This is a genomic window from Parablautia sp. Marseille-Q6255 (assembly GCF_951230155.1).
Classification (GTDB): Bacteria; Bacillota; Clostridia; order Lachnospirales; family Lachnospiraceae; genus Choladousia.
The window spans coordinates 1-100,295 of record NZ_CATNVD010000020.1 but is presented as its reverse complement, the minus strand read 5'-3'; the positions used below and the strand labels follow the sequence as shown (position 1 = coordinate 100,295).

Genomic DNA, 100,295 nt, shown 5'->3' with positions numbered 1-100,295 from the left:
ATCATACAGACTCCTTATGTTTTTTCTGGACAATTAAACAATAAGACAAATCTGTATGATTGGGAAGAGGTTTCGGCCTCTTCCTTTATTTTTTTACTTTTTGCCAATGATAATTATACTCTAAGTCCTTAGATTTCCTTAAATTTCCTTTTTAATTTCCTTTTAGAGAAATTCAACGCTGTAAATTCATCATGCCAATGGAACTCTTCCTGATTATTTTTATTTTTTCTGATTCGTTGCTGCTCTTTAATAATCTTATTAACTACAGAAATAAAACACTTTTCTGTTTCTGCTTTAAATCTTTATAATTTCTGTTTGCGCTTCTCACCTGTATAGTTTTCTGTCTGACTTTAGTACTCTTTTGCAATCTCTTCCGTGATCCCATATATACTTTTAAAATTTTCTAAATCTTCCGGAGATTTAATAAGCATAATTTCTTCCATTTTTCCAGTCCGTATATCTTTAAATCCTGCTATTTGTTCACCAGTACAAATGCCTGCACGGATTATTGGTCTCATATTTTCTCTTTCATATGTTTTTTTCACAGTTTTCTTTTTAAATAATCCCATGCTCCCTGCCTTCTTTCAGCTGTGCCATCAAAAGCATTTTTTCAAAAGACTGAGTGAATCTTTCATCATCTTCCTCCGTTCGCTTCTTCGGGCCTTTGATATGATTTTTGTGTGAACTCCTTCTGGCTTTTTTATTCAAATGACGCTCCATGAGCATCTGATCAATATTGTCATTGGTGTACCATTTCCCTGATTGATGAATGGCATAAGCACCTTTCCCAAGAGCCATTGCTGCTACACCATAATCCTGTGATACAACAATATCTCCTTTATGACAGATACTGATCAGCTTATAATCTACTGCATCTGCTCCTGCTCCGACAACAATAACTTCACTGTAATCTGATGACAGAACATGATTCGTATCACACAGCAGTGTTTCTGGAACACTATGCTCTTTTGCAATCTTTTCAACGACAGCAATCACCGGGCAGGCATCTGCATCCACAAATATCTGCATCTTTCTATCTCTCCTCCGAACCGTTACACAAATTTTACTGTGACACAAAAATTTAAGGACATATTGCACTTACACAATATGCCCTCAATCATTCACAGCGTTCCCTTTCTATTTTTAAACAACAAGCGAATTCCTCGTTAAGAGGTTGGGTAATTTTCTTTACCCAATACTCTACCCAATCTGTACCCAAAATAGCACGATATTTTGTGAGATTTTACAGTAGTTTATAACACTTGTCAAAATAGCCAGAAACCGCTTAAATACACTATTTAATTCGCTTTTTACCAGTCTTACGATTGATAAATTAGTTTCCCATCTGTGCAGCAACCTCTGCCGCAAAATCTTCCTGCTTCTTCTCGATTCCTTCGCCTGTCTCGTAACGAACAAAGCCTTTGATCGTGATGTTTGCGCTGTTTGCTTTAGCAACCTGTGCTACGTACTGAGCTACGGACTGCTTTCCGTCCTCTGCCTTTACGTATACCTGATCAAGCAGGCAGATCTCTTTGAGCTCTTTCTTGATACGTCCTGTGATCATTCCCTCGATAACCTTCTCCGGCTTCTGGGACTCCTTCGGATCGTTCATAATCTGAGCTTTCAGGATCTCTTTCTCGTGCTCAATATACTCTGCGCTTACTTCGCTGTCGCTTGTATAGAGCGGCTTCAGAGCTGCTACCTGCATAGCTACGTTCTTTGCCATCTCTTTGATGTCATCATTTACTACATCTGTCACAACGTCAACCAGAACGCCGATCTTTCCACCCATGTGTGTGTAAGAAGCTACAAAACCAGCATCCTCTTTCACCTGAGCGAATCTTCTGATATTCATATTCTCGCCGATCACTGCGATCTGACCTGCCAGTTCTTCTGCAACTGTCTTTGTTGTGTCAAATTTCCACGGCTCTGCAAGGAAAGCGTCAATATCTGCTGCGGATGTCTCCAGTGCCTGCTCAGCTACCTGTGCAACATAGCCCTGGAATTTTTCGTTCTTTGCAACGAAATCTGTCTCAGCGTTTACCTCTACTGCAACGGCATTCTTTCCGTCTTCTGATACCATAACCATTGCAAGGCCTTCTGCTGCGATTCTGCTGGCTTTCTTCTGTGCAGTTGCGAGTCCCTTTTCTCTCAGGAATTCTACTGCCTTGTCCATATCACCATCTGTTGCTGTGAGGGCTTTCTTGCAGTCCATCATACCAGCGCCAGTCATTTCTCTTAACTCTTTTACCATTCCTGCTGTGATAGCCATTTTCTATTCCTCCTGAAATCTGTATATCAATTGTCTTGTATAATTACTCAGCAATTGCGTCTACCGGAGCCTCCTCAAAAGCTTCCTCTACGACTTCCTCACCCTGCTTTGCCTCGATAACAGCGTCTGCCATCTTGGAAACGATCAGCTTAACGGCACGGATTGCATCATCGTTGCCCGGGATCACGTAGTCCAGTTCCTCCGGATCACAGTTTGTATCACAGATACCGATAAGCGGAATACCGAGTGTATGAGCCTCCTGTACACAGATTCTCTCCTTCTTCGGGTCTACTACAAAGATTGCATCCGGGATTCTCTTCATCTCCTTGATACCGCCAAGGTTCTTCTGAAGCTTCTCCTGCTCTTTCTTCAGTGCGATAACTTCTTTCTTCGGAAGAACATCAAATGTTCCATCCTCTTCCATTGTCTCAATATCTTTGAGACGTTTGATTCTGCCCTGGATTGTCTTGAAGTTTGTCAGCATACCGCCGAGCCATCTCTCATTTACATAGTACATGCCGCATCTCTCAGCCTCTGCCTGAACTGCATCCTGAGCCTGCTTCTTTGTACCTACGAAGAGGATGTTTCCGCCGTTTGCTGCGATGTCTGCTACTGCCTTGCATGCCTCGTCTACCTTACCTACAGATTTCTGAAGGTCAATGATGTAGATGCCGTTGCGCTCTGTGTAGATGTACTCAGCCATCTTCGGGTTCCATCTTCTTGTCTGATGTCCGAAATGAACACCTGCCTCAAGTAACTGCTTCATTGAAATTACGCTCATGTCTTTTCTCCTTTTTGGTTGATTTCTTCCGCAGGTCTCACGCTTCCGAAAAGACCGCTTTGGCACCATTTCCAGAATCCACCTGCGTGTTTAATCTGTAACTTTTGTATTATAACATAAGGGCTTGCCTTAAGGCAAGCCCCCAAATAAGCTTTTTTGACAAACATACGTATTAGACGTATTATTTATTCTTTTTATTCTCTGCGCAGGGCCTCGATCGGGTCAAGATTTGCCGCCTGTATGGACGGCAGCAGTCCAAATACGATACCGATCAGCATAGAAAATACGACCGCGATCACAGCCGCCGGTATGCTGATAGACACCGCGACGCCGGAAACCTTGTTGATCGCCTGCGCCATACCAATTCCCGCCGCGACACCGATCAGTCCGCCAATGCTTGTCAGCACAGCAGCCTCTGTCAAAAACTGCCCGAGAATGATACTCTTTCGCGCGCCGATCGCTTTTTTCAGGCCGATCTCGCTCGTTCGTTCTGTGACAGATACCAGCATGATATTCATAACGCCGATGCCGCCCACGAGAAGGGAGATACTGGCGATCCAGATCAGCTGATTATTTGTCGCAGCGCTCAGATCCTGCAGCTTCTGCGCCTGCTCCAGCAGATTATCTGCTTTATACTTATAATCCGTCTGTTGTTCGGAGATCGTCTTGTTCAGGATATCTGCCGTCTTTTGACCGGCATCCTCCATATCATCTGTGCTGACTGCCTTTACGATCACATTTTCCGGCTCGTCATACGCGTAAACGATCGGCCAGGAAGCACGCGGCATATAGAGATAGCCTGCGGACTGATTCTGATGATACGTATAATAATCCGTAATCGAATTGATCGTCGGCTCAAAATTCATCGCCTTGTCAACAACGCCTACTACGGTAAACGGCATCTCCTTGATTTCGATCGTTTTGCCGATCGGATTTTCGTTTTGAAACAGCGTATCTGCCGCTGTCTGGTCAAGGATCAGCACCTTTCGGAAATTCTCATAATCACTGTCAATAAAATTTCTTCCGGTCTTGATGACATAGCCGGCGGTTTCGAAATAGCTCGTATCAATTCCCCTGACCGCCACCTCGGACAGACTGGTATTCTGGTAGAACACGCCGTCCGAAGTACGCCGCTCATTGTAGCATGTCACATTTTCCACAGAATCCAGATCCAGGATCTCCTGCCTTGTCTCTTCACTGACTTCTGGAATTCCCGGCGGAATATCTGCTGCGGAATAAATATCAAGCTCCCATTGCCCGGACAGAACGACATCCACGGTATTATTTCCAGAACCGATCAGGTTATTCTTGATCTGCTCATTCGTCCCCTTGATCGTTGACACAATAGAGATGATCGAGGCAATACCTATGATGATTCCGAGCATTGTGAGGAAGGACCTCATCTTATGCGACCAGATCCCCTGAAAGGATAGTCTTATGTTTTCAAGCAATTCTCACACCTCCTGCTATACGCCTGCTTCCAGCGAATCTACTTCCTTCGTCTTAGCGCCCTCTTCGACGTACTTGCCATATGGAAATGCAATCTTATCTGTCGTTTCAAGCCCTTTCTGAATCTCAACCGCCGATCCGCCGTAGACGAGCTTGCCCGTCTTGACATACTGCTTGGTCAGCGTTCCATCCGATCCCTGCTTCCACACATAGCTTCTGCCATCCTTTTCCTCGCGCACAAAGTACGGCTCCAGATAGATTCCCATATCTCCGCTTGACATGGTCGCGGAAAGCTGGATTTCTGCCTCTCCCTCTTCGATGTCCTCCGTACTGTCCAGCAGCGCATAGAACGGATAGTAAGACGCATTTGTATTTTCAGAACCGTATCCAAAGCTCATGCTTCCTCCGCTTGTGTCCGGATACTGCGAGATTTCCTTTATTACGGCCGTAAAGCCGACTCCTGTTTCTGTCATCATACCGGAGATCGTATCGCCGACATGGATTCTCTCCAGAGCCAGCTCACTCATCGCTCCCTTTGCATACAGACCGCTCTCATTTGCGACCTTTGCAAAATAATCGTAATCAGAGGTTCCATCCTCCGCGCCGATGCTGATGACCGTACCATCCATAGTACTCTTGACAACCTTTCCATCTACGATCCGCTGCTTCTGATCCACAGTCAGCTGTTTTTCCCGCATATCAAGCTCACATTCCTTGATCTCGCGCTCCTTGTCTTTGATCATCTCCTGCAGCCCTTCCAGGGAATCCCCCGGATCGTCTCCCCAGCCCGGATCATCTCCCCAGCCCGGTTCGGTCTCTGTCTGCGGTTCGGTCTGCGGCTTATTCGGATCCCACAGTCCGTACTGCTTCATCGTATCGACAAATCCCGGAGCTGCGGCCACGATCTGCTGCTGCGCTTCGGTAAGCAGCAGATATGCCTGCATGATCTCCTGCAAAATGGCGATCTTTTCTTCCTCCGGCGTATTCGGATCAAGCTTCTGGAACTCCTGGAAAGGAAGCAGCACCGTATATGCCTGCAGGCTGTCCCCGATCGCTGCTACCGGAGCATCCGGGGCTGCTCCGTGCGAAAGCTGCCACTGTTCCTCCAGCAAAAGCTGCCAGGACGGTCCGAGTACATTGTAGGCATTCATTGCTTTTTCAAGATCTTCTCCGTTGATCGCCGCCGCATCGATCCGCTCAAACAATGCCCGTACATAGGTCGTGCACAGTGCCTCATACTGTTTTTCGAGTGTCTCTGCTGCGACAATATCGTCCCCTTCCTGCTGCTGCAGGTAGGCATTTACTGTTCCCCGGAGCTGATAGTATTCCATCACATTGCCAAGCAGCGTATCCAGAACTGCCTCCGGCATCGTCTCGGGCACTGCATCAGGCATCGTCTCAGACAGCAAAGCATCGGAAGAACTCTCCGGTGATTCCGCCAGCCAGAACTGATAAAACGCGATCGCAGTCTCAAGCCGTGTCAGATAGTCCTCCTGAGCTGCCGCGCCCTCGCTCAACACCTCTGACGCAATATCAAGAAAACTGCGTACATACCGTTCTATCTTCTCTTCATAAGAATGATAGACTGCCGCAACTGTTACCGTTTCTCCCGGCATGGTAAATACCAGTTCCGGATTTTTCAGCGCCTCTTCGCTCAGAGTGTCTTTTAATGACTGCGGTGCTCTTACCTCCCAGCGCAGGAAATCTGCCAGAAGATCCTCGCCCTGCGGCGCCGTCAGTCTGACTTCTTCTCCCTGCGTCTTTTCTTCCACCGGTGGTCCCGTCAGGACATCGTTGCCCTTTTCATCCTGATAGTGGATCGTCAGCTCATACGTCGTCTGCTCTGTCTCTCCTCCCGGCTCAGTCGGAGGCTGCGGTTGTGTTTCCTGTTCTGTCTGGTTCTCTGTTCCTGTCTCGGTATTGGACTCTGTCTCAGACTCAGACTCTGCTGCTGTCTCAGATTCCGTCTGGTTCCCGGATTCGCTTTGCAGCTCGGATTCTGTCTGATTTTCAGATTCGCTTTGTGTCTCAGACGGTGCATTTTCCTTTTCTTCTGCAAGCTGCTCCAGTATACCGATCTCATCGTAATTGCCAACCGACTGTTGCTGCTTTGTGGCGAGCATCGCATAATTATCCTGAATCTCTGCCAAAGCGCTGACTGTCTCTTTGGCTGACATAGCCGTACTTTCTGCCATCGCCTCGCTGATCAGCATTTCCACATACCGCACATGGTACTGGTTCAATACTTCTGTGGCATCCTGCAGCTCCTTCGCCCCCTGCTCGCCAAGCGCGCTGCGAACGGATTCTTTCAGCTCAAAGGCGCGAACGGTTCCGCTGCCATCGTCTGCCTGAGAAGTCACTTCATCGGCAAACTTCTCACGGTAATAAGACACTGCAGCCAGAATCGGCTCTGCCACATCTTCTGCCTTTAAGGTATCTCCATGTGCCTGAAACAGCTCATCCAGCGTAGTGACCAGCATTTTATAATGCTCTGCACTCGCCTGTGCCTCTGCAGTGCCCTCTGCATCATCCGGCGTTTTTTCCACAGCCTCGATCCCTTCAATGGTCAGGCCTCCGTCACCAGCCTGCTCCCCCGGTGCAGATGCCGCTCCATCTTCGCTTTGCTCTCCCAGCTCTTCCTGACCTGGCGCAGTTTCCCAAATGCTCTCATCGAGCACCTCTGCATCCTCCGCACCTGCATCCGGTGCATCATTCTGAGGCTGGATATCTCCGGCTACACCTGCTTCCCCGGAAGCATCCTCTCCCTCGGCAGTCAGTACATCCGTGCGCACATCAAGCGATGCCGTCACCTTTCCGCTCTTTAGCTTCTCAAGATCCTTTTGAAGCTTCGTCATGGTCAGCTCAAGCGTCTGCATATCAAGCTGCTCCATCTCAAGCTCAAGCTCCTCGAGCGTCATATCATAGGAAAACAGGGGCGTGCCTTCCTTCACTGCATCCCCAGCCTTCACAAACACTTCGTCTATCTTATACTCCTCGTTTAATACGATCGTCTGAGCGATCTGAGAGGTGACCGTTCCGTAAAGAGACTGCGTCTCACCGCCCCAGTAGCCCATATTCACATACTCGACCGGCACTACCTCTACCGGCTTTTTCTGCCCCTGCACAGCATAATACGCACCGTATCCGCCTGCTCCGATCAGAGCGACCGATACGACAATACTGATCGCCGCTGTCTTCAGCTTCATTCGCTCACCGTCCCTTCCTGTTCTGAAAGCTCGCCGTCAAAAATCGTGACGATACGCTTCGCATGGTGGGCAATACCGCTGTCATGTGTGATCATGATAACAGTCACGCCCTCATCATTCAGCTTCTGAAACAGCTCCATCACCTGCTTGCTCGACTTTGAATCGAGCGCTCCGGTCGGCTCGTCCGCAAGTAGAATATCCGGCCTGTTTACCATCGCACGCGCGATCGCCACTCTCTGCTTCTGTCCGCCGGAGAGCTGTGTCGGCTTAAACATCACACGATCCTCCAGGCCTACTCTTGTAAGCGCCGCCTTTGCCTGTTCCCGGCGCGTTTTTTTTCGGACACCGGAATATACGAGCGGAAGCGCTACATTATCCAGAGCCGTCATACGCGGCAGCAGCTGAAAATTCTGAAAGACAAAACCGATGCTGTGCAGCCGCACCTCCGCAAGCTGCTTTTCATTCAAAGACTGTATGTCCCTTCCGGAAAGCTCGTAGGAACCTGAGGTCGGACGGTCCAGACAGCCGACGATATTCATCAGTGTTGACTTGCCGGAGCCGGACGGCCCCATGATCGCCACGTACTCTCCTTTTTCTACATTCAGGCAGACGTCCTTTAGTACCGGAACCGTCATTTTCCCCTGGATATAGTCTTTATATATATGTTCCAGTTTCAGTATCACGGAAAATCCTCCCCTGTTTTTTTGCGTGCCTGCCCTTATTCTTCATAAACTCCGGCGTCCGCGTCATATACAGCGCCATCCTCGTAGACCTCGCCGTCTCCCGCAGCCATATCCGGCTCCATTGACAGATCCACCCCGTCCTCTGCCGGCATCTCTTCATAAGAGCCCTCGTCGATCATGCCATCCATCGACATACCTGCATCCATATCGCTCATATCATTGTAAATGACAGGATCACCCTCACTGATCGTATCGAGCGGATAGGCAATATAATCATCCTCCTGCAATCCGTCAACGATCTCATATTTGAACAGCTCGTCATCGTATTCACCGAGCGTTACCGCATGCTTTTCGATCAGGTTTTCTTTATTTGCCATCCATACATAGGCCTGATCATCTTCCTGTATGATATAATAATCATCAATCCAGAGACCTTCTTTTACGTCATTCTGCCCGGCATCCAGCTCCATATATACGTGCTGTCCGAGCATCAGTCCCTCCGAGCTGTCAAGCTCCACATAGAAAGAATAATTCGAGGAACCGGCCTCATCTCCCATCATATAGCTGGAATAACCGTCCTCAGACTGCTCATCCGCGCTGTCCTTCACCTCTGATATCATGCCGCTCCACGTCTTTGAGCTGTCCACACGGGAATACACGATCATCGGCATCCCGACAGATGCCTGTATCTGCTGATAATTCTGTTCATTTACTGTTCCCTTAATGCGGAACTCTCCGTCTGCCAGAATGGTCATATAGACATTGCCGGAATCTCCGCCATAGCCATAGCTGTCAGAGCTGTTCGGATCGGAGATCTTTTGTACCAGTCCTCCCATCTCTGCCGTCACTGTGGCATTTTTGATATCCTCCTCGAGCTGCGAGATCGTCAGCTCGTTTGATTTGATCTCATACTCGCTGCGCTTGATGCTGTTTTGCGCCTCCAGGATCTGCGTGGAGATCACCAGCTTGTCGTCTGCACTCGCTTCGTTTTTGTCCTTCTCCAGCTGTGAGATCGTCTGCTTTGACAGCTCAATATCTCCCTGTGCCCGTTCAATATCAATCTGTGCCTGCGCAAGCTTATCCTCCGCCTCCTGTGTATCATACACAAAAAGCTTCTGCCCTTCCTTGACACGGTCTCCTTCTTTTACGAAACATTTTTTCACAGTACGCTCATTCTCCAGCTTGACCTCTAACGTAGCCTGCGGCTCAACCTCGCCGCCGAATCTCTCGATCAGACCGTTTCCACTCCCAAGCCCTGCGATCTGAGACACCAGATCTACATAAACTGCGTCCTCGCTCGTCGAAGAAACCCGCTCCTGCTCCTCTTCCTTATCTGCAAAAAAGTGCTGATACGCCCCGTATCCTCCTGCGCCAAGAAGGCCCACAACCAGTACGGCAACCAATGCTTTTTTCATCTGCCTGCTCCCCTCATTATAAAATCAAATAACTAATTACTCTAACACTATACCACAACTGCCCCTAAAAAAAAGAGTTTTTTTTCTTAAAAATTCTTCCAGCACGGCAAAAAACGCCCATGACACACACATTTTCCGTACGCTGTACCGTGCAAAGCGCCCCGATATCCTGCACATAAAATACCCCTGCCAGACGGAGGAAGCCTATAAATCCTCTCCAATCCGGCAGGGATCCTGCACGTTTCTTATTCTTCTGATAGCGTGATAGTACGATTCAAATCCTGGTAATCGACAGCTCGCAGCACTATAATAATGGATATTTTTCTGTCAGCGCCCGAACGATCTCCCTTGCTGTATGCGTGCAGTCCGGCTCCGCCTTCATCATTACTGCAATCGCCTCCGCGATCTGATCCATATCCGCCTCATTCATACCGCGTGAGGTAACAGCCGGAGTTCCCAGCCGGATACCGCTCGTCACAAATGCAGACTGCGGATCATTCGGTATGGTGTTTTTGTTGCAGGTGATGTTTACACTGTCAAGAAGATGCTCCGCGTCTTTTCCTGTCCGTCCGACATTTGTCAGATCAACCAGCATCAGATGATTATCCGTGCCGCCCGATACGATTTTCAGCCCCCGCGCCATCAGACCTGCGCACAAAGCTTTTGCATTCTTTGCCACCTGCTCCTGATACGTTTTGTATTCCGGCTGCAATGCCTCCTTCAGGCAGACTGCCTTTGCCGCAATAACATGCATCAGCGGTCCTCCCTGCGTCCCCGGAAAGATCGCCTTGTTAAAGTTTGCCTCTTTTGCAAATTCGGCGCTTGACAGGATCATCCCGCCTCTTGGACCGCGCAGGGTCTTGTGCGTCGTCGTCGTTGTCACATGCGCATACGGGATCGGGCTTGGATGCACTCCTGCCGCCACAAGTCCGGCAATATGCGCCATGTCTACCATCAGATACGCGCCCACCTCATCTGCGATCTCACGGAACCGCTTAAAATCGATCACACGCGCATATGCGCTGGCGCCCGCCACGATCAGCTTCGGACGGCTCTCAAGAGCAAGCCGGCGCACCTCGTCATAATCAATAAAGCCTTCGTCATTTACTCCGTACGGAACGATATGGAAATACGCTCCTGAAAAATTCGCAGGGCTCCCGTGTGACAGATGTCCGCCATGTGCGAGATCCATCCCCATGACCGTATCCCCTGGCTTTAGCAGTGCAAAAAACACTGCCATATTGGCCTGTGCGCCGGAATGCGGCTGAACATTCGCATAGGTACAGCCAAACAGCTCCATTGCCCTGCGGCATGCAAGATCCTCTACGACATCTACGCAGTCGCAGCCGCCATAATACCGTTTTCCAGGATACCCTTCTGCATATTTGTTAGTCAGCGGGCTGCCCATTGCCGCCATGACTGCCTTTGACACCCAGTTTTCTGATGCGATCAGCTCAATATGGCTGTTCTGCCGCTCCTGCTCCGCTACGATCGCATCTGCGATCTCGCTGTCTGCACGGCGCACTTCATCCAGTGAATACATGTTCCATCCTCCTGCTGCACTTTATTTTCTGAAATTATCATACTTCCCGTTTCATCAAAAGTCAAGCATTTTGTTCGCATATATCATACATCTGTCCGTTTCTCGGATACTCATTTTCACCGCCACGGCCCGGGCTCTTTGCCGGAAGCCACAGCCTGCTCCTCGCATTTCACAGTCCGCACAGATCTTTTAAGACTTCCCCTGCAAGGATCAGCCCTGCCACAGACGGTACAAATGCATTGCTCCCGGGCGTCTGCCGGCGGTTTTCCTCAAAAGGCTGCTCAAGCGGTGTCCTTGCCTCTTCTTTTGAGTACACGACCTTCAGATGCGCGACCCCTCTCTTTTTCAGTTCCCGGCGCATTACCCGGGCAAGCGGGCAGACCGATGTTTTATAAATGTCTGCCACCTCAAATGCCGTGGGATCGAGCTTATTTCCCGCCCCCATCGAGCTGATCACCGGCGTGCCTGCCGCCTGCGCCCGCACAATAAGCTCAAGCTTCCCTGTCACCGTATCGATCGCATCCACAACATAATCATACTGCTCAAACAGAAACTGCTCCGCCGTATCCGGCATAAAAAATGTCCGGTGACAGTGCACCTGCGCCAGAGGATTAATATCAAGGATACGCTCCCGCGCAGCATCCACCTTATATCTGCCGACCGTGCTGTGCAGCGCGATGATCTGCCGATTGATATTCGATTCACATACGATGTCATTATCAATCAGATCAAGCGTACCGACTCCGCTTCTGGCAAGCGCCTCCACAACATAGCCTCCGACTCCGCCCACGCCAAATACTGCGACCCGGGCGCGCGAAAGCTTCTCCATATTTTCTTTTCCAAACAACATCTGTGTCCTGATAAACTGCTCTGACATTTACTCCTCCAGCATATGCAGGTATTCTTTGTAGCCGCTCTCCAAAGAATGTTTCTTTTCTGATTTCTTCATCGTAACTGTCACCTGGCCTCTGGCCTTTGTCGGCCCCTGCATGGTCCCGGCTCCTCCGACGCATCCGCCCGGACACGCCATTCCTTCCAGAAGATATCCGTCGTACTTCCCCTTTGCGGCATCGGAAAGCAAGGTCCGGCAGTCTCTTAATCCTTCTGCATTTGCCACCTTCACTTCCCGCTCCGGCTCCATCTCTTTGATGCAGTTGACTACTGCCTGCGCCACGCCGCCGCTCACTGCGAAACCGCGCCCGTCCGCACTTGCCGCTGTAAAATCATCCGTTTTTTCGAGGGAGGAAAAATCGATCTCCTTCGCCGTAAACATTCCCATCACCTCTTCAAAGGTCAGAACAAAATCTACGTCACTGCGGATCTCCGTCCTGCTCGCCTCCAGCTTCTTGGCGGCACACGGTCCGATAAATACCACCTTGCAGCCCGGATGCTCCTTTTTGAGCAGCCGCCCTGTAAGGACCATCGGCGTAAGCGCCATGGAAATATAAGGCGCCAGATCAGGGAACAGCTTTCGCGCCATAGACGCCCATGCCGGGCAGCAGGAAGTCGCCATAAAAGGCTGCTTTTGGGGCACTTCCTCCAGAAAGTCTCTTGCCTCCTCTATCGTACACAGATCTGCGCCCACTGCGACCTCTACGACATCCGCAAAGCCAAGGCTCTTCATCGCCGCGCGCAGCCGCTCCGGCGTCAGATCCTTTCCGAACTGTCCTACAAACGCAGGTGCAACTGCCGCATATACCGGAGTCCCGGACTTAATGGCGTGGATCACCTGAAAGATCTGCCCCTTATCCGCAATTGCTCCAAACGGACAGTTCACCAGACACATACCGCAGGAGACACACTTGTCATAATCAATTTCCGCGCGCCCCAGCTTATCGCTGCCGATCGCATCTACTCCACACGCCTTTGCACACGGCCGCTCTATCTTCATGATCGCGCCGTACGGGCAGGCATTTGCACATTTTCCACAATTAATACACTTTTCTTTATCAATCACAGACCGTCCATTTACGATCGTGATCGCGTCCTTCGGGCATACCTCCTTGCATGGATGCGCCAGACAGCCCTGGCAGACGTCTGTCACACGCATTTCATTATCCGGACAGGAGTGGCAGGCAAATTTAATAATATTGACAAGTGGCGGATCATAATATTTTTCCGCGATCGCACTTTCTTCGATCCCTTTTGATACCGGCGCATGCTCTGTCATATCCCGCAGCGGCAGACCGATCGCCAGACGGAGCCTTTCCTCTACAATGGCGCGCTCCAAAAAGACACTTTCCCGATAAGTGGCAACCTCTCCCGGGATGATCTTATACGGCAGATCAATGATCCTGGAATAATCCCCGCCCTCATAAGCCATCCGGGCAACCTCCGTAAAAATCTTCTGACGGATTTCTACTACATTTGTATAAACACCACGCATACTCATGTTCATTTCTCCTCGCTGTCATTATTTTCTGAGCTCATATCCTCACTGATACACTCAGTATAACACAGGCAGCAGCTTCGAGTGAAGCCCCCACCGCTTATGTATGCAGAAGAATACAACACACTCCTCCCGGACAGCAAAACGCTGCGGAAGCCTGCATTCTGCTCCGCAGCGTTTTCTGTGTTTTGTATTTTATGCCCTGCCGTTTCTTATAAAGCTTTCCCTGTCAGCATTTCATACGCCTGCAGGTATTTATCGATCGTCTTATCTACGATCTCCTGCGGCAGTGTCCAGTCATGTCCCTGATTTTCCTTCAGCCAGTCACGTGCAAACTGTTTGTCAAAGGACGGCTGTCCATGTCCCGGCTCATACCCCTGTGCCGGCCAGAAACGGGAGCTGTCCGGTGTCAGCATCTCATCGCCGATCACGATATTGCCCTCCTCATCCAGACCGAACTCAAACTTCGTATCCGCAATGATGATGCCGCGCTCCAGCGCATACGCTGCACACTTTTTATACAGCGCGATCGTATAGTCGCGGATCTTCTCTGCATATTCCTGACCCTTGCCCGGAAAATGCTTTTCCAGATGCGTGATACTCTGCTCAAAAGAAATATTTTCATCATGGTCTCCGATCTCCGCCTTTGTAGAAGGGGTATAGATCGGCTCCGGCAGCTTGTCAGACTCTTTAAGCCCCTCCGGCAGCTCAATGCCGCATACCTTGCCGGTCTCCTTATAGCTTGCCCAGCCGCTTCCCGTAATGTATCCGCGTACGATACATTCTACCGGGATCATCTCCAGCTTGCGGCACATCATACTGTTGCCGTCAAATCTCTCCTGGCGGAAAAACTCCGGCATATCATTTACATCTACAGAAATCATGTGGTTTGGCAAAATATCCTGCGTCATATCAAACCAGAACTTTGACATCTGCGTCAGCACAGCTCCTTTTTTTGTGACCTGATTTTTCAGAATCACGTCAAAGCAGCTGATCCTGTCCGTTGCAACCATGATCAGGCTGTCGCCGTTGTCATAAATCTCGCGTACCTTACCCTCTTTGATCGGTTTTAATTCCTGCATGCTATCGCTCCTCGCATTCTTATAAGTATGTTTTCTACGCTATAAACGTACCACTAGTACAGGTGGATTGTCAAGACAGAGTCCGTCATTTTCCGCGCCTGCTTGCACGCCTGCTTCTCCTTGCCGCCAGAAGCATACCAGCTGCAATCCCTGAAATCCCAAGCAGCGCAAGCCACAGCAGCGGTCTGCTCTCATCCCCTGTCTTGGCTGACTTATTGGTATTCCCCGGCTTGGTCGGAGCCGCCGATTCTGACTCTTTTTCTGTCTCTGACTCTTTTTCTGTCTCGGTCTCTGTTTCTGTCTCAGTCTCTGTTTCTGTCTCTGTTTCCGTCTCAGTCCCCGGCTCCGTTCCCGGTTCAGTTTCTGTTCCCGGCTCCGTTTCTGTTTCTGACTCATTCCTTGTATTTACGAATATCGCCATGCTGCCTTCTTCCGTGATCGTTCCGCTTGCCCCGGTTGCAGATGTCGTATAACCATTCTGGTCTGCTTCCTCTTCCATGACCTCATATGTCACTCCTGCCGGAAATCCGGCAGCTGTTTTTGTCTCGCCGTGTTTTAAGGTAAACGTAGCTGTACCGCCTGTAAACATCATTTCGCCATACTCGCCAGAAATGGTCGTATCACCAAGCGTTACCGTAAAGTGGAAGAGCGCATTTTTATCGCCCCCGCTTCCTTCCACGGTCTTTGTCACCGTCAGGCTTCCCTTTGGAAGGGGCTGAAACGTATTTTTGATAACAAAACCATTTTCTGAATTTCCGGTTATCTCCGTTGTATAGCCGGGTACCTCCGCCTCTTCGATCGTATACGTGCCGACGGGCAGGCCTGCAAAGACTCCTTTCCAGTTATTCTCTGCAGTCAGCGTCATCGTCTCCAGCAGAACACCGCCTTCATTGTACAGGGAAACAGCAATCGCGTCCGGTCGGGATTCCTCCGGATTCTCGCCATGCTCCCAGTGCTTCTCTACCGGAATATCCATTGAAGCAGAATTCTCCCCGATGATCACACCGCCGTTCGCAGCCACACCGCCGCCATACTTCGCCGAATTCCCGGAGATCGTAAGACTGGTCCGGGACACAGCCAGTTCAAGTGCCGCTCCTTCGATGATTGCCTTGAGCGCGGCCCCTTTCGTCAGACCGTGCACTTCATTGGTCTGTGAATTTTCGTTGTAACGTGGTTCGCTTCCGACTGACGGATACGGGCTTCCGCCACTTCCCATATACACGCTGCCATCCGTATACCACAGCACTCTTCCGCCGCCTGGCACGCGATCTGCCAGTGTCAGCGAATAATTCTCACCACTGCTCGGTGCGGATACCACATCATCTCCGACACTGCCTGCCGTATTTCCGTGAATGATACCACCGTTTTTCACATGCACCTTCGCATCTCCTGTCGGACAGAGCCACAAACCGCCGCCCTGCTCAGCCGAGTTTCCGGTAATGCAGGCATTCTCCATATAAAGTGTACTGTACGCAGTAGTATTTCCCTCGCTGTAGATACCGCCGCCCATTTTTCCGGCGCTATTTCCCGTAATGCTTCCCCCCATCAGTGAAACACCGTCTGAGTAGGAATAAATACCGCCTCCTGCGCTCACCGCACTGTTGCCCGAAATCTCACCGCCGGTCATGACAAACTCTGTATTGTACGGACTGCTGTAGATACCCGAATCAGCCACGGCTACGCCTCCTCCGACTTCGCCGCTGTTTCCCGTGATACTGCCTCCATTCATCTGAAAACTTGCATCACCTTCTATATACACGGCTCCTGCGCCGCTTAACCCTATTTCCTCCTTTGCCCAGTGGTTTCCAGAAACCGTACCGCCAGACAAAGTAAACGCTGCATGCCCTTCATTAGAACTGCCGCAGAGCATGATCGCGCTGCCCCGATAAGAACTGTTCCCGGAAATCGTCCCTCCGGACATACTGCCCTTGCTGCTTCCCAGAAGCAGGATACCCGCTGAGGAATTAAAATTATTTTCTCTGGCTATTTTGTTATTCTGGATCGCACCGCCCTGTATCTGCACGGATGCTCCCTCACTTACCCGGATCGTTCCGCATGCCTGACCGTTCACAGAGTTCTTTTCCACTGTGCCGCCGTTCATTGTAAATCCTGCGTTTGCACCGCTAATATCAATAATACCGGTATAGCCATTCGCAATTCTTCCGTTGCTTACGGCTGCATTTCCAGTCAGTGTCACCTGTCCCTTTGCAGCAATGATACTGTTGCTGTTATATCTGCCGGATAAAACAAGGCTTCCGGCAAACGTTACGGATGCCCCTGCCTCCACCTCGATCAGATTCCTGATCTTCTCTTTCGAATCACCTAAAACTGTGAACGTGTCTTTACAGGTTATCGTCACATTCTTTCCACTCAGAATATGCAGTGTTTCGGCAAGCTTTACATCCTTTTCTATTGTGATTGTCTCGCCTTCGCCGGCGTCATTGACCGCCTCCTGCAAAGTCGGCGCACCCTCCCTGTCCGAGATCGTATCGCCTACCTCGCCAATAGAAGCAAATAAATATTCAATCTCCACTCCCTGAGGGAAGTTTTCCGGAGTAGTCAGCGCGTCCTTACTGTTATTTACCGTAATCTTTTGAATGCCCTCTGCCACAAAGGCCCCCTCGTTGATCACTGTCACACCGCTGCCGATCCAGAATTCCCTGATGCCTGATACGTCGCTAAACGCATTTGCTGCAACCTGCGTTATGGTATCCGGCAGAACTACCATTTCCGGCAGATTACCGGCATAAAAGGCATACGTATCAATAAAGGTCAAAGTCTCCGGGAAGGTGAACGTCATCCCGTCATCCGAATTACCTGCAATACTGCAATAGATCAGCGCCCATTTACCGATTGACTGCAGGTTCTCACTGAATGCAGTAATATTTGCACTTGTATAGGTAAATGCATAAGCGGGGATCTCTGTCAGAGAAGAAAGGTTCACAGAAACATCTCTCAGTCCCTTACAGCTACGAAAAGCTGATGTGCCCATACTGGTCACCTGACTCAGATCAGGAATCTCTGTCAGCAATTCGCATCCGGCATCGTTGTCTGAATCATAAAACGCGTAGTTTCCGACTTCCGTGATCGTTCCGTTTGCCCGCACACTCTGTAAATTAGTACAGCCGCTAAACATGCTGGAAGGAATCTTCGTGACCGATGCAGGAAGCGTAATGCTTTGCAGACTTGTACAGTCTTTGAACATATTGACCGCATTCTGGCCAAACTGAAGCCCCTCCGGAAAAGTGATCTGAGTCAGCGCAGGTGCACCTGCAAATACAGACGGTTTATCGATCAATCGTAAGGTGTCTGGAAGCTGGATGGTCGTCAGGCTGGTACAGCTATCGACCATATAGACGGATGAAATTTCCTCCACACCTTCCCCGAAGATAATCTTCTTCAGTTTATTCATATACATAAACGCATTGTCCGCTTTGAAAGCCTTTACGCTCCCCGGTATCGTAATAGACTCTAACTGCCTGAACTGCCTGAAATTTCCGGTGATTTCTGTTATCGTATCAGGCAGGATCAGCTCTGTCACATTGTCGCGGTAACCCTTGCTGCTTCTCCACGACAGCTTGCTCTTCGTGACTGTATACTCTTCTCCCTGATAGGTCACCTTTTCCGGCACTTTGACTGCCGTCTGTTTCTCCGGCTCAAGGATATCATCTAAAGCCGCAGTCCTGGTATCGGTATCAAAATCAAACTTATAGGTAATCCCGTCAATCGTTACCTGTTCACCGTACTCTGTTTTATAAGCCACTATGTCAAGCAGCTCCTGTACCTTCTCAAATGCCTCCACTACCTCCGGGAAAGCTTTCTCCTCCCTCGTCAGTTTCTGATAAGCAGCATCGCAAATTGCCAGAAGTCTTTCCACTTCTTCTGCATTTTCCTGCGTAATCGTCTCCGGCAGGGCTTTCACTGAGTCCAAAAACTCACGCACTGCTGCCGAAAGCTCTGTTTCTTCCTCCGGTAGCTCAGATCCGCTCTCCGGTTCAGATTCGTTCTCCGGTGATGTTCCTTCTGACACAGACTCCGACTGCTCTGTCTGCGCTGCTGTCTCTGTTTCTGACGGCAGTGTTTCTGTTTTAGGTTCTGTCTCAGTCTCCGGCGGCAGTGCTTCTGTCTTGGGTTCTGTCTCAGTCTCCGACGGCAATGTTTCTGTTTTGGGTTCTGTCTCAGACTGCTCCGTCTGTGCTGCCGTCTCTGTCTCCGACGGCAACATTTCTGTTTTGGGTTCTGTCTGAGGCTGCTCCGTCTGCGCTGCTGTCTCTGTCTCCGACGGCAATGTTTCTGTCTTGGGTTCTGTCTGAGGCTGCTCCGTCTGCGCTGCTGTCTCTGTTTCCGACGACAGCGTTTCCGCCGCATATACGTGTGCTGTCCCCGCAGACATTTCCGACAGCCCTGTGGCAAGCAGTACCGTAGCCGAGAGCAGCACGGAAAGGGCTTTTCTTTTGACCTTCTCCTTTTGCGGACTGGATTTACAAATTTTCAGATAATCCAATAACTTCATGATTTTCCTCCCTGTACATTACAAAATCGCCGAGTTTTTCCAAACGGGCGAACCCTCTCTACTCTTTCTATTTTAACATGCGCTTATCAGCATGTCTATCATTTGACCCTTGAATTCTGCGGCATACACATAAAAATATATTGCGCCTTTCTTTGCATCACTACGGTCTGCAGTTTCCGCACGGACTGTACCCCATAGCGATCAGCGCCTCCCGTGATTCATATATTTCTTCATAATTATGCTCTGCTATCTTTGCTACACTGCTGCAGGATGGATCATGAAATTTTTCTGAATTCAGATTCAGCACGTACGTCCGCTTCTCTCCTCCGCCTTCTGCCGCAGCTTCGCCCTGCTGTGCGCCGCTTTCTCCGTCTGAATAATCGGTGCACGGATCAGTGGAGTAAAAGATCTGTGCTCCATCCGTAGACACTACCATATCTCCCTGCCTGTCTGTGCGAAGGACAGGAATTCCCGCTTCTTTAAGCCGCTCCATAACTGCTCTGGACGGGTGATGATATCTGCTGTTCGCCGCACAGCTGATCACGGCGACACAAGGCGATACGCTCTGCAAAAACGCTTCACTGCTGGAGCTCTCACTGCCGTGATGCCCTGCTACCAGAATATCGCTGTCGAGATTCTCTCCACTGCTTATCATTTCCTCCTCTGCAAGTGTCGTCGCGTCTCCCGTCACCAGAATCGATATATCCCCATACGTGATCCGCAGGCTTACAGAATAATCATTGACGTCCGCATAATCTCCACCGGCAGGAGAGAGCACCGTGACTGCGGCACTGCCAAGTGCGTACGTTTCTCCGACAGTCGGCCGCGTAACAGGGATCTCCTTTTCCTGAAGAATATTAACGAATGACTGATATACTCTCGTATCCGTCTCATAATCCGGAGCCATCACCTGCTGCACCTCAAATACATTCAGCGCACCTACTACTCCGTTTAAATGGTCTGCATCATAGTGGGAAGCGACCACCATATCCAGTGTCCGAACGCCCTGCTCCTTCAGGTAACTGACCACCTTGGAGGAATAATCTCTGTCGCCCCCATCGTAGAGCAGATACCTGCCGTCCGATTCAAACAGCAGGGAAAGCCCCTGTCCGACATCCAGAATATGCATCTTCAGACAGGAGTCCTTTTCCACTCCCTGTGCTGCTTCCTCCTGCCATGTTGTCTCCTGCACATCCGAAGCTGCCTCTGCAAACGCTCCCGGCCACAGCGTCCCCACACAAAGAAGGAATGCCAGCCAAAAAGCAGTATGCACGGACTGCCAGCCGCTCTTTTTTCTTTTCTTACATCGCAAAAAATACATCTCCTGTTCCCCTTATCTGTATGAATATTTTTTACATTCGTACACAGCATACCACAAATCATCTCTTATGGGAAACAGCAAAAAATCAGTGACAAGACAACCTGTCCGTCACTGATTTTCTATATCTCCCTTTGGATCACTCAGATGCGTTTTTATTTACGCTTCATCCTCTTTCTCCATATGAACCATCCGCCTGCTATAAGGATCACCGCGATGGCTGCCACAACAGGCAGCCATATTATATCCGTCCGGGCTGTCTGCGTCTGTGAATCTGTCTGTACCTGCGCCTCTGTCTCTGTCTCTGACAGAGGCTCTGTGTCCGTCTGCAGGTAAGAGCCCCAAAATACAAGCTCCTCCAAATCCTGCGTAATCCCAAGTGTCCCGTCGCTGCTGTCGCTGTCCTCTACATTTACCCTGATCGTATACGTCTTCGGATCAACGGTCATATCCTTCTGCCCTGTGTCCGCCAGCGATACCGTATAGACATATTCTGCGCCGATATCTGCCTGCGTGTATACAAGCGGAGCAAACCGTACGTCGCCTTCTGCATTGTTTGTCACTGTCTGGAGCACAGCGCCCTCCTCATCACGAAGCTCAAAGGTAAAAAGCCCCTCCTCCAGCTCTCCATTTTCCAGAACAACACGGATCCCCGTAATCTCCAGACTGCCTAACGCCTCGTAGGTCTGTTCAAATATCGGTCTGCCCTCCGGGTATGTCACATAACCAGTCAGTCTGCCTCTGTCATCCGGGTCTGCTTTTACTTCTGCCTGTACCACAAAAAACTTTTCCTGCTCCTCCTGTCCGCCATCTGCGGTATTATCGTTTTCCTCCTGCGCCAGAGCGACCTTAAAATAATACATCCCCGGCTTCGGACACGTAATCCCGTCAAATACGACCGTTCCATCTGCCTCATTGACTGCCGTATCTGTCATCCCCTGCGGCACAGCGCTCTCGCCGGTCTGGTCTGTCACCTGTGTCAATACAAAGGAAAACTCTCCTGCCTTTAGCTTCCTTCCGGTCAGATTTACGTTCGCCTCGATCGTAATCTCCGCCGGCTCTGCCGCATGCACTGTGATCTGTCCATTTTCCTTCTCAGCCACATACCCATCCGGCACCAGAGCATTTACTGTATACTCATACGGAGCAGCCTCTTCTTCGTCGTATTCTGGCAGGTCATCCCATGCATAGCTCCATCCCTTTTCCGCCGTGAGAGTTTTAGAATCGATCACTTCGCCGTTTTGCTCTAATTCTGCGTTTATCTCCTCCGGGGCGGCGATCTCCTCCGGCAGTACGATCTCTACCGTTCCTCTGACAGATGTCGTCTTTCGCGCGCTGGTAATCTTCACATCCTCGTCTGCCCTCACCTCATACACCGTATCATCAGAGACATTCCCCGCAGGCGCTGATACTTCTTTTATATACAGTTTTCCGTCATTCTCAGCAATCTCCTGATTAATCACAAATTCCAGATATGCATTTCCTCCGTTATCTGTCATCAGGGTGACCGGTTCCCCATTCTGACAGACCGCAGCGCTGCACTGCTCATCATAATACACGCCGAGCACTGCTCCTTTCACAGGCTCCCCCGTGTCATCCTTTATCTGCACCGTCACAGCTCCCGTCCTGGTCCCGACAGCAAACGAAAGCTCCCGCCTGCCGGCATCTGTCATAGATACTGCTGCAATATCCTGCTGCCGTTTGCTGATCGTCTTTTCCGTACCCTTGCTCATCTGCAGCAGCACGAGATTCCACGCCTCCGCTTCTGTTCCGGAGAGGACTCCGGTCACAGCAGGCTCAACTGCCACAACACCGCCCCGATCCCTGGAAACGGTCTCTCCCGTATAAGCAAAAGAAAACCGTTCTGTCGGATAAACGCTCAGTTCTTCTCCGGCCAGGATAAGTTCCGTACTCCCATCCGTCCTCTCAAGCTCACACACAAAGTTCTCTGGAACAGAAAACGTCAAAGACAATTGTTCATTCTCTGCATTTCCCTGAAACGTATAGACATCTCCATCGCACGTAACGCCAAGCTGCGGGCTGTCCCTGCCGATCAGCCGTTCATACCATGCTTTTGACAGAGCGATCCCCACGGGATTCATCCCGTATGTGGCGCCCAGCAGATTGATATCGCCGTCTTTTATCCCTGCCAGCTCAAGCTCCTGCTCCTTGAATCGTTCCAGCTCTTCCTCCCAGCTGTCCCCATACCTGATCTCAAACTGCAGCTTCAGATAGTCCTGCAGCGGCGTACCGTCTGTAAAGTAGGCATAGCTGGCTGCACCGTGCGTCAGAATATAGCTCAGCTCCTCCCTGGCAGCTTCACCAAGACTGCAGTACACTTTTTCATAATACTCATTATCCGTCTGTGCGAGAAACTCCTCAAATTCCTCTCCATCATAGCCTGCTCCGCCATAGCCATAATAAAAAATCTTCTGAAGATTCTCTTTTTCTCCTATAGATGAGACATTGTCCGTCATCTCTGCGCTGTGATCGCCCGGAAGCGGCGTCAGAAAATAAGACTGCACACAGTAGGCGAGCTGGCTGTCATTAATCCTGTTGCCCGCATCATCCTCTGTCGTAATATAGAAAAAATAGTCCGTTCCGGGAATATCTGCACGCTCGATCCCATAGTCCCCATAATCCAGCCAGTCGCCGATTTTCAGGTGGGCATACACTGCATCGCTCTCCTCTGCCTGAAGCTCCTGTCTGGTCAGGTCCAGCAAATCCTGCTCTTCCTCCTGTGCAAAAGCATACTGCAGCGCCCCGGGCGGGCTGCTGTGCAAAAGTAAAACGGCTGCCAGAACCGTTATCCCTGCCCCTTTCCATCGTAATCTGCCTTTTCCCATTTCGCCTCTCCTTTCGTATCACAACTTTCACGATCTGTTTTGAATACTTAAAGAAATTATATCGAATCAATGGGAAATTGGCAACTTTATTTTAGCAAATATTCGCTTATGTTTTATTTTTTCAAATAAATTTGATATATTTTTGAAAATATATATATAATTCAAACTACATTCTAACTCTCATTTTCCAGCTACTGCATACTGCTCCTGTCAAACTCCATGCCATACTATATTCTATTTCCAGATCCAGCTGTTTCCACACAACAGAAAAACCCGCAGAACCGAAGTTCTACGGGCAATCTTACACTTGGACTCAAAGTTATCTTGCGATAACGCTATATTTTATTCTAATTATCAATGCTTACTCGATGATGGAAGCAACACGGCCTGAACCTACTGTTCTACCACCTTCACGGTATCAGAATGGTGTGTTGCAGAGGCTAAATGGTTATTTTCCGTTCATTTTGTGCAGGAAAATGCGGATTTTCCACTGTGTCCGTGTGGTTTGGGGAGATTTTGTTATCATGGTGTTATCACTAATCGTCAGACTCTACTGTTTCAATAGTTTCCGATGAACTACTCTTATTTTCTTGTCTTATAGACTCATTTATTAAATTTTGAATGAGTGTTAACATAGTTTTACAACTTAAGATTCGATTCATCATGTCCTCGAGTTCTCTCATTGATTCAACACTAAAATTTGTTATTCTTTTTCCAGTATATTCAACAGCTAGATCCTCATTCATGACTATTGTCACTGGATATGAAACTGTTCCATAATCTACAAACATCATTCTATACTTATAATGTTCTAACCCTTTGGCACTCAAAAATACTTCATAACGATGATTTTCATAATCTTGTTCACCCAAATCTTCTTGAATGTCAACATGAACTGTTTCAGTACCTTTCTGAAATGCACTTAATGCTGCGCCAAATCCTCCAACTTGTTTTGTATACGATGTAATGGCACCATCATATTCTTGAATTTTTCCACAAACATGCCCTCTCGTAGCACTTTCAATCTGTTCCAATAAATTACCTATCACTATTTCTGGTGGATATTTATCAACTAAATCAAATACAAATTCCTGTTCTTTCATATAGTATTTACCTCCTCATCTATTTCACACATTATTGGAAAATGGTCACTTATTTCCTTATTTGGATGCATGCTTTTATCCATTAAATCCGCCGAGCCACATGTTGTAATAATCTTCAAACTTTCTTTTCTAAAATACGGAATAATTTCTTGACTTATAATTACTTGATCTAACATGTACCACATAGGACTATTCAGTTTAGCTTGATTTAAATAATATGTTCCGGGTGGATAAGAAAAATCTCCCAATAAATTCCACATGGGGTTATAAAATTTTCTGTACTCTATATTATTAACAGATCTTGTTGCACTGTCCTCCATTTTTAACGCAGGTAATCCATGAAATCCATTTGCATTTAAGCAACCTCTCCCATATGGCATCTCATTAAGATCACCTATTATTATTGTTTTTTTTGAATTTATTTCTACCTCAAGTTTTTTTATTTCCTGCATAATCTGTTGGATAATTGCCAGTCGCTCCTCACTCCTATCTCCATGTAGATCTGTAAATAGATGTGTACAACACACTATACATTTTCTTCTTATAATTTGTATAGAATAATATGTATCCTGTATTCCTGGCTCAACATCAGCATAATTACTCCAAAATGATATTCGATTGCATCCTAATGTATTGTATTCTACTAACGGCTTATTATATGATTGCAATAAACTTTCTAATTCATCTCTCTCATCCTCATATTCTGCCATGATCAATACATCAATATTATAATCCCGGACTAAGTCAGCAATATATTGATTTATTTTATTTCTATTTGTATTCCAGAATAGGATTCTCACGTTTCTTCTCCAATTCTACATAATAATTTATCCTTTGTAAATTATACTCTCTTTGTCTTTTCTGATATCATAAACAAATTTATTTTATAAACTCTGCAAGAACCTCTCTCCATCTTGTCAGAACTTCTTTCCCTACAATCAGCTCGTTTATAAGTCCCATATTAAGCGTATCAATAAATCTACACAAATAGGATTTTCCTTGTCCCCAGAAAGTATAATGGCTGTCAATAAACATCACATGGTATACTTGCTGTCCGGTTCTATCGTATATTTCGTTAAATTCATATCCATCAAGTTCTGCTTCATACACTGCATCTGCAACTCTACTTCCAAACGACTTTGAATAATAATACTCTTTTATTTCCCACACTATCTTAGGATTATAAATTGAAGGATATGCTCCATCAAACCTTCTTGAAGATGCTCCAATGATCTTTCTATTATTTAACAGATACACAAGTCCTCTCGGATCTGGATTAAATTCCTCATCTCCACCAAGCATTTCTTCTGCTATCATGGTGATAATTGCGGTAAAATAATTTACTTTTTTGATCTCTTTACGTTGTTTGTTCATAATCAGCTTACATTTATATTTTCCACTATTTCTCATTTCTTCAAATATCTGTTTAGCCTCATCAACATCCATCAAATTTTTCTCAATCGTATTATTTAACAAATCCGCTCTCATATTACAATATAAGACAGCTTTATTGATTCTATCCGGTGAAACTTCAATATTCTCATTTTCACACAGTCTTTCTATTTGCTCTACTGTATAAGTTAAAACGATTCCTTTTCTAGAATACCCCAATTTTTCGCTAATAAATCGTATAAAAAACCAAAACGATTTATCTTCTCTTCTAAATTCCTTAAATGCTTTCATATTGCTCCACCTCAATAAATAATTCTGATTTTTTCACTTGCAATGCATGCGCAATTTTATCTATATTTTCCAAAGAAACATTACGTTTACCAAGTTCTATGTCACTTATATATGTCCTGTGTAATCCACATAAATCGCCTAACTCTTCTTGTGATATTTTCTTATCTTGTCGTATTGCTCTTACTGCTTTTCCATAAGCGACACGTATTTCTTCCTGCATTGCTTGACACCTCCAATTAGTTAAATTATAATAGCACTGTAGACTTTGAGTCTACAGACTATAAGTTACACGTGAGGTTTGCGCAATGTCTAAAATACCAGCATTATTAAAGTGGATCGGAAATAAGCAACGCTTTGCCGAAACCATTATTTCATATATGCCCGAACAATTTAATAACTACTATGAACCCTTTTTGGGAAGCGGTGCTGTAATGGCACAATTACTATACCGAAGCAGCACAACCAACACCCCTATATTTGCTCATTCATATGCCAGTGATATCTTACCTTTTTTAATTGATATTTTTAATATCGTCAAATATGATCCACAGCAAATAAAGAATTACTATTCAAAGGAAATTGAAGATTATTACAAAGATCCTGATGGCAAATACAATGAAATTAAAGATAGATTTAATAGCAATCATAATGCTCTTGATTTCTGTCTTTTATCACGCACATGCTATTCCGGAATAATCCGTTTCCGGAAAGCTGATGGATATATGTCTACTCCAAAAGGTCCACATAATCCTATCAAGCCAGAAACATTTTCAAAAAGAGTAGATTTATGGCATGATCTTATAAAAGATTCGACTTTTTTAACTATGTCATTTGAAGAATGCATGGATAACGCACAACCTGGTGATGTAGTTTATTGTGATCCGCCATATACTCATAGTCAAAGCATCATTTATGGTGCTCAAACTTTCAATATAGAAACATTATTTAACAAAATAGCTGAATGCAAAGCTAGAGGTGTTTATGTAATGTTATCAATCAATGGCACACGGGAGTCCAATAGAAAAGATATTTCTGTCACTCCACCTGTAGGGTTATTCGAAAGAGAAATTTTTGTCAACTGTGGTACCTCTATGATTGATCGATTGCAAAACGCTGGTCAAACTATGCAAAATGAAGTCGTTCATGATAAATTGCTTCTTACTTGGTAAATATTTTTCACAAAGGAGATCCCCGACACTCGTCCCGTATCTTCTTTGTGAATATTTCTATTTTTCCAACACGAATATATATTCATGTGCCAACATTAAAAATGTTTTCTCTATATTATCCCAATATTCTGTGGCCTTGCAATTATGTTGCTCTTTTATAATAATTTCTTTAAGTTTAAATCCTACATCAACGAATTTCTGCATAGAATTCATGCCCAGTGGTAGCACATAGCCTTTCTTCCGTATATCTCCAATCATAAATGCACATATTCCTTGCTTTTTTAGTATCCTATATGATTCTTTTGTAACCTGTTCCAGTTCCTTCAAAAAATCCTCGTATTTTAGATGGGAAATATCTCCTGGTATTTCTTTACTATACCGTATAATGTCAGCATATGGTGGGTGGGTACAGATAAGATCTATACTTTCGTCTTTTATAAATGATAAATTGTTTGCATTTCCTTGTTTGGTGAATATTTTTGAATTTTCTTGACAAGTAAAATTTAGATTTGTGTTAGATAATTTGACAGCCTCAGAATTTATATCAACGCCAATTGCATTTCGTCCTAATAACTTTGCTTCAATTAACGTTGTGCCACTGCCTAAGAATTGATCAAGTATCCAATCTTTTTTCTTTGAATACCTTAAAATAATATTTCTAGGAATATACGGAGACCAGTTTCCTCTGTATTTTCCTGAATGTGTAGCCCAATTTCCCCTTTCAGGAAAAGACCATATTGTTGTATCTTCTAATTTGAATCTGTCTGGTGTTTCTCTTATAATAATCGCTCCCTTCTTTTTCTGCTCATTATACTTCTATAGTATTTATTTGTCTATAAAAAATCTCCATTCAAATATTAAATATCAATAAACATTTGAACTGCCTTATCCCCCATTTGATAGACACATAGAACGAGTGGTATAATCTATCCAGAAAGTCAGGAGGATGAATTATGGCACAGACGTACAGTATCGAATTCAAGGAAGAGGCATGTAAACGTGTACAGTCGGGGATGCCGGTAGCACAGGTAGCAAGAGAACTCGGAATCAATGTAAATACCCTATATACATGGATGTCCCGTTTTAAAGAACATCCGGCACAGCCTTTTGTCAGCAGCGGCAATCTCCATCAGGAAGATGCTGAACTGCGGGCACTAAAAAAGCGGATCAAAGATTTGGAAGAAGAAAATGAATTCTTAAAAAAAGCAAGCGCCTTCTTTGCAAAGAACCTGAAGTGATCCGTTACCTTTATATGGAGCAGCACCGCTCCCAATATCGGATCGCGAAGATGGCGCAGTGGCTTCAGGTTTCAAAAAGCGGTTATTATGCGTGGCGGAAGCGTTCCAAAAACCGACGATATGCAGAGAATGAATCATTACTGAAAGAGATCATCCGAATCCATGAGGAGTCACGAGGTACTTATGGCATCAGAAAGATAACCCATGAAATAAACCGGAAATCAGAAAAACCGATCAACCACAAGCGTATAGAGCGCATCATGCGTGAAAATGGTATACGGTCAAAAAGTCACAGAAAATATAAAGCGACAACAAATTCCGGTCATAACCTTCCGGTGGTGGAAAATATCCTGAACCGGAATTTTACGGCAGACAAACCCGGGCAGAAAATGGTCAGCGATATTACGTACATCCCAACTGTAGCCGCCCAAAACTTTTGTCAAAGATTTTCAAAATAATTGTCAAAAACTTTCGGGAAATATTTCCCGTTTTCCCAACAGAAAAGGGGGCGTGATTTTTGTCACTGCCCCCGTCCTGTCTTCCGGTTTCCATGTTCTTCAACTATCAGGTGTTTCCCCGTCTTCGGGTTTCTGTTCGGTATCACTTCTATCAGCTCATCCACAGAACATCCTAGCACTTCGCATATCCGGTCAATATGTTCCACCCTTAAACTAACCACAATCTCATGATACCATTCATTGATTGTATTGGGTCGTATTCCGGTCAGCTCTGACAGCTCTCTTTGAGACATGCGTCTTTCACCTAGAAGCTTTGATAAATAAATCCTAACCATAATAATGCCCCTGATAGATACTATCATAATCCGTTGCATTATTATTTATTTTGATATTTTATATCGTATTTCGTTACACAAAATTTTTAATAATAAGCTCCCTGTATCGGGGCTTTACTTCTTTCTGCACAAGATTGTGCAACCTATCCACTTCAATGATTGTATAGTCTTCGTAAAGTTCCCTAATATAGCCACAATCATTATATGACAAAACAAACTTACCCTTGATGCCATCTAATGCTGCTTTTAATCTCTCATGATCTTCTGGCATGAACCTGTCCGGATAATATTTCTCCGTTTCATAATATGGTGGGTCAAGATAAAATAACGCATCTGTTCTGTCATAATTTTTGAGAATTTTTTCAAAATCAAGGTTTTCAATGACTACTTTATTCAGTCTCTTGGACACTTCACTTAGATACTCTTTTGCCTTTTCCATATCCCGCGAACGCAGTCCGAATGAGCGGAGGTCTGTACCAAAGCTCTCTTTAATCAGAATAAAGAACCTTGCTGCCCTTTGAATATCAGTCATTCCCCTAGTTTCAATCTGTTCTCTTGCATCAAAAAACTGTTCCCTTGATATGAGAATGTACCGCAATTCTTCCTGAACAGCATCCGGGTGGTACTTAATACAGCGGAACAGATTAACAAGGTTCCCATTGACATCATTGTAGACTTCCATCTTGGCATGACTGTCAGAAGAAAAGAGAACCCACCCGGCTCCACCAAAAACCTCTATATATCGGTTATATGTCCCCGGTTCAGGGAATTGCTCCACAATCGGCTTCCTAAGTGCTTTTTTTCCACCAATCCAACTCATAAAACTATTCATAATCATTCCTTCTTTCATAATAATATAATGTAGGGCATTATTTATAGAAAGAATTATCTTTACAAAACACGAAGATAAACGTAGAAATTAGCTACAACAAAGTCACTCCGCTTGGAATTGGAAGTACCTATTGCTACAAACAGAATGAAAAACTCTTTTTAAACTTATCCTTATACGCTACAAGCGCCGATGTCACAAACAATAAAGGAGTATACATAGCTATTGCGCAATTACATGATGTAACCCCTAAAAAAACAGTATGGCTTCCAATGGTGATAACATCTCAGCCAGACAGCGAGAATGACGGGCCAGTGGAGTTTGGCGTTATAAAAATCAATGGAGATATATTTTACAATTTTATCCTGTAAATATTAATCAAAGTCCTAATATACTTCCAACGTCTGTCCAAATAATGGCAAATAGGATTTTACATGGACTTGAAAAACAACCATTCCCGTTTTATGATTTGCAACTAGACGATGTTGCTTTTTCCGAAATGGAAATTACTCTAAGCCCAAAAATAAGTGCTGGATATCGTTTAATCGTAAATTCCCTTATAGAAAAATATAATCCTAGCGCCTTAATTCATAATAGTTCTTTATTAGGTTTAATATAATTTGGAAATTTTGTTATCATTCTGTTATCACAAGCGGTTGTCAGGATACTTTCCCGGCAACCGTTTTTCTATACCGTTCGTTATTATTTCCCACTCTTTTACATGTTTCCACACAACAGAAAAACCCGCAGAACCGAAGTTCTACGGGCAATCTTACGCTTGGACTCAATGTTATCTTACGATAACTATTTTATATAATTTTATCTGCTAATCAGATCTTACTCGATGATGGAAGCAACACGGCCTGAACCTACTGTTCTACCACCCTCACGGATAGCGAATGTAAGACCCTGCTCCATAGCGATCGGATGGATCAGCTCGATTGTCATCTCTACGTTATCGCCAGGCATGCACATCTCTGTACCAGCCGGAAGGTTGATAACACCTGTTACGTCTGTTGTTCTGAAGTAGAACTGCGGACGGTAGTTGTTGAAGAACGGTGTATGACGGCCACCCTCGTCTTTTGTCAGAACGTAAACCTGAGCTGTGAATTTTGTATGGCACTTAATGGAACCCGGCTTACAGATAACCTGTCCTCTTTCGATATCTGTTCTCTTGATACCACGAAGAAGAGCACCGATGTTGTCACCAGCCTGAGCCTCATCAAGAAGCTTACGGAACATCTCGATACCTGTTACTGTTGTCTTCTGAGTTTCCTCTTTGATACCAACGATCTCAACTTCCTCATTTACATGAAGAACACCACGCTCTACACGGCCTGTAGCAACTGTACCACGACCTGTGATTGTGAATACGTCCTCAACCGGCATAAGGAACGGCTGATCTGTTGCACGCTGCGGATCCGGAATCCAGCTGTCAACTGCGTCCATCAGCTCCATGATCTTGTCGCCCCACTGGCCGTTCGGATCTTCCAGAGCCATAAGAGCAGAACCCTGGATGATCGGTGTGTCATCTCCCGGGAACTCGTACTCGTTGAGCAGCTCACGGATCTCCATGTCAACCAGCTCAAGAAGCTCTTCGTCATCTACCATATCGCACTTGTTCATGAATACTACGATGTACGGTACACCTACCTGACGGGACAGAAGGATGTGCTCCTTTGTCTGAGCCATAACACCATCTGTAGCAGCTACTACGAGGATAGCGCCGTCCATCTGAGCTGCACCTGTGATCATGTTCTTAACGTAGTCAGCATGACCTGGGCAGTCAACGTGTGCGTAATGTCTCTTCTCTGTCTCGTACTCAACGTGAGATGTAGAAATCGTGATACCACGCTCTCTCTCTTCCGGAGCTTTATCGATATTCTCGAAATCTGTAGCTACGTTACCAGCAACTCTTGCTGCAAGAGTCTTTGTGATAGCTGCTGTCAGAGTTGTTTTACCATGGTCAACGTGTCCGATAGTACCAATGTTACAATGCGGTTTTGATCTTTCAAATTTAGCCTTTGCCATTTTGAATGTCCTCCTTAATAAATTGCTTTTCGCATTATGGATGAAATACCAGCTAGATTTGATTATATTTCAAAACAGCCGGATTTTCAAGCTATTTTTTAGCTCTTTTTCACTTGCGTATATATATTTTCCAGCGCTGCGGCCCGCCACAGACGTTTGTCCGCAGCATGGCAACAGGGCCTTCCAAACAAGATTTATTTTGCTTTTGCACTCAGGATCTTCTCCTGTACAGACTTCGGAACTGGCTCATAGCGTTCAAAGAACATAGAGTAGTTACCGCGTCCCTGTGTCTTGGAACGAAGGTCTGTGGAGTAACCGAACATCTCTGCAAGCGGAACAAAACCTCTTACGATCTTTCCGCCGCCGAGGTCGTCCATACCCTCGATACGTCCACGACGGGAGTTAATGTCACCGATAACATCGCCCATGTATTCTTCCGGCATAGTTACCTCTACCTTCATGATCGGCTCAAGAAGGATTGCGTCACCCTTCTTCATCGCATCCTTGAATGCAAGAGAACCTGCAATGTGGAATGCCATCTCACTGGAGTCGACCTCATGGTAAGAACCATCGTATACATTTGCGTGAACACCGAGTACCGGGAAACCTCCAAGGATACCAGCCTTAGCTGCCTCTTCGATACCTGCGCCTACTGCCGGGATATACTCCTTCGGAATAGCTCCTCCGACAACCGTAGACTCGAACTTGAATGTCTCTTCGCCGTTCGGATCCATCGGTGTGAAGATAACCTTACAGTGACCGTACTGACCACGTCCACCGGACTGCTTTGCGTACTTGCTGTCAACAGTAACTTCTTTTGTAAATGTCTCCTTGTAAGCTACCTGCGGAGCACCTACATTTGCCTCTACCTTGAACTCACGCAGAAGACGGTCAACGATGATCTCCAGATGCAGCTCACCCATACCTGCGATGATCGTCTGTCCTGTCTCATGGTCTGTATGAGCACGGAAAGTCGGGTCCTCCTCTGCAAGCTTCGCAAGAGCCTCACCCATCTTGCCCTGTCCGGCCTTTGTCTTCGGCTCGATAGCAAGCTCGATAACCGGCTCCGGGAACTCCATGGACTCAAGGATTACCGGATGCTGCTCATCACAGATCGTATCACCTGTACCTGTAAGCTTGAAGCCTACAGCTGCAGCGATATCACCTGAGTATACTTTATCAAGCTCTGCTCTCTTATTTGCATGCATCTGAAGGATACGGCCTACACGCTCCTTCTTGCCCTTTGTAGAGTTCAGAACGTAAGAACCGGAGTTCATTGTTCCTGAATATACACGGAAGAAAGCAAGCTTTCCTACAAACGGGTCAGCCATGATCTTGAATGCAAGAGCTGCGAACGGCTCTTCATCAGAAGAATGTCTCTCTACTTCGTTTCCGTCAAGGTCTGTACCCTTGATAGCCGGAACGTCAAGCGGTGACGGCATGAACTCGATGATCGCATCCAGGAGCTTCTGAACGCCCTTGTTTCTGTAAGCTGTACCACAGCATACCGGAACAGCCTGGCACTCACATGTTGCCTTGCGCAGAACCTTCTTCAGGTCCTCTACGGACGGCTCCTCGCCCTCCAGATACTGCATCATCAGATCGTCATCCAGCTCGCAGATCTTCTCTACCAGCTCTGTACGATACAGTTCTGCATCATCCTGCATATCTTCCGGGATGTCTACGATAGAAATATCGTCACCCTTATCATCATTATAAATATATGCTTTCATCTCGAACAGGTCGATGATTCCCTTGAACTCATCTTCCTTTCCGATCGGCAGCTGAATGCAGATTGCATTCTTGCCCAGTCTGTCACGGATCTGATCTACAGCTCCGTAGAAGTTTGCACCGAGGATGTCCATCTTGTTGATGAATGCCATACGCGGTACATTGTAGGTATCAGCCTGACGCCATACGTTCTCGGACTGCGGCTCTACACCACCCTTAGCACAGAATACACCTACCGCACCATCCAGCACGCGCAGGGAACGCTCTACCTCAACTGTGAAGTCAACGTGACCCGGTGTGTCAATGATATTGATACGGTGCTCCAGTGCGCCTGGCTTCGGCTTGCAGTTTTCCTGCAGTGTCCAGTGACATGTCGTAGCGGCTGATGTGATCGTGATACCACGCTCCTGCTCCTGCTCCATCCAGTCCATGGTAGCAGTACCTTCATGCGTATCACCAATCTTATAGTTGACACCAGTATAGTAAAGAATACGCTCTGTTGTCGTAGTCTTTCCGGCATCGATATGAGCCATGATACCAATGTTTCTGGTTCTCTCTAATGGATATTCTCTTCCAGCCAAAATTTTTTCCTCCTAAATAATAGCGATAACACAGCCTCGCACTAAGCTCAAACTTCGTCTCCGACTTGTTTTCGCTAAGTTGCTTTCGGCCAGTTGCTTTCGGCCTAGAAACGATAATGAGCAAATGCCTTGTTAGCCTCTGCCATCTTATGCATATCTTCTTTTCTCTTTACAGATGCGCCTGTGTTGTTTGCTGCATCCATAAGCTCATTTGCCAGACGCTCTTCCATTGTCTTCTCGCCTCTCTTGCGGGAGAACATTGTGATCCAGCGAAGAGCCAGTGCCTGACGTCTGTCCGGTCTTACCTCGATCGGAACCTGATACGTAGCACCACCGATACGTCTTGCTTTTACTTCCAGTACCGGCATAACATTGTTCATTGCCTCTTCAAATACTTCAACTGCCGGCTTGCCGGTCTTCTCTTCCATTCTCGCAAATGCTCCGTATACGATCTTCTGGGCTACACCCTTCTTACCATCAAGCATAATGTTGTTGATAAGCTTTGTAACCACTTTGTTATTGTATAACGGATCTGCTAAAACATCTCTTTTCTGAGTATGTCCTTTACGTGGCATGGTTACTTCCCTCCTTAATGATAATCAATTAATTCACAGGTACTCACAAACTGGCTTGCTGATTGTGTTTCATGCAAGGACTTCTATATTAACGCGCAACCACCTGCTAATAAGAACTCCGCATAAGGTGAAACAAAATTCAGATCTTCTTGTGATACTTCTGGAAAACGCCGAATTATTTCTTCGCGTCTTTCGGTCTCTTGGCACCGTATTTGGAACGTGCCTGACGTCTCTTGGCAACACCTGCTGTATCAAGTGTACCTCTGACGATGTGGTATCTTGTACCCGGAAGGTCCTTTACTCTACCGCCACGGATAAGCACAACGCTATGCTCCTGAAGGTTGTGTCCCTCACCCGGGATGTAGCTTGTAACCTCGATACCATTGGACAGACGTACTCTGGCGATCTTACGAAGAGCTGAGTTCGGCTTCTTCGGAGTAGCTGTCTTAACTGCTGTACAAACGCCTCTCTTCTGCGGAGAAGATGTGTTTGTTGCCTTCTTCTGAAGGGAGTTAAATCCTTTCTGGAGAGCCGGCGCAGTAGATTTCTTTACTGATGTCTGTCTGCCTTTTCTTACTAACTGATTAAATGTTGGCATTTCTTCACCTCCTGATTTTTTATCACAGCCTGACTTTTCGATGCTGTGATTTCCTGCATGAGCTTTTCGCCCGTGGTTGCTGAACCATGCGTCATGTAGTGATATGCTGCGCGCGCAAAAAATGACATGCGCAGCCACGCACTCAATCATTATACGTTTGGCAAATCTGCTTGTCAAGGGATTTTTTCTTTTCTCAGCGGATTTCTCAACATTTTTCACCCATTTTTCAACCGGTATTTACAGCCGCTTTCTGCCTTTGCCGCTCCGGTAAAACAAAGACTGCTGCAGCATGCCTGTTCCAGAGGAGCCATCCCCTCCCGATCGCATGCCGCAGCAGCCTCATCTTTCCTGCCCTGCTTCTTTTCTTTTGCTTCTTTTCTTTATTTTCTGTAAGTCCTGCAGGCCTCCACATATGCCAGGATATTCTCAAGCGGCACCTCCGGCTCGAGCATATGAGTCGGCGCCACAAAAAGCCCGCCTTTTTCTCCTGCAATATCGAGATTTCTCCATACTGCCTGCTTTACTTCCTCCGGCGTACCATGCGGCATCACCGTCTGCGTGCCGATCGTACCGTGAAAAGAAATCCGGTCTCCATATTTACGGAAGATTTCCTCAAAATCCATACACTCACTCTGAATCGGGTTGAGTACATCTACCCCTGCCTCGATCAAATGCGGAATCATCGGCTCAATAAATCCGCAGGAATGATAAAATACGATCAGATCCGGGTTGATCTTTTTCACCTCATCAATGATATATTTCAGACGCGGCTTGATCCAGGTGCAGTACAGCTCCTCGCTCATCATGATCGTATGCTGCATTCCGATATCATCCCCCAAAAACAGGACATCCACGCCCGCATTCACATACGCCTTTGCCCGGATCAGAGAAAGCTCCGTTACCTTATCAAACAGGAACTCTGCGATCTCATTTTCCTCCATCATATCGCAGAACAGCTCTTCCATGCTGCGCATATACCATGCGCACTCCCAGATCGTCATCTGCATATCGCCAATAGCGATCAGATCCCTTTCTTTGATCCGGCGCACCTGCTCAGCCTGATGAGATCCGTCCGCATGCGCAAAATCAGGATAGGGATAGTTCTGTATCTCCTCCAGCGTCTCCATATCCTCCAGCGGATGCCGCATGTAAGTCATATGCATACTGTTCGGGGACTTTTCGTGCCCTACTCCCCAAAGATCAATGTCTGCTCCCTGCGCAAGGGGTCTTTGATAAAATTTCCGATACTGTTCCACATCATGCCCGACCAGCCGCAGGTCATCCACTCTGCGCCATGGAAAGCCGAAATATTCCTCATAATCCTCTGCCCCCAGTTCCTTCTTACATACCTCCTGCAAATGCGGACACAGTATAAATTCCACCGGCACACGCTCATACCCCTGTCTGCGAAGCAGTGACAAAAAATTTTCTCTGTCTGTCATAATACCTTCCTCCTTTTACCTGTCAGCGAAAATCTACTACACATAATTCCTGCGCCTTCTGACCGCGCCAGAGATTGCGGTACTCCATCGGCGACATATCTGTATACTGCTGAAATACCCGACAGAAATACTGAGAACTCCCAAACCCCGTCTCAAGTGCGATCTCCGTCACTGATTTTGCAGTAAACCATAAAAGCTCCTTTGCCTTACTGATCCGCAGCGTGCAAATATATTTCTGGCAGCTCACCCCTGTTTCCTGCCGGAAGCATTTCCTTATGTAACGCGAGCTGACCTCAAACTGCCGGGCAAGCGCTTCGATATTGATCTCCTTATCCCAGTTTTCATTGATGTAGCGGATGATCCCATCAATACGCCCTGCTTTTCCTTTTTTGATATCCCTTCGGGCAGAACGCTGCATCTTCTCAGAAAGCTCCAGAAAAAGCTGAAAAAATCCCAGCTGCATCATAAGCTCCTTGTATTCCGGATCCTTATCCGCACGATAAAGTCTGCACAGGTTCTCCATATAAACGCAAACATCCTCACACCCGCACAGCCTGTAATAAGGCGCCGCTCCACTGAAAAACCTGAGCGTTTCCTGCAATCCCTCCGAATGCTCTACCCGAAACTCAAGCTGCGTAATCCTGCAGTTCTCCTTGTCCTCCACAATAAACTGATGAGGCACGCCGGCATAAATAACAATACAGTCACCGTGCTTGAGAGGAACAAGCACCCCTTCTATTCCCATGATGCACGATCCACTGTTGATATAATTGATCTCGATCTCCCGGTGATTATGTGTCTCAAACCGATATGCGGCCGGAAACCGAAATACTCCGGCATTTCTCATACGAATCTCAAAAGAATCGCTCTTAATAGTCTTTATCATACTTTCCTTCAGCCTTTTCATTTCATCCTCCGGATATGCTCTGTGTGTTTATGAAAGCTATTTTATCACAATTCGGTATTTATTTCTATCTCTTCCAGACTGCCGTCCGTTTCCGTCCTGTATGCCATTCTTCCTTTGATTCTTAAGCTGATTTTATCATTCACAGATGTCTTCGTCTTACACATTTTGGTATTAATGGCAGTATAAATTATATTTTTCGGAATTAAAAGTGGTGCCGGTAAAATCATCTCCGACACCACCCATCCTGTTTCCTCTTATCAAGAACTTTACTTTACAATTATCAAAAGCAAGAAAAGAAATGACAATGCTTATAACAGCATGGTATAATTTGATATAAAGAGAACAATAAATTTAGAAGTTAAAGAGGCGAGGAAATCCTGGAAATTAGATATGTTCAATTAGAAGATAAAGAGTTTTGGTATAGTCTTGATAAGCATTTGCCAGAACAGGAATTTGACAGTAAAGTTAGAGAAAAAAGAGGATATGTTTTATTAGATGATAATAAGCCGACAGGCTTGCTGAGATATAATCTTTTTTGGGATAATACGCCATTTTGTACAATGTTGTTTGTTGATTGGAATTATCAAGGAAAAGGTTATGGAAAAAAACTTATGGAGCATTGGGAAGCTGACATGAAATCACAAGGATATGGTATGCTTCTGACTTCTACACAGGTTGATGAAGAAGCACAGCATTTTTATAGAAAATTAGGATATAAAGATTGTGGTGGTTTTGTTATAGATATTCCAGGATATGAGCAGCCAATGGAACTGTTTCTTATTAAGAGAATTTAGCAAATTTGAAAGTTGCGGAGGCAGATATGAAAGAATTTACCTATGTTACTTTAAGACAAAAACCAGAATTAAAAGAAGCTGCTGCAGCATGGTTTCATGATAAATGGGAAGTGCCACAAGAAGCGTATCTTGAATGCATGGAAGCATATCTCAATCATGAAACAGAGTATGGTTGGTATCTTTGCTTAGATAAAGAACGGATTGTGGGTGGTCTTGGAGTAATCGAAAATGATTTTCATAACAGGAAAGACCTTGCGCCGAATGTATGTGCAGTATATACAGACAAGGAATATCGCTGTCAGGGAATTGCGGGAAAATTACTCGATATTGTCGTGAAGGATATGAAGTTAAAGGGTATTACTCCTATCTATTTGATTACGGACCATACAAGTTTTTATGAAAGATACGGCTGGGAATTTTTGTGTATGGTTCAAGGGAATAATGACCCTGATATGACAAGAATGTACATCCATAGATAGAATCCAATTTATGAATCAAGCATTGACGCATATTCTGAATTTGTGAAAGACATTGATACTGTGATAATGGGGTGGAATACATATCATCAGATTGTCACTGAACTTTCACCAGGCGAATGGGTTTATGATGATTTTACATCTTATGTTGTAACACACAAGCAAAAAACATCTTCCGATAAAATCCATTTTGTCAATGAAAATCCTGTTGAACTGATAAAAAGACTGCGGGAAGAAAATGGAAAAGGGATTTTAGGGACAGATGTGACTCGCGCGAGTCACATCTGTCCCTATTTAGAACTATCTATTTCTCGACAGCCCCTTTTTCTATGCAGGATCTGTACCTGTCAAGGTTCTCGCTATCCAATCTGTGCTCCCGCTATCCGATCTGCGCACAGACCTCCTGGGAAAGATCGTAAAACTCTGAATACACATCCTTATTCTCGGTAATCTTGACTGATGCTTCCGGGGTCAGAGAGAGCACCTGGTGCCATACGCCCTTTTTCAGGCAGACTGGCTTATCCAGCACAAATGCCCGGTACTCCTCCGGCGTCTCATGCTCCGCCACGAGCAGCACTGTCACCCCGGCAAGCGGTTCAAACGTCTCCATAGAAGTCGGATGATTCTCAAGTCTTCGGATCGTTTTGTTCTTATACCGGAACACCGCCAGGATCCACGGCTTTTCCTCCTCCGTCTCAACAATCTCATACACATCCTCAAAATCCGGTGAAAATTCAATCACACTCCCAAACGCGGCAAACGCTTCCCGCGTAATGCTCTCGATCCTTCTCATACGCTCCTCCTCGTCTTTTTACGCATGCTCTGTTCCACGCGCCATCCGCGCATAGAAGATCCCGTTCTGATGGCTCTTATCCCGTTTTAATACCTGTGCAAACTGCTTTGCCGCCTCTTCCTTTTCACCGAGTCCCAGTCTGCCAAGTCCCATCAGATAATAGCAGTGCGCCTCATTTTTCAGGTTCAGGTCCTCCTCGAAGATCAGGAAATCCGGGAGAGATACCGCAAAATAGTCGATGCGCATATGGTCGCGGATATGCTTCTCACCGTAATCAATCAGCTTGTAGAAGCATGCGTTTGCGGCTCTTTGATCACCCAGCTTCTGAGCGGCAAGCCCCTTATAAAGGATCATATCTGCCGGCTGATCGTAATAATACATCATGCCTGCCGGCTCGTCCTGGCCAAGGGAAGCGAGATGGAAGCATTCCTTTGCCCCCGCGTCATCTCCCAGTGCTTCTTTGACACAGCCCAGATAATAATAAATGTTATTGTCCTTCGTCCCTTCCAGACGGCCTTCGCCGAGATTTACCGGATAGACAAGCGCGCGCTCCAGCAGCTCCCTGGCTCCCTCATAGTCCTGTGCGCCAAGCTTTTCTTTTGCCATTTCGACAAGCGCCGCTTTATACTGTGTTATCACCTTCCCCTCTGCGCCTTCCCACGGACGGAAGGTGTGGGACATGATCGTGTCATACGCCTCCTGATGCCTGCCAAGAGAATTCAGCACTGTGATATACTCTATCATCACATCATCCCGCTCTCTCGTCAGCTCCAGGTGCGCTTCATACTTCACAATCCGTTCTTCAAACGGACAGTTCAGCTTTTTATAAAGCTGGTCGAGCTCGAGAAATACGCGTGCGTCGGTCGGATCAAGCGCAAATGCTTTTTCCAGCTTTTCGCGCGCCTTCTCCGGCTCACCGCATTTATTATAGTAGGCAAGCGCAAGGTTTCGAAGTAAGGTCGGATACTCACCATCCGAAGCCTCAGACGCCTCCCACAGATCGAGCGCATGTGTAAACTGCAGCTTATCATAAAACAGACAGCCCAGATAATAGTTCGCCTTTGCACAAGTCTCTCCTGCCCGGATCGCGTCTTCCAGTACGCAGATATCCTCCAGCTTATTCGGGAAGCAGTACAGCGGAGAAGCTGCCTCTGCCTTTGCATAATCTGCCAGGCCATCCTCGCCGATGCAGCGCTTGTAAAAGCCGCGGTAATAATAGAGCATCGGCTTTTCCTGTGTACACTGCTCCAGAAGCTCTACCGCTTCTTTGTAGAATCCTGCCTCTGCATAGTCGCGCGCGCACATCAGATAATTCTCATGGAAATCCCTCATCAGGCCGTTCATCCTTGCCAGAACCGTTTCATCGCCAGAAAGCTGATACGACTCAAACATGGAGACATAGTCAAACGGGTCTATGCCAAGGTTTTCTTTGATCCACTCCTGTGCGCGCTCCTCCTGACCAAGCCTGCGCAGGATCACTGCCCTGAGGCCGCGTGCCTTGATATTATGCGCATTCTTGACAAGTCCCTTGTCAACAAAGGCAAGCGCTTCTTCAAAGTCCCCTCTGCGCGCTGCGATACATGCCAGATAGTAAAACGACATTTCCTGCTGTTCATTGCTCCACGTTGCCTTGTAGAAAGCATCGAACGCATCGTCATAGCTGCCCTGGTAAAACAGTACAAGGCCCAGATTATAGTATGGCTCGCTGTCATACGGGTTCGGGTTCTTCCAGGTCAGACGCTCCAGCGCTTTGCGGAAATACTTCTCAGCCTCGGCAAAGCAGCCTCTTCTCATCAGAAGAGAACCGTACGCATTATTGATACGGATATCGCCCGGATCGCGCTTTAAGCCTTCCAGATAATAGGGATCCGGAAGATAGGTCGCATGACGGTACTGTTCAATATGAAGCCCCGTCAAAAACAGCTCCTCATTTGTCATGATTTCCTGCGGATCTTTTGCCGGTTCTGCCGGCTTCGCAAGCTCCGGTATCCCCTCGTCCTTTGGCTGATACTCCACAAGCAATTTTTCTCCCGAAAATACCTGCACCTTTACATCACTGTCTTTTTTGACAGACGCCGGGATCGTTTCCTCGAAAATATCATTCGGAGAGAGCACGGTCTGCCTGCGGAAGATCTCCTCGCCGCAGTTCTTCACTACGATCACCGCATCCTCGTATCTTTCCGTGCCGTACACACAGACATAGATCCCGCCATCGCGGACCTCCATATTCATCACTGCGTGAATGCTTGCATTCTTTACTGCGCCGACTTCCTTATACGGCATAAAATACTGTTTAAATGTCTTCTCCTCAAACGGCTTCAGCCACGTGAAATCCGGCTGGTTATCCGTATAAACGCCCGTCATCAGCTCAATATACGGACCATCCTCATCCGTCAGGTTGCGGTCCCACGCCTGTCCGAACTCGCCGCAGCCCCACGTCCACTGCTTTTTCCCCGGAGAAATATGATGATCTGCTACGTGCAGGATACCTGCCTTTTTGCCATAGTCGTAGCCGCCCACAAAATCATACTCCGACTTCTCTGCCATATAGGAGGTCGGTACCGGGATGTTTTTGTATCTCGAAATATCCACGCCCTCGCTGTAATCGTGCTTGTAATATACGCCTGTCGCGATCGGAAAACGGGAGACGTCTCTCTTGCCGTGATCCATCACAGAGTGAACATCCGGCGGGAAGATCGACTGTGTATTGTCGTTTACGGCAACTGCCGGGTTTGCCCACCAGAGGAAGGTCTGCGGTGTTGCCGTGCGGTTGTAAAGCTGTCCGCGGATTTCGATGTATGCCTTATCCGGGTAGAGCGTGAAGCCTGCGATCCCCTTGGTGCCGTACATCTGGTCCACATCATTGACAAACAGCGTCTTGCTTCCGTCTGCATTTTCCTGTATCACATGGTCAACCGGCATATATGTAGTCGGTCTGTGATGCTGCGGCCAGTTAAACTCAATCCCGCCTGAGATCCACGGCCCTGCCAGTCCCACAAGAGCCGGCTTGATCACATGATTATAGTATACAAAATCATAATCATTCGTCTTATCATACGCTCTCTGGATACGTCCTCCGAGCTCCGGAAGCACCATCACCCTTATGTACTGATTTTCCAGATAAACTGCCTGATACGTTTTGTCCGTCTTTACCGGACTGATCTTTTCGGTCGTCGGATATGGATAAACCTTGCCGCAGCTCCCCTGATACACGCGTTTTTCAAGGAACATCGGATTCTTATCCGCATCACCGATCTCATATGTAGGAATGACAACCTGCTCTTCCCAGATTCTTACCTCTTCCATGATTACCTCCTGTACCTCTTTATAGTTTTTGCTTTTCATCTTTTTTCTGATATTCTTATTATAGCTGAATGATTTCCTTTTTTCATTGCTCAAATTTGCTTATAATTTCAAATAAATTGCTCTCTTTTCTCTTGCTTTTTCCCTCTGGAACAGCTACAATATCCCACACAGCAAAAGCCTCCAGAGCAGACAGATTTACCGGCTTATATGAAAATGACACCACGATCAAAAAGGAGGATTTCTCTCTATGTATTCCAAAGAAAAAGGGATTACCAGGGCTTCTGATTATTATTTATATTTTCCCAGCGCCATCGCTGCCAGACTGTATCTCTATCCGGTAGCGACCGGGCACTTTTTCTACGAGCCAGGCTATCTTCGCCGCAGGAACCATTACGATAATTTTCTGCTGATGCACATCTTAGACGGCACCTGCACCGGCGCCTGTCAGGGAAGACCTTTTACAGCTTCCAAAGATCAGATCGTCCTGATGGACTGCTATGAGCCGCATGAGTACGGCAATATGGAGTCCGATACGACCCTTGAGGTCGCATGGCTGCACTTTGACGGTCCGCTCGCGCGCAGCTACTATGAGATTATCACCGCAAGCCGCGGAAATGTACTCACCCTGCCCAACTCCTATCCGGTCGCTCACAATATGCGCAAGATCCTCCGGCTTTTCCGGGAGTCCGCGCCGATCCGCGAAGCGTCCGTATCTGCCTATATCACCCAGATACTGACAGAGCTGCTGAATGGGCGTTCCGATGCAGATGCCAGCACCTCCCGCTCATCGGTGATCGAAAGCTCTCTTGCGTATATCAATGAGCATTTCAGCGAACCCGTCTCTCTGGAAACACTTGCGCAGAACTCTAATCTGAGTCCCTACTATTTCACACGCGTATTCACTGCTGAGACTGGTTTTACTCCGCATCAGTATCTGATCGCCACACGGTTAAACTCAGCCAAATATCTGTTAAAGACGCCGGGCATGTCGATCAAGGAGATCGCCTTTGCCTGCGGATTTAACAGCGAAAGCAGCTTCTGCTCCACCTTTAAAAAGTGGGAAAACACGACTCCCAGCGAATACCGCGCCCACGCTGCCATAGAATAACGTGTTCTTATCTGCAAACAGACAGGGCTGCCTCAGATGGTTCCGGTGATCCTTGTGCGTATCACTTACCGGAATCTGCATCTGAGGCAGCCCTGCTCATCTTATATCAGGATATCTGACTGAAATATCCATCCTGTACTGTTTCTTATTCTGCGTAGCTTCCCATTACTTCCTTATAGTCTTCCGGAGTAACAACTACTGCGTCTACAGCCGTCTCCATTGCCGGCTCCTCACCGTTGATCATGTCAAGAAGAACCTCTACAGAACCTGCGCCGACCTGATCAGCGGAGAAGTATGCAGATGCCTTTACACATGTGCCATCCGCACCCTTGTTGTTCCACTCATCCTTTGCCATGTATGCGCCAAGACCTACTACACACGCATCTGCGTCAAGTCCTGCACTCTCAAGCGCACGTGCCGCACCGATACAGCCCTCTTCGTTTGCTCCTGTTACCAGCCATGTCTTGATCTGCGGATTTGCTGTAATGACTGCTGCTGCCGCTGTATTTCCCTTGTCTGTCGTTCCATCGTAGTCAGCCTTGAAGATATTGCTCTCCGGGAAGTCCGGGCAAAGCTCTGTGAATTTTGCCAGCTCGCCCTCTGCACGCGGTACACAGCTGGATACGGTATCCATCGTCATCAGAAGAAGTCCTACGTCCTCTTTTCCTACCAGCTCATTGTCGATCGCATAATTTGCAAGCCACTCGCCGTTTGCTTCACCGATCACGTAAGCGTTAATGCCTACCCACGGAGCCAGCTTGTTGCCCTCTGCATCCTGCAGTGCATCATCTGCTGCAACGATCGGGATACCTGCCTCTGTAGCCTTATCTACAGCTGCCTGGGACATTGTCTGATCCGGGATACAGGTAACAATACCGGACGCCTTATTTGCGATCGCATTGTCAATTGCTTTTAAGTACTCCTCCGGGTTCATCTTTGCATCTACAAAAATGAACTCTCCGCCTGCTTCCTCTACTGCCTTCTGGGCTGCTGCTCCCTCATCAATAAACCATGTCTGATCACCGGCTTTGTAGATACCGTAAACTACGAGCTTATCCTCTTCTGCGTTTGCCACAACGCTTCCTGCCATCAGGCTTCCTACGGTTGCCGCGCAAAGTACCATACTCATCATTTTCTTTTTCATGTTACGTTCCTCCTTGAATTTGTTTTTATATCCTCACACGTCCGTGTGAAAGGGTTCTGTGAATGATCTGTAGATTTATCTGTAGATTTCATTCTACATGCTGATTGCCGTTTAGGGCCGTTATTTGATATTTCTCATGCTTGCTTCCAGAAGCTCTTTCTCTCTTCTCTGCTTACGGATGTAATCCGAGGTCAGAGCGAACAAAAGCAGAGCGCCGCGCGCTACATACTGCCAGAAGGTCGGCACATTTACCATGATCAGACCTGTGTTGAAAGCCTGGATCAGGATCACGCCCAGCACCGTGCCGAACATACTGCCGACGCCGCCTGCAAAGGATACGCCGCCGAGGATAACCGCCGTGATCGCATCGAACTCAAGGTTGACATTGGCTGCCGGCTGGCCGGAATTCATACGTGCCGCAAAAATGATTCCTCCAAGGGAGGTCAGTACAGCGATCAGTACGAAGCAGGTACGGATGATCTTTCTCGGATTTAAGCCTGCAAGTCTTGCTGCCTCTGTGCTTCCTCCGATCGCATACACGCTCCGTCCGAATTTGGTCTTTGCAAGGATGAAGCCAAATACGATAAAGGAAATGATCATCAGCCATACCGAAATATGGACTCCCGCGATCCGAAGCTTGCCAAGCGCGATAAAGGTCTGGTTGCTGACTGCGACCGGCTTTCCATCACAGATAATATAGGCAAATCCGCGGATAACGGACTGTGTGACAAGTGTTGCGATAAATGCTTCCAGCTTAATACAGTTGACCATCCATGCATTGAACAGTCCTACAAGTACACCGGCTGCCAGTGTGATCACCACTGCCAGCACAAACGGCACGCCCATACTCAGAAGAAGCGCAACCAGCGTCCCTGCAAAAGCTGCCAGCGAACCAGGAGACAGGTCGTTTTGTCCTGCAATGATCAGATATGTATGCCCCACTGCCACCATGCCGACAAGCGATGCCGCCACGAGCAGGTTCATCATATTCTGGAGCGTCATAAAGTTTCTGTTCAGACAGGTGAATAAGACGAATACAACAATATTTGCAATGATCAGAATCAACTTATCCCCGCCGATCCAACTGAGTATATTTTTCTTTTCTTTGTTTTCCATTACGCTTCATCCCCCATCATTCCAAGACTTAACAGTTTATCCTCCGTTGCCTCTTCCCTGCTCACCTCGCCGGATACGCGCAGCGACCTCATGACGATGATCCGGTCCGAAAGACCGATCACCTCTGGAAGCTCCGAAGAGATCAGTATCACGCCAAGCCCCTGTTTTGCAAATTCGCAGATCATATTGTAAAACTCCGACTTTGCCCCGACGTCAATTCCCTTTGTCGGCTCATCGAGGATGAGTACCTTGGGATTTGTCGCGATCCATCTCGCTACAATACACTTCTGCTGGTTTCCTCCGGAGAGCTCTACGATCTTTTTGTCCGGAGACGGTGTTTTGATCTTGAAATCCGCGATGCCCTTCGCTGCTGCCTGTGCTTCCTTCGCGGAACTGATCACTCCCAGATTATTGGAATTCTTATCCAGCAGCGAGATATTGATATTCCCGGCAACACTTAAATTGCCGAGGATCCCCTGCAGCTTTCTGTCCTCCGGCACCAGAACGATGCCATTTTCCACCGCTTCCTTCGGAGACCGGTTCACAATCTTTTTTCCCTCAAGCCATACCTCTCCGGTGCGCATCTTATCTGCGCCTATGATCGCACGCATCAGCTCTGTCCTGCCTGCGCCGACCAGTCCGGAAAATCCCAGGACCTCTCCCTTATGCAGTGTAAAGGATACCGGCTTAACGTAATCAGAAGATACCTCCTTCACCTCAAGGAGCACATCTCCTATCTCCTTATTGCGGTCGAGGCTCTCAAATATATCGCCCAGATCACGTCCGACCATCATCTTGATCAGCTGCTGCTCCGGCACCTCTTTTGTCACTACGGTATCCACATACCGCCCATCCTTAAAGATCGCCACCTTGTCCGCGATCTGCTGGATCTCTTTCATACGGTGTGAAACATAAATGATGATCTTTTCCTGCTTTTTCAGTTTTTCGATGATTTCAAATAAGCTGTCGATCTCTGCATCACTTAAGCTTGCGGTCGGCTCATCGAAGCAGATGACCTTTAGATTCTCACGGCTGTATGCCTTCATGATCTCTACCATCTGCTGATATGCGATGCTGAGATCCTTTACCTTTGTTGTCGGAGAGATCGGAAGTCCGAAATCATCAATGATCGCCTTCGCCATCTGATTGGCCTTTGCCGTGTCAATGATCCCGAAGCGGTTGACCGGCATACGTCCGAGATAAATGTTTTCTGCCACACTCAGCTCGAGCAGGATCTGGCGCTCCTGATAAATAACACTGATCCCTTCCTGGATCGCCTCATGAGGAGAATGAAAATGCTTCTGAACACCATCTAACAGATATTCACCCTTTGTCGGCTGATAGTCGCCGTTTAGCACCTTCAGGAGGGTAGATTTTCCTGCCCCGTTCTCACCCAGAAACGCAAGTACTTCTCCGCCATACGCTTTAAAACAAATATCATCAAGCGCTTTTACACCGGGAAAATACTTTGAGATATTCTTAAACTCAAGCACGCTCCTCATACACGTTTCCTCCTTGTCTTATCTGGTTTCCATTATAAACACCCCTGCACTGTATTTCATTATGGGAAATTGCCCAAGGGTTTAAAAAAATTGCTCTTTTTGTACAGTTTGAATACTTTTTCTCCTTCTTTTTATCTGTTTTCGTTATTATAACGGTTTCTTCTCCCCTTTTCTTTTGTCATTCGGAATTTTAGTCCTGTTCTTTTGCATAATCCGGAACAAAGCTGTCGATTTTATCTTAGTTTTTCTACCGCTTCTTTTTCCTGTTTTTCCGCCTCTCTTCTTATAAATTCCTTAAATCACTGGACAGACAAATGGGGCAATGATACAATATCGGAAACCTGGCATCCGCGCACAGGAGGTCCGCAAGGTCCGCGTCCCGATGCCGGAGCAACTGCATATTAACAGGCAGATCTACAGCAGATCTATGTAAGGGAGTATGATTATGATCAAATTATTAAAACCACTTTCATTCCTGCCTGCTCTGTGTCTGATGTATATGATCTTTACCTTTTCCGCACAGGACGGAACTACATCATCCCAGCTAAGCTACAAGGTGAGCTACAAGCTGGTCGAGGTAGGCGGGGAAATACTCGGAGCAGACTTTGAGCCATGGGAGATCGACAGTCTAGCCGTACGTTTTCATGGAGTGATTCGAAAAATTGCTCACATGACAGAATACTTTGCGCTGGCTGTGGCAGTCTCCTTTCCGCTGTATGTATATGGACTGCGCGGCATCTGGCTGATGCTTGTCGCCGGTTTTCTCTGCGTCGCCTTTGCCTGCGGAGACGAATACCACCAGTCCTACGTCGCAGGACGCGGGCCGTCCAAACGTGATGTGCTGATCGATTCCTTCGGCGTATTCTGGGGGATCATCCTGGTACGGATCATCGGATGGACCGGGCGCAAGACCATTTTCCGTCCGTTCGGAAAGAAAAAGAAGGCATACGCAGAAGTTCCGCCGTACCAGGCTCCGCCTTATCCGTATCCGCCCTATCCAAATGCACCATACGGCGGGAACGCTGACGCACAGCCAGTATCCTATTATCCGCCATACGGCACATCCGGCGACAGCACAGACAAGAAAAAACGTTTTTCCAGAAAAAACAGACAGACCCGCAGCGGTGCTCCAGATGGCTATGGCATTCCGAATGGCTACGGCGCTCCTGGCGGCTATAGCAGTCCAAATGGCTACGGCGCTCCTGGCGGATATGGCAGTCCAAACGGCTACGGCGCTCCTGACGGCTATGGCAGTCCAAACGGCTGCGGCGCTCCTGACGGCTATGGCAATCCTGGCGGCTACGACGCTCCTGACGGCTATGGCAATCCTGGCGGTTATTACGCTCCGACACAGCCGCCTTACCGCAGACCAGAGCGTGAATCCTCTGACCGGCTTTCTGAAGATTTATCTCTGAAAAAGCTGATGCACGATTTGAAGGAACAAAAAGCAGAACGCAAATCACATAACGATTCTTCGCATTCCTGACCATATGATAAATATGCTGAAAAGTAATCAGGGGGCTTCCGCTTTACCGTATATCGTAAAGCGGAAGCCCCCTGAACTATATCTTTTTTATTGTCATCCGACGCTGGCTGTTTATTCCTCTGTCGTTTCGCCGATCAGGATCTCCTCTGCATCCTCCTCCAGAATATCATCCTGGACATCTGCTTCCAGATTCTCCTCCGGCAGCTCCGGATCATCGATCAGCTCGTCGAGCAGCTCCTGCTCTTTTTCTTCCTCCAGCTTCTTTCTGGCATTGGCAAGATCATACTTGTAATCATCCGTACCGGAAATATCGATCTGAACATCGCGATAACGTCTCATACCAGTACCAGCCGGAATCAGCTTACCGATAATAACATTCTCCTTCAGACCGATCAGCGGATCCACCTTACCCTTGATCGCTGCTTCTGTCAGTACCTTTGTCGTCTCCTGGAAGGACGCTGCAGACAGGAAGGAGTTTGTCGCAAGCGCAGCCTTTGTGATACCGAGCATGACACGTTTGCCCTCTGCCGGCTGCTTGCCCTCTGCGATCATCCGCTCATTCTCATCCTCAAAGTCCAGAATATCCACGAGCGTACCCGGAAGGAACTGCGTATCGCCATTGTCCTCTACGCGGATCTTTTTGAGTGTCTGGCGCACGATCACCTCGATATGCTTGTCGTTGATCTCAACACCCTGCAGACGGTATACACGCTGTACTTCGCGCAGCATATAGTCCTGAACCGCCTCTACACCCTTGATCTTGAGGATGTCATGCGGATTCACGCTACCTTCTGTCAGCTCATCTCCGGCTTCCAGATAAGCGCCATCGACAGCCTTGATCCTGGAACCATATGGGATCAGGTATGTCTTTGACTCTCCTGTCTCATTATTTGTTACGATGATCTCACGCTTCTTCTTCGTATCGCGGATCGTAGCCACACCTGCGATCTCTGTGATGATCGCAAGACCCTTCGGCTTTCTCGCCTCAAAAAGCTCCTCGACACGGGGAAGACCCTGTGTGATATCTCCACCGGCAACACCGCCTGTATGGAACGTACGCATCGTAAGCTGCGTACCCGGCTCACCGATCGACTGTGCTGCAATGATACCTACAGATTCACCTACCTGTACCGGCTCGCCGGTAGCCAGGTTTGCGCCGTAGCATTTTGCGCAGACGCCGACATGAGAGCGGCAGGTCAGGATCGTACGGATCTTGATCTTCTGATACGGCTTTCCTTCCGCATCCACGCCATCCTTCATGATACGCGCCGCACGCTTCGGTGTGATCATATGGTTTGCCTTTACGATCACTTCGCCATTTTTATCTTTGATCGTCTCACAGGAGAATCTTCCCGTGATACGCTCCTGAACATTTTCGATCTCCTCACGGCCGTCAGTAAATGACTGTACATACATGCCCGGGATCTCGTCTCTGCCCTCACAGCAGTCGATCTCGCGCACGATCAGCTCCTGAGATACGTCTACGAGACGTCTTGTCAGGTAACCGGAGTCCGCTGTACGAAGAGCCGTATCGGACAGACCTTTACGCGCACCATGCGCAGACATGAAGTATTCCAGTACGTCAAGACCTTCACGGAAGTTTGACTTGATAGGAAGCTCGATCGTGTGACCGGTCGTATCTGCCATCAGACCACGCATACCGGCAAGCTGCTTGATCTGCTTGTCAGAACCACGCGCACCGGAGTCCGCCATCATGTAAATATTGTTGTATTTGTCAAGTCCGTCAAGCAGGGCTTTCGTCAGGATATCATCTGTCTCTTTCCATGTCTCAACGACTTCTTTGTAACGCTCTTCTTCTGTGATAAGACCACGCTTGTAGTTGCGTGTGATACGGTCAACCGTATCCTGTGCCTTCTGGATCAGCTGCGGCTTCTCCGGCGGCACGGTCATATCCGAAATAGATACCGTCATCGCTGCTCTTGTAGAATACTTGTATCCGGTTGATTTGATCAGGTCAAGCACCTCGGCCGTCTTTGTCGTGCCGTGTGTATTGATGACCTTCTCAAGGATCTGCTTCAGGCCCTTCTTTCCTACCAGGAAATCAACCTCAAGCTTGAGCTCATTGCCCGGGATCGTACGATCCACAAAGCCAAGATCCTGCGGAAGGATCTCATTGAAGAGGAAGCGGCCCAGTGTAGACTCTACGACATCAGAGATCACTGTACCATCCTCAAGCTTCTTCTGCATCCGCACCTTAATGCGCGTCTGCAGTGTGACCGCCTTGTTCTCATATGCGAGGATCGCCTCATTTACGCTCTTGAAGAACTTGCCCTCGCCAAGCGCGCCCGGTCTCTCCTGCGTCAGATAGTAGATACCAAGTACCATATCCTGAGACGGAACGGCAACCGGACCTCCATCAGACGGCTTTAACAGGTTGTTCGGAGAAAGCAGGAGGAAGCGGCACTCTGCCTGAGCCTCTACGGACAGCGGAAGATGTACAGCCATCTGGTCTCCGTCGAAATCGGCGTTGAACGCTGTACATACGAGCGGATGCAGCTTGATCGCCTTACCCTCTACGAGGATCGGCTCAAATGCCTGAATACCAAGACGGTGCAGTGTAGGAGCACGGTTTAACATAACCGGATGCTCTTTGATGACTTCCTCGAGTACGTCCCACACCTCCGGCTGCAGACGCTCTACCATCTTCTTTGCATTTTTAATGTTGTGCGATGTACCGTTGGCTACAAGCTCTTTCATAACGAACGGCTTAAACAGCTCGATCGCCATCTCCTTTGGCAGACCGCACTGATAGATCTTAAGCTCCGGTCCTACGACGATAACGGAACGTCCGGAATAGTCAACACGCTTGCCGAGCAGGTTCTGACGGAAACGTCCGGACTTACCCTTGAGCATGTCAGACAGGGATTTCAGAGCGCGGTTGCCCGGTCCTGTGACAGGACGGCCGCGGCGGCCGTTGTCGATCAGCGCATCGACCGCCTCCTGCAGCATACGCTTCTCGTTGCGGACGATGATATCCGGAGCGCCAAGCTCCAGCAGTCTTTTCAGACGGTTGTTTCTGTTGATGATACGGCGGTACAGGTCATTTAAGTCAGACGTAGCGAAACGTCCTCCGTCGAGCTGTACCATCGGACGCAGATCCGGCGGAATGACCGGGATGACCGTCATGATCATCCACTCCGGGCGGTTGCCGGATTCGCGGAATGCTTCTACGACCTCAAGTCTCTTGATGATCCTTGCCCGCTTCTGTCCGGTGGATTCCTTGAGTCCGCGCTTTAACTCTGCAGCCTCTTTTTCCATGTCGATCGCTTCCAGAAGCTCCTTGATCGACTCGGCGCCCATGCCGGCGCGGAAGCTGCTGCCCCATTTCTCGCGTGCCTCCTGGAACTCACGCTCTGTGAGCACCTGCTTGTAGTGCAGATCCGTTGTCCCCGGATCCAGCACGATATAGTTTGCAAAATACAGAACCTTCTCCAGTGTACGCGGGGAAAGATCCAGTATCAGACCCATTCTGGAAGGGATGCCCTTAAAATACCAGATATGGGAGACCGGTGCGGCAAGCTCGATATGCCCCATACGCTCACGGCGCACGGCAGCCTTCGTCACTTCTACTCCACAGCGGTCGCACACAACGCCTTTATAACGGATCTTTTTGTACTTTCCGCAGTGGCACTCCCAGTCCTTGCTCGGTCCGAAAATGCGTTCGCAGAAAAGTCCCTCCTTCTCCGGCTTTAATGTACGGTAATTTATAGTTTCCGGCTTCTTTACCTCTCCGTGAGACCATTCTCTGATCTTGTCCGGAGATGCAAGGCCGATCTTGATCGCATCAAACGTCATCGGCTGATATGCCTCATTGTTTGTTGTCTCTGGCATTGATGGTACTCCTTTCACACGTTACTCTTCGTCGTCAAAAGTTTCTTCCATTTCTTCCAAAAAGTCTTCGTCGCTGTCTTCCTCCACATCGACCAGCTCCTCGCCTTCAAATTCCTGGCGGCTGAAGCCGTAGTTGCCAAGAGAGTCCTCTTCCTTATCACGGTATCTGCGGTCGCCCTCGATCACAGAGCGAAGATCTGTCTCGCCGTAATCGGCAGTCTCCATGATCTCTACCTCTGTATTGTCCTCCCGCAATACCTTGACGTCCAGTCCGAGAGACTGAAGCTCTTTGAGAAGTACCTTAAAGGATTCCGGAATACCCGGTTCCGGGATATTGTCACCCTTGATGATCGCTTCATAGGTCTTCACACGTCCGACCACGTCATCCGACTTCACAGTCAGGATCTCCTGAAGGGTATAGGATGCGCCGTATGCCTCAAGCGCCCATACCTCCATCTCTCCGAAACGCTGTCCGCCGAACTGTGCCTTACCGCCCAGCGGCTGCTGCGTAACAAGTGAGTACGGACCTGTAGAACGTGCGTGGATCTTATCGTCTACCAGATGGTGCAGCTTCAGATAATGCATGTGTCCGATCGTTGTCGGGCTGTCGAAATACTCGCCCGTACGGCCGTCGCGCAGAAGCACCTTACCATCTCTGGAGATCGGCACGCCCTTCCACAGCGCTCTGTGATCTCTGTTCTCATACAGATAATCCAGGACCTCCGGAAGCAGCTCGTCTCCGTGCTTTTCTTTAAATTCTTCCCACTCAAGATTTACGTAATCATTCGCAAGATCCAAAGTGTCCATAATATCGTTCTCGTTCGCTCCATCGAATACCGGCGTAGCCACGTTAAAGCCGAGCGCCTTTGCAGCAAGGCTTAAATGGATCTCAAGCACCTGTCCGATATTCATACGGGACGGCACGCCCAGCGGGTTCAGCACGATATCAAGCGGACGTCCGTTCGGAAGGAACGGCATATCCTCTACCGGAAGCACACGGGAAACGACACCCTTGTTTCCGTGACGGCCGGCCATCTTGTCTCCGACAGAGATCTTTCTCTTCTGAGCAATGTAAATGCGGACCGCCTGATTTACTCCCGGAGCCAGCTCATCGCCATTCTCGCGTGTAAATACCTTTGCGTCTACAACGATACCGTACTCGCCGTGCGGCACCTTCAGAGAAGTATCTCTTACCTCGCGCGCCTTCTCGCCGAAGATCGCACGCAGCAGACGCTCCTCCGCCGTAAGCTCTGTCTCTCCCTTCGGAGTCACCTTTCCGACCAGAATATCTCCTGCACGTACCTCTGCTCCAATGCGGATGATACCTCTCTCATCGAGATCCTTGAGCGCATCATCGCCGACACCCGGAACATCTCTTGTGATCTCCTCCGGTCCGAGCTTTGTATCACGCGCCTCCGCCTCGTATTCTTCAATATGAACAGATGTATACACATCATCCATGACAAGCTTTTCACTTAAAAGGACGGCATCCTCGTAGTTGTAACCCTCCCAGGTCATGAAACCGATCAGCGGGTTCTTTCCGAGCGCGATCTCGCCGTTTGACGTAGACGCTCCGTCCGCGATCACCTGGCCCTGCTCCACGCGCTCGCCCTTAAAGACGATCGGTCTTTGATTGTAGCAGTTGCTCTGGTTGCTTCGTACGAACTTCATCAGATGATACTCATCTCTCATACCATCGTCTGTCTTTACAATGATCCGGTTGGACTCGGAGCGTTCTACCACACCTGCATGCTTTGCAAGCACGCAGACTCCGGAGTCGACTGCCGTCTTGACCTCCATACCTGTACCGACAACCGGCGCCTCTGTCTTAAGAAGCGGCACCGCCTGACGCTGCATGTTCGATCCCATCAGAGCGCGGTTCGCATCATCGTTCTCCAGGAACGGGATCAGCGCCGTAGCGACAGAGAATACCATCTTCGGAGAGACGTCCATGTAATCAAACATGCTTCTCTCGTACTCCTGTGTCTCCTCGCGGTAACGACCGGAAACATTTTTACGGATGAAATGTCCTTCCTCATCCAGCGCCTCGTTCGCCTGCGCTACATGGTAATTATCCTCTTCGTCCGCTGTCATGTAAACAACCTCTTCTGTGACGCGCGGATTCTTCGGATCTGTTTTATCTATCTTGCGGTACGGCGCCTCTACAAAGCCGTACTCATTGATTCTTGCATACGTAGCCAGTGAGTTGATCAGACCGATGTTCGGTCCCTCAGGAGTCTCGATCGGGCACATTCTTCCATAGTGGGAATAATGTACGTCTCGCACCTCGAATCCTGCACGGTCTCTGGACAGACCACCCGGTCCCAGAGCGGAGAGACGTCTCTTGTGCGTCAGCTCACCAAGCGGGTTGTTCTGATCCATGAACTGAGACAGCTGGGAAGAACCGAAGAACTCCTTTACCGCTGCTGTCACAGGCTTGATATTGATCAGAGACTGCGGGGAGATCCCCTCGATCTCCTGTGTCGTCATACGCTCGCGTACGACTCTCTCCAGTCTGGACAGACCGATGCGGTACTGGTTCTGCAAAAGCTCGCCCACCGCACGGATACGACGATTTCCGAGATGGTCGATATCATCGTCATTTCCGATGCCGTACTCCAGATGGATATTGTAGTTGATAGAAGCGATGATATCCTCTTTTGTGATGTGCTTCGGAATCAGCTCGTGCACTGATTTTCTGATAGCATCCCTGATATCATCTGCATTGTCATTTTCTTCCAGTATTTTCTCGAGAGCCGGGTAGTATACTAACTCTGTAATGCCAAGCTCATGCGGATCGCAGTCCACATAGCTGCGCAGATCTACCATCATGCTGGAGAGAACCTTTACGTCGCGCTCCTCCGTACGGATCATCACGTACGGAACCGCTGCGTTCTGGATCTCATCGGCCATCTCGCGCGTCACCTCTGTGCCGGCCTGCGCGATGATCTCGCCGGTTGTCATATCAATGACATCCTCTGCGAGTATATGACCTGTGATGCGGTTGCGCAGCAGCAGCTTTTTATTGAACTTGTATCTTCCCACCTTCGCCAGATCATAGCGGCGCGGGTCAAAGAACATACTCATAATGAGGCTCTCAGCGCTCTCTACTGCAAGCGGCTCACCCGGACGGATCTTCTTATACAGTTCAAGAAGACCTTCCTGATAATTCTCGGAAGTATCCTTTGCCAGTGTCGCCACGATCTTCGGCTCCTCGCCGAACAGATCTATAATCTCTGCATTAGAACTGATACCGAGTGCACGAATCAGAACCGTAACCGGTACCTTTCTCGTCCTGTCAACGCGCACATAGAAAACATCATTGGAGTCTGTCTCATATTCAAGCCAAGCGCCGCGGTTCGGAATCACGGTACAGGAATACAGCTTCTTGCCCAGCTTATCATGGGCGATCGCATAATAGATACCCGGAGAACGCACAAGCTGGCTGACAATAACACGCTCCGCTCCATTGATCACGAACGTACCTGTCGCGGTCATCAGCGGAAGATCACCCATGAAAATATCATGCTCGCTTATCTCGTCATTCTCCTTATTGCGAAGACGTACTCTGACCTTCAGCGGTGCGGCATACGTGGCATCACGCTCCACACACTCCTCAATCGAGTATTTTTTATCGTCCTCACACAATTTAAAATCCACAAACTCAAGGCTCAGCTTGCCGCTGTAGTCTTCAATCGGTGAGATATCATCAAAGACTTCTTTGAGTCCCTCATCCAGAAACCACTGATAAGAGTCTTTCTGAACTTCAATAAGATTCGGCATTTCGAGAACCTCTTTCTGCCGCGAGTAACTCATACGAAATCCTTTACCATTTGTAATAGGACGTATCCTGTTTTTCTCCATTGATGTTTCACCTCTGTTCTTTCTGCAGTCTGAATCTACTTTTGGGCATAGTTATACCATTGGGCATAATCCCGCACAATAGTGCAACTTACATTTTATCGCAACCAAAGGTAGCTGTCAAGAGTTTTTTACCCAAATTTTTCTTGCTCCAAAATTTCGAGAAATGTAAAAGTAACTTCCGGTTCTTCTTCGCACTTCCGGAAGCTTGTTTTTCATTAAGGCTTTATGAAAGACTTATTTCCGGTTATCCTCTTCCTGTGATGTTCATGGGAGAAAGGATGTACATAATGAGAGCAAAACATTTAACCTTAGAAGAAAGAAAAATAATCCAGGAGGGCATCGAAAAGCGCTTGTCCAAAACAGCCATTGCCCGTTCCCTCCACAAAGATCCGACTACCATTGCAAAAGAAATCAAAAAGCATAGAACCTTAAAACCACGCAACCGCTTCAATTCACCTGTCATCTGTTCAAACTTTAAACAGTGCAGCAAACCCCGTAAATACTGTTCTGAAGCCTGCCCGTCCTATGCCGAACAGTCCTGTTCCCTGCGTGACCGCTCCGTCGGCGCCTGCAACCATTGTCCGGACATCAAACACTGCCGGCTGGATCATTACTTCTACAACGCCAGTCATGCTCACGAAGATTATCTCTTTCACCTGTCCGATTCCAGACAGGGCGTTAATCTTTCAGAGCCGCAACGTCTACTCATTGCACAAACCATTGCCCCGCTCCTCAAAAAAGGGCAGTCCCTTTATCAGATCCTTGCTAACCATCCGGAACTCTCCCTTTCGGTAAAATCCCTCTACACCTACATCGAAGGCGGCGTTTTTAAAGACTTTGGCGTTGATAACTTCTCTCTGCGCAGACAGGTTTCCATGCGCGAACGCAAAAAGCTGAAAAAACGCAGAGAGCCGGTCAACTATGAGGGGCATAAGTTTTCAGACTATCTCGCGTTTCTTGCCGACAATCCTTCCATCCCGACAACGGAGATGGATACTCTGTACAACCAACCGCAAGGACCTTATATCCAGACCTTTTCTTTTCAGAATACCGGACTTATGATCGGATTCCTCCATCAGGAAAAAACTTCGGAATCCATGGCTTCTGCCTTAGATTTCCTTCAGGAGCTTCTCGGCATCGACTATTTCCGCCTCTTTTCCCTGATCCTCACTGACCGTGGGACAGAGTTTGAAAAAGTCTCCCTCTTTGAACAGAATCCAAAGAGCGGACAGATACGGACAAATATCTTTTATTGCGACCCACAGACACCAAGCCAGAAACCTCATGTAGAAAATAACCACAACTATGTCCGGAATATCCTTCCGAACCAGCGGAATCTCGAACACCTGACGCAGAAAGATCTGAATCTTATGTTCGATCATATCAATTCCGTTCCACGAAAGGTATTAGGCGGAAGAACTCCTTATGAGGTCTTTTCCTTCTTTTATGGGGAAACGCTGCTGCATAAGCTGGGTGTCAGACGGATCGAACCGGATTCCGTAACGCTTCAGCCGTATCTGCTGAAAATAGAATAAGCCAGCCACAACCGCTGACTTATCCTTACACCATTAATTTTGCCCCTATGAACACACGTCCCATATGTATTCTTCTGGGCAACGGAACTTTGTCTTTCACAAAAAAAGAAAAAGCTCCCTTTGCTCCGCTTTGCATGCGCAAAAAAGCGGAACTGTACTTAAAGTTTACACAAAAAAAGTCTTTTAGGCAAGAAAAACTTCCGTTTTCCTGCCTGAAAACAGAAGTTTCTCTTTCATCCGGACGTTACTTTTACAACCGGAAGTTACTTTTATAATTCACCTGCTCCAAAATTTTTCAAAAATCGCTCTTAGAAAAGAAAACCCTGCAACCTTTTACCGATTACAGAGTTTCCTTTTCAGCTTACTTTTTTATTTTTACCCTTGCGCTGATTCCCTTTGCCCTCAAAACCTTCTTATACGTTTTCATTTTACTTCCGGGCACTTTTACTGTTGCCTTATCATAGATTTTCTCAAATGCCTTTTGCCCTACTTTTTTTGTGCTCAGCTTCTTTGTCTGAATTGTGATCTGCGACAATTTTTTGCAACCATAAAATGCCTGTTTTCCTATTTTTTCAACTCGTGCAGGAATTTTAATCTTTTTCAGCTTACTACACTTATAGAAAGCTTTGTTTCCTATCACTTTCGCATTCTTCCCAAGCTCAACTGAATTCAGATTAACGCAATTACTGAATGCATTATCCCCTATCACTGCAACATTTGCTCCGATCACTACCTTTTTCAGCTTTTTATTTCCTGCAAAAGCATGCGGCGCAATCACTGTCACATCATATTTTACACCTTGCAAAACTACAGTATTCGGAATTTTTACAGTCGAACCTTTTTGTGTCGTTCCCACATAGGTTACTTCTTTTTGTGTCGCCCCCGAAGATGCCACCCGATAGATTCCCTCACTCGTACTGTCGCGCAATACCGTGCCCTGTGGCAATACTTTATTTTCAGATTCCGGATACTGTAACGGCTTTTCTGTCTCCGCGGGTCTTTGCGGCACTGCCGGACGAGTAGGTTCAAATGGTTTCTCTATTGAAGGCTTATCCTGCGGCTTGGAAACTTTCTTTGGAATTATCTCTGTTTTCCTATCGCCACACGTATTACATATATATGTCATAATACCGGTAGCATACTCCGTTGCTTCTTTTGTAATTACACCATTTCCGTAATAATGCCCCTTCGCAGAAATCGTCTGCTGTACTGCCAACACTGCGCCACATACGGAACAGTGTTTTCCTGCGGTCTTTCCTGCTGTTGCACACGTTGCTGATACCGCCGGATCAATTACTTCTGTATGTCCTTTCGCCGGAACTACCTGCTGCGCCGTTATCACTGCATTACATACAGAACAATGCTTACCTGCCGTTTTTCCCGCCGTCGTACACGTTGCTTCCACTGCCGGATCGACTACTTCTGTATGTCCCTTTGCCGGTACGGTTTGTTGTTCTGTAATTACTTTTTTACATACTGAACAATGCTTGCCTGCCGTCTTTCCCGTCGTCGTACACGTTGCTTCCACTGCCGGATCGACTACTTCTGTATGTCCCTTTGCCGGTACGGTTTGCTGTTCTGTAATTACTTTTTTACATACTGAACAATGCTTGCCTGCCGTTTTTCCTGCCGTCGTACACGTTGCTTCCACTGCCGGATCGACTACTTCTGTATGTCCCTTTGCCGGTACAGTTTGCTGTTCCGTAATTATTTTTTTACATACTGAACAATGCTTGCCTGCCGTCTTTCCTGCCGTCGTACACGTTGCTTCCACTGCCGGATCGATTACCTCTGTATGTCCTTTTGCCGGTACCGTTTTCTGTGCTGTAATTACTTTTTTACACACTGAGCAGTGCTTTCCTTCCGTCTTGCCTTCCGTTGTACATGTCGCTGACACAGCTGGATCGACTACTTCCATATGCCCTTTCGCTGGTACCGTTTTCTGGGCTGTGATTACTTTTTTACATACTGAGCAGTGCTTTCCGGCTGTCTTTCCGGCTGTTGTACATGTCGCTGACACAGCTGGATCAGTCACTTCATAATGTAAAAGCGACACCCCTGCTTCATTTACTGTCGCCCAATTATAATTGCCCGCCTTGTCATAAACATATATATCACTTCGATACGGTCCACACTCATTTTTGTGCACAGAACGTTTTACTTGAAACGAATAGGTATTTCCCGATTTTGTATACGATTCATCTTTAATATCATCTTGAGCATTATTCACTGACCATGAAGGCAACCAAACCTTGTCAATTCCCACATTATCTGTTGCGGTAAATGAAACTGTATAGCTATCCTTCGTAATGTTCGACACTTTAACATTTGCAATTTTAGGTTTTTCTGTATCTTTTGGTATATTTATTGTCGTATGTCCAATTATCGTATGATCCGTTCCAGCCCCCACATTGATAGCATACACATACACCTCTTGTTTTCCTGTTTTTTGTGTACGAATAACGCTATCAATTCCATGATAATTTCCTAAAGCAGGATCTGCCAAATTAACGGGAACATCTGGTCTATATACATTTGCCGCAATTGCATGTGACTCTCCTTTACCTGCTGGTCCCCCCACATAAACATGTATCGATAAGGCCTCTGACTTTCTATCCTTGTCCAATGCCCAACCAGTTATTTTAATTCCACCTGCTATCCCTGTGATATCGCATGCACCCTCTGGGTTATGTCCTTTGATATAATCCTTATATCGATATACCGAAACCCCTGCGTTTCTCTGTTTAAAATAATCAAAGGTTTGTGTATAATGCCCCACTGTATTTTGGGCTACTGCATTTGCATCGTATATCTCAATAGTATTTGACCCTGCATTCACATTAACTACAATCATGGAATGCGGTCCCCCTGATCCATTTCTTTTTACCTGTATATAGTCACCCGGAGCCGCCTTTTCAAGTAACGATTCCAAACTTGCCAGAGAGTATCCCGGTGCCAGAGTTCCTATCGTCGTTATATCTGATGCAACATTATTCAATTTGTAACAGGTACTATTGCTGGAAAGTGCGCCATTCCCCACCTGTCTGCTGCCGCGTTCAAAAATCGTATTAAATACTTTGTGTGCAAATGCATAGCATTGCGAACCGCCCGCAAAACTCTGTGTCCACAAAGAACCCTTAGGATACTGTTTCATTACAGAACTTAAACGTGTCTGCACTTCTCCTGCCGAAATTGGCGCTGCCTTCGATTGCAAAGTATTCACTGACATAAACCAAATGCTTGTGATTATCACAATAATCAATAACCTCATACAGCTCTTTTTAACTTTCATCACCATTCTCCTCCCTGTTCAATACTTTTTCTTCAAGATAATAGTTTATCTTCCATACTCCTTCTTTTTCATTATAATATACACCTGTTTTCTTTACAAGTTAAACTTGTATATTTTAGAATATTAAATTCTACTTTTCATAAACTAAACTTGTAATATAAATCAAAAAAGGAATTTTTCATGAATCGAATTCGGGAATTAAGAGAAGAAAAAGGAATTACACAGGTCCGTCTTAGCATTGAGTTGGAAGTTTCACAAGAGACCATCAGTGCATATGAAATGGGAAAATATTTTCCAAGTGTAAAATCACTATTAAAATTGCGCGAAATATTCAACGCCAACATTGATTATATCCTCGGTCTTTCCAGCAACAGATATGAACCATTGCAAGTAAATTCTCTAAAAGAAGAAGAAATAGCACTTATTCAGGCGTTCCGAAAGCTCGATCTGACAGGGCGTGAAAAAGTCAAAGCCTATATCGATGGTTATCTGGCTCATATGCAGGGCTCCTGATTTTTTACAGACTCACTTTTTCTTCTGCATTTTACAGGATTTTCAAAATTACGTTTTTATAAAATTCAGCCATGCACAAAGTTACAAAAATCTGAATCCAAATTTGTTTGAAAACGAAGATTTTCTGTATACTTTTTGTATGGCTGAACTGTTTTTACAGGCGTCAGTACGCCTTTCCCGCAAGGATCTCTTTATAATCTTTCAGATTCTTTTCCAGCAGCTTTGGCGTGTCCAGATGATATGGACATTTGCTCATGCACTGGTTGCAATGCAGACATTCCTCGATCTTCATCATCTTTGCCTGCATCTCTCCGGTCAGCTGCGCATCCGACGGCGCGCGGCGGATCATCAGGGACATCCGGGCACAGTTGTTGATCTCTATACCGGCCGGACACGGCATGCAGTAGCCGCAGCCCCGGCAGAAATCTCCCATCAGCTCTTTCCTGTCCTTCTCGATCAGCGCACGCAGCTCATCGGTCATCACCGGAGGAGTCTCAATATAAGAAAGGAACTCCTCCAGCTCACGCATACGCTGCACACCCCAGATCGGCAGCACATTGTCAAACTGCACTTCAAACGCATACGCCGCGGCAGAGTTTGTGATCAGGCCGCCCGAGAGCGCTTTCATCGCAATAAAGCCCATATCCTTCTCCTTACATGCATGCACAAGCGCGATATCATCCTCGGTCGCCAGATAACAGAACGGGAACTGCAGCGTCTCATACAGCCCCGAAGCTATCGCCTCACGCGCGACGCCTAAACGGTGGTTTGTGATACCGATGTGCAGGATCTTTCCCTGCTTTTTCGCCTCAAGCATACACTCATATACGCCGCTTTCGTCTCCCGGCTTCGGGCAAAAGGACGGATTGTGGAACTGATAAATATCCAGATGGTCCGTCTTCAGATTTGTAAGCGTTGTCTCCAGATCCTTCCAGAAGTCCTCCGGCCTTACTGCCGCTGTCTTAGAAGCTATGTACACCTGATCTCTGACCTCCGAAAGCGCCAGACCAAGCTTGTGCTCACTGTCTGTATAGAACCGCGCGGTATCAAAAAACGTCACGCCACTGTCATAGGCTCTCCGTACGATTTTTACCGCATCCTCATCGCTGATGCGCTGGATCGGAAGCGCGCCGAAGCCGTTTTTATTTGTCACGATCTCTGTTTTTCCCAGTCTTACTGTTTTCATGTGGATTCCTCCCCTTCTTTTTCTGTTTTCTCTGTCATGCATTCTGCCTCATTCGCCGGTCTGCTCTGCTGCGCACCGGGCAAGCAGCGCCCGGATCTCCTGCTCTTTGCCGCACACAAAGCCCTGTACCATCTCCGGTCTGCCGCCGCCTTTCCCGCCAAAGCTCTCCCTCAGAGCTTTGGCAGCAGTCCTCGTATCCAGCCGGCTGCTTCCGATAATATAGTGATACCCCTCCTCTTCTGTGCCTTCAAATGCCGCACACAGGCCACTGCACCGTTCCATCGCCTGATTCACAAAGCTCCTCACTGCGATCATATCAAAATCCTCAACAAAGAGACAGACGTCCTGCTGATCCGGCCTGATCTGTTCAAGCTGTCCGGACAAAGAGGCTGCCTGAAGCCGGTTGAGCTGCTCCCGCAGCGCGCTGATCTGTTCCTTCTGGTGCAAAACGGCCTGCGCGACGGCCTCCTGCTTTGCGGAAAGCGCGACAGATACCGCCTCAACGCTCTCCTGCTTTTGCATATAATCCTGAAGCGCTCTGCTCCCGCTCACCATCACCATACGGCAGCCGCCGCGATGGCGCTCACAGGAAAGGATCTTGATCAGACCGATCTCTCCTGTCCTGCCGACATGCGGAGCACAGCAGGCACACCGGTCGACACCGGGAATCTGCACGATCCGCACCTGTCCCTCTATCTCGATCTTGCTCCGGTACTCCAAAGCTGCGAGCTCCTCCTTCGCCGGATACAGCACCTCTACCGGAAGATCGGCAAACACCGCCTGATTTGCCAGTGTCTCGACCGTGCGCACCTGGTCTTTGGAGAGCTCTCCATTAAAATCAAGCGTTGTCAGCTCCTCGCCAAGATGAAATCCGACATTATCCAGCCCATACAGGCGGTGCACAATACCCGAGAGGATGTGCTCCCCGCTGTGCTGCTGCATCCGGTCAAACCGCTTCTCAAAATCAAGGCGTCCCGCCACCTCATCGCCTGCCTCAAGCGGCAGATCCGTCACATGCCAGATCATGCCGTCCTTCTCCTGCGTATCAAGCACTGCGACAGCCTTTTGCTCTCTCCGGGTCTGCAGCTCCTGCGCATTCTCACCCTCCTCTCCCTTTTTGCAGAGCCATCCGGTATCTCCAAACTGTCCTCCGCCCTCCGGGAAAAATGATGTGCGGTCAAGCAGGATACCGTATTTGTCCTTATACGCCCTGCACGCAAGTACTGTCGCTGTAAATTCGCTTTTGTGGCTGTCCTCATAATACAGGCGCTGCGTCGAAACTGCCGCCTGCTCTATCGTTTTTTCCTGCATCATTTGTCACCTCGTAAATGTAGAAATGGGATGCTGCGCATCACCCGGAAAGACTCCCGATGATTTTGCAGCATCCCGCCCGCAGCTGATCCTTATGCGATCTCTGTCACCTTATAATCCTGCTCTTCCACTGCCTTTTTGAGCACGTCATTTGCGATCTCGGCATTCAGCTTCACTACGGCAGTCCCTGACTCATGGCTGACCACTGCCTCGTCTACCTCCGGCAGCGCCTCCAGTACTTTTTTCACTCTTGCCTCACAATGTCCGCACATCATGCCTTCAATCTTCATCGTTCTTTCCATTGTATTCTTCTCCTTTACTGTTTTATTTTTATGACTGATTTTTTTATCTTTTGCTGTATTATACATCGAAAACAGGTTTAAGCGCAATGCATTTGTTACAACACAGAAGCTTGATAAGCTCATTGCCGCCGCTCCGAACATCGGATTGAGCTTCCAGCCAAACAGCGGATACCACAGACCTGCTGCCAGCGGAATACCGATGATATTGTAAATAAACGCCCAGAACAGATTTTCGTGGATATTCCGCAGGGTCGCGCGGCTTAACCGGATCGCTGCCGGTACATCCAGCAGCCTGCTCTTCATCAGCACCACATCCGCAGCGTCGATCGCCACATCGGTGCCTGCGCCGATCGCGATACCGATATCTGCCCGCGTAAGCGCCGGGGCATCATTGATCCCGTCACCCACCATTGCGACCCTTCCCTGCTCCCTGAGAGCGCGGATCACGCTTTCTTTTCCGTCCGGAAGCACACCGGCGATCACCTCATCTACGCCCGCCTGCGCTCCGATCGCCTTTGCGGTCCGCTCATTGTCCCCGGTAAGCATCACGACGCGGATCCCCATATTTCTGAGCTGGCGCACGGCCTCCGGGCTGTCTTCCTTGATCATATCCGCAACGGCGATCACGCCCGCAAGCTTTCCGTCTCTTGCAAAAAACAGCGGAGTCTTTCCCTCCTCTGCCAGCCGCATCGCTTCTTCCTGCGAGGCCTGCGGGATATCTGCCTTTGTACGGATAAACGTCAGATTCCCCCCTGCCAGCGCTGCGCCGTCCAGAGTCCCTGTCAGGCCATTGCCCGGCACCGCCTGAAAATCAGTAATCTCCCGCATCACAAGTCCCGTCTCCTTCGCATACCTTATGACTGCCTTTGCAAGCGGGTGCTCACTTTTTTGCTCCAGTGCACACGCCAGCTCCAGAAGCTCTTCCCGCGTTGTCCCTTCTGCTGCCAGAATATCTGTGATCTCAGGTTCACCGCCTGTGATCGTCCCCGTCTTGTCAAGCGCCACGATCTCGACCTTTCCTGTCTCCTCCAGAGATACTGCAGTCTTGAACAGCGTCCCGTGCTTTGCACCCATACCGTTTCCTACCATGATCGCTACCGGCGTCGCCAGACCAAGCGCGCACGGACAGCTGATCACAAGAACTGATATCCCCCGGGCCAGTGCAAAGCCAATGCTCTGTCCTGCGAGCAGCCATATCAGGATCGTCACTGCCGCAATTGCGATCACGACCGGCACAAACACACCCGATACCTTATCTGCCACCTTCGCGATCGGCGCTTTCGTAGCAGCCGCGTCGCTGACCATCTGGATGATCTGAGAGAGCGTCGTATCCTCTCCGACCCTCGTTGCCTCACACTCAAGAAATCCCGACTGGTTCACCGTAGCTGCCGAAACGGGATCTCCCGCCTCCTTGTCCACCGGGATACTCTCTCCCGTAAGCGCAGACTCATTGACAGCGCTGCTGCCTGCTATGACAACGCCATCTACCGGGATGTTTTCCCCCGGCCGCACGACAAAGTGATCGCCGATACGGACCTCCTCAATACCTACTGTGACCTCCTGTCCATCCCGCAGCACAGCAGCTGTCCTGGGAGCCAGCTTCATCAGCCCTTTCAGGGCATCTGTCGTTTTTCCCTTGGAGCGCGCCTCCAGCATCTTCCCCACTGTGATCAGCGTCAGGATCATCGCCGCCGACTCAAAGTAGAACTCATGCATATAGCGCATCACGCCTGCCATGTCGCCGTGCAGCTGCGCATCACTCATCGCAAAGAGCGCGTACGTGCTGTATAGAAATGACGCGCCGGAGCCCAGCGCCACCAGCGTATCCATATTCGGCGCCCGGTGGAGAAGTCCCTTAAAACCACTGACAAAAAATTTCTGGTTGATCACCATAATGGCTGCCGTAAAAAGAAGCTGTACAAGTCCCATAGACACATGATTATCTGCCAGCACAGCCGGAAGCGGCCAGCCCCACATCATATGCCCCATAGACACATACATCAGCGGGAGCAGCAGCACAAGAGAGGCAACCAGGCGCCGCTTCATCGCCGGCGTCTCCCGGTCCTGCAGCATATCTTCGTATTCCTGTGCCAGATTCACGCCGCTTTTTTCTCCCTGCGCCGGACCTGGCGCGCCCTTTTCCGACGCTCCGTACCCGGCAGCCTCCACAGCTGCAATGACCTGCTGCGCAGTCGCATCCCCCTCCACGCCCATAGAGTTCGTCAGCAGACTGACCGAGCACGCCGTCACACCGGGCAGCCCTGCAACCGCTTTCTCAACCCGCGCGCTGCATGCCGCGCAGCTCATACCTGTTACATGATACTGTTTCATCGCATCTCCTCCTTCCGAAGCCACGAACTTTTATACCCCTATCCGGTATCTTTTTTCATTATATACCCCCGTCAGGTATTTTGCAAGGTTTTTATGACAGAAGTTTTCGCAGCCAAATGTGCCTTCAAAAAAATACCGGAGCATCTCCCGTATCTATAAGAGTCTCCGGTATTTCTGTCTTTTATTTCAGGAAACCATTTACAATCTGCTCCTCGGCTTCCTCCTCCGTCAGTCCCAGCGTCATCAGCTTGATGATCTGCTCGCCTGCAATCTTTCCGATCGCCGCCTCATGGATCAGCGCCGCATCCAGATCATTCGCCTCAAGCTGCGGAACAGCCAGGATCCGCGCGTTGTCCATAATGATCGCATCGCACTCAGTATGACCGCTGCACGGCGCATTGCCGATGATCCGTGAATCAAATTTCTGATAAGAAGCGTCTCTTGCTACCGAGCGGGAAATCACATCTGCGCTGGCATTTTCTCCGTTCAGACTGACTGCATAGTTGCTGACTGCGCTCTGGCTGCCGTGCGTCATCAGACGCTCGCGCACGATCAGCTTCGCGCCCTCTGCCAGCTCTGCCTTCGTGTCACGCACGGTGGAATCAACCCCTTTGATCTGGACCATGTCCATCTCCATGTAGCTGCCTTCCTCCATATAGACCTCTGTCCCCGGATTCAGGATCCTCTTTCCGGCTCCATCCCCGGCTCCATAGTGCTTTTCCACGTATTTGATGCGTGCATTTTTCCCTACATAAAAGCGGTGGATCCCGTCATGCTGAGAATCCTGCGTACCACAGTTGTCAATACCGCAGCCTGCCACGATCACGACGTCACTGTCCTCGCCGATATAAAAATCATTATATACCGTCTCCCTGATCCCGCTCTGGCTCAGGACGACCGGGATATGCACACTCTCATGTCTCGTACCCGGCGCAATGCGGATATCAATACCGCTGCCGTCCTCCTTCGTCACAATATCAATATTCGCCGTTGTGTTTCTGGCTGCCATCTGGCCGTTCGCGCGGATATTGTACGCGCCTTCCGGCACCTCATGAAGATCAGCGACTTCCTCGATCAGCCTCTTTTGAATCTCATCCAGCATCATCGCTCTCCTCCTTTTCCCTGATAGAATCCCTCACATACATTTACAGCCGAAGCGGTCCCCAGCAGATTCGGGAGCACTGCCTCTCTCGTATCCTGCTGCACGATCCTTCCGTCTGCGATCACCACGATCTCATCCGCAATATTCAAAATACGCTCCTGATGAGAAATGACCAGAATGGAGCCGTGCTCGATACGCTCCTGCATCCGCTCAAATACCTGGATCAGATTCTGGAAGCTCCACAGATCAATACCGGCCTCCGGCTCATCAAAGACCGAAAGCCTTGTCCCTCTGGCCAGCACCGTTGCGATCTCAATGCGCTTAAGCTCTCCTCCGGAAAGACTTCCGTTTACCTCTCTGTTGATATAATCCTTCGCGCAAAGTCCCACCTCAGAGAGGTACTTGCACGCGTCTGCCACACTCACTCGCTTTCCTACCGCCATGCGGATCAGATCAAGCACCTGGATCCCCTTAAAACGCACCGGCTGCTGAAAGGCAAAGCTGATCCCCATCCGCGCGCGCTCCGTAATACTCTTGTCCGTAATATCTACGCCGTCAAAATAAATCCGTCCCGAAGTCGGCTGTACAATACCTGCGATCAGCCTGGCAAGCGTTGATTTTCCGCCGCCGTTTGGTCCGGTGATCACTACAAATTTCTTTTCATCGATCCTGAGATTAATATTCCTCAAAATATCCTTTTGTTCCTTTTCGTCTGATACCTCAAACGACACATCCTTTAACTCCAGCATCTTTTTCACCTTTTCTTTCCGATGTTTTCGGCATTTATTATAATGAAAATCCTTCCATCTATCAAGATGGGATCTGTACTTTTTTCTATCGCCTGCAGCCGCGCCGCTTCCTCGCGCACTTTTGCCTGTCTGCCTCCGGCACATCCGGTCATGCGATCATATCCGGCCAGGAAAGAATCTCCTGCGCGATCACTTCTTCATAATCGCCCTCCAGATCCTGACTCCTCCCGACATTGAACACATTCGTCTCTGCTCCCCATACGCCATCGTAGTACTCCCATACATGAAAGCTCAGTCCGCGGAACAGAAAATCCAGACTTCCACAGCCATCCTCCTGCGTATAAGCAAATGAAATTTTTTTCTGCCGCAATGCTTCCTGCACACGCTCTAAACGCATGGTATCCTCCTCACTTTCTCCGCACAAAGTATGCTTTGTGATCGTGCCACTATTATTATACGTTAGTTTTCTCATATGTCAATGTGGACAACTTATGCCAAAACAGGCGTATTCCGGATCTTCTCTATTCTGCCTGTTTTTCCCGCAGCCGCACCTGCATCCTGACCGGCTGATGATCCGTATACTGAAAATCAGTATCTATATTTTCCACGCTGACCAGCTCTACATTATCTGACAGGATAAAACCATCTATCACATACACCTGCGAATCCTGATAATTGCCGCTGTACGGCGCATTCAGCAGCCGGCAGGTCGGCACGTTATCGGATACTGCATAGGAAAATCCCTCCGGAATGTCATCCGCCCCGACGACTCCCGGCACCCAGTTTTCTTTATCATGGATCGGATATTTCTCCATTCCCTCAAATGTCTGATTGAAATCACCGCCTGCGATCACATAATTCCCTTTTTCATACTCTTCCTTCAGCTTCTCTGCCAGCATCCTGCTCTGGGCGATCTTGCCTTCGCCACTGTCATACGCTTCCAGATGGAAATTGATCAGCACAAGCTCTTTCTCGCTGCCTTCCACCGGGAGACGGCACTCCAGCATACAGCGCTTTAAATTACAGGTCTTTACCGGCCAGGTAAAAGACTCCGGCAGCGCGATGCGAAAAGCCTGCCCGACCTCATACGGCGTCATGGTCACAAGCCCGCTCTCAACCTTCCCGATCGGCGGCAGAGGATATGGCACAAAGTCGCAGCGGAAATTGCACGCATACATTCCCTGATACCCAAGCGCCGCTTCATAGGCTGCCTGTTCATCGATCCGATAGGACCGCTTTGAGTCCCGGTCTACCTCCTGCAAAAAGTATACATCTACTTCCTGCTCTTTTAAGATCCTGCTGATCCCCTCCAGATTTTCCTGCACCAGCTCTCTGCTTTCCGGCTGTACCTTTTTCCCGCCGTCCATGAAGAAATCCTCATCCCTGCTCAGTCCCGCATATCCTGTATTAAAGCTCAGGACGGTAAATTCCTCTCCGACTCCGATTTTTTTCTTTCCTTTTGAAGCTGCAACCTCCTCCACCGGCTCCGGGCGATACTCCCGCACAGTCAGGTAAATGACTGCCGCCGCCAGAAGCAGCGCCAAAACGCACAGTACCAGTCCGATTATCTTTCCTGCTCTTTTCATTTTTTCTCTCCCGTTTTTCTTTTTATATATTTTTCCCTCTGACCGTCCGGCTTTTTCTTCCGGCTGCCCTTTTTCTCTTTTGCACCTGACCGGCGCTTCTGAACGGATTAGCAGTTGCATGATCCCCCAGACCTGTTATAAAATAGGGACACTTGATACTGCCATCTGAAAGGAGTTCTTATGGATAAAACAATTTATGAAGTTCCCTGCATCCGGCCCCGGAAAGCCGGTTCTGCTATACCGTCTCCGACAGTGCCCCCGGATCCCGTCATGGTATCCGTACCCGGCTCAAAAAGCATTACAAACCGGGCGCTCCTCCTCGCTGCGCTCGCAAACGGCGTATCTGTCCTGCACGGCGTACTGTTCAGTGATGATTCCCGCCATTTCCTGGCCTGCCTGCAGTCCCTGGGTTTTGAGGTCTGCATAAATGAGACGGACCAGACTGTTTCCGTCACAGGACTTGGCGGCCAGATCCCGCTGGAGGAAGCCTCTGTATATGTCGGAAGCGCCGGGACCGCCGCGCGCTTTTTAAGCGCCTGTCTGGGCACCGCAAAAGGTACTTACCATATGGACGCATCACCGCAGATGCGCAGACGGCCGATGGCGCCTCTTCTGGATTCCCTGCGCGGGCTCGGATGTGAGATCACCTTTGCCGACAGAGAAGGCTTCTTTCCTTTCACTCTGACAGGGCACGGCTTTTGCAGCAGCGAGCTGACGGTAGACATCGGCAGCAGCAGCCAGTTTTTAAGTGCGCTTCTGATCTCCGCCGGTCTTGCGCAGCAGGACATAACGATCCATATAACAGGCACGCATGGCATGTCCTACATAAAAATGACAGAGGCTATGATGCAGCAGTTCGGCGTGACGGTGCGTCATCCGTCCGATGCATGCTTTGTCCTTTCCGGGGAACAGACGTACCGCGCCAGGACGTACGAGATCGAGCCTGATGTATCTGCCGCATGTTATTTTTATGCAATGGGCGCGCTTCTTGGCGTCCCGCTTGTCGTGCGCGGCGTATCCTTCTCCTCCCTGCAGGGAGATATCGCCTTTCTGAGGCTGCTCGAAGCGATGGGCTGCTCGCTTCTGGAAGAAGAACACGGCATCCTTCTCCTGCCCCCTGCAGATGGAGTCCTGCACGGAATCGATGCAGATATGTCTGCCTGCTCCGATCAGGCGATCACACTGGCCGCAGTCGCCGTATTCGCTGACTCTCCGACTACTATCCGCAATATCGGACATATCCGTTATCAGGAGAGCGACCGCATGGCTGCTATCACGACAGAGCTTAAAAAAATGGGGATCCAGTGCGCCGAAACACAGACGGATCTGACCATCTATCCTGGCAGTCCGTGTGCATGCACTGTAGAGACGTATGATGACCACCGTATGGCTATGGGCTTTTCTCTGATCGGTCTGTGCGCCTGCGGTATCCGCATCAGCGATCCCATGTGCTGCCGAAAAACCTTCGAAAACTATTTTGAAGTGCTGGAAGAGACTATCTCCCGGCTAAACATCTGACCTCAGCCTTCACAGCAGAAGCGATACAGAAAATGCAGCGCATCCTCCATGACCGACTCATCTATATCAAAGCCGGGATTGTGGATCGGATATACCGTCTGCCCTGCCTTGCCTGCCAGGAAGACGCAGCGCATTCCCGGTATCTGCTGCATATAGCAGGCCGCATTGTCTCCGACAAGGAATGGCTTTTCCCCTATAAAAAACTGATCTCCAAACAGCTTCCTCCCGATCCTTGCACCTTTTTTTACGAGAGCTGCATCATTTATGATCGGGGGGATTTTTTTCGTCAGCTCCAGGCGGATATCCGCGCCAGTCTCTCCCGAAATCTGCGCCAGTCTCTGATCCAGCTCTTGAAGAACCGCCTCAAAGTCCCCCTCTGTAAATGCGCGCAGCGATCCCTTCAGCTGCGCGTCTGCCGCCATGATATTCCCGCCGGTACCTGCCTCCATCCTCCCAAATCCCAGAACAAACGGAAACTGCGTCTGAAAGCCTTCGTTGATCTCATGGATCGCCACCACTGCGCGCGATGCCGCGTACAGCGCATCGATCCCGTCGCTGCGCTGGCTCCAGTGGCTTGCCTTTCCGCTCACATGGATCTGCAGCCCGCCTACCGCCGCAGTCGATATGCTTTGCTGGATCTCCATAGAACGCGTCTCCTGATTTGCAAAATGAAAAATCAGGACAGCCTCAGGACGCGGCTCCTCAAAAGCGCCGTTCGCGATCAGATACCGCGCCCCCTCCCCAGTCTCCTCAGCCGGTTCAAACAGAAAACGGATATTGTACCGCAGCTTTTCCACATGCTCTGACAAAAGCTTTGCAAGACTGAGCACGACAGCTGTGATCGCATCATGTCCGCATGCGTGCATCCGCCCCGGATATACCGAGGAAAACGAAAGCCCCGTATTTTCACAGACCGGAAGCGCATCAATCTCCGCCCGGATCGCAAGCGTAGGAAGAGCCTCCCCCGCCATCAGCGTCCCGATCACACCAGTCTCCCCGGGGATCCGGCAGGGGATCCCCAGACCTTCGAGATAATCCGCAATAAAACGGCTGGTCTGCCGCTCCTGCATGGACAGCTCCGGATGGCTGTGCAGCCAGCGGCGCAGACGCAGCAGCTCTTCCCTGTACGTTTTTGCTGCCTCCTCATGCGCGGTATTTCCCGCCTCCAAATTTCTTTTCATTCCTGCCCTTTTCCTCCGCTCTTTTCCTCTGCATCCTTCCCAAAGCAGTCTGTTCCCCTGCGCACTGCGCCGCTACAGCAGCCGCTCTGCTGCCTGCGCGTCAAACACGACGGATCCCGCATGCTCCGCCTCGATCTGATACAGCGCGTTGGCTGCCAGATGCTCTGCCGCCTGCTCCAGGCTGCGGATCCCTGTCGTACCTGCAAACCGGGCAACTACTGCCTCCGCCGCATCCGGCGTCACAATACATTCTTCCGCCTTTAAGCTCATGCGCCGCAGTACCTTGGGCATGACATAATCTGAAAAAATGATCTTCTTTTCTTCCGGCGTATAATCCGGAATATCAATGACTGCAAAACGGGACATCAAAGGAGCACTGATATGTTCCTTATCATTGGCCGTTGCGATCGGATAGACCCCCACCGTGGGGATCATGCACTCCATATAATTATCCGTAAATCCCAGATTATCAAGGAGGGTCAGCAGAACATCCGCAGGATTTCCGTTTCCCTTCCCCGCCGAAGCTTTATCGAGCTCATTAATGATAAAAACGAGGTTCGATTCTCCTGATACGGAAAATGCCTCCATGATGATACCCGGCTTTGCATTTGCATACACACGGGAGCTTCCAGTAAGCTGCTCCGGATCATTGATGGAGCTCATATCCAGAGTCGTCCACGGAAGCTTCAGAATACGCGCCACCGCATACGCGATCTGCGACTTTCCGGTCCCCGCCGGACCGACCAGCAAAAGCCCGTATGCCGGGAGCGTGTGCGTCCTGTTGATCTGGATGATCGTCTCCATAATACGCTGCTTCACACGTTCCATGCCATAAAGCTCCTCATCCAGGATCCGCCGCGCCTCCACCGGATCGATAGACTCAAAATAATTGTTCTTCCACTGGATATTCATCATAATAGAAAGCGCGCGCTGTGCATGGCGGCGTTCCTCCGCCGAGACCTCATTTGACCGCGTCACAGCAAGATTGCGGCGCGCCCACAGCCGTATATTATCCGGAAGTGTCCGTCCGGCACATGTCATAAAGTCCGAAATGCTCTGGATACTCGTAAGCTTCATCTCATCTCCGGCCTCTTCCTGGTCTTCATCCTCTGCCTCTTCCGGAGGAGCGCTGCTTGCCAGGAGCCGCTCAATCATAAACTGCAAAAAGCCGTCCTCCGCGGAAAGCTTTGTCCCTCTGCCAAACGCCGTCTCACGGATGCGGTAAACCGCATATCCTTCCTGCGTATTTTCCCCGGAGAGACGCACCGGGATACGATGCCCGCCCAGCCAGCGCAGCAGGCTGACAAAACGCGCATCCAGCTTTTTTATATCCGCGCGCAGCGTCTCCCCCTCCTGTGCAAATTCAAATGCCGTGCGTTTGGCCGGATTCGTAAAAACACCGCAGGAATAATGATCCCACAGCCTCTGCCTGTTATCCAGCACAAGGATCGGACGCTCCGCACAAGGTCCGGACTCATCCGAGCGAAAAACTGTATAAGTGCAGACCGGCTCTTCGTTTTTATCCGGGCTGCCATTAAAATCAAATACCGGCATATCAGATACTCCTCATCATTTATTTTTACTGTCTCTTTCCTGCTCCTCATCAAAGCTGCGTATAACATCCTCCAGGACCTGTGCCGCAGTCATAACTGTGTTCAGGCACCTCACCTCCCGGTCAAAATGCTCCGCCTTGATCTTTGCACAGAGCCTGGCTCCAAGCTCTGTCTGAAACGCCTTTACAAGCCTCATCATCACTGCCTTCAGCTCTTCCTTCTGCTCATGCGCCCTGTCTGTAACGTATTTTGCTGAAACCACACAGGCAGCCCCTGTAAGCGCCCCGCACACATCTCCCACCTGAAGACCACCGCCAAAGGCCGCTGTCATTCTCATATCATGCTCACTCAGACCCAGTCTGTAGTATTCATTCCCGGCATGTACGATCGACTCTGCGCAGTTATAATCCATCTCATAATACTTTTTCGCGATATCCTTTAACATACAGTACTCCTCACTCTTTTCTGAAAACCTTTCTCATATCGTACCACTTTGCCCCTCCATGAGACGAATCTGCCACGCCATACCGCACAAATCCACAGCGCTCATAATAGGGGATCATATGCTCCTTGCAGGTAAGGATCACCCCTAGCTTCCCTCTTTTGCAGGCAAGCGCCAGAAAATCCTCCACCAGACGCGCAGCGATCCCACGCCTGCGATACTGCGGCAGTACATTCAGCCCAAATACCGTCTGCCATGCTCCATCCGGGCAGTGCAGACTGGTATCATGGTAAAGCGCATCCGGCAGATACGGGCGATCTGTCGTCCCTCCATTGATAAATCCTGCCGGCACGCCATCTGCCTCCGCTACCAGAAAATTTTCCGGAAAGGTCCGCAGCCGCCTGGCGATCTCTTCACCAGAAGCCGCCTCTGCTGCCGGAAAGCATTCCGCCTCGATCGCCGCCAGCATTCCGGCCTCATCTGCCCTTGCCGGACGTATCGTAATGTCCATATCCGTCACCTCAAACTCATCATTTGCCTCTCCCGATGAACAGGCTGCGCCTGTCCCCGCTCGACAGGATTTATTATATCATCTTCTTTTGACAGAAAAAAGCGGTTTTTGTCCAAAATCACGATTGACTGTCTTCCTGCCAGTTATTATTATAAGTAGTAGCAATCATAACTTGTGCACCACAAAAAAGGAGCCCTATGGATCAGAATCAAAAAATAGAAGAAGTATTAAACGCATGGCTGTACCTGTCCATGAGTGTCAGCAACAACCGGCTTGTCTCTGATATGCCGCTCAACGAGGCAGTGATCTGCCACCTGCTGTACCGCAATCAGCTCCATTGCCCGGACGCTCCCCTGACAGCGACAGATCTGTGCCGCGCGACCAAAATGTTAAAGTCGCAGATGAACCGTACGCTGCAGAGTATGGAGGACAAAGGGCTGATCTTTCGCGAACGTTCTTCGCTGGACAAACGACAGGTCTACGTATTCATCAACCATACATCCCCTCTGTACCAGAATATGCACGAAAAAGCGCTGATGCTGGTTGAACAGTTCATGTCCAAGATCGGCCTGAACAAAGCAGACGATATTATCCGGTTGTTTACCATCATCGGGGATACTGCCGATGAAATCACAGGGCATTCTTCCTAGCCTTTTTCCTGGAGCTGCCCGACAGAAAAATCTGGAAAGATCACGAAAAAAGTACGGACCACATGCGTCCGTACTTTTTCAGTTTTCCTGCGTACCCTTCTGTTTTGACACGTTTTGTTGCTTTTCTTCTTCTTTCGCCTTGCATATGCCACGTTTCGTTGACATTCCTTTTGTATTTTTCATTCATATGCAACAGTTTGTTGCATATCTTTTCTGAACCGCCTCAGAAGTGCAACATTTCGTTGCTTTTTCTCCTCTCACCTGCCTCTGGTATGCCACGTTTCGTTGCTTTTTATTCGTTTTCGACTTCGTAATGCCACGATTTGTTTACACTTCTCTTTTATACCCTCCAGAAATGCCACGTTTCGATGACATTTCTCTCTCCGGTTTTAAAACGAGATGCTCACCCCTGCTGTCCTCCGGAAACATCTGGTATGCAAATAGAAACATCAAAACATTTATCAATTACCTAATTTGTTGCTTCCCTGGCGTTTATTATAATATCAGTGCAAAACTTTGACTCATCATAATGAAAGGCAATATCTCCTTCATATTTCTGTACAATGTACTTCATACTTTCGATTCCCCACCCGTGCTGCTCTTCATTCTGCTTTGTAGTCATAAAATGCTCTTGTTTTCTCTTTGGCATCTCTATGCTAGTATTTTCCATCCGAATCAAAAACATCTGATTAACAGTTTGAAGTGATAAAAAGATTTTCCTATTATCTAATGCACATTTTCTGGCTGCTTCTATTGCATTATCAAATAAATTACCCATCAGAACCACAAAATCAGCCTCATCCATCATAATTTCATCCAGCCCAGCTTTTAACTCAAAAGTAATTCCAGCCTGTTCCATGGCTCTGCTTTTGATATTCAGTATGAAATCAAGTGTAGGTAGCCCTGTCCATGTTTTGGGAGCAGATTGAGTCGTACCATCCTTATACTGGGACAAAAACGATTCTGCTTTTTGTACTTCTCCCCTGCTTAGACATTCTTCCAAATACTGCACCATATGCTTTTGGTCATGGACAAACCGGCGATTCTGTTCATAGGCTCTGCGTAATTCTTTATACTGCTGTTCTACCGCTGTATTCCTTACCTCATATAAATTTTTTTCTGCCTTTTCTGCTTTAATAAAAGCTTTAGAAATCGCCAGCAGCAGACTTATAAGTAAGCAAATCGTAGCCACCAGCATAACTGTCATTTCACTGATATTGAACTGATCTTTTCCAAGCATTGTCATGTAATAAGTAAAACCCCAAATCATTCCTGTTATTAAAAGCATCCACTTTTTATATACAGTCAATAAGCGTTCAACCAAATATTCCATTGGAAAAAATCGTATCAGTACAAGAACAAATACAATTATCAGGAACTTATAACCAATGCTCTCATATGTATTCAGTTTCATATGGTTATACCAGACTATTCCCTGTGTTTGGCTGGCATATATAAAATACATCAGTTTCAATAACCCTGTACTTGAGAGATAAAAAAATTCCCACAAATATGCCTGTAAAAAACTACACTGATATACTGCAAAAAGAAGCAATGGCGGAAGAACCCCACCCAGCAAATCCATACCATTTGCCAGATATCCATACCACGAATTTCTTGCCAGCAAACAAAACATCACAGCCGTCAGGCAAAGAAAGAGAATCGTGTTTTCACCTTTTCCTTTTCTGAATCTTTTATGCACGATGTGTCCTGCCAGAAGAATCACACATCCCACAACATATACCACTGTCCATGCACTTTTGACAAAATTAAAATAAAAAAATATCACAGTCAAAAAATACCACACATATATTGTAATCTGGTGCTGTATACCATATCGTTCTCTCTTGGGGAATACTTTGCTGAATATCCATATCCCGATTCCAGTTTCGAGAAAACTTGCGATTGTATTCAAAGCCAAAATCACTTTATCCATAACTCTTCCCCCCCCTGGCGATCATCTGGTTGATCTGCAGCACCACCAAAACATTTATCAATTACCTAATTTGATGCTTCTCTGGCGTTTATTATAATATCAGCGCAAAACTTTGACTCATCATAACGGAAGGAAATATCTCCTCCATATTTCTGTACAATGTACTTCATACTCTCGATTCCCCACCCATGTTGATCTGCATTCTGCTTTGTAGTTATAAAACGTCCTTGTTTTTTACCAGGCATCTCTTTACTAGTATTTTCCATTTGAATCAAAAGCATCCGATTGGCAGTTCGAACTGATAAAGCTATCCTTCTTTCTTCCAATGCACATTTTCTGGCTGCCTCTATTGCATTATCAAATAAATTACCCATCAGAACTACAAAATCAGATTCGTCCATCATAATCTCATCCAATTCAGCCTTTAAATCAAAAGTAATTCCCGATTGTTTCATAGCCCTGCTTTTGATATTCAGTATGAAATCAAGCGTAGAAATTCCTGTCCATGTCCTGGGAGCAGATTGTGCTGCTCCATCTTTATACTGTGTTAAAAACGACTCTGCTTTTTGTACTTCTCCCCTGCTTAGACATTCCTCCAAATACTGTATCATATGCTTCTGATCATGTACAAAACGCCTGTTTTGTTCGTAAGCTTTTTGTAATTCTTGATATTGCTATTCTACCGCAGTATTTCTTACTTCCAGCAGTCTTTTCTCTGTCTGCTCTGCTTTCAAAAAATTTCCGGCAATAACAAACAGTAAAGAAAGTACAAGACAGATCAATATTCCAAGTACTAACGCCGCCTCTCGCGTAGTAAATCCGTATTCAGCAAGATACATCATAAAACTTGTAGCGCAGACAAATCCGGCTGCAATAAAGAAAATTATTTTCTTATATTGGTGAAACAAACGTTTAAGCAATTCATCTGTCTTTCCAAAATAGACAAGTAAAATAATGAAAAGCACTATTGCGTATTCATAAAATATGCTCCCGTAGGTACACAATTTTGAATCTCTCACCCACTCTAAATTTTTTGTCTGACTTTCATAAACAAAATAAATTGCTTTAAAAATCCCTATACTAGAAAGATAAAAAAATCCCCATAAATACGCTTGTATGCCTTTACACTGATATAATACAAACAGACAAAATGGAGTAAAAACACCTCCTAGTATTGTCAATAAATTTGATATATAGCCAAATTGGGAATTCCATGCCAGCAGTCCGGTCATCAAGGCGAACAAGACAAGTAAGAAACTATGTTCCCAAATCTGTATCCCCGCTTTCCGGGCAGTAAATAGTCTACACAAAAAATACAAAAGCACTGGGGCCAAATATCCTGCTATTTTAATAAAAACAGATTGACTCCCCAGAAAATTCCAGCCAATAACGAACGACATTAATGAATACCATATCCATCCCGCAATCCGCTGTGGAATACCGTATCGTTCTCGCCTTGAAAACACCCTTCCAAATATCCATATTCCGACGCTCGTTTCTAACATATTAGCAATTGTACTTAAAATGATTTTATCCATAACTCTTCCCAACTCCCTGGCAATCATCTGGTTTACTTGCACACTTTATTGTTTTATCTGCCTGCTGCAGCATTTCCTATTTCCAATAATCAGCGATCGCCTGGCTCACCTGAGAAACCTTTATTCCTCCGACCGGAAGAATTGTTCCATCCCGCATATATACCTCATGATTTTTCAGCCCCATGATATGCTTGATATTTACTGCATATCCTTTATCAATCATCAGAATTTCTTTTGCATTCAGTTCTTCTAACACAACAGACATCGGCTTTCTGACCGAGCTCTCTCCTTTACTGTGATAGAAGATTACATATTTTCCCTCCTTTCGCATATAGATAATACTGTCATAGCTGATTTTTTCTATATCTGTATGTTTCTCTATGACATAATACCTTTCTTCTTTTGCGAGGAGCTCCGGAAGCAGTGTATCATACGCGCTCAAAAGCTTCTGCTCCAGCATGCTTTTCGGAATATAACGATATGTATTTACCTCGTATGCATCCACTGCATAGTCTACATAATTCGTCACGAAAATAATGACCGGATCAGGATACCGCTTCCGTATTTCCCTCGCTACATCCATTCCATTTTTCTTCGGCATTTCCACATCAAGAATGTACAGATCAAAGACTTCCTCGTCCAGCCCGTAGACAAACCATTCTACGCTCTGAAACGTCTCGATCTGACATGGTACCTGCTTATGTGTGAAATATTGTTTGGTAATTTTTTCTTCTTTCTCTACTACAATATAAATATGGTTAATATCCCTTACAGCCAGTAAGGAATTATCCATCTTGTTGCTTAAGCTGTATAATGATGGAGCAATCGGTATGTCGGCTTCCTTTCTTGGACTTCGCGTCCGTTAAGTAGACTGATAACCAGCTCCTCATTCGCAGCGTTCGTTTTATGCAGGTTGAATCGCCTTAGGCGCATTCGTGTCACACCACAGTAGATTGAATAGGCAATGAGTAAAACTGGTATTTATCCATTGCATGATCAATTTTTAAGGAGTGACAAATTTATGAACGCAGTAGGTATCGATGTTTCTAAAGGTAAAAGCATGGTTGCTATTATGCGCCCTTTTGGCGAAATTGTTGCTACGCCTTTCGAGATCAAACACACAGCCAGTGATATTAATTCACTTATAGAACTCATCAACTCCATTGAAGGTGAATCCCGCATCGTGATGGAGCACACCGGACGTTATTATGAAGTCCTTGCCCATCAGCTTTCCCAGACAAATCTTTTCGTCAGCGCCATTAACCCAAAACTTATCAAGGATTTTGATAATGATTCCCTTCGCAAAGTCAAATCTGACAAAGCTGACGCCGTCAAAATCGCCCGATATGCACTTGACAAGTGGCAAAATCTCAAACAGTATAGTGTTATGGATGAATTACGCAATCAGCTCAAAACCATGAACCGTCAGTTCGGCTTTTATATGAAACACAAGACGGCTATGAAGAATAACCTCATCGGCATCCTTGATCAGACCTATCCTGGCGTCAATACCTACTTTGACAGTCCTGCACGTAGTGACGGCAGCCAGAAATGGGTTGATTTTGCATCTACTTACTGGCATGTGGACTGTGTTCGTAAAATGTCTCTAAAAGCCTTCGTAGACCACTATCAAAAGTGGTGCAAAAGAAAGAAGTACAACTTCAGCCAATCCAAAGCTGAGGAAATCTATGGAAAAGCAAAGGAGCTTGTTCCTGTACTTCCAAAGGATGAAATAACCAAACTTATCATTAAGCAAGCGGTTGACCAACTCAATAATGCCTCGGCAACTGTAGAAGAACTTCGCACTCTTATGAATGAAACAGCCTCTAAGCTGCCCGAATATCCCATCGTCATGCAAATGAAGGGCGTAGGTCCATCACTTGGTCCTCAACTCATGGCTGAGATCGGCGATGTTTCCCGTTTCACTCACAAAGGCGCAATTACAGCTTTCGCCGGTGTAGACCCTGGTGTAAATGAATCCGGCTCTTATGAACAAAAGAGTGTTCCAACCTCCAAACGAGGTTCCGCAGACCTCCGCAAGACACTTTTTCAGGTAATGGATGTTTTAATCAAAACCATGCCTCAGGATGATCCAGTTTATAAGTTCCTTGATAAAAAACGAGCACAAGGTAAACCTTATTACGTCTACATGACCGCCGGAGCTAATAAATTTTTACGGATCTACTATGGTCGGGTGAAAGAATATCTTTCGTCACTTCCAGAGTCCGAATAATCCCACAACGCTTTCTTTCAGACCAGCACTGATGTGGTGGTCTTATTGTGATACCCATTTTTTCAACCTGTATAAAATTATCAATTTTCAGCAATTTAGCCTTGACTTTTTATTTGCAGGCTACTTTATCCATATCTACAATCCCCTCTCCAGAAGAAATCATTCTGGCATTCTCTGTGATCCATTCATTATCATCTGCAAGTGTCCCCCACTCTGCCCAGATTTTACCGCCATCTAAGTACCCCTGCACATCGGTCGGGAACATCAGATAATACACGCCGCTCTCTCCGCTTCCGATGATCTGATAATTCGGCAGCACATCCAGAAAATCATACGTCTCACTGTAGCATAAGTTAAACAGAACACCTCCCGCGTTTTCATAACCCAGTTCCTTTTCACGTGCTTCGCGCGATGCCGTATGATAAAATGTCACCGACGAGCCTGTGCCGTCTGACATCTCAGATGTCTCAAACTCATATTTGCCCTTCCACTCCTGCGGAACCGCTACCTCGACTTCCTTGAAGTCGTAGATGATATTGTCCTCCTCATCCTCATACTGCGCATACTCCCATATGTCCTCCGGGACGTCTGCAAATGTGTTCATTGCCATACCTGACAGAACTGTCATTCCCGCCGCACCTGCGGCGATCCATCTCATAGCCAACCTTCTCTTCATTTCCATTCCCTTCCTTTTCTGGTGTTTTTTGATAATTTCATTCTACGCTTCCTTTCTTCAAAAATAAGGAAATCATTCCGAAAAATAAGTGAAGACTTTCTTAAATCGCTTCTTACATTTCTTTATCTGATACACGCAACAGGATCACCTCCATTATCGTCCCATATTCTTTTACCATTATGACTATAGCACTGTATCTGCCTGTTTTTTCCTGGTGTCCTTTAATGTCTAAAAACTGTCCCTTTCCACAAATTATTTTTTAATGAAGATTGCACCTTTTTTTAAAAAAGCATATAATAATGCGTGAAAAACGCAAAAAAGGAGGAGTTACATTATGAAATTCATATACCCTGCAATTTTCAAAAAAACTGAAAAGGGTACGTTTCAGGGTACGTTCCCTGATCTTGCCTGCTGCCAGGCAGAGGGTGAGACGCTTGAGGACGCGGTAGAAAAAGCCAACGAAGCTGCGTATGACTGGATCTATCTGGAGCTTTCTGAAGAAGGTGCGCAGCTCCCGCCGATCACAGATATCCATGACCTCGATCTGGGCGAGGGCGAGGTGGTCCGCAATATTTGTGTCAATGTGCGTTTCACAGACGGCTGGGAGGAGTAGTCTATGTTCCGCACTATTTTTAAAGAGGTCAAAGAATAACGCCGCGCCTCCATCGCGACTCCTTTTTTTATGATACTGGAAGTCATGATGGAGACGCTGATCCCGTTTCTGATGGCGTCCATTATCGATAATGGAGTCAATACCGGCAACATCAGCCACATCTACCGGACCGGAGGGCTGATGATCGTGGCCGCTTCCATCGGCCTTCTCGCAGGCATGGCGGGCGGACGGTTCGGAGCAAAAGCCTCCACCGGACTCGCCAAAAACCTGCGCGCGAGCATGTTTGAGCATATCCAGACATTTTCTTTTTCCAACATTGACAAGTTCAGCACAGCCGGACTGATCACGCGTCTGACCACAGATGTCACGAATATCCAGAATGCTTACCAGATGATGCTGCGTATGATGATGCGCGCTCCTGCCAGTATGATCTGCGCTCTTATTATGGCATTTACGATCAACCGGAAGCTGGCGAGCATCTATCTGGCAGCAGTCATCATCCTCGGCGTGATCCTGTTCTTTATCCTGACGAATGCAACCCGGTATTTCCGTATGGCTTTTCCAAAGTATGACGCAATGAATGCCTCCGTGCAGGAAAATGTCTCTGCCATACGTGTGGTCAAGGCATACGTGCGGGAGGATTATGAGACAGATAAATTCCGTCAGACGAGCGAAAATATTTTCCGTATTTTCAAAAAGGCGGAGAATAAGCTTGTGATGAATGCGCCTCTGATGCAGACGACTGTCTATACCTGCATCCTGCTGATCAGCTGGATCGGAGCGAAGATGATCGTCTCCACCACGCTTACGACCGGAGAGCTGATGAGTCTTCTGGCCTACTGTATGAATATCCTGATGAGCCTGATGATGCTCTCTATGGTATTTGTCATGCTCTCGATGAGCACCGCGAGCATGGAGCGTATCAGCGAAGTCTTAAATGAAGAAAGCGACCTGACAAACCCGGAACATCCGGTCATGCAGGTGCCTGACGGAAGCATCCGTTTTCAGCATGTAGACTTTTCGTATCAGCCGGACAGCCGCGAACCGGTACTAAAGGATATCTGTCTGACGATCCACTCCGGCGAGACGATCGGTATCATCGGCGGCACGGGAAGCGCCAAGACCAGTCTGATCTCTCTGATCAGCCGTCTGTATGACGCGACCGCCGGAGAGGTGATCGTGGGCGGCAGAAATGTCAGGGAATATGACATGGAGGTGCTGCGCAATCAGGTGTCTGTTGTGCTGCAGAGCAATGTCCTCTTTTCCGGTACGATCTATGAAAATCTGCGTTGGGGCAATAAAGACGCTACAGACGAGGAGTGCCGCAGGGCATGCCGTCTTGCCTGCGCGGACAACTTTATCCAGTCCTTCCCGGACGGATATGATACATATATCGAGCAGGGCGGAAGCAATGTTTCCGGCGGTCAGAAGCAGCGGCTTTGTATTGCCCGCGCGCTCCTGAAAAAGCCAAAGATCCTGATCCTCGATGACAGTACGAGCGCCGTAGACACGGCTACTGACGCAAATATTCGGCGTGCCTTCCGCGAGGGCATACCAGATACGACAAAGCTGATCATCTCTCAACGTATCTCCAGCGTACAGGATGCAGACCGCATCATCGTCATGGAGAATGGACAGATTGATGGCTTTGGCACACATGAAGAGCTGCTGCAGACGAACGCTATCTACTGTGAGATCTATGAATCACAGATAAAAGGCGGCGGCGATTTTGATGAAAAGGCAGGTGAATTGTAATGGCAGGTCCGATCAACCGCGTACCGCGCGGTATAAAATCACAGGTGGAGCACCCCGGAAAGCTCCTGATGCGCCTGATGCGCTATATCTTTCGCGATTACAAGGTGCACTGTATCGTTGTCGTTTTGCTGATCCTTGCAGGCGTACTTGCCAATGTGCAGGGAACGATGTTCACCAAAAATCTGATCGATGATTATATCACACCGTTCCTGCTCAGTGATACGCCGAATTTTACGCCTCTGGCACAGGCGATCGCACGTGTCGCCTGCTTTTATGCCGCAGGTGTATGTTCTGTTTATATTTACAACCGGATCATGGTCGTTGTCACGCAGGGAGTGCTGCACGATCTGCGCACCGATCTGTTTGCGCACATGGAAAAGCTGCCTATCCGGTATTTTGATACACATGCGCACGGCGATATCATGTCTGTATATACGAATGACATTGATACCCTGCGTCAGATGATCAGCCAGAGCATCCCGCAGATCATCAACAGCGCCTTTATGATCGTAAGCGTCTTTGTCAGTATGCTGATCCTGAACATCCCGCTGACGCTTGTCACGCTCGTGATGGTCAGTATCATGCTTTTTTGTACGAAGCAGGCAACCGGGCGCAGCGGCAGATATTTTATGGAGCAGCAAAGAAATCTCGGCGCTGTCAATGGCTACATCGAAGAGATGATGCAGGGTCAGAAGGTCGTAAAAGTCTTCTGTCACGAAGAAGAAAGATTGAAAATGAGAAGTAGAGGGTATCCATTCCCTTAAGTACACGACAAATAAGCCATCTTTCGGTGGCTGCTTTAAAAATTGAATATTAGAAATGTTAAGGTTATGCAGTTGCTGACTTGATTTTATAACCTTGATTCCTTGCTATGATGATTGCCTGCTCTACTGTAATCTCACGGTCCGCAGGCGGTAGGTCGGATTTTTGGTAAAGTTCTGCATTATAGTTTTCCCCGTTCTTCAACATGTGGTATAATGCGGTAAGAAGCATTCTTGCTATTGCAAGGATTGCTTTCTTGTGACCGCGACGCTTTCTGATACGGAGATAACGGTTACGCATTTCAGGATGCTTAGTGCTTTTTACGACAGCGTTTGCGCACTGTACTAAAAGCGGTTTGATGTAGCATCCGGCCTTGGACACCCGGACAGATTTTTTCTTCCCTGCACTTTCATTGTTGGTTGGTGTAAGCCCAGCCCATGAGCACAAGTGTTTCGCCGAAGGAAAAGCCTCCATATTGGTACCGATTTCGGAAATGATTCCGATGGCAGTGAAAGTACTGCTGATACCAGGAGCGGTTTGAAGAATGGAAAGTTCCTGCTGATAGGGAGCGGCGAGCGCAAGAATGAGTTCTTCAAGCTCTGCTTTCCGGGATTCAAGGTTTTCATAATGAGCTTTGATTACTTTGAGTTTGCCAGCCTGTTCCGGAGTGATATAGCCATCAATGGCATTGCGAAGCTCGGGAAGTTTTTTCTTCAGGCTTCTGAAAACAAGAGGTTCAAGGTCAAAGGAAGTATTTGCGGGATTTTCCAAAAGTTTATCCAGTATCGCCTGAGCAGATTTGCCGAAGGTGTCCGAAACAACGTTTCCCAACTGGATATTGGAAACCGTGAGACAGTTCTGCAAACGATTCTTTTCGCTTGATTTGAAGCAGGTTAGTTTGAAACGGTAACGCATTAGGTCGCGAAGCTGGCGAATGTCAGCAGGTGGCATAAAGCTTCCGGCAACAAGGTCATGCTTAAACAGGTCAGCAATCCATTTGGCATCTTTTTTGTCAGTTTTCTTTCCACGGATAGCCTTAACATATTTAGGATGAGCAAGGACAATCGAACAATCCGATTCCAAGATGTTATAAACAGGGATCCAGTATTTACCGGTAGATTCCATACAGACATCCTTGCAATTGCGATCGAGTAACCACTGTAACAAAGTTTTCAGACCGCTCGTGTAGGTCGAAAACCGGCGGCTCTCGTAAGAAGTGACACCTTTATCGTTAGTAGAAGCGATACAGGCAACTACAAAAGTCTTGTGGACATCAATGCCACAGCAGATTTTGTACACGATTTTTAAAGCCATAGGGACTCCTTTCAGAACCAGAAGGTTCACTAAAGATTATAGGGAGAGACGGCATTGACTGAACGCCTAAGCCATAAACGAGAATGTTTATACAAAGATAAGATTACGTGCTTGAAATCACACTTATTTGTGCTTGAAAAGGCGGACTACACATATAAACATACGGTCATCCGGCAAGCCGGACAGCCCACTCACCTCCCCGTGATTTGTAGTATACCGAGTTCCCTATAAGAAGAATTATAAAGAAAAAATAAGCTCAGGAAAACATTTTCATAACGTTTTGTGCCTGAGCGAAGCGAAAGGAATGGATATAAACATGGAAAAATTCCGGCAGCTCAACGATCAGCTCTGTCAGAGCGCAGACCGGGCAAATACGTTTGCGAACCTCCTCGGTCCGATCAATGCGCAGCTTGGCAATATCAGCTATGTTGTCTGCGCGATCGTAGGCGGTGTGCTTGCGCTCAATGGGATCGGCGGCTTCACGCTGGGCGGTCTTGCAAGCTTTCTGACCTTCAATAAAAGCTTTAACATGCCGATCAATCAGGTCAGCCAGCAGTTCAATGCGATCGTCATGGCTCTGGCCGGGGCGGATCGTATCTTCCGGCTGATGGACGAGGAGCCGGAAGCTGATCATGGCTATGTCACGCTCGTCAATGCAAGAGAGCAGGACGGCGCGCTCACCGAGAGCAGAGAGCGCACCGGACGCTGGGCATGGAAGCACACTCATCAGGCAGACGGTTCTGTCGACTACAAGGAATTAAAAGGCGACGTCGTATTTGACGGAGTAGATTTTGGCTACAGTGACGACAAGATCGTGCTGCATGACGTCAGGTTATATGCAACACCGGGACAGAAAATCGCCTTTGTCGGCTCTACCGGAGCAGGCAAGACCACGATCACAAATCTGATCAACCGTTTTTATGATATCCAGGACGGAAAGATCCGCTACGACGGCATCAATATCAATAAGATCAAAAAGGCGGATCTGCGCCGCTCACTGGGCATCGTGCTTCAGGATACGCACCTGTTTACCGGAACGGTACGGGAAAATATCCGTTTCGGCAAGCTTGACGCCTCAGATGAAGAGATCGTAGCTGCAGCCAGACTGGCGAATGCAGACGGCTTCATCCGCCGGCTGCCGCAGGGCTACGATACCATGCTTACCGGTGACGGCGCCAATTTAAGTCAGGGACAGCGACAACTTCTCGCGATCGCGCGTGCCGCTATCGCAGATCCACCTGTACTGATCCTTGACGAGGCGACCAGCTCGATCGACACACGTACCGAGCGCATCGTACAGGAGGGCATGGACCGGCTGATGACCGGGCGTACCACATTCGTGATCGCACACCGGCTCTCTACGATCCGCAATTCCGACTGTATTATGGTACTGGAGCAGGGACGCATCATCGAGCGCGGCACACATGAGCAGCTGCTCGAAGAAAAAGGAAGGTATTATCAGCTCTATACCGGAAATGCGATCGCATCATAGTATTTCCACAAAGCAAAACAACAGGCTGTGCAGGATCCTGGACTTAAGATCCTCACAGCCTGTTGCTGTATCACTTTCTATTTGCTTATGTATTGCTCTGCCGCCGCACGCTTTCTTTATACGCAGGCAATACACTCGATCTCTACCAGTCCGCCAAGCGGAAGCTTCGCTACCTGCACACAGGAACGTGCCGGATAATCTCCGTCAAAGTAGGACTTGTACACCTCATTTACCTTTGCAAAGTCATCCATATCGGCAAGGAAGATCGTTGTCTTTACGATCCTGCCGTAGTCACTTCCCGCTTTCTCCAGAACCGCGCCGAGATTCTTCATGGAACGGTGCGCCTGCGCTTCTACACCGTCCTCAAGCTTTCCTGTCTCCGGGTCAAGCCCAAGCTGACCGGAACAGTACACCATCTCTCCTGCCTTTGCAGCCTGCACGTACGGTCCTACCGCGCCCGGCGCCTTTGTTGTTGCGATTACTTCTTTTTTCATGTTTATATCCATTCCTTTCGCTTCGCTCAGGCACAAAACGTTATGAAAATGTTTTCCTGAGCTTATTTTTTCTTTATAATTCTTCTTATAGGGAACTCGGTATACTACAAATCACGGGGAGGTGAGTGGGCTGTCCGGCTTGCCGGATGACCGTATGTTTATATGTGTAGTCCGCCTTTTCAAGCACAAATAAGTGTGATTTCAAGCACGTAATCTTATCTTTGTATAAACATTCTCGTTTATGGCTTAGGCGTTCAGTCAATGCCGTCTCTCCCTATAATCTTTAGTGAACCTTCTGGTTCTGAAAGGAGTCCCTATGGCTTTAAAAATCGTGTACAAAATCTGCTGTGGCATTGATGTCCACAAGACTTTTGTAGTTGCCTGTATCGCTTCTACTAACGATAAAGGTGTCACTTCTTACGAGAGCCGCCGGTTTTCGACCTACACGAGCGGTCTGAAAACTTTGTTACAGTGGTTACTCGATCGCAATTGCAAGGATGTCTGTATGGAATCTACCGGTAAATACTGGATCCCTGTTTATAACATCTTGGAATCGGATTGTTCGATTGTCCTTGCTCATCCTAAATATGTTAAGGCTATCCGTGGAAAGAAAACTGACAAAAAAGATGCCAAATGGATTGCTGACCTGTTTAAGCATGACCTTGTTGCCGGAAGCTTTATGCCACCTGCTGACATTCGCCAGCTTCGCGACCTAATGCGTTACCGTTTCAAACTAACCTGCTTCAAATCAAGCGAAAAGAATCGTTTGCAGAACTGTCTCACGGTTTCCAATATCCAGTTGGGAAACGTTGTTTCGGACACCTTCGGCAAATCTGCTCAGGCGATACTGGATAAACTTTTGGAAAATCCCGCAAATACTTCCTTTGACCTTGAACCTCTTGTTTTCAGAAGCCTGAAGAAAAAACTTCCCGAGCTTCGCAATGCCATTGATGGCTATATCACTCCGGAACAGGCTGGCAAACTCAAAGTAATCAAAGCTCATTATGAAAACCTTGAATCCCGGAAAGCAGAGCTTGAAGAACTCATTCTTGCGCTCGCCGCTCCCTATCAGCAGGAACTTTCCATTCTTCAAACCGCTCCTGGTATCAGCAGTACTTTCACTGCCATCGGAATCATTTCCGAAATCGGTACCAATATGGAGGCTTTTCCTTCGGCGAAACACTTGTGCTCATGGGCTGGGCTTACACCAACCAACAATGAAAGTGCAGGGAAGAAAAAATCTGTCCGGGTGTCCAAGGCCGGATGCTACATCAAACCGCTTTTAGTACAGTGCGCAAACGCTGTCGTAAAAAGCACTAAGCATCCTGAAATGCGTAACCGTTATCTCCGTATCAGAAAGCGTCGCGGTCACAAGAAAGCAATCCTTGCAATAGCAAGAATGCTTCTTACCGCATTATACCACATGTTGAAGAACGGGGAAAACTATAATGCAGAACTTTACCAAAAATCCGACCTACCGCCTGCGGACCGTGAGATTACAGTAGAGCAGGCAATCATCATAGCAAGGAATCAAGGTTATAAAATCAAGTCAGCAACTGCATAACCTTAACATTTCTAATATTCAATTTTTAAAGCAGCCACCGAAAGATGGCTTATTTGTCGTGTACTTAAGGGAATGGATACCCTCTACTTCTCATTTTCAATCTTATTCCCTCTTTTCTTCTTAGATGATTGATCTTTTATCTTATGTTTTTTCCTGCTCTGCGTTTCTTTTCCTCTTCATTGTGCGCTTCGCCAGGCCCTTGCAGCCTGCTGCGCTACGAACGTCTCCGGTCAAACTTCCTCGAGAGCATCATGCCGATCGCCTGCATGATCTGTACGAGAAGCACAAGTACGACTACCGTTACGATCATAATATCCGGCTGATAGCGATTATAGCCGTACCGCACAGCAATCGCACCGAGTCCGTCTGCTCCTACTGTACCTGCCATTGCAGAATAACCAAGGATCGTTGCCGTTACGATCGTTGCATTTACGATCAGAGAGGTACGCGCCTCTGTCAGAAGTACCTTTGTCACAATCGTCCAGGTACTTGCTCCCATACTCTGCGCCGCCTCGATCACCCCGTGATCGACTTCCTTTAAGGAGGACTCGACCATACGTGCAATGTACGGAGCCGCCGCGATCGTCAGGGAGACGATCATCGCATTCGATCCGTAGCTCTTTCCCACGATCGCTCTTGTGAGCGGGATCAGCAGGATCAGCAGGATCAAAAACGGAATACTCCGGAAAATATTTGACACAAAATCTATGATCTTGTATACTACCGCATTCGGACGGATACCGTCCTTATCCGTCACTGTCAGCAGGATACCGAGCGGCATCCCCAGCACATAACCGAGAAGAGTCGGCACGATCGTCATGTACAGCGTCTGTCCGATCCCCTCAATAATCATCTGTATTACTTTCTCATCCAACATAATCTCTCAGCTCCTCCACTCCCAGCTTTGCGCTCTTTAAGTAAGCGATCATCTTGTTTCCCAGCAGCTCATCCTCTGGAAGCTGAAGGATCATCTCGCCCTTTGCCACACCGTCCAGATCGCGCGTATTCGCGTACAGGATATTGACCGGCATCTTGAACGCGAGCACCATATTGCCGATGACCGGCTCGAACGATGAATTCTCAGAAAATACGATGCGTACACATCGTTTTCCCTTCATCTCAGCGACCTTTTCATATCCCTGATAGATCAGCCGCTTCGCCTCTTTTGATTTTGGAGCATTGAAAATATCTTCGACAGTGCCGTTCTCTGCCAGTCTGCCATGATCAATGATCGCCACATGACTGCAGATCTCCTGCACGACCGCCATCTCGTGCGTGATCACCACGATCGTGATCCCGTATTTCTGATTGATCTCCTTTAGCAGCTGCAGGATCGCTTTTGTCGTCTGCGGATCAAGTGCGCTTGTCGCCTCGTCACACAAAAGGATCTTTGGATCAGACGCCAGTACCCTCGCGATCGCTACTCTCTGCTTCTGCCCTCCGGAGAGCTGCGACGGATATGACTTTGCCTTTTCCTCCAGCCCGACGATCCTCAGATACTCCATGGCCTTCTCATGCGCCTCTTTTTTCTTCACTCCTGCGATCTCCAGCGGAAAGCAGACATTGTCAATGACACTGCGCTGCATAAGCAGATTGAAATGCTGAAATATCATGCCGATATTCATCCGCTCCCGGCGCAGCTCCTTCTCAGAAAGCGACACGAGATCCTTGCCATCCACGTATACCTTTCCTGATGTCGGACGCTCCAGCAGGTTCAGACAGCGCACAAACGTACTCTTGCCTGCACCGGACATTCCGATGATCCCGTAAATATCTCCTTTATCAATCGTAAGGCTGACGTCATTTAGCGCGTGCACGCCTCCGCCCTTTGTTCCAAACTCTTTACTTAGATGTTCGACTCTTATAATTGGTTCCATAATCTTCCCCCTGACCTTTTTCATCAGCTTTTTTGAGTATATCGTAAAATGAGAGTTGTTGCAAGAGCCGATCGTTCAGATCTGCATAAGCGAAAATAAAATATCTCCTCAAGGTTATGGTAAATAGAATCGCCGGAAAACGAATCAACCAATCCACCTAAAGGAGATATATCTGCGCTTTTTACAAAAATTACTCTGCTGCTGTTTCAGTTTCTGCTGCCTCTGTCTGAGCCTCAGTTTCTGCTGCCTCTGCTGCCTCTGTCTGTGCCTCAGTTTCTGCTGCCTCTGTCTGGGCACCTTCCGTTTCTGCCTCGGCATCAGCGGACTCTACGAACGGAATAACTGCTCCATCGTATGTCTCGTTGATAAAGTCCTGTATCTCCTGGGACTTCAGCACCTCTACGAGCGCTCTGATCGCTTCGCTGTCCTCATTTCCTTCTTTGACTGCGATCACATTCACGTAGGTTTTGGCTGCCTCAGAATCTGCCGCCTCGTATGCGATGGAATCATTTGCCACAGAAAATCCTGCATTCAGCGCATAATTTCCATTCATAACGGCAAAAGCCACCTCTTCTGCAACACGCGGAACCTGTGCTGCCTCGAGCTCCAGGATCTCAATACCGTAAGGATTGTCTACGATATCATTTTTTGTTGCCATCAGGCCAACGCCCTCTTCCAGTGTGATGATGCCATTGTCCTGCAGCAGCAGAAGCGCTCTGGCCTCATTTGTCGTATCGTTCGGTACGGCGATCTCATCGCCCTCTTCCAGCTCAGAAAGGTCTGATTTCGTCCCCGGATAAATGCCGAACGGCTCATAGTGAATACCGCCTGCATTCACCAAATGGGTCCCTTTCTCCTCGTTGAAGCTGTCCAGATACGGGATATGCTGGAAATAATTCGCATCCATCTCACCGCTCTCTACTACTTCGTTCGGGAGAATATAGTCATCAAACTCCTCCACCTCAAGCGTCCAGCCCTTCTCCTCAAGCAGCGGCGCTGCTGCCTCAAGAATCTCTGCATGCGGTGTCGGTGACGCTGCAACTGTGATCGTCTTGTCCTCCTCGGCGGATACGCAAAGACCCGCTGTCGCAGAAGCTGCAAATGCAAATGTCAGTAATGTAGCGATTGTCTTTTTCATAATATCTCCTTCTTTCTTGTGATGATCTGCCGTCCTGTATACGGTTAAAAAACCGGCGGACGAAACATGGTGCTATCATACCACCTGTTGTATAAAAATGCAATCAAAACACTGTCCAAAATCCGGTTCAAAATCTGGTCAGATATTTTCCGGCAGATCGTCCTGCTCCGTCTTCTGTTTCCAGAAATCTACCGGTTCATAATCCTGCAGCTTTGCAAGAAAGCCTCTCTTCTGGAGTTCCTCCTGGATCATATCCAGGATCTCTTCCCGCTCTGCCGAGATCGTATGATAATGATAATTGGAGGTCAGCTTCATCAGCTGTGTGGATTTTCCGGTAGAAATATCCTGCATATACTGTCTGACATCCACTCTGGAACGGATGTTCATGTTGACCCGGATCACGCCGTGTACCTTATGAAATACAAATACGTCCTCGACTCTTCCGCCAAAGTCAACGTACAGATCCAGCTCCTCCTCTACCTGGTCATCCGTGTGGATGACCTTAAATACTCTGCTGCAGCGCCTTTCAGCGGAAGCGACATAGCCACGGTTTGTAGATACGATCTCTTCCCCATTGGCGCGCAAAAGAGCCACGTCCTGCACGATCACCTGCCGGCTGACATCCAGTCGCTTTGCCAGCGCCAGCCCGGAGACCGGCTTCGCGCTGTTTTTTAATATCGTGAGAATCTCTTCTCTTCTTTCCTGTCCACTCATCGCTGTCCGTCTGCCTTTCTCACACTGCGTGAAGATTTTTCAGAGAAATATCCATGATCGGTGCAGAATGAGTCAGCGCGCCGCTTGATATATAATCTACGCCAAGATCGGTAAGCCGCGCGATATTTTCCTTTGTCACGTTTCCGGAAACCTCTACCTCCGCCCGGCCGTCAATATACGTGATCGCTTCCTTCAGCTGCTCATGGCTCATGTTGTCGAGCATGATAATATCTGCTCCCGCTGCGACTGCTTCCTTTACCATGTCAAGTGTCTCCACCTCTACCTCGATCTTGCGCACGAACGGCGCGTACTCCTTTGCCATTCTGACCGCTTTCTCAACGCTGCCGGCCGCTCCGATGTGATTATCCTTGAGCAAAACTCCGTCTGAGAGGTTGTATCTGTGATTATTTCCCCCGCCGATACGAACGGAGTATTTTTCAAAGATCCGGTTGTTCGGCGTCGTCTTTCTGGTGTCCAGAAGCTTTGTCTTTGTGCCGCGAAGCAGCTCTGCCACAGAATGTGTATACGTCGCGATCCCGCTCATCCGCTGCAGGTAGTTGAGCGCCGTCCGCTCTGCGCACAGCAGCGTGCGGATGTCGCCGCGCACCTTTGCCAAAAGCTGACCGCACTCTACCTCATCACCGTCCTCTGCGAAGCACTCTACCTTTGTATTCTCATCCAGAAGTGTAAATACGCGCTCAAATACCTGCAGCCCGCAGATGATGCCGTCCTGCTTGCAGATCAGATCTACCTCCCCGGCCTGCGGCTTTCTCATAATGCTGTTGGTCGACACATCTTCACTCGTAATATCTTCCTTCAATGCACTTAAGATCAATGGATCTACATTTAATTTTAATGTTACCTGATCGTACATATTTTTGTTCTCCTTTTCTTCTGACTGTTTTATCTGATCTGTCACACTGCCTGTTCTGCAGCCTTTGTCGCCGCCTCAATTTCTTCCTTTACCATGCGGTGATATTCTTCGCAGAGCCGCTCGATGTCACGGTACGGCTCCAGATCAAGCTGTGCGATCAGCTCCTCCTTCTTTTTTGCCGGTTCCTGCTGTCCGGCAATATCCTGCGCTGCCCGTCTGGCAAATACCAGGCTTTCCAGAAGGGAATTGCTCGCAAGCCGGTTTCTCCCGTGTACCCCATTGCACGCAGTCTCTCCTACTGCGTACAGCTGCTCCATGGAAGTCCTGCTCTGATGGTTGACTTTCACGCCACCCATAAAATAATGCTGCGCCGGCACCACCGGGATACACTCCTTCGTTACATCATACCCCTTTTCCCTGCAATGTTCAACAATGTTCGGGAAATGCCGTTTCAGCTCTTCCTCCGGGATCGGCCGCAGATCCTCCCAGACAAATTCTGTGCCGTCCTTTTTCATCTGCTCCAGGATCGCTTTTGTCAGAAGATCTCTTGGCAAAAGCTCATTTACAAACCGCTCGCCATTTTTATCGCGCAGAACAGCGCCCTCTCCTCTGACTGACTCAGAGATCAGAAAGCTTCTCTCCTCCTCCGAGTACAGTGTGGTAGGATGGATCTGCACATAGGAAATATCTTTTAATTCCAGTCCGTGGCGCAGGGCAACTGCCAGTGCATCTCCTGTGAGGTGCCGGAAATTCGTCGAGTGCCTGTACAGACCGCCGATCCCTCCGGTAGCCATCACCGTATAGTCTGCCTCTGCCTTTTCTATCTGTCCATCCTCCATCAGCAGCACTGCCCCATAGCAGACATTATCTGCTTCGATCAGATCGAGCATTGTCGTGTGCTCCAGAAGTGTGATATGCGGCTGCCGCCTCACCTCGGCAAGCAGCGTGCCCGTGATCTCCTGCCCCGTCACATCCTCATGAAACAGGATCCGCTTTGCCGAATGAGCTCCCTCTCTCGTAAAAAGGAGCTCTCCCTTCTCATCCTTTTGAAACTCCACGCCAAAGCGCATCAGATCCTCTGCCACATCCTTTGAAGAACGGATCATAATGTCTACGGACTCTCTGTCATTTTCATAATGTCCGGCCTTCATTGTATCCTCAAAAAAGCTGGCATAATCAGCCTCATCCTTCAGCATGCACATGCCGCCCTGTGCCAGAAACGAATCATTCCCCCTGGCATCTGCTTTCGTGATCACTGTGATCTGCCTGTCTTTTGGCAGGTTCAGTGCACAGTACAGTCCTGCGCAGCCGCTCCCTACGATTAATATATCAGTCTTCATACCTCTCCCTATTTTGCCAGCTCCAGCATCCTTTTCAGAGGAGCCAGAGCCTGCTGTCTCATCTCCTGCGTCACTGTGATCTCATTTGTCTCATGCTCCAGAACTGCCTGTATCTTCTCAAGTGTCACAAGCTTCATATCCCCGCATATCTGTCTTTCGTTAAGTGTATAGAACACCTTGTCCGGATTCTGCTTTTTAAGCTCATACAGGACGCCCTCTTCTGTCCCGATAATATACTCTCTGCTGTCATCCCCGGCTGCAAACTCTATGATCCCGGACGTACTCCCTATGTAATCCGCCTGCTCCAAAAGCTCCTTCGTGCATTCTGGATGGACCAGGAATTTGGCCCCTGGATACTCTGCCTTTGCCCGCGCCGCATCCTCAGCCGTCCACGCCGCATGGACCGGACAGTAGCCTCCGCCAAGCAGCACATGCTTTTCCGGCACCTGCTCTGCCACATATCTGCCAAGATTCCCATCCGGGATAAAGTAGATATTGCGGTTTGGCAGTGCCTTTACGATCTTTACTGCATTTGCGGACGTCACACAGACATCAGAATATGTCTTGATCTCTGCTGTTGAATTAATATAGCAGACAACCGCCAGGTCCTCGTATCTCTCCCGCATCTCCTTTATCCGCTCCACCTCTGCCATGTGCGCCATGGCACAATCCGCAGACAGATCCGGCATCAGCACCTTCTTTCCGGGATTGAGTATGGCAGCGCTCTCCCCCATAAACCGTACTCCGCAAAACACAAGGATATCCGCCTGTGTCTGCGCCGCCTTTTTACTTAGATAATATGAATCCCCAATAAAATCCGCTATTTCCTGCACTTCATCCGGCACGTAATAGTGAGCCAGAAGTACTGCATTTTTTTCTTTTTTTAAACGGCGTATTTCTTCTGTAACCGACATGTCTCCCTCCATCTGATCCGTATTTCAGACCATCTTCACCAATAAACAGCATAGTAACGCTCCTATTATAGCACTAACTCTGTCATGTGACAAGACAGTTGAGAACATAACTGTAAACTGTAAACTGTTACCGTCCAGCTGCAAGCATGTACTTGTAAACACACAAAACGATCCTGAGAGACATTGGCAAAATCCCCTGTAGCTCCTGTTTACGGCAGGATATTTCCTGCTGCCCGGTACAGCGCATACCATTCTTCTTTTGTAAGACGCAGCTGTGCTGCCTGACAGATCTCCTCCAGTCTGGAAGGATTCATAGTACCTGCCAGCACCTGTATATTTGCAGGATGCCGGAGGATCCATGCTACTGCGATCGTGGTATTCGTCACACCGTATGCCGCAGCGATCTCATCCAGCTTTTTATTCAGCCTGGCATATGCTTCACTTTTGAAAAAGACGCCTTCGAACATCCCGTACTGGAACGGAGACCATGCCTGCACCGTCATATCATGCAGACGGCAGTAATCCAGAATACCACCGTCACGGTCCACAGCTCCGTCTGTCATCATATTTGCCTCAAACCCGCTGCGGATCATACCTGCATGCGCGAGGCCAAACTGCACCTGATCAGCGCACAGAGGCTGTCTTACACACTTTTTCATCAGCTCCATCTGCATCGGAGTCTGATTAGATACGCCAAAATAGCGCACCTTCCCCCGGCGTTCCAGTTCATCAAAGGCTTCTGCTACTTCTTCCGGTTCCATAAGCGTATCCGGACGATGCAAAAGCAGCGCATCCAGATAGTCCACTCCAAGCCGTTTGAGCGATCCATCCACAGCTTCCAGAATGTGCTCTTTCGAGAAATCGTACATAACCCCCGGCACAATCCCGCACTTAGACTGAATAAACAGCTTTTCCCGATCACATCCGATCTCCCGCATCACCTTTCCGAAAACCGTCTCGCATGCTCCGCCCCCGTAAATATCTGCATGGTCAAAAAAAGTCACTTCCTGTTCCAGTGCTTTTTCCACGATCTGCACGGCCTCCTCAAAAGCAATCCCGCTCATCCGCATACATCCCAACGCAATTGCCGGCACTTTCTTATCCGTACTGCCCCAATTTACATATTTCATATCATCATCCACCTTTCCCTGAAATAATCGTAGCGTCAGTGAACAGGGGACAACACGGTCAGAAATGTCCGAATTTGTGCTCCTGCGCCGTTACTTTCGCTCCGCGTACGTCCAGTACGCGTCGTTCAAGTGCCTTGCAGGGGCACAAATCGAACTATTTCTGATTCTCCGACCTCAGCCATCGGAATTTCGCCTATTTTCAAGGCAGACGATGGAGGCGTACTGGACGTACGCCGACTGAGGATAACGTAGAAAATACGCGAAATTACATGGCGTGAGGCGTGTTGCCCCTTGTCCACTGACGCTATGCTTATTTTAACACAGGAAGCTGCAATTAACAGCACGTTTTTTCATTTTGGATATGCACGTATAACCATTTGCATTTTATCTGCAATTGTTATAAGATCCCATCTTTGACAGTTAGAAAATCGAGTAGGAGGCGGTGATTAGCCGCCGTCCTCTCACACCACCGTGCGTACCGTTCGGTACACGGCGGTTTCAATAGTTGATGTGCAGAGACTGATAGGCTGTGGCTAAATCATAGAAGCCCC

The 100,295-nt window shown here is 48.0% G+C and carries 77 protein-coding genes and 2 pseudogenes; 17 read left to right on the top strand and 62 right to left on the bottom strand.

The genetic code is table 11. From position 1 onward, the window contains the following. Positions 1-350: 350 nt before the first annotated feature. From QOX44_RS15500 to QOX44_RS15410, 19 genes are all read right to left on the bottom strand, one after another. Positions 351-569 (bottom strand): aspartate dehydrogenase, encoded by a 219-nt coding sequence (locus QOX44_RS15500; protein WP_283684422.1) that lies wholly within the window; start codon positions 567-569, stop codon positions 351-353. Further along, the gene (locus QOX44_RS15495; protein ID WP_283684421.1) at positions 556-1,029 is read right to left on the bottom strand and encodes a YaiI/YqxD family protein; all 474 of its coding nucleotides are present in this window, start codon (positions 1,027-1,029) and stop codon (positions 556-558) included. The genes QOX44_RS15500 and QOX44_RS15495 overlap by 14 nt, the downstream gene beginning before the upstream one ends. A gap of 304 nt (positions 1,030-1,333) precedes the next feature. Further along, a complete protein-coding gene (gene tsf, locus QOX44_RS15490) occupies positions 1,334-2,272 on the bottom strand; it encodes a translation elongation factor Ts (protein ID WP_283684419.1) in 939 nt (312 codons plus the stop codon). Between the two features lie 43 nt (positions 2,273-2,315). Next, positions 2,316-3,053, bottom strand: a complete 738-nt coding sequence (gene rpsB / locus QOX44_RS15485) for a 30S ribosomal protein S2 (protein WP_283684418.1) — start codon at positions 3,051-3,053, stop codon at positions 2,316-2,318. Between the two features lie 194 nt (positions 3,054-3,247). Beyond that, entirely contained in the window at positions 3,248-4,504 is a 1,257-nt protein-coding gene (locus QOX44_RS15480; protein WP_283684416.1) for an ABC transporter permease, read from the bottom strand. A 15-nt stretch (positions 4,505-4,519) separates the two neighbouring features. After that, on the bottom strand, positions 4,520-7,708 hold the full coding sequence (locus tag QOX44_RS15475; RefSeq protein ID WP_283684415.1) for a hypothetical protein: 3,189 nt from the start codon (positions 7,706-7,708) through the stop codon (positions 4,520-4,522). Then, complete coding sequence (locus QOX44_RS15470; protein WP_283684413.1) at positions 7,705-8,391, bottom strand: ABC transporter ATP-binding protein; 687 nt, start codon at positions 8,389-8,391, stop codon at positions 7,705-7,707. The genes QOX44_RS15475 and QOX44_RS15470 overlap by 4 nt, the downstream gene beginning before the upstream one ends. Positions 8,392-8,426: 35 nt before the next feature. After that, positions 8,427-9,806, bottom strand: coding sequence for an efflux RND transporter periplasmic adaptor subunit (locus tag QOX44_RS15465; RefSeq protein ID WP_283684411.1), 1,380 nt, complete (start codon positions 9,804-9,806; stop codon positions 8,427-8,429). A gap of 304 nt (positions 9,807-10,110) precedes the next feature. Next, entirely contained in the window at positions 10,111-11,349 is a 1,239-nt protein-coding gene (glyA, locus tag QOX44_RS15460; protein WP_283684409.1) for a serine hydroxymethyltransferase, read from the bottom strand. A gap of 169 nt (positions 11,350-11,518) precedes the next feature. Continuing rightward, positions 11,519-12,226 (bottom strand): tRNA threonylcarbamoyladenosine dehydratase, encoded by a 708-nt coding sequence (locus QOX44_RS15455; RefSeq protein WP_283684407.1) that lies wholly within the window; start codon positions 12,224-12,226, stop codon positions 11,519-11,521. After that, positions 12,227-13,735, bottom strand: coding sequence for a 4Fe-4S dicluster domain-containing protein (locus QOX44_RS15450; RefSeq protein WP_283684432.1), 1,509 nt, complete (start codon positions 13,733-13,735; stop codon positions 12,227-12,229). It lies immediately after the preceding gene. Positions 13,736-13,950: 215 nt separating this feature from the next. Continuing rightward, positions 13,951-14,820, bottom strand: coding sequence for a phosphoribosylaminoimidazolesuccinocarboxamide synthase (locus QOX44_RS15445; RefSeq protein ID WP_283684405.1), 870 nt, complete (start codon positions 14,818-14,820; stop codon positions 13,951-13,953). A gap of 85 nt (positions 14,821-14,905) precedes the next feature. After that, on the bottom strand, positions 14,906-19,333 hold the full coding sequence (locus QOX44_RS15440) for a leucine-rich repeat protein (protein WP_283684403.1): 4,428 nt from the start codon (positions 19,331-19,333) through the stop codon (positions 14,906-14,908). Positions 19,334-19,493: 160 nt separating this feature from the next. Continuing rightward, positions 19,494-20,645 carry a ComEC/Rec2 family competence protein gene (locus QOX44_RS15435; protein ID WP_283684401.1) on the bottom strand — a complete coding sequence of 384 codons (1,152 nt, stop codon included), beginning with the start codon at positions 20,643-20,645 and terminating at the stop codon, positions 19,494-19,496. A 161-nt stretch (positions 20,646-20,806) separates the two neighbouring features. Beyond that, entirely contained in the window at positions 20,807-23,497 is a 2,691-nt protein-coding gene (locus QOX44_RS15430) for a Spy0128 family protein (protein WP_283684399.1), read from the bottom strand. Positions 23,498-24,033: 536 nt separating this feature from the next. Further along, complete coding sequence (locus tag QOX44_RS15425) at positions 24,034-24,600, bottom strand: hypothetical protein (protein WP_283684398.1); 567 nt, start codon at positions 24,598-24,600, stop codon at positions 24,034-24,036. Further along, the gene (locus QOX44_RS15420; RefSeq protein ID WP_283684397.1) at positions 24,597-25,400 is read right to left on the bottom strand and encodes an endonuclease/exonuclease/phosphatase; all 804 of its coding nucleotides are present in this window, start codon (positions 25,398-25,400) and stop codon (positions 24,597-24,599) included. The genes QOX44_RS15425 and QOX44_RS15420 overlap by 4 nt, the downstream gene beginning before the upstream one ends. A gap of 79 nt (positions 25,401-25,479) precedes the next feature. After that, complete coding sequence (locus QOX44_RS15415) at positions 25,480-26,283, bottom strand: DUF7687 domain-containing protein (RefSeq protein ID WP_283684396.1); 804 nt, start codon at positions 26,281-26,283, stop codon at positions 25,480-25,482. Next, on the bottom strand, positions 26,270-26,503 hold the full coding sequence (locus QOX44_RS15410; protein ID WP_283684394.1) for a helix-turn-helix domain-containing protein: 234 nt from the start codon (positions 26,501-26,503) through the stop codon (positions 26,270-26,272). Before QOX44_RS15410 ends, QOX44_RS15415 begins: the two co-directional genes overlap by 14 nt. Positions 26,504-26,588: 85 nt before the next feature. Here QOX44_RS15410 and QOX44_RS15405 point away from each other — a divergent pair, with 85 nt between their 5' ends. Further along, positions 26,589-27,452, top strand: a complete 864-nt coding sequence (locus tag QOX44_RS15405; RefSeq protein ID WP_283684393.1) for a DNA adenine methylase — start codon at positions 26,589-26,591, stop codon at positions 27,450-27,452. Between the two features lie 57 nt (positions 27,453-27,509). Here the strand turns inward: QOX44_RS15405 and QOX44_RS15400 are convergent, their stop codons facing one another. Next, positions 27,510-28,232 (bottom strand): TRM11 family SAM-dependent methyltransferase, encoded by a 723-nt coding sequence (locus QOX44_RS15400; protein WP_331488433.1) that lies wholly within the window; start codon positions 28,230-28,232, stop codon positions 27,510-27,512. A gap of 173 nt (positions 28,233-28,405) precedes the next feature. On the opposite strand from QOX44_RS15400, the gene QOX44_RS15395 reads away from it, so the two are divergent. Both QOX44_RS15395 and QOX44_RS15390 read left to right on the top strand, forming a co-directional pair. Further along, on the top strand, positions 28,406-28,690 hold the full coding sequence (locus QOX44_RS15395) for a transposase (RefSeq protein WP_283684392.1): 285 nt from the start codon (positions 28,406-28,408) through the stop codon (positions 28,688-28,690). Further along, the gene (locus QOX44_RS15390) at positions 28,687-29,148 is read left to right on the top strand and encodes an IS3 family transposase (protein WP_283684391.1); all 462 of its coding nucleotides are present in this window, start codon (positions 28,687-28,689) and stop codon (positions 29,146-29,148) included. Before QOX44_RS15395 ends, QOX44_RS15390 begins: the two co-directional genes overlap by 4 nt. A gap of 62 nt (positions 29,149-29,210) precedes the next feature. Here QOX44_RS15390 and QOX44_RS15385 read toward each other — a convergent pair whose 3' ends face one another. The 8 genes from QOX44_RS15385 to QOX44_RS15350 all read right to left on the bottom strand — a co-directional run bounded on the left by QOX44_RS15385 (position 29,211) and on the right by QOX44_RS15350 (position 38,177). Next, the gene (locus QOX44_RS15385) at positions 29,211-29,483 is read right to left on the bottom strand and encodes a helix-turn-helix domain-containing protein (protein ID WP_055057038.1); all 273 of its coding nucleotides are present in this window, start codon (positions 29,481-29,483) and stop codon (positions 29,211-29,213) included. 73 nt (positions 29,484-29,556) lie between these two features. Beyond that, a complete protein-coding gene (locus QOX44_RS15380) occupies positions 29,557-30,315 on the bottom strand; it encodes a DNA adenine methylase (RefSeq protein WP_283684389.1) in 759 nt (252 codons plus the stop codon). An 834-nt stretch (positions 30,316-31,149) separates the two neighbouring features. Further along, complete coding sequence (tuf, locus tag QOX44_RS15375) at positions 31,150-32,343, bottom strand: elongation factor Tu (RefSeq protein WP_283684386.1); 1,194 nt, start codon at positions 32,341-32,343, stop codon at positions 31,150-31,152. 194 nt (positions 32,344-32,537) lie between these two features. After that, the gene (gene fusA, locus QOX44_RS15370) at positions 32,538-34,655 is read right to left on the bottom strand and encodes an elongation factor G (protein WP_283684384.1); all 2,118 of its coding nucleotides are present in this window, start codon (positions 34,653-34,655) and stop codon (positions 32,538-32,540) included. Positions 34,656-34,759: 104 nt separating this feature from the next. Next, on the bottom strand, positions 34,760-35,230 hold the full coding sequence (gene rpsG, locus QOX44_RS15365; protein ID WP_283684382.1) for a 30S ribosomal protein S7: 471 nt from the start codon (positions 35,228-35,230) through the stop codon (positions 34,760-34,762). 175 nt (positions 35,231-35,405) lie between these two features. Then, the gene (rpsL, locus tag QOX44_RS15360; RefSeq protein ID WP_283684381.1) at positions 35,406-35,828 is read right to left on the bottom strand and encodes a 30S ribosomal protein S12; all 423 of its coding nucleotides are present in this window, start codon (positions 35,826-35,828) and stop codon (positions 35,406-35,408) included. A gap of 380 nt (positions 35,829-36,208) precedes the next feature. After that, complete coding sequence (locus QOX44_RS15355) at positions 36,209-37,270, bottom strand: uroporphyrinogen decarboxylase family protein (protein WP_283684380.1); 1,062 nt, start codon at positions 37,268-37,270, stop codon at positions 36,209-36,211. Between the two features lie 22 nt (positions 37,271-37,292). Continuing rightward, positions 37,293-38,177: an AraC family transcriptional regulator gene (locus QOX44_RS15350; protein WP_283684378.1), complete on the bottom strand. Its 885-nt coding sequence runs from the start codon at positions 38,175-38,177 to the stop codon at positions 37,293-37,295. Between the two features lie 374 nt (positions 38,178-38,551). On the opposite strand from QOX44_RS15350, the gene QOX44_RS15345 reads away from it, so the two are divergent. Together QOX44_RS15345 and QOX44_RS15340 are read left to right on the top strand one after the other, a co-directional pair. Next, positions 38,552-38,971 carry a GNAT family N-acetyltransferase gene (locus QOX44_RS15345; RefSeq protein ID WP_283684428.1) on the top strand — a complete coding sequence of 140 codons (420 nt, stop codon included), beginning with the start codon at positions 38,552-38,554 and terminating at the stop codon, positions 38,969-38,971. A gap of 26 nt (positions 38,972-38,997) precedes the next feature. Next, positions 38,998-39,450, top strand: a complete 453-nt coding sequence (locus QOX44_RS15340) for a GNAT family N-acetyltransferase (protein WP_283684376.1) — start codon at positions 38,998-39,000, stop codon at positions 39,448-39,450. Positions 39,451-39,826: 376 nt separating this feature from the next. Here the strand turns inward: QOX44_RS15340 and QOX44_RS15335 are convergent, their stop codons facing one another. After that, entirely contained in the window at positions 39,827-40,240 is a 414-nt protein-coding gene (locus tag QOX44_RS15335) for an ureidoglycolate lyase (RefSeq protein ID WP_283684374.1), read from the bottom strand. An 18-nt stretch (positions 40,241-40,258) separates the two neighbouring features. Further along, the gene (locus tag QOX44_RS15330) at positions 40,259-43,546 is read right to left on the bottom strand and encodes a DUF5107 domain-containing protein (RefSeq protein ID WP_283684373.1); all 3,288 of its coding nucleotides are present in this window, start codon (positions 43,544-43,546) and stop codon (positions 40,259-40,261) included. 247 nt (positions 43,547-43,793) lie between these two features. Here QOX44_RS15330 and QOX44_RS15325 point away from each other — a divergent pair, with 247 nt between their 5' ends. After that, positions 43,794-44,654, top strand: a complete 861-nt coding sequence (locus QOX44_RS15325) for a helix-turn-helix transcriptional regulator (RefSeq protein ID WP_283684371.1) — start codon at positions 43,794-43,796, stop codon at positions 44,652-44,654. A gap of 145 nt (positions 44,655-44,799) precedes the next feature. On the opposite strand, the gene QOX44_RS15320 is transcribed toward QOX44_RS15325, so the two are convergent. The 3 genes from QOX44_RS15320 to QOX44_RS15310 all read right to left on the bottom strand — a co-directional run bounded on the left by QOX44_RS15320 (position 44,800) and on the right by QOX44_RS15310 (position 48,416). Then, complete coding sequence (locus QOX44_RS15320; protein WP_283684370.1) at positions 44,800-45,798, bottom strand: arabinose ABC transporter substrate-binding protein; 999 nt, start codon at positions 45,796-45,798, stop codon at positions 44,800-44,802. A gap of 120 nt (positions 45,799-45,918) precedes the next feature. Continuing rightward, on the bottom strand, positions 45,919-46,914 hold the full coding sequence (locus QOX44_RS15315) for an ABC transporter permease (RefSeq protein ID WP_283684368.1): 996 nt from the start codon (positions 46,912-46,914) through the stop codon (positions 45,919-45,921). Beyond that, positions 46,914-48,416 (bottom strand): sugar ABC transporter ATP-binding protein, encoded by a 1,503-nt coding sequence (locus QOX44_RS15310; protein WP_283684366.1) that lies wholly within the window; start codon positions 48,414-48,416, stop codon positions 46,914-46,916. Before QOX44_RS15310 ends, QOX44_RS15315 begins: the two co-directional genes overlap by 1 nt. A gap of 445 nt (positions 48,417-48,861) precedes the next feature. On the opposite strand from QOX44_RS15310, the gene QOX44_RS18130 reads away from it, so the two are divergent. After that, complete coding sequence (locus QOX44_RS18130; RefSeq protein ID WP_331488431.1) at positions 48,862-49,902, top strand: VanZ family protein; 1,041 nt, start codon at positions 48,862-48,864, stop codon at positions 49,900-49,902. A 111-nt stretch (positions 49,903-50,013) separates the two neighbouring features. Here the strand turns inward: QOX44_RS18130 and rpoC are convergent, their stop codons facing one another. Next, the gene (gene rpoC, locus QOX44_RS15300; protein WP_283684364.1) at positions 50,014-53,754 is read right to left on the bottom strand and encodes a DNA-directed RNA polymerase subunit beta'; all 3,741 of its coding nucleotides are present in this window, start codon (positions 53,752-53,754) and stop codon (positions 50,014-50,016) included. Between the two features lie 21 nt (positions 53,755-53,775). After that, entirely contained in the window at positions 53,776-57,618 is a 3,843-nt protein-coding gene (rpoB, locus tag QOX44_RS15295; RefSeq protein ID WP_283684362.1) for a DNA-directed RNA polymerase subunit beta, read from the bottom strand. 287 nt (positions 57,619-57,905) lie between these two features. Here rpoB and QOX44_RS15290 point away from each other — a divergent pair, with 287 nt between their 5' ends. After that, positions 57,906-59,153: an IS30 family transposase gene (locus QOX44_RS15290; RefSeq protein ID WP_283682841.1), complete on the top strand. Its 1,248-nt coding sequence runs from the start codon at positions 57,906-57,908 to the stop codon at positions 59,151-59,153. Positions 59,154-59,514: 361 nt separating this feature from the next. Here QOX44_RS15290 and QOX44_RS15285 read toward each other — a convergent pair whose 3' ends face one another. Beyond that, the gene (locus QOX44_RS15285; RefSeq protein WP_283684361.1) at positions 59,515-62,445 is read right to left on the bottom strand and encodes a leucine-rich repeat protein; all 2,931 of its coding nucleotides are present in this window, start codon (positions 62,443-62,445) and stop codon (positions 59,515-59,517) included. Positions 62,446-62,625: 180 nt separating this feature from the next. On the opposite strand from QOX44_RS15285, the gene QOX44_RS15280 reads away from it, so the two are divergent. Continuing rightward, entirely contained in the window at positions 62,626-62,958 is a 333-nt protein-coding gene (locus tag QOX44_RS15280; RefSeq protein ID WP_283684359.1) for a helix-turn-helix transcriptional regulator, read from the top strand. 163 nt (positions 62,959-63,121) lie between these two features. On the opposite strand, the gene QOX44_RS15275 is transcribed toward QOX44_RS15280, so the two are convergent. The 7 genes from QOX44_RS15275 to QOX44_RS15245 all read right to left on the bottom strand — a co-directional run bounded on the left by QOX44_RS15275 (position 63,122) and on the right by QOX44_RS15245 (position 71,525). Continuing rightward, entirely contained in the window at positions 63,122-64,144 is a 1,023-nt protein-coding gene (locus tag QOX44_RS15275) for an aldo/keto reductase (protein ID WP_283684357.1), read from the bottom strand. Between the two features lie 48 nt (positions 64,145-64,192). After that, entirely contained in the window at positions 64,193-65,458 is a 1,266-nt protein-coding gene (locus tag QOX44_RS15270; RefSeq protein ID WP_283684356.1) for an alanyl-tRNA editing protein, read from the bottom strand. Positions 65,459-65,547: 89 nt separating this feature from the next. Continuing rightward, positions 65,548-68,088, bottom strand: coding sequence for a heavy metal translocating P-type ATPase (locus tag QOX44_RS15265; RefSeq protein ID WP_283684355.1), 2,541 nt, complete (start codon positions 68,086-68,088; stop codon positions 65,548-65,550). 181 nt (positions 68,089-68,269) lie between these two features. Continuing rightward, positions 68,270-69,190, bottom strand: a complete 921-nt coding sequence (locus QOX44_RS15260) for a SufB/SufD family protein (RefSeq protein WP_283684426.1) — start codon at positions 69,188-69,190, stop codon at positions 68,270-68,272. Then, a complete protein-coding gene (locus QOX44_RS15255; protein ID WP_283684353.1) occupies positions 69,190-69,939 on the bottom strand; it encodes an ABC transporter ATP-binding protein in 750 nt (249 codons plus the stop codon). The genes QOX44_RS15260 and QOX44_RS15255 overlap by 1 nt, the downstream gene beginning before the upstream one ends. Positions 69,940-70,087: 148 nt before the next feature. Further along, entirely contained in the window at positions 70,088-70,336 is a 249-nt protein-coding gene (locus tag QOX44_RS15250) for a kinase (RefSeq protein WP_283684352.1), read from the bottom strand. Between the two features lie 124 nt (positions 70,337-70,460). Next, positions 70,461-71,525, bottom strand: coding sequence for an endonuclease/exonuclease/phosphatase family protein (locus QOX44_RS15245; RefSeq protein WP_283684351.1), 1,065 nt, complete (start codon positions 71,523-71,525; stop codon positions 70,461-70,463). Positions 71,526-71,705: 180 nt separating this feature from the next. Here QOX44_RS15245 and aroA point away from each other — a divergent pair, with 180 nt between their 5' ends. Continuing rightward, a complete protein-coding gene (aroA, locus tag QOX44_RS15240) occupies positions 71,706-73,043 on the top strand; it encodes a 3-phosphoshikimate 1-carboxyvinyltransferase (RefSeq protein WP_283684350.1) in 1,338 nt (445 codons plus the stop codon). A gap of 2 nt (positions 73,044-73,045) precedes the next feature. Here the strand turns inward: aroA and QOX44_RS15235 are convergent, their stop codons facing one another. The 4 genes from QOX44_RS15235 to QOX44_RS15220 all read right to left on the bottom strand — a co-directional run bounded on the left by QOX44_RS15235 (position 73,046) and on the right by QOX44_RS15220 (position 76,730). Continuing rightward, positions 73,046-74,224 carry a M20 metallopeptidase family protein gene (locus QOX44_RS15235; protein ID WP_283684349.1) on the bottom strand — a complete coding sequence of 393 codons (1,179 nt, stop codon included), beginning with the start codon at positions 74,222-74,224 and terminating at the stop codon, positions 73,046-73,048. A gap of 72 nt (positions 74,225-74,296) precedes the next feature. Continuing rightward, entirely contained in the window at positions 74,297-75,778 is a 1,482-nt protein-coding gene (locus QOX44_RS15230) for an AAA family ATPase (protein ID WP_283684347.1), read from the bottom strand. A 15-nt stretch (positions 75,779-75,793) separates the two neighbouring features. Then, entirely contained in the window at positions 75,794-76,222 is a 429-nt protein-coding gene (locus QOX44_RS15225) for a C-GCAxxG-C-C family (seleno)protein (protein ID WP_283684346.1), read from the bottom strand. 10 nt (positions 76,223-76,232) lie between these two features. Next, positions 76,233-76,730, bottom strand: coding sequence for a GNAT family N-acetyltransferase (locus tag QOX44_RS15220; RefSeq protein WP_283684345.1), 498 nt, complete (start codon positions 76,728-76,730; stop codon positions 76,233-76,235). A gap of 197 nt (positions 76,731-76,927) precedes the next feature. Here QOX44_RS15220 and QOX44_RS15215 point away from each other — a divergent pair, with 197 nt between their 5' ends. Then, positions 76,928-77,380 (top strand): MarR family transcriptional regulator, encoded by a 453-nt coding sequence (locus QOX44_RS15215; RefSeq protein ID WP_283684344.1) that lies wholly within the window; start codon positions 76,928-76,930, stop codon positions 77,378-77,380. Between the two features lie 469 nt (positions 77,381-77,849). On the opposite strand, the gene QOX44_RS15210 is transcribed toward QOX44_RS15215, so the two are convergent. The 4 genes from QOX44_RS15210 to QOX44_RS15195 all read right to left on the bottom strand — a co-directional run bounded on the left by QOX44_RS15210 (position 77,850) and on the right by QOX44_RS15195 (position 81,647). Then, complete coding sequence (locus QOX44_RS15210; protein ID WP_283684343.1) at positions 77,850-79,316, bottom strand: ATP-binding protein; 1,467 nt, start codon at positions 79,314-79,316, stop codon at positions 77,850-77,852. 65 nt (positions 79,317-79,381) lie between these two features. Next, entirely contained in the window at positions 79,382-79,927 is a 546-nt protein-coding gene (locus QOX44_RS15205; RefSeq protein WP_283684341.1) for an ATP-binding protein, read from the bottom strand. A 63-nt stretch (positions 79,928-79,990) separates the two neighbouring features. Beyond that, complete coding sequence (locus QOX44_RS15200) at positions 79,991-80,854, bottom strand: hypothetical protein (protein ID WP_283684339.1); 864 nt, start codon at positions 80,852-80,854, stop codon at positions 79,991-79,993. 76 nt (positions 80,855-80,930) lie between these two features. After that, positions 80,931-81,647: a LytR/AlgR family response regulator transcription factor gene (locus QOX44_RS15195; protein ID WP_283684337.1), complete on the bottom strand. Its 717-nt coding sequence runs from the start codon at positions 81,645-81,647 to the stop codon at positions 80,931-80,933. Between the two features lie 228 nt (positions 81,648-81,875). Between QOX44_RS15195 and QOX44_RS15190 the strand changes: the two genes are divergently transcribed. Next, positions 81,876-83,087 carry an IS110 family transposase gene (locus QOX44_RS15190; RefSeq protein WP_283682197.1) on the top strand — a complete coding sequence of 404 codons (1,212 nt, stop codon included), beginning with the start codon at positions 81,876-81,878 and terminating at the stop codon, positions 83,085-83,087. Between the two features lie 109 nt (positions 83,088-83,196). Here QOX44_RS15190 and QOX44_RS15185 read toward each other — a convergent pair whose 3' ends face one another. Further along, positions 83,197-83,763, bottom strand: coding sequence for a hypothetical protein (locus tag QOX44_RS15185; protein ID WP_283684336.1), 567 nt, complete (start codon positions 83,761-83,763; stop codon positions 83,197-83,199). A 334-nt stretch (positions 83,764-84,097) separates the two neighbouring features. On the opposite strand from QOX44_RS15185, the gene QOX44_RS15180 reads away from it, so the two are divergent. From QOX44_RS15180 to QOX44_RS15170, 3 genes and pseudogenes are all read left to right on the top strand, one after another. Continuing rightward, complete coding sequence (locus QOX44_RS15180) at positions 84,098-84,376, top strand: type II toxin-antitoxin system HicB family antitoxin (RefSeq protein ID WP_283684335.1); 279 nt, start codon at positions 84,098-84,100, stop codon at positions 84,374-84,376. A 51-nt stretch (positions 84,377-84,427) separates the two neighbouring features. Beyond that, positions 84,428-86,131 (top strand): ABC transporter ATP-binding protein, encoded by a 1,704-nt coding sequence (locus QOX44_RS15175; RefSeq protein WP_283684424.1) that lies wholly within the window; start codon positions 84,428-84,430, stop codon positions 86,129-86,131. Then, positions 86,131-86,865, top strand: a pseudogene (locus QOX44_RS15170) (ABC transporter permease); the annotation flags it as partial. The gene QOX44_RS15175 and the pseudogene QOX44_RS15170, both read left to right, overlap by 1 nt. 94 nt (positions 86,866-86,959) lie before the next feature. On the opposite strand, the gene QOX44_RS15165 reads toward QOX44_RS15170, so the two are convergent. After that, positions 86,960-88,207: an IS110 family transposase gene (locus tag QOX44_RS15165; protein ID WP_283680954.1), complete on the bottom strand. Its 1,248-nt coding sequence runs from the start codon at positions 88,205-88,207 to the stop codon at positions 86,960-86,962. 325 nt (positions 88,208-88,532) lie between these two features. Here QOX44_RS15165 and QOX44_RS15160 point away from each other — a divergent pair. Then, positions 88,533-89,699 (top strand): annotated as a pseudogene (locus QOX44_RS15160) (ABC transporter ATP-binding protein); the annotation flags it as partial. Between the two features lie 116 nt (positions 89,700-89,815). Here the strand turns inward: QOX44_RS15160 and QOX44_RS15155 are convergent. Continuing rightward, positions 89,816-90,193, bottom strand: a complete 378-nt coding sequence (locus QOX44_RS15155; RefSeq protein ID WP_283684334.1) for a RidA family protein — start codon at positions 90,191-90,193, stop codon at positions 89,816-89,818. 316 nt (positions 90,194-90,509) lie between these two features. Here QOX44_RS15155 and QOX44_RS15150 point away from each other — a divergent pair, with 316 nt between their 5' ends. Continuing rightward, positions 90,510-91,757, top strand: a complete 1,248-nt coding sequence (locus QOX44_RS15150) for an IS110 family transposase (protein WP_283680954.1) — start codon at positions 90,510-90,512, stop codon at positions 91,755-91,757. A 214-nt stretch (positions 91,758-91,971) separates the two neighbouring features. On the opposite strand, the gene QOX44_RS15145 is transcribed toward QOX44_RS15150, so the two are convergent. The 8 genes from QOX44_RS15145 to QOX44_RS15110 all read right to left on the bottom strand — a co-directional run bounded on the left by QOX44_RS15145 (position 91,972) and on the right by QOX44_RS15110 (position 99,744). Beyond that, positions 91,972-92,634, bottom strand: coding sequence for a methionine ABC transporter permease (locus QOX44_RS15145; RefSeq protein WP_283684333.1), 663 nt, complete (start codon positions 92,632-92,634; stop codon positions 91,972-91,974). Next, positions 92,624-93,634, bottom strand: a complete 1,011-nt coding sequence (locus QOX44_RS15140; RefSeq protein WP_283684331.1) for a methionine ABC transporter ATP-binding protein — start codon at positions 93,632-93,634, stop codon at positions 92,624-92,626. Before QOX44_RS15140 ends, QOX44_RS15145 begins: the two co-directional genes overlap by 11 nt. A gap of 190 nt (positions 93,635-93,824) precedes the next feature. After that, positions 93,825-94,772, bottom strand: a complete 948-nt coding sequence (locus QOX44_RS15135; protein ID WP_283684329.1) for a MetQ/NlpA family ABC transporter substrate-binding protein — start codon at positions 94,770-94,772, stop codon at positions 93,825-93,827. 138 nt (positions 94,773-94,910) lie between these two features. Then, positions 94,911-95,486 carry a transcription repressor NadR gene (locus tag QOX44_RS15130; RefSeq protein ID WP_283684327.1) on the bottom strand — a complete coding sequence of 192 codons (576 nt, stop codon included), beginning with the start codon at positions 95,484-95,486 and terminating at the stop codon, positions 94,911-94,913. Positions 95,487-95,505: 19 nt separating this feature from the next. Next, positions 95,506-96,360, bottom strand: a complete 855-nt coding sequence (nadC, locus tag QOX44_RS15125) for a carboxylating nicotinate-nucleotide diphosphorylase (RefSeq protein WP_283684325.1) — start codon at positions 96,358-96,360, stop codon at positions 95,506-95,508. A gap of 41 nt (positions 96,361-96,401) precedes the next feature. Further along, positions 96,402-97,700 carry an L-aspartate oxidase gene (locus QOX44_RS15120; RefSeq protein WP_283684323.1) on the bottom strand — a complete coding sequence of 433 codons (1,299 nt, stop codon included), beginning with the start codon at positions 97,698-97,700 and terminating at the stop codon, positions 96,402-96,404. 8 nt (positions 97,701-97,708) lie between these two features. Then, on the bottom strand, positions 97,709-98,614 hold the full coding sequence (gene nadA / locus QOX44_RS15115; RefSeq protein ID WP_283684321.1) for a quinolinate synthase NadA: 906 nt from the start codon (positions 98,612-98,614) through the stop codon (positions 97,709-97,711). Positions 98,615-98,823: 209 nt separating this feature from the next. Then, positions 98,824-99,744: an aldo/keto reductase gene (locus QOX44_RS15110; protein WP_283684319.1), complete on the bottom strand. Its 921-nt coding sequence runs from the start codon at positions 99,742-99,744 to the stop codon at positions 98,824-98,826. Between the last annotated feature and the right edge of the window lie 551 nt (positions 99,745-100,295).

Bases quoted from the DNA above. Each gene is read 5' to 3' on its own strand.
- QOX44_RS15500 (WP_283684422.1), bottom strand. From the start codon at position 569: ATGGGATTATTTAAAAAGAAAACTGTGAAAAAAACATATGAAAGAGAA.
- QOX44_RS15495 (WP_283684421.1), bottom strand. From the start codon at position 1,029: ATGCAGATATTTGTGGATGCAGATGCCTGCCCGGTGATTGCTGTCGTT.
- tsf (WP_283684419.1), bottom strand. From the start codon at position 2,272: ATGGCTATCACAGCAGGAATGGTAAAAGAGTTAAGAGAAATGACTGGC.
- rpsB (WP_283684418.1), bottom strand. From the start codon at position 3,053: ATGAGCGTAATTTCAATGAAGCAGTTACTTGAGGCAGGTGTTCATTTC.
- QOX44_RS15475 (WP_283684415.1), bottom strand. From the start codon at position 7,708: ATGAAGCTGAAGACAGCGGCGATCAGTATTGTCGTATCGGTCGCTCTG.
- QOX44_RS15465 (WP_283684411.1), bottom strand. From the start codon at position 9,806: ATGAAAAAAGCATTGGTTGCCGTACTGGTTGTGGGCCTTCTTGGCGCA.
- glyA (WP_283684409.1), bottom strand. From the start codon at position 11,349: ATGTATTCACTGGATGAAGTGCGCCGTGCAGACAGCGAGATCGCAGAT.
- QOX44_RS15455 (WP_283684407.1), bottom strand. From the start codon at position 12,226: ATGTCAGAGCAGTTTATCAGGACACAGATGTTGTTTGGAAAAGAAAAT.
- QOX44_RS15450 (WP_283684432.1), bottom strand. From the start codon at position 13,735: ATGCGTGGTGTTTATACAAATGTAGTAGAAATCCGTCAGAAGATTTTT.
- QOX44_RS15445 (WP_283684405.1), bottom strand. From the start codon at position 14,820: ATGCAGGAATTAAAACCGATCAAAGAGGGTAAGGTACGCGAGATTTAT.
- QOX44_RS15440 (WP_283684403.1), bottom strand. From the start codon at position 19,333: ATGAAGTTATTGGATTATCTGAAAATTTGTAAATCCAGTCCGCAAAAG.
- QOX44_RS15430 (WP_283684399.1), bottom strand. From the start codon at position 23,497: ATGGGAAAAGGCAGATTACGATGGAAAGGGGCAGGGATAACGGTTCTG.
- QOX44_RS15425 (WP_283684398.1), bottom strand. From the start codon at position 24,600: ATGAAAGAACAGGAATTTGTATTTGATTTAGTTGATAAATATCCACCA.
- QOX44_RS15415 (WP_283684396.1), bottom strand. From the start codon at position 26,283: ATGAAAGCATTTAAGGAATTTAGAAGAGAAGATAAATCGTTTTGGTTT.
- QOX44_RS15410 (WP_283684394.1), bottom strand. From the start codon at position 26,503: ATGCAGGAAGAAATACGTGTCGCTTATGGAAAAGCAGTAAGAGCAATA.
- QOX44_RS15405 (WP_283684393.1), top strand. From the start codon at position 26,589: ATGTCTAAAATACCAGCATTATTAAAGTGGATCGGAAATAAGCAACGC.
- QOX44_RS15395 (WP_283684392.1), top strand. From the start codon at position 28,406: ATGGCACAGACGTACAGTATCGAATTCAAGGAAGAGGCATGTAAACGT.
- QOX44_RS15385 (WP_055057038.1), bottom strand. From the start codon at position 29,483: ATGGTTAGGATTTATTTATCAAAGCTTCTAGGTGAAAGACGCATGTCT.
- QOX44_RS15380 (WP_283684389.1), bottom strand. From the start codon at position 30,315: ATGAATAGTTTTATGAGTTGGATTGGTGGAAAAAAAGCACTTAGGAAG.
- tuf (WP_283684386.1), bottom strand. From the start codon at position 32,343: ATGGCAAAGGCTAAATTTGAAAGATCAAAACCGCATTGTAACATTGGT.
- rpsG (WP_283684382.1), bottom strand. From the start codon at position 35,230: ATGCCACGTAAAGGACATACTCAGAAAAGAGATGTTTTAGCAGATCCG.
- rpsL (WP_283684381.1), bottom strand. From the start codon at position 35,828: ATGCCAACATTTAATCAGTTAGTAAGAAAAGGCAGACAGACATCAGTA.
- QOX44_RS15355 (WP_283684380.1), bottom strand. From the start codon at position 37,270: ATGACAGACAGAGAAAATTTTTTGTCACTGCTTCGCAGACAGGGGTAT.
- QOX44_RS15350 (WP_283684378.1), bottom strand. From the start codon at position 38,177: ATGAAAAGGCTGAAGGAAAGTATGATAAAGACTATTAAGAGCGATTCT.
- QOX44_RS15340 (WP_283684376.1), top strand. From the start codon at position 38,998: ATGAAAGAATTTACCTATGTTACTTTAAGACAAAAACCAGAATTAAAA.
- QOX44_RS15335 (WP_283684374.1), bottom strand. From the start codon at position 40,240: ATGAGAAGGATCGAGAGCATTACGCGGGAAGCGTTTGCCGCGTTTGGG.
- QOX44_RS15330 (WP_283684373.1), bottom strand. From the start codon at position 43,546: ATGGAAGAGGTAAGAATCTGGGAAGAGCAGGTTGTCATTCCTACATAT.
- QOX44_RS15325 (WP_283684371.1), top strand. From the start codon at position 43,794: ATGTATTCCAAAGAAAAAGGGATTACCAGGGCTTCTGATTATTATTTA.
- QOX44_RS15320 (WP_283684370.1), bottom strand. From the start codon at position 45,798: ATGAAAAAGAAAATGATGAGTATGGTACTTTGCGCGGCAACCGTAGGA.
- QOX44_RS15315 (WP_283684368.1), bottom strand. From the start codon at position 46,914: ATGGAAAACAAAGAAAAGAAAAATATACTCAGTTGGATCGGCGGGGAT.
- QOX44_RS15310 (WP_283684366.1), bottom strand. From the start codon at position 48,416: ATGAGGAGCGTGCTTGAGTTTAAGAATATCTCAAAGTATTTTCCCGGT.
- QOX44_RS18130 (WP_331488431.1), top strand. From the start codon at position 48,862: ATGATCAAATTATTAAAACCACTTTCATTCCTGCCTGCTCTGTGTCTG.
- rpoC (WP_283684364.1), bottom strand. From the start codon at position 53,754: ATGCCAGAGACAACAAACAATGAGGCATATCAGCCGATGACGTTTGAT.
- rpoB (WP_283684362.1), bottom strand. From the start codon at position 57,618: ATGGAGAAAAACAGGATACGTCCTATTACAAATGGTAAAGGATTTCGT.
- QOX44_RS15290 (WP_283682841.1), top strand. From the start codon at position 57,906: ATGAGAGCAAAACATTTAACCTTAGAAGAAAGAAAAATAATCCAGGAG.
- QOX44_RS15285 (WP_283684361.1), bottom strand. From the start codon at position 62,445: ATGAAAGTTAAAAAGAGCTGTATGAGGTTATTGATTATTGTGATAATC.
- QOX44_RS15280 (WP_283684359.1), top strand. From the start codon at position 62,626: ATGAATCGAATTCGGGAATTAAGAGAAGAAAAAGGAATTACACAGGTC.
- QOX44_RS15275 (WP_283684357.1), bottom strand. From the start codon at position 64,144: ATGAAAACAGTAAGACTGGGAAAAACAGAGATCGTGACAAATAAAAAC.
- QOX44_RS15270 (WP_283684356.1), bottom strand. From the start codon at position 65,458: ATGATGCAGGAAAAAACGATAGAGCAGGCGGCAGTTTCGACGCAGCGC.
- QOX44_RS15265 (WP_283684355.1), bottom strand. From the start codon at position 68,088: ATGAAACAGTATCATGTAACAGGTATGAGCTGCGCGGCATGCAGCGCG.
- QOX44_RS15260 (WP_283684426.1), bottom strand. From the start codon at position 69,190: ATGCTGGATGAGATTCAAAAGAGGCTGATCGAGGAAGTCGCTGATCTT.
- QOX44_RS15255 (WP_283684353.1), bottom strand. From the start codon at position 69,939: ATGCTGGAGTTAAAGGATGTGTCGTTTGAGGTATCAGACGAAAAGGAA.
- QOX44_RS15250 (WP_283684352.1), bottom strand. From the start codon at position 70,336: ATGCGTTTAGAGCGTGTGCAGGAAGCATTGCGGCAGAAAAAAATTTCA.
- QOX44_RS15245 (WP_283684351.1), bottom strand. From the start codon at position 71,525: ATGAAAAGAGCAGGAAAGATAATCGGACTGGTACTGTGCGTTTTGGCG.
- aroA (WP_283684350.1), top strand. From the start codon at position 71,706: ATGGATAAAACAATTTATGAAGTTCCCTGCATCCGGCCCCGGAAAGCC.
- QOX44_RS15235 (WP_283684349.1), bottom strand. From the start codon at position 74,224: ATGAAAAGAAATTTGGAGGCGGGAAATACCGCGCATGAGGAGGCAGCA.
- QOX44_RS15230 (WP_283684347.1), bottom strand. From the start codon at position 75,778: ATGCCGGTATTTGATTTTAATGGCAGCCCGGATAAAAACGAAGAGCCG.
- QOX44_RS15225 (WP_283684346.1), bottom strand. From the start codon at position 76,222: ATGTTAAAGGATATCGCGAAAAAGTATTATGAGATGGATTATAACTGC.
- QOX44_RS15220 (WP_283684345.1), bottom strand. From the start codon at position 76,730: ATGGACATTACGATACGTCCGGCAAGGGCAGATGAGGCCGGAATGCTG.
- QOX44_RS15215 (WP_283684344.1), top strand. From the start codon at position 76,928: ATGGATCAGAATCAAAAAATAGAAGAAGTATTAAACGCATGGCTGTAC.
- QOX44_RS15210 (WP_283684343.1), bottom strand. From the start codon at position 79,316: ATGGATAAAGTGATTTTGGCTTTGAATACAATCGCAAGTTTTCTCGAA.
- QOX44_RS15205 (WP_283684341.1), bottom strand. From the start codon at position 79,927: ATGATACAGTATTTGGAGGAATGTCTAAGCAGGGGAGAAGTACAAAAA.
- QOX44_RS15200 (WP_283684339.1), bottom strand. From the start codon at position 80,854: ATGGATAAAATCATTTTAAGTACAATTGCTAATATGTTAGAAACGAGC.
- QOX44_RS15195 (WP_283684337.1), bottom strand. From the start codon at position 81,647: ATGGATAATTCCTTACTGGCTGTAAGGGATATTAACCATATTTATATT.
- QOX44_RS15190 (WP_283682197.1), top strand. From the start codon at position 81,876: ATGAACGCAGTAGGTATCGATGTTTCTAAAGGTAAAAGCATGGTTGCT.
- QOX44_RS15185 (WP_283684336.1), bottom strand. From the start codon at position 83,763: ATGAAGAGAAGGTTGGCTATGAGATGGATCGCCGCAGGTGCGGCGGGA.
- QOX44_RS15180 (WP_283684335.1), top strand. From the start codon at position 84,098: ATGAAATTCATATACCCTGCAATTTTCAAAAAAACTGAAAAGGGTACG.
- QOX44_RS15165 (WP_283680954.1), bottom strand. From the start codon at position 88,207: ATGGCTTTAAAAATCGTGTACAAAATCTGCTGTGGCATTGATGTCCAC.
- QOX44_RS15155 (WP_283684334.1), bottom strand. From the start codon at position 90,193: ATGAAAAAAGAAGTAATCGCAACAACAAAGGCGCCGGGCGCGGTAGGA.
- QOX44_RS15150 (WP_283680954.1), top strand. From the start codon at position 90,510: ATGGCTTTAAAAATCGTGTACAAAATCTGCTGTGGCATTGATGTCCAC.
- QOX44_RS15145 (WP_283684333.1), bottom strand. From the start codon at position 92,634: ATGTTGGATGAGAAAGTAATACAGATGATTATTGAGGGGATCGGACAG.
- QOX44_RS15140 (WP_283684331.1), bottom strand. From the start codon at position 93,634: ATGGAACCAATTATAAGAGTCGAACATCTAAGTAAAGAGTTTGGAACA.
- QOX44_RS15135 (WP_283684329.1), bottom strand. From the start codon at position 94,772: ATGAAAAAGACAATCGCTACATTACTGACATTTGCATTTGCAGCTTCT.
- QOX44_RS15130 (WP_283684327.1), bottom strand. From the start codon at position 95,486: ATGAGTGGACAGGAAAGAAGAGAAGAGATTCTCACGATATTAAAAAAC.
- nadC (WP_283684325.1), bottom strand. From the start codon at position 96,360: ATGTACGATCAGGTAACATTAAAATTAAATGTAGATCCATTGATCTTA.
- QOX44_RS15120 (WP_283684323.1), bottom strand. From the start codon at position 97,700: ATGAAGACTGATATATTAATCGTAGGGAGCGGCTGCGCAGGACTGTAC.
- nadA (WP_283684321.1), bottom strand. From the start codon at position 98,614: ATGTCGGTTACAGAAGAAATACGCCGTTTAAAAAAAGAAAAAAATGCA.
- QOX44_RS15110 (WP_283684319.1), bottom strand. From the start codon at position 99,744: ATGAAATATGTAAATTGGGGCAGTACGGATAAGAAAGTGCCGGCAATT.